The organism is Pseudomonas sp. CFBP 13711 (assembly GCF_014842265.1).
Lineage (GTDB): Bacteria > Pseudomonadota > Gammaproteobacteria > Pseudomonadales > Pseudomonadaceae > Aquipseudomonas.
Map to the genome: position 1 here is coordinate 115344 of NZ_JACYVI010000012.1, position 86335 is coordinate 201678.

The following is an 86335-nucleotide window of genomic DNA, read 5'->3' on the forward strand; positions in this document are numbered from 1 at the left end:
GGCTCCAGGAAAACGACCCTGAGTTAGAGGCTTTGCTGGCCTCGGCGGACCTGTATCTGGTGCCGCACATGAACCCGGACGGTTCGTTCCACGGGCATCTGCGCACCAACGCCCAAGGCAAGGACCTGAACCGCGCATGGCAGGACACGACCCCCGAGCTCAGCCCGGAAGTGTTCTTCGTCAAAGAGCAGATGGAAAAATACGGCGTGGACATGTTCCTCGACGTACACGGCGATGAGGAAATTCCCTACGTCTTCACCGCCGCCTGCGAAGGCAATCCGGGGTACACCGACCAGCAAGCGCAACTGGAAGCTGACTTCCGCGCGCGATTGAGCGGCTTGACCCGGGACTTCCAGAGCCAATACGGCTATCCGAAATCGGCGCCGGGCAAGGCCAACATGAACCTGGCGTGCAACAGCGTCGGCGAGCGCTACAAGTGCCTGTCGCTGACGCTGGAAATGCCGTTCAAGGACAACGACGACGCCCCCGATGTCGTTACCGGCTGGTCGGGCCAGCGTTCGAAACAGCTGGCCCGCGATGTGCTGACCACCCTGGGACAGATGGTGTCCGTCTTGCGCTGAACCGCCGCCTGATGTCGACAGGTTGACCGGCGTCCATAAACGACATCGCCAGCGGGGTTAAGCCCACTGGCGATGTCGTCTGCCTTATTCGCAGCGGTCGATCACGGCAACATCAACCCCGCGATTTACCCCGCAGCATGCTGTCCAGCACCTCATCCCGCCTCACCCAGCCGTGAAACAGCGCGGCAGCCAGATGCGCCAGAATTGTCAGGAAGAACAGGTACGCCAGATAGGCGTGGGCCTTGCGCAGCAGCGCGAAGGTCTCCGGGTTTGCCGCGACGATGGACGGCAGGCGCACCGAACTGCCGAGCATGACCGGATCCCCGGCGGCTGAAATCATCGCCCAGCCAATCAGCGGCATCGCCAGCATCAAGCCATACAGCACGTAATGGGACAGCTTGGCGGCCAGCGCCTGCACGGCCGGCAAGTCAGCTGGCAACGGCGGCGTTTGAGTAGTGACCCGGACGACAATCCTGACGATGACCAGCAACAGAATCGCGATGCCGAGGGGCTTGTGCAGGTTCAGCAGCCACTCGTGGCGCTCGGACACCGAAGCCACCATGCCGGCGCCGATGAACAGCATGGCGATGACCATCAGCGCCATCAGCCAGTGCAGCAGGCGCGCCAGTGGGGCGAAATGCTTGACGGGCGTACTCATGGCTGTTTCTCCTGGGCGGGCTCGGCTTTCAGCTGATCGACTTCACTGGTGCGGCGCATGTAGGACGCAGCGTAGGCCGCCGAGCGCGCGGCGAGCAGCGGGTCATCCGAGCCTTCGATGCCGCTGGGCAAAATCAGCGGATCGTAATTGATGTCGCGGCAGTCGCCATCCAGTTGCGGGCTGTCGGAATTGACCACCAGGGTCCCGGCATCCACGGTCTTGTGCTCGCCGGTCCAGGCTTTGGACGCGTCGTTGGTCGGGTCTTGGGGGTTGGCCAGCGTCAGCATCAGCTTCCAGCGTTGTGGGCCGCTGGCCAGTCTGTCGCTGAGGTCCTTGTCCAGATATTCCTTGGCGTCAGGCGCCGGCGCTGCATCGGTGGCTTCCGGCACCAGACTCCAGCGCACAGGCTGGCGCTTGCCGCTGGCGTCCACCAGCACGAAGGCGTTGACGCTGTTGTAGGTCTCGGTGACGAAACTGGCCGAAGGCTTGGCCGTCTTGACCCACGCCAGAAAAGGCTGGGCTTCCGGGTGTGCGGCGAAGAACGCAGGGGGCTTCGCCGGGTCGGGTTTGCCGGTCTTGGGGTCAGGCCCGGTGGCGATCTGCAGGTCAATGAACGCTTCAGGCGTCGCGACCGGAAACACCGGCATGCTGTTCATGCCCGTGCGCCATTGCTGGCCGTTGGGCTGGGTGAACTGCACGGCGAAACTGCGCAGGGGCGCGGCGCTGTCAGGGGAATACGGGTTGCCGGTGGGCACGGCCAGACGCCCGATCACCGGCGTGCGCCCGCTGGCGAAGACTTCGGCCTTGGACAGGCTGGCCGCGGCCCCGTTGCTCTCGAAGTAGCCGGCCACGCAGATGCCTTTCGGGTGGTTGCGACGGTAACCGGGATGCACACCGTTGTTGCGTTCGAACACGTCAACGACCCGCGCGGGGGTCAGTCGCTGGGGGGCGAGGCTGCCATTGACGTAGGCGAAGGCGCCCGCGACGACCAGAACGATCAGGCCAATGCCGGCCAGGCGTGCGAGTTTTTGGGAATTACTGAGCGGCGGTTTGCGGGGATACGGTGGCTCACGGTCAATCATCGATCACACTCCGGGCTTTTAGCCTCTGGGGACATCAAGGTGCTTGGCACGCTTTGTTTATAGCCGGATGCTTGAGGTTTGTCAGGTTGAGGACATCGAGCGCCTGGCGGCTGGAGCAAGGCCGGAATCTGAGGCTGATCCCACTGGCGCCTTCCCGGCTGAAGCGAGTCCCACAAAAAGCATCGTGCGCGGCCAATGGTTCTGGCAGTGTCTCGATATGAGGAACGACGCGCACTTAGTGGGACCGGCTTTGGCCGGGAATGCGTCGGACGGCGCGCCGGAAAACCAAGGCTATACCGCTATCAGCCATCCAGCTTCGACGGATCGCTCTGCAGCAGCACCTTGGCGTGAATCCCGGCCAGGGTGCCTTTCAGCGTCGACGCGCCACGGCCCTGCTTCGCCTCTTTGTCCTGTTGCAAGGCCTGCTGCAGCACGCTGAGGAAGTTCTGGGTTTTGGAGGTGGAGGTCGGCGTGTGGGTGTCTTTCTCCAGGCGGCCCATTACGTACTTGGCAATGCGCGTCGACTGGCTGGCGGACTGACTCAGCGTCGCATCGACCAACTCACCTTTTTTATAGCCGATGCTGGTCTTGCTGCTGGCCTGGTCGCTGACCTGGTAATACAGGTAATTCTGTGTTGTCGGATCGGTGCTCAACGCCAGCTTTTGCCCGCCTGGCAGGGGCTTGTGGTAACTGGCGGTCAGCTGCGATTGCTGGTTCTGAACGATGGTCCGGTTCATCTGATCGCGTCCCTTGGACTGGGTGGTCTGCGACAAGGTGTAAGCAAAGGAATCGAGCTCACCGGGGCGGCCCGGGTTGCCCTCGACGCTCTTCTCGCTGACCGACGCGCTGAAGTCGCCGAGGCCGGTCAACAGGCCGTGGTCAGTGTCGGTCAGCTCAATCGAGTTGACGGTCTGCGGCGCCGAGGAAACGCGGGTGTCCGGGTACTGGCTGTGCAGGGTTTTGAAGGCGTCCTCAAACATCGACAGCAACTGTGCATCGCCGTCGCCACGCTTGCGCGCCGCCTCGATCTGGCTGACATAGCCGTCCAGCGCCTTGGCCTGCTGAGCGCTGTCACCACGAATGGCCGCGTTTTTCAGGTCAACCGAAAGGTCGAGATTGCCCAGCGCGCCACTCATGCGCACCGAACGCTGGTCGGCGTCGGCATGCAGATCAAGGGTCTGGGCGCTACCGTCTTCCAGCTTGAGGCTGGTTTTCAACTCTACGGAGGCGAAGGCCTTGGCGTCGAAATGGGTCAGGGCGTCGAGTTTCAGGGTCGGCGGCTTGGCCGTCAGGCCGTCGATCGCCGACTGAAAGCCGTCCGCCATGGCGTTCAGTGCGTTCAGCTCGTCGTCGCTGAGGTCGCCGCCGCTCACCTGGGCCTGCACCGCGAGGCCATCGTCCTGACTGGCAAGGCTGAGCTCGATGGTTTTGCCGCTGGCGGTTTTCAGGGTCAGGCTGATGCTGTTGGCCGGATTACTGTGCAGGCGGTCCTGGGCGGCAGCGAGTTCCGCCGGCTCCAGCGCTTTGCCGGTCGTCGAGCGCAGCACCGATTGGGAAATATTCTGGCCGGTCTGGGCCAACTGACTGAGCAACGTTGCGCCCAAGCCCTGGAAACGCCCCGCCGTGGCGGAGGTGCTGAAGTTGCCCGCCATCGCCAGCGAGACTTTGTCCTGGCGGGTGTACTCCCAGGCCGGCGGGACGTTGCCATCCCCCATCAGCCCGCGGACGTTGTAGGTCAGCGGCTCGCTGACCTTGGCGTCCTGGCCCAGCATGACGACGGACGACGGCGAGGCGCTGGTGGTGCCAGCAACGGCGCCGTCATTCACCGCGACGGTGGCCGCCGGTTTGACCACCGGCATCAATGCCGCGGATGAGGTGACCGAAGAAATCGCTGACATGGCACTTCCCTGTTCAAGTGAGTAATAGACTTCCTGAACAGGGTGTCGGCGGACGCCTTTGTAACTTGAGCGATACAAACCCGGGGCATTCCCGCTACACATTGAACGCGGCACGCTCGGCCAATGAGGGGTACGCCGAGAAGATGATGCGTGGGGATTTTCCATTCAACTGACCCATGCAAACAATTCAGTCGAACACTTTTACGTTATCGATCATAAATAAACAGCGAGCACTTATTCGCCGTCCTGCAACTTACGCAATCACTCGTTTGATTGAATAGTTATGGCGTGCTTAAACTTCACGCCCTCCAAATGAATAACCGTCCGCATTATCCAACCTGCCCCGAGAGCCACCGACGCATTTATATTCATCCCGATGGATAGAATTAAGACGACGCCGGGCGTTGACCAAACCGCTCGCCGTGGAACTCGCCTCCAATTGAGTCTCCCCCACCTTTGATCGGCGGAACGGGCCCGGTGAAGCCTGAGGGCCTGCGCGGCAGAGCGCCGCACGCTTCATGCGTCTGTCCGTTCGGGCAAGAACGTGTACTATCCACTGACACCTACCAGAACTTAATCCCATGTTTGCCGATAGCGAAGCAGGCCAACGAATTGCCACATGCCTGACCCATCGGGTCAATGGCAGCGCGGAACTTTCCGAGGTCGCTGAAGCAATTACTTCGATGTTCGAGGACATTAATACCTCCCTGACCCCAATCATAGGGCCGAAAGGTGTTGCCGCCCTGCATCGCCGCAGCCTTCATCTCTACATATCAAAGCACCCGCTGGCTGGAGACAACTACAAGATGCTGGCCGTGGGCATGGATCTTCAACAATTGAAGGCGTTACTGGCCGAAGAGTCGATAGCCGACGCGCTCTTGTTCGGCCAGGAAGTTCTGAACACTTTTCACGCATTACTTGCCACGCTGATCGGACCATCACTCGCTGCACGGCTGCTCCTTGACGTGTGGGAACACTCTTTCAGCGGCCCGCCTGCCCAGGACATTTCACGATGAGTAGTAAAGTCACGATCAACCGTCTGGCAACGGGCGTACCGGGATTCGACGAGATTCTGGGTGGCGGCCTGCCGGAGTTTTCCTTCAACCTGATCGCCGGTCCGCCCGGCTGTGGCAAGACCACGCTGGCCCATCAGATGATGTTCGCCCTGGCCACGCCCGAACGCCCGGCGATCTTCTTCACGGTGCTCGGAGAGCCGCCGCTGAAAATGCTGCGCTACCAACAGCAGTTCAGCTTTTTCGACGAAGAAGCGGTGAACCGCTCGATCCGCTACGTCAATCTGGCGGATGACACCCTGGCTGGCGATCTGGACGAAGTGCTGCGGCGCATCGTCGCCGAAGTCGAGGCCCACAGCCCTGCCCTGGTGTTTGTGGACTCGTTCCGCTCCGTCGTGCTGGCCAGCGAAACCGACTGCAATCCCAAAAACAACCTGCCGCAGTTCGTGCAGCAGCTGGGCATGCTGATGACCACCTGGCAGGCGACGACCTTCCTGCTGGGGGAGTATTTCAACGAGCTCGACAGCAACCCGATCTTCACCGTTGCCGATGGGCTGATCTGGCTGCGCCAGAGCGTTCAGCGCAACTCCATGGTGCGCAAGATGGAGATCATGAAGATGCGCGGCCAGCCGACGCTGCCCGGGCTGCATACCTTCCGCATCGCCGATTCGGGCATTACGGTGTTTCCACCGGCCGCGGTCACGCTTCAGGACCGCGCCGCGCTCAACCATGGCAGCCCTCAGCAGCGGCTGAAGATGGGCGTGCCGCATCTGGACGATATGCTTGGCGGCGGCCTGCCCAGGGGCTATTCGTTGCTGGTTGCCGGCCCTTCCGGCTCTGGCAAAAGCCTGCTGGCGGCGGCCTTTCTCGAAGAGGGTGCGCGCAACGGCGAAACAGGCGTGATCGCCGTTTTCGAACAGCGACCCAACCACCTGCATAACGCCGAACTCACGCGTCTGGTGCACATGGACAAAGTAGGCGTCGTCGACCGACGGGTGCCGGACCTGTCCATCGACGAGATTGTGCAGCAGCTGCTCAGCGAAATCCGCCGGCTGGACGCAACGCGTGTGGTCATCGACTCGCTGTCCGGGTTCGAGCTGGCCGTGGCGCCCGCCTTCCGCGAAGACTTCCGCGAATCCCTGTCGCGCATGGTCAATGCGTTGACCAGCACCGGGGTCAGTGTATTGATGACCTCGGAACTGGAAGACCGCTACACGGATCTGCGCTTCAGTCCTTACGGCACGGCCTTTCTTACGGATGCCATCATCGTCCAGCGCTACATCGAGATCGACAGCCGCTTGCAGCGCATCATGGCGGTGGTCAAGGTCCGGGCCAGCGCTCACTCGGATGAACTCCGGCTGTACCGCATCGACGATAACGGCTTGCAGATCGGCACCCGGCTGCATAATCAGGAAGGGCTGCTGGGCGGACGCCCGACGCGGCTGTCGCCAGGGGTTGCTGAACCGGGAGACACCATTCGATGAGCGCATTGCCATGAGCGAATTCGACAGCAAGGACGCAACCGGAGGCACAGACGCCGACCGAGAATTCGAGCGACTCGCGCACAAAAAGGAACGGGCCTTGGCGCACCTGGCGTTCCTGCGCCGAGAGCTGCACGAGGCCGAAGCCTCTGCCGGCGCCGGGCTGCATATCGAATTGCTGGTGGAAGCCAATCAGAAACTGGTGCTGGCGGCGTTGGCGGCGCAGGCGCAGGCACAAGCGCCCGCTGCCAGTGCGCACGCTGATGTCTATCAGGATCTGCGCGAGGCCAACGAGCATCTGGTGATTTCTGCGCTCCACGCGCAGACGTTGCAAGCCCAGGCTGAACAGGCGCTGGCCCAGCAACGCACGGCCATGGCCTCGGTAGCCCATGAAATGCGCAACCCGCTGACGCCCATCAGCATGATTGCCGAGCGCATGGTGCGCACGTCCAGCGACAGACTGCCGGAAATGCGCAACCTGATCGAAGGTCAGGTGCAACATCTGTCGCGCATGGTGGAAGACTTGCTCGACGTCTCCCGGGCAAGCACCGGAAAGCTGCGCCTGAGCTACGCCCACCTCGACATCGTGCAGATCATTCAGGAAGCGGTGGACGCCTGCGCGCCGCTGATGCACAAGAAAAACCTGCACATGGACGTCAGCCTTCCCGACGCGCCGGTACGGGTCAACGGTGATCACATCAGGATTGTGCAGATCTTCACCAACGTGCTGACCAACTCGGCCAAATACACGCCGTGCGGCGGCAACATCGAACTGCGTGCCGAGACCGTTCCGGAAGGCTTGAAGATCGTGGTCTCCGACAACGGCATCGGCATTTCCGCCCAGGCATTGCCGGTGATCTTCGATCCTTATGTGCAGGACACCCAGGCCATCGGCTTCAATGGCTCGGGACTGGGCATCGGGCTGACGGTGGTCCGGCAGCTGGTGGAAGCCCATGGCGGCAGCGTTACCGCCCACAGCGAGGGCGAAGGCAAGGGCTGTCATTTCACTATTTTGTTTCCACTGGTGGGATCTGCGCTGTAACTCGGCCACAATACGCCCCCGATCCCAGGCTCCAGGGCTTCACGCCTTTCGGTTCGCCGCCAAACCCAACCCCCCAGGACTGAGCAATGCCTCAAGAGCGAATCGCTGCACTTCGGCTTCCCAAACCCATTCAGGGTGCGATCGACGATCTGGTGCGCGCGTTGAACGCCGCCACCACCAAGGAAGACCTCGAACGCGAGGCCGCCATGGAAATCAGTTTCATCCTCAGCCTGGAGACCAGCAGACGTCTTCGCCCGCCAGACGTAGAAACGCTGTACATGATCTTCGACGACGCCGTACAGGAACGGCTCAGCCAACTGGCGGATCAGTCCTGACCGGACGGCTCGCCGCCTCCCTCGCTGGCACGTCACACCGCTGCTTTGTCATACCGCCGCCGCGCCGCCGTAAACCCCTCCGCCTGTTCGACGAGCAACTGGATGTGCGCGACCTGTTGCGCGCTCAGTCCAGGACTGGATGGGTGATCATCTCCACGGGCTGGCTCGCGATTAATCTCTCTGGGCAGATACGGATTTTTCCGGCGCAGACGCATCCAATGCCGAGACGGCCCCAGGGCCTGCACCTCAAATGGTTTCAGCAAAGGACCCCACATGACTTTTTACATTTACCTCATTGCCTGCTGCGCGGCGGCCAGCACCGGCATCATTTTCAAACCCGGCAGCTGGTATGAATCGCTGCAAAAACCACGGTTCACCCCGCCCAACTGGGTGTTTCCGGTGGCCTGGACGACCATTTATCTGCTGCTGGCCTGGGCCGGTTATCGCCTGACCCTGACCCCCGGCAGTGAGACCGTGCTGGCGTTGTGGGCCGCGCAGATTGCCTTGAACACGCTGTGGACGCCGGTGTTCTTCGGCGCCCACCGGATCATGGCGGGCATGATCATTATCTTGCTGCTGTGGCTGGTGGTTGCCGCGATGGTTGTGCTGGGGATCCAGCTGGACCTCATCACCGGGCTGATCCTGTTCCCCTATCTGGTGTGGCTGACCGTGGCGTCGGCGCTGAATTTTTCGATTCTGCGTCATAACCGATAACGCGGATCAGGCAGCCCTGGCGCGGCCGGCTCGCTGAATCACCAGACCGGCCAGCGCCGACACCGCCAGCAAGACCACCACCCCGCCATAGACATTCGTGGTGGTCACCAGTCCTGCCGTCTTGATCGACACGCCGGCCAGCAACGCCGGTATGCAAAACGCCAGATAACTCAAGGCCAGAAAGGCCGCCATCAGCGCACCCCGCGCTCGTGGGCGTGGGCCAATGGCAGCAACAGCCGCAGGGCGCCGAGGAAGCTGGCCCCGAAGCCAACCCCCGCGACCACGGCGCCGGTGAAGAACAGCCACAGCCAGCCCAGATTCACCGCCGCCAGAATCACTGAAACCCCGATCGCCAGAAAACTGCAGCCCACCAGCAATGCCAACCGGGGCGCGCGCAGGCGCAGGTTATGGATCGAAATCGCGCCACTGATGGTCAGCGCTGCCACGGCAAAGCCGCCGTTGAGTACCGAGGTCGAACCGGTCGCGGCAGTCAGCAGCGACGGCGCGAGCGACAGGAAAAACCCGCCCAGCGCCCAGGCGGCGATGTCCGCGGGCAACACCAGCAACAGCGTCCCCCGCGCCTGGGCCGGTACGGCGAGCCGCGGCCGCAGGGTTTTCAGCACGCCCGGTTGCGGCGTCACTGTTTCAGCGATCCACAACAGATACACCGCCTGACCGACGAACGCCGCCAGAAGCAAACCATAGGCGAGGCCCATGGGCAGCGGCGCGTATTCCACCAGCGCACTGGTGCCAAGGGCGCCCAGTGCCATGCCGAACATCGGCGTGATGCTGTTGAGCAGCGGACCCTGCTGCGCGTCACTGTCGAGCATCGCGGCACCCAACGCGCTGGTGGCGATGCCCGTCGCCACGCCTTGCAGCACCCGCGCAACGATCAGCCAGCTGACGTCGGTGGCAGCGATGAACAGCAGCATCGAGACGATCTCCAGCAGCAGCCCGATGAAGATCACCGGACGGCGACCGAGGTAATCCGACAGCGAGCCGAACATCAGCAGCGTCGCCAACAGGCTCAAGGCGTAGACGGCGAAAATCACCGTCAACAGCGCCGAGGAAAAGCCCCACGCCTGTTGATAGAGGTGGTAAAGCGGCGTCGGCGCACTGGACGCGGCGAAGAAACACAGCAGCACGAAAGCCAGAAATACCAGGTGGCTCCGCCCCCGACCATCGACTTGCGGGTTCTGCAAAGAATCAGACACGAGTACACTCTCCCGAAAAAGCACGCCACAAAAGCTATTAATTAGCTTTAGCAGTGTGCGAGCAGCGTCTGCTTAAAGCAAATACTTTGTGTTAGGGTCCGCACCATGGCTATCAAAGAAGGCATTCGCACCGGCGGCCGCAGTGCCCGGGTGCAGACATCGATTCACGCGGCGGTCCGCGATCTGCTCCAGGAGCAGGAGCGTTCGGCCCTCAGCGTGCCCATGATTGCGGCCCGCGCCGGTGTCACGCCGTCGACCATTTACCGGCGCTGGGGCGACTTGACCTCGTTGCTGGCCGACGCCGCTGTCGAGCGTCTGCGCCCCGACGAACCGGTGGATTGCGGCAACCTGCGCGATGACCTGCGCACGTGGGTCGAGGTCTATCTCGAAGAAACCAACTCGGCGCCGGGCCGCGAAATGATGCGCGACGTGGTCGCCAGCAGCGCGACGCTGTGCTCGGGCAAGTGCCTGAACATGGTCCGCGATCAACTGCAGATCATCATCGACCGCGCCCGGGAGCGCGGTGAACAGAGTCCTTCGGCGGATGATCTGGTCGACGCCGTCGTCGCGCCCATGGTCTACCGCATCTTGTACGCCGAATCGGCGCCGTCCCTTGAGCGCATGCATCAATTGCTGGACCGCTGCCTGAATTGATCCCTCACCCGTCGCGCTCGTAGCAAACGAGCAACGACCGGGCTGACTGGTTATCATGGCCGCCCATTGATCACAGGCACCCTTCCCCCCATGCACACCCTTGCAGACCTGCGTGCCGGCAAACTGGCAGGCATCACGCGGCTCAATCTCAGTGCCGACCTCAGTGGATTTCCCGAGGAGATTTTTAGCCTCGCCGATTCGTTGGAGGTGCTGGACCTCAGCGGCAATCGGCTGACTGACCTGCCCGCCGACCTGCACCGGCTCAAGCGCCTGAAAATCCTGTTCTGTTCGAATAATCCCTTTACCCGCCTGCCGGAATGCCTGGGCCTGTGCGAGCAGCTGTTCTTCGTCGGCTTCAAGGCCTGCGAGATCGTCGATGTTCCCCCTAGAGCATTACCGCCCTCGTTACGCTCCCTGGTGCTGACCGACAACCGCATCGAAACCCTGCCTGAAGCCATCGGCGACTGTGCGCACCTGCAGAAGCTGATGCTCGCGGGCAACCGGCTGCGGCAATTGCCGGAATCACTGGCCCGCTGTCAGCGCCTGGAACTGGTGCGGATCGCGGTCAACGATTTCCATGAACTGTCGCGCTGGTTGCTGGAGATGCCCGCGCTGGCCTGGCTGGCGTTTGCCGGCAATCCGTTGAACGACATCCACACCGAAGCGCCAATCCGGCAGATCCCGTGGCCGCAACTGACGCTGCAACAGGTGCTGGGCGAAGGCGCGTCCGGGGTGATTCAACAGGCCCAGTGGCGCCCGGACCAGGACGCGACGGCGCTGGACGTCGCGGTGAAGCTGTACAAGGGCGATGTCACCAGCGACGGCTCGCCGTTGAACGAGATGCAGGCGTGCATTGCGGCGGGTCGTCATGCTCATCTGATTCCGGTGCTCGGGCAGATCCAGGACCACCCGCAGGGCGCTCGCGGTCTGATGATGGAGCTGATTTCGCCTTCTTTCGTGACCCTTGCGCGTCCGCCGACCCTTGAATCCTGCACACGGGACACGTACGTCGACACCCGGCTGACTCTGTCCATCGTGAAGCGTATGGCCGCCGGGATCGCAGCGGCGTGCGCACATTTGCACGGGCATGGGATCAACCACGGTGACCTGTACGGCCACAACATTCTCTGGAACGAAGGTGGGGACAGCCTGCTGGGGGATTTCGGCGCAGCGGCGTTTTACCCGGATGAAGAAACGGGACGCAGGCTGGAGCGCGTTGAAGTGCGCGCGTTCGGGCTATTGCTGGGGGAATTGCTGGACTGCTGCCGGGATAGCGATTCGCAGGTTGCCGGGTTGCGGGCACTGGCGCGGCGTTGCGTGCAGGCGGATGTAATGCAGCGGCCCGGCTTTGCGGAGATCGAGCAGCAGTTTAATCAGTAGGACCCAATCAAGAGCACGCCGCGCAACCTGTGGGACCGGCTTCAGCCGGGAAGAGGCCAGCGTGGACACCCTCGATTTCGCAGTGTACCCATCGACGCCTTCCCGGCTGAAGCCGGTCCTACAACGACCGATTCAGTCAGTTGGCCCGGTCAGCCTTACCCCGCCAAGCCGACGTACACGTTTTGCACGTCATCGTGGCTGTCGATCGCTTCGAGGAAGGCTTCCACTTCGGCCATCTGCTCGTCGCTCAGGCCTTCAACCGGGTTTTTCGGGCGGTAGCCGATCTTGGCGGATTCAACGGTGAAGCCGAACTCGGGCAGCGCCTTGCACACGGCGTCGAGGTCGGTGGTGTCGGTGTAGAACGTCGCAACGCCCTCTTCGCCTTGTTCAACATCCTGAGCGCCGGCTTCGATGGCGGCTTCCTCGGCGTCCGCTTCGGGTGATGCAGCAACCGCATCGATCATCCCCAGGTGATCGAAATCCCAAGTAATCGAACCCTCGGCACCCAGTTGGCCCTTGCGGAACAGCACGCGGATTTCCGAGACGGTGCGGTTGATGTTGTCAGTCAGGCATTCAACGATGACCGGCACTTTATGCGGCGCGAAGCCTTCGTAGGTGAGTTTCTCGAAGTGCACGTGCTCGCCGAGCAAACCGGCGCCTTTCTTGATGGCACGCTCCAGCGTTTCGCGCGGCATCGAGGCTTTCTTGGCCTGCTCGACCACCAGACGCAGGCGCGCGTTCATGTCGGGGTCAGCGCCGGAGCGTGCGGCAATCATGATCTCTTTGGACAGTTTGCCGAAAATACGCCCCTTGGCGTTGGCTGCCGCTTCTTTGTGTTTGACCTTCCACTGTGCGCCCATGATTGCTCTCTTGTTCCGGTGGCGATAAATCGCTCGGATCCGACGCGTCTTGCGCGTCGGGCCGATGGCGATAAACGCTGAAAATAGGGTGATCGAAGATGACAAGCCGGGGGTGAACCTCGGCGACCGGCGCATTTTATACACGCTGGCGCCAGAAGACACCCCTGAGACGCGCCACCGCCCTGACCTGAATCAGCGATGCTTGAACGCCGGCTCGCGCTTCTCGATGAACGCCGCCATGCCTTCCTTCTGGTCCTCGCTGGCAAACGCTGCATGAAACACTCGGCGTTCGAAACGAATCCCTTCGGCCAGGCTGACTTCAAAGGCCCGGTTCACGCTTTCCTTGACCATCATGGCCGCCGGCAACGACTTCGCCGCAATGCCGGCCGCGACGTTGAGCGCCTCCTCCAGCAACTGGTCCTGGGGCACGATGCGCGCGACCAGCCCGGCACGCTCTGCTTCGACGGCGTCGATCAGGCGCCCGGTCAGGCACATTTCCATGGCCTTGGCCTTGCCGACCGCGTGGGTCAGACGCTGGGTCCCGCCCATGCCCGGCAGCACGCCCAGCTTGATTTCCGGCTGGCCAAAGCGCGCGTTGTCGGCCGCCAGGATGAAGTCGCACATCAGCGCCAACTCGCAGCCCCCGCCCAAGGCAAAGCCCGAGACGGCAGCAATGATCGGCTTGCGGCGGTTGGCCACCCGATCGCTGTCACTGAACAGGTCGTCCAGATAGATCTGCGGGTATTTCAGCTCGGCCATTTCCTTGATGTCAGCCCCGGCAGCGAAGGCTTTTGCCGAGCCGGTCAGCACGATGCAGCCGATGCCGTGATCGCGTTCCAGCTCATCGAGGGCATGGTTGAGTTCGCTAATAAGCTGCGCATTCAGGGCGTTAAGCGCCTCTGGACGATTGAGGGTCAGGAGTGCAACGCGACCTCTGACCTCTTTGAGGATTGTCGTGTAATTCATTGTTTTATAGACCTTTTATCATGTAGAACGCCAGTCAGCCGCTATCACAGATCTAACCTGCGAAACATGGCGCAACCCATTGATATCAAACGATAAGCTCGACCGCCATTGCCGTCGCCTCGCCGCCGCCGATGCAAATGGCCGCGACACCTCGCTTCAGTCCACGCTGCTTCAACGCCGACAGCAAGGTCACCAGAATCCTCGCCCCCGATGCGCCAATGGGATGGCCCAACGCGCAGGCGCCGCCGTGCACGTTGACCTTGTGATGGGGCAGTTCCAGGCGGGCCATGGTGACCAGCGCGACGACGGCGAAGGCTTCGTTGATCTCGAACAGATCGACCTCGGCCAGGGACCAGCCGGTCTTGCTCATCAGCTTATCGATCGCGCCCACCGGTGCGGTCGGAAACAGCCCCGGCTCATTGGCGTAAGCGGCGTGGCCATGGATGACCGCCAACGGCTTGAGCACACGTCGTTGTGCTTCGGACTGGCGCATCAGGGTCAAGGCCGCGGCGCCGTCGGAGATCGAGCTTGAGTTGGCGGCTGTCACGGTGCCGCCCTCGCGGAACGCCGGTTTCAGCAACGGGATCTTGTCCAGCTTCGCTTTGGGCGGCTGTTCGTCCTGGCGAATGGTCTTGCGCTCCTTGCCGACGGTGACTTCCACCGGGACGATTTCAGCGTCGAACCAGCCGCGCGTCATGGCCTCCTGCGCCCGGGTCAGCGAGGCGACTGCAAAACCGTCCTGGGCTTCCCGACTGAAATTTCCAAGCCCGGCGCACTCCTCGGCAAACGTGCCCATCAAGCGGCCTCGGTCGTAGGCGTCTTCGAGGCCGTCGAGGAACATGTGATCGATGATCCGGCCGTGGCCCATGCGGTAACCGCTGCGGGCCTTCTCCAGCAGATACGGCGCGTTGGACATGCTTTCCATGCCACCGGCGATGACCACGTCGGCGCTGCCGGCGAGCAGCATGTCGTGGCCGAGGATCGCCGCCTGCATGCCCGACCCGCACATCTTGTTCAGGGTGGTGCAGGTCGTGTCATCGCTGAGCCCGGCGCCCAATGCCGCCTGACGCGCCGGCGCTTGTCCCAGCCCGGCTGGCAATACACAACCGAACAGCACTTCGTCGACCTGCACGCCATCGATGCCCGCGCGCTCGACGGCGGCGCGGATGGCAGCGGCGCCCAGTTGCGGCGCGGTCAGGCTCTGGAGATCGCCCTGAAAGGCGCCCATGGGCGTGCGCACGGCGCTCACGATCACCACGGGGTCGTCGTTCAACATCTGGCGTTTGTTCAAAGACATGATGGGGTTTCCTCGATTAGCGAGCGGCCATGCGCAAGGCGCCGTCCAGGCGGATCACTTCGCCGTTGAGCATGCTGTTTTCGATGATGTGGCGGGCCAGCGCCGCGTACTCCTCGGGCTTGCCCAGGCGTGGCGGGAATGGCACGCCGGCCGACAGGCTTTCGCGCACTTGCGGGGTCATGCCGGCCATCATGGGGGTTTCGAAAATGCCCGGAGCGATGGTCATGACGCGAATGCCGTAGCGCGCCAGTTCACGGGCGGCGGGCAGGGTCAGGCTGACGATGGCACCCTTCGAGGCCGCGTACGCCGCCTGGCCGATCTGGCCGTCGTAGGCGGCGACCGACGCCGTGTTGATGATGACGCCACGCTCACCGCCTGCATCGGCCGTGCTTTCGGCGATAGCCACAGCGGCGAGGCGCAGCAGGTTGAAGCTGCCGATGAGGTTGACGTTGATCACCCGGCTGAAACTGTCGAGGCCGTGGGGACCTTCTTTGCCGAGGATTTTCTCTGCGCCGACGATGCCGGCGCAGTTGATGACGCCGTTGATATGGCCGAACGCACTGAGCGCTGCATCCACCGCGGCCTGAACAGCGCTTTCCTGGGTGATGTCGCTGACGCTGGCGCGGGCTTTGTCGCCCAATTTTTCCACCTGGGCCGCGAGCGCCTCGGCGTTGACGTCCACCAGCATCACGCTGGCCCCTGCGTCGATGAGCATCTGCGCGGTGGCCGCACCCAATCCGGACGCGCCGCCACTGACCAGAAATACCTTGCCTTGGATCTGCATGATTGTGTCGTCCTTACACTTTTATTGTTGGAGTGGCGAAATACTCCGCTCTGCCGCGCCGATGGGCAATGGTCAAAGCGCGCAGAACGTCTGGTGGTTTTGGCCAGTGGCGCTTCGTGTTTGCCAGCAGGTCAGGCCTTGGGTTGCAGCAGCGCTGCACCGGCCTGGGCCGACACCCGGCGGTTATCCAGCAGCGCCAAGGCCGCGATCACCGCGACGCCAATAAACGTCAGCTGGAAATCAGCGGTCATCGCCTGCCCGTCGTTGCCATGGAGGGCCATCGCGCCGCGCAACAACAGCGCAGCAATCGCGACGCCCAAGCCCATGCTCAACTGGAAGCACATGCTGAACATCGTCGACGCATCGCTCATCTGCGTTTTGGGCACGTCGGCGAAACCCAGCGTGTTGAACGCGGTGAACTGCATCGAGCGGGACAGCCCGCCGATGAACAGGATCAGCAGGATCATCGGCCAGCCCATGGCCTGATCGAGCAGCGCGCAGGCGGCAATCGCCGCCACACCGATGCAGCCATTGACCAACAGCACCTGACGAAAGCCCCAGCGCTGCATGATTGCGCTGGTAAAGGGTTTCATCGCCAGGTTGCCCGCAAACACCCCCAGCACCAGCAGCCCGGCGTCGAACGCGGACAGGCCGAAACCCAGCTGAAACATCAGCGGCAGCAGGAACGGCAGCGTGCTGATGGCGATCCGGAACACCGAACCGCCCAGCAGACTGACGCTGAAGGTGCGGATGTGCACCACCGCGACGTTCATCAGCGGCTGCGGATGCCGACGCATGTGGCGCCAGGCCAGCGCGCCGCAGACCACGCCGAGCGCCGTTACCGCAAGGCCCGGCCACTGACTGCCATCGCCCTGCCCCAGCCGTTCCATCCCGAACAACAGCGCCGTGCAGGCCACGCCCAGCAGCAGGAAACCTTTCAGGTCGAACGGCCGAGTGCTGACTTCATTGCGCTTGGGGATGAGGATGAGGGTGGCAATCAGCGCCGTGACGCCGAGGGGCAGGTTAAGGTAGAAAATCCACGGCCACGACGCGTGGGTAACGATGAACCCGCCCAGGGGCGGCCCGAGTATCGGCGCCACCAGCCCGGGCCAGGTGATCAGCGAAATGGCCCGCACCAGGTCTTTCTTTTCAGTGGCGCGCATGACCGCGAGGCGCCCGACCGGGACCATCATTGCGCCGCTCATGCCTTGCAGGACCCGGGCGGCGACGAACGTCTCAAGACTGTCGCTGATGCCGCACAGCATCGAAGCCACCGTGAACAGCACGATGGCGCCGCCGAACACCCGGCGTGAACCGAGTCGGTCGGCCAACCAGCCGCTGAGGGGAATGAACGCGGCGATCGCCAGCATGTAGGCGCTCATGCCGATATTCAGATCCACCGCCGCGACGCCGAAGGTCCGGGCCATTTCCGGCATGGCCGTGGCGATCACCGTGGCGTCGAGGTTTTCCATGAAAAAAGTGACGGCCACCAACAAGGCGATCAGCGTGGATTGGCGTTGCGACATCGTCGGGTCCTCAGGCGAGCGTGGCGTTGAACGTGCCGGGTCACGGCATCAGGTAGCGCATCACCGCATCACAGATCATCGCTTTTTGCCGGGCCTTGACCGCTTCGTCTTCCAGGTCGATCTGGAAAATCTCGGAAAAGGTATGGCGGTTCGACACCCGATAGAAACAGAACGAGCTCATCAGCATGTGCAGATCAACGGCCTGTACGCCTGGCCGGAACACGCCGTCCTGCTCGCCGCGCCGCAAGGTGTCGTCCAGCGCCTGCAAGACGTTCCGGCTCAGCTCGCGGATGGTCGGAGACTGTTTGACGTTGGCGCCGTTGTGGATGTTTTCGATGCACACGATGCGCACGAAATCGACGTTGCGGTCGTGGTGATCGAAGGTGAATTCCACCAGCCGCCTGACAGCTTCTTCAGGCGCGAGCACGCCGAGGTCAAGGCTGCTTTCCGTGGTGCGAATGTCGCCGTAGAGCTTCTCCAGCACTTCGGTGTACAGCTGCTCCTTGCTGTTGAAGTAGTAATAGATCATGCGCTTGGAGGTTTGCGTGCGTTCGGCGATCGCATCGACGCGGGCGCCGGAGAGCCCCTGGGCGACGAACTCGGCGACGGCCGCCTGAAGGATGCCGTCGCGGGTTTTCTCCGGATTGTTCTTGCGGGACTTGCGCGGGGCGTCTACGGGCGCTTCGGCGAGGCTGTCGTCAACGGTTTTCATGCGGGGCTCACGACCACGGTGGAATCGCGGGATTATGGGCTGCGCCTGTGCGTTACGGAAGTGGTGCGTGCCGATGCGCTACACGTCATCAGAACCGTGCGGAGCCGCTGCGGGCCCTGGCCATTGCCGCCAGGCGCACTGCCGCATTCGCCTCGCCGTACCCGGCGTAACCCTTCCTGCGCTGGAGGATTTCAAAAAAGAAACGCCCCTCGAACGCCTCGGTGAAGGCGTGAAACAGCTCGCCACCGTCGGCATCGCGGTCATACAGCACGTTGTGGTGGGCCAGTTCGTCAAGGAATGCGGCGTCGAAACCGAACCGCGCGCCCAGGTCATCGTAATAGTTCTGCGCAATGGCCAGCCACGGCACGCCTGCCGCTTTGGCGCGGGCAACCTGGGCGAAGATGTCGTCACAGGCAAAGGCGATGTGATGAACGCCAGAGCCACCGTAGCTCGACAGTGCGTGGGAGATTGCCGTGTTGCCGCGATCCGGTGTGTTCAGCGGCAGGCGCACGGTGCCGCAACGGCTGCGTAACGACCGGCTCCTCACCAGACCGTGAGGGTCAGGCAGCAGCTGGTCGGCATCGGCCACAAAATCCAGCACGCTTTTGTAGAACAGCACCCGGCTGTCCAGGCTGTCGGCCGGCAACGCCATGGCCACATGATCGATGCACTGCAAACCGCTTTGCGTCGGAGACTGCGGGCTCAGGATGAGGTCGCTGTCCCAGCTCGATTGCCCAGCCGCGGCAGGCTTGACCAGGTAAATACGGCTGCCGTCCGGCGCACGCACCGCCGGGAGCTCCCGATCATCAGGCCCCACCGGACCCCTATAGATTTCGGCATTGAACTGACGCGCCCGCTCCAGCGCGTCAGCGCTGTTGTCCACCCGCAACCCCATGGCGCGCAGCGACGGGCCGGGGGCTTCAAGGGCTGAGTCAGCGAAGGAAGCGGCAGCGAAAGGCATCTGAGGTAAGGACAAGCGCTCGGCGTTCAACACGATATTGATATCGCCCTGCCCCAGCATGGTCACGGCTTTGCTGCGGTGCTGACCCAGGGTGCCGAAGCCCAGGCCATGCAGCCAGCTGACCAATCGCGCACTCTGGGCATCCTCCACGGCAAACTCGAGAAACTCGACGCCGTTGCAGGCGCTGGGTGCCGGCGGATGGAACAACACTAACGGCGCGACGGGTTGAGATGGCTGCTCCAGCAGCGCGCGGGTTTGCTCCTCCAGATACAGCAACGAACGCAGGCCGTCGGCGGCGTTGGCCCGAGTGGGCGCGGCGCGAAACACGTCGTTGAAAATCTCCAGCGACAGCGGGCCGGTGTAGCCGCTGCGCAGGATCGCCGCAAGAAAACCGGGGCAATCGAACTCGCCCTGCCCCGGAAAACACCGGAAATGCCGGCTCCACTCCAGCACGCCCATGTTCAGCAGCGGCGCGTCGGCCATCTGCACGAAGAAGATCTTGTCGCCGGGAATCTGCGCAATCCCGCTCGGATCGCCCTTGAGCGACAGCGTGTGGAAACTGTCGAGCAGCACGCCGAGGGCGGGATGGTCGACCTGCCGGACGAGATCCCAGACCTGCTGCCAAGTGTTGACGTGACGCCCCCATGCCAGCCCTTCATAACCCACGCGCAGCTGACGCGCCCCAGCCCGCTCGGCGATCGAGCCAAGGTCACTGAGCAGTATGTTTCGCTCGCCCAGGGAATCGCTGGCGGTATTGCTGCACACCAGCATCAGGTCGGTGCCAAGTTCGTGCATCAGGTCGAATTTGCGCTCGGCACGGTCGAGGTTGCGCTGCAGGTGCTCGCGGCGACAGCCCTCGAAGTCGCTGAAAGGCTGAAACAGGGTGATGGCGATGCCCAGATCCGCGCAGAGCTGGCGCACCTGGCGCGGACTGCCGTCGTAACAGAGCAGGTCGTTTTCGAAGATTTCAACACCGTCAAACCCTGCGGCGGCAATGGCTTCCAGCTTTTCCGGCAGGGTGCCGCTCAAGGAAACGGTGGCGATCGATCGCTGCATGCGGGGGTGGCTCCTGAATAATCACATGGCGCTCGGCACGATGATGGGGCTCGAACCGGGCGGGCGTTCATGGGATTATTCGCGCCGCTGCATGGGACATCAACTGAAATGAACCATACGGTTAGTTTTATGACGCTATGCGGGGCCAAGGCCTTGGCCGCGCGGACATCACCATAACAATTTCAAAACAGGCTTGATGCTTATGCGGTCCCCTTCTGCTTCGCCTGCCCCGGTCGCCTCCCACCCTGCGCCTCCCCACGCCAGTGTGAGCGAAAAAATTCGCGGCGCCCTGGCCGTCGGCAAAACCCGTTGGGGCATGCTGGCACTGGTGTTCTTCGCCACCACCCTGAACTACATCGACCGCGCCGCACTCGGCGTGATGCAACCGATCCTGGCGAAACAGATGAGCTGGACGGCGATGGATTACGCCAACATCAACTTCTGGTTCCAGGTCGGTTACGCCATCGGTTTTCTGCTGCAGGGGCGTTTCATCGATCGGGTCGGCGTCAAGCGCGCGTTCTTTCTGGCGGTGCTGCTGTGGAGTGTTGCGACAGGCGCCCATGGCCTGGCCACTTCGGCAGCGGGCTTCATGGTCTGCCGGTTCATTCTCGGCCTGACCGAAGCGGCGAATTACCCGGCCTGCGTCAAGGTCACCCGGGTGTGGTTCCCGGCCGGCGAACGCGCCGTGGCCACCGGCATATTCAACGCCGGCACCAACGTCGGTGCGATGGTCACGCCCGCCCTGTTGCCGCTGATCCTCACGGTGTGGGGCTGGCAGGCGGCGTTCATCTGCATGGGCGCGCTGGGGCTGGTCTGGGTCATCACCTGGCGGCTGACGTATTTCAATCCGCAGGAACATCCCACCGTGCGCGCCAGTGAGCGGGCCTACATCAACAGCGAGGCCGAGCCTGAGACTGAGACTGAAGCGGAAAAAGTACCGCTCTCGCGGATCCTGAAGATGCGCGGCACCTGGGCCTTCGCCCTCGCCTACGCCCTCACTGCGCCGGTGTTCTGGTTCTATCTGTACTGGCTGCCGCCGTTTCTGAATCAGCAATACAACCTGGGCATCAGCGTGACGCAGATGGGCATCCCGCTGATGCTGATCTGGCTGACCGCCGATTTCGGCAGCATCGGCGGCGGCATCCTGTCGTCGTGGCTGATCGGCCGGGGCATGCGCCCGATGACCGCGCGCTTGCTGTCGATGCTGATTTTTGCGATGACGATCATTGGCGTGGTGTTCGCCGCCAACGCCAGCGGTCTCTGGGTGGCCGTGCTGGCGATCGCCCTGGCGGTGGGTGCGCATCAGGCCTGGACGGCGAACATCTGGAGCCTGGTCATGGATTACACGCCCCGGCACATGATCAGCACCGTGTTCGGCTTCGGCGGCATGTGCGCGGCCATCGGCGGCATGTTCATGACGCAGATCGTCGGCGCCGTCCTGACCGCGACCCACAACAACTACAGCGTGCTGTTCACCCTGATCCCGGTGATGTACTTCATTGCGCTGATCTGGATGTATTTCATGGCGCCGCGCAAATCATGAAGCCGCTGTCGTCAGCCACCCTTCTTGCGCTGTTGCCACGCCGCCGCCAAGCCGCTGAGGCAGATGATCGCAATGCCGGCCTGGGCGACAAGCGACGGTGAGTGATTGAAGACGATGTAGCCCCACAGCCCGGCGAAGACGATCTGGCAGTAACCGAACGGCGCCAGCATGGCCGGCGCGGCGAAGCGGAAGGCCTGGGTCAGCATCAAGTGCGCGACCATGCCGCAGGTGCCCAGCGCCAGCATGAAGGGGATGTGTTTCCACTCCGGCGACTGCCAGAAGAACGGCACGATGGCGCTCATCAACAGGCTGTTGAACAGCCCGGCGAAGAAGTTGCTAGTGGTCGGGCTGTCGTGGGCCGCGACCAGACGGGTCAGCAGCTGATAGCAGGCGAAACAGAACGCCGAGCCCAGCGGCAGTAACACCGCCGGCCGAAACAGCTCGCCACCGGGATGGACGATGACCAGTACCCCGCTGAAGCCCACCAGCACGGCGATCCATTGCCCGCGGCTGACCGTCTCCTTGAGCAGTGGCACCGACAGCGCCGTGACCAGCAGCGGCGCGAGGAAGTTGACCGCGGTCGCCTCGGCGATCGGGATGAACATCAGGCCACTGGTGAACAACAGACTGGTGCCCAGCAGGCACACCGCGCGCAACGCCTGCAAACCCGGGCGCTTGGTGCGCAGCACACGCAGGCCCGACGACGGCATGAAAATGCACGCCATCAGCCCGGTGTGCACCACATAGCGCACCCAGACCACCATCATGATCGGGTAGATGCCGGAGAGGTATTTGGACAGCGTGTCATGGCTGGAAAACAGAAAGGTCGCAAACAGGATCAGTGCGATGCCTTTCAATGGCTGGTTGACGCCGGAGAGTGGCGTGCTGGTGGTGCTCATCTGCGTTCCTTTGGCCTTGCGTGAATGCGGGTCTGTCCCTTGCCGTGTCGAGCGCCGGCCTTTCGTCGAGGAATCCAGTGTCAGCAAGAATATAGAAGGCGTCGCCGGAGCACCAAGCAAACATGACCGCCCGGGCGTTTTTCCGACTGTCTGGATCAGACCTTTCCGCTCGCCCGGATTTGCCGCAGACTGCCGCTCTCGTTGGCTCGAAACGGACGCTCAGTGGACCGCATTCAGGAAATGACCCTTTTTGCCGCCGTCGCCGAAGGCCCCAGCTTCGCGGCGGTGTCGCGCAATCTGAATGTGTCCACGGCCACCGTGACCCGCGCCGTCGCGCAACTGGAAGCGCGGCTCGGCACCTTGCTGATCGTGCGCACCACCCGGCAGTTGCGCCTGACCGAAGCCGGCGTGCGCTTCGCCGACGACTGCCGCCGCCTGCTGGCCGATCTGCACGAAGCCGAAAGCGCCGCTGCTGGCATTCATGCCACGCCCCGCGGGTTGCTGACCATTACCGCGCCCCAAGTGTTCGGCGATTTGCACGTCACGCCGGTCATGACCGACTACCTGAGTCAGCACCCGGAGGTGCAGATCCGGGGCCTGTTGATGGACCGGATTGCCGGCCAGCTGGAAGAAGGCATCGACGTCTCGGTGCGCATCGGCGAGTTGCCCGACTCATCGATGACGGCCATTCAGGTCGGCACCGTCCGGCGGATGGTCTGCGCCTCCCCCGCTTATCTCGCTGCCCACGGCACGCCCCGGCACCCCCACGAACTCATCGAGCGCGAAACCGTGTCCGTGATGATCACCGGTCGGAGCCCCGCGTGGACCTTCCGCATCGAAGGCCAGCACCAGGAAGTAAAGGTGCAGTCGCGGCTGTCGATGACATCGTTCACTGCGTCCATTCATGCTGCCATTGATGGCTGGGGGCTGACCCAGGTGCCGTCCTATCAGATTCGCCGACACCTGCAGGCGGGCACCTTGTGCGCCGTGCTCGAAGACTTCGAGGTCACGCCGATGCCGGTTTACGTTGTCTACGTCGAGGGGCGACGGGGGTCATCCAAGGTGCGCTCGTTCGTTGATTTCTGCGTGCAGCGTTTGCGCGCGGACCTGCATTACAGCGCCGGGCCGGGTTGATGGCGGGGCACTCCCACAAGTCCTGCACCCACCGAAAATCCCGAGCCGAACACCACCCCGTGGGAGTCGAGCTTGCTCGCGAAGGCTTACTTTCAGTCCCCAGAAAAGTGGCTGAATGCATCGACTTCTTCGTGAGCAAGGTGGAGCGCCACCCCGGTCACTCGCACCGGACACCCCAGTCTCTCCCTACCTACTGAAATAGGGTTAGAGTGGTCGCGCTGGCTCCGTCATCCTTCGACACAGCAACAAAAGGAACGGGGCGCTTTCCATCAATTGCCTGAAGGAAGACCCGCGTGAATCCATCGTCTCACCCAGCGAACATTGCCGAATTGATCGTCGCCGCCATGGGCGCCGGTCAGAAAATCACCGAAATCCGTCCCGAATACGTGCCCGACGACGCGGCCAGTGCCTACGCGCTGCAGCGCGAGATTCTGCGTCTGCGCGACACCACCGTGGGCGGCTGGAAGGTCGGCGCCAAGTCGCCGACCGGGCCAATCAATGGCGCGCTGTTGCCGGACGACGGTATTTTTGCCAGCGGCAGTCAGGTTGAGTGCGTCGACTATCCGTCGCCGATTCTGGAGCTGGAGATCGCGTTTCGTCTTGGCCGCGAATTCACCCCTCGCGACGAGGCGTATTCGGATGAAGACGTGCTGAGCAGCATCGCGACGATGGGCGCGACCATTGAAGTGGTGTCTAGCCGGTTCGCGGCCTGGCCGAAGATCGAGCCATTGCTGGCCCTGGGCGACCTGCTCAACCATGGGGCGTTGGTCATCGGTGAGTTTGTCGACTACGACGCCAGCTTTCCGTTTGTCGAGCCTGCGCTGAGCTTCACTTATGGCGATGAAGACATTGTGCCGGGCGATGGTGCGAATCCGGCCGGTGACCCTCGGCGGTTGCTGCCGTGGCTGGTCAATCACCACACGCAGAATGGGTTGAGCGTGACGCCGGAGATGGTGATTACGACCGGTTCCTATACCGGGATGTACAAGACCACCGGACCGGGTCTGGCGGTTGGCGAGATTCGCGGGCTGCCGGTGGTCTCGGTGGAGTTGATTTAGGTTCCTCGGTCGCCATTGGTGGGACCGGCTTTAGCCGGGAAGACGTCGGCGTATCCAATATATCTTCAGCGCCAGTTACAGCCCCTTCCCGGCTAAAGCCGGTCCCACTAAAAGCAGCGCGCGCTTTCTGGGCTGTTCCCGACTGAAGCTGGTCCTGCCGACCGCGCACGACCTGTGGGACCGGCTTTAGCCGGGAAGCCTTTGATTTGGGTGCTTCGGGGATCGTTGCTCATCCCTGGCGCCAATACGCCGGCCGGTTGTAGACCTCTTTCAGAAACGCGATAAAAAACCGCACTTTCGCCGGCAGGTAATGCTGCTGCGGGTACACGCCCTGGATGTCGTAGCTGGGCAAGGCGAATTCGTCCAGCACGGTGACCAGCGCGCCGCTTTCAACCTCGTTCTGAATCTCCCACGTCGAACGCCAGCTCAGGCCCAGCCCGCGCTTGGCCCAGTCATACAACAGCTCGCCATCGTTGCAGTACAGGTTGCCCGCAACCTTGATCGCCACCGGCTTGCCCTCGCGCTGAAATGTCCAGCCGCGATGCTGCCCGCCCTGCAGGTTGAACGACAGGCAATTGTGCTGCGCCAGATCCTCAAGCACCTGGGGAAACCCATGCTCGGCGAAATAAGCCGGCGAACCGCAGACCACGCGTTTATTGGCGTACAGCTTGATGGCGACGTAGTTCGGGTCCAGCACCTCGCCGATGCGGATGCTCATGTCATAACCCTCACGCACCAGATCCACCACGTTGTCAGTCAGGTTGAATGACAGCTGCAAATCCGGAAACCGCGCCTGGAATTCCGGCGCATGGGGCGCCACGTGCTGACGGCCAAACCCGGCGGGCGCCGAGACCACCAGATGGCCCCGCACGCTGCTTTCGTTCTCGCTGATGCTGGCGTCCAGCTCCTCGAACGACTGCAACACCAGCTTGGCGTTCTCCAGGTACGACTCGCCGGCATCGGTCAGGGTCAGGCCCCGCGTCGAGCGATGAATCAGCTTTACGCCCAGGCGATCCTCCAGCGCGCTCAATCGCCGGCCCATGATCACCGGCGTCACCCCCTCCACCAGCGCCGCGGCGGCAAAACTGCCACGGGTGGCCACCAGGACGTAGCTGCGCAATTCCGTATAGCGATCCATTCGATACTCCAGATACCGATAGAACGGATAAAAACAGCCATTCACAAAACATCGGATTCAAATCAGGCTGTTTACGTACAAAAACTATCGAGTTCAGGAGACTAACAAATGACCGTCATGAGAGCCATCGAAGCCGCCGTTCTGGTGATGCGTCGCGAAGGCGTCGACACCGCCTTCGGTATTCCGGGCGCTGCGATCAACCCGCTGTACGCCGCCTTCAAGAAACTCGGCGGCATTGACCACGTGCTGGCGCGCCACGTCGAAGGCGCTTCGCACATGGCCGAGGGTTACACCCGCGCCATCGCCGGCAATATCGGCGTGTGCATCGGCACCTCGGGCCCGGCCGGCACCGACATGATCACCGGTCTGTACTCAGCCTCCGCCGACTCGATTCCGATTCTGTGCATCACCGGCCAGGCGCCGCGCGCACGGATGCACAAGGAAGACTTCCAGGCCGTGGACATCGCCAGCATCGCCGCGCCGGTGGCCAAGTGGGCGACCACGGTCATGGAGCCGGGCCAGGTGCCCTATGTGTTCCAGAAAGCCTTTCAGTTGATGCGCAGCGGCCGACCCGGTCCGGTGTTGATCGACCTGCCCTTCGACGTGCAGATGGCCGAGATCGAATTTGACATCGACGCCTACGAACCGCTGCCGGTGGTCAAGCCCCAGGCCAGCCGCAAGCAGATTGAAAAAGCCCTGGCGATGCTCAACGCCTCCGAGCGTCCGCTGATCGTGGCCGGCGGCGGCATCATCAACGCCGATGCGTCGGACGCGCTGGTGGAGTTCGCCGAGCTGACCGGCATTCCGATGATCCCGACGCTGATGGGCTGGGGCACGATCCCCGACGATCATCCGCAGATGGCCGGCATGGTCGGGCTGCAGACCTCTCACCGCTACGGCAACGCGACGATGCTGGCGTCCGATCTGGTCCTCGGCATCGGCAACCGCTGGGCCAACCGCCACACCGGCACCGTGTCGGTGTACAGCGAAGGGCGCACGTTCATCCACGTCGACATCGAACCGACGCAGATCGGCCGTGTGCTGACGCCGGATCTGGGCATCGTTTCCGACGCCGGCGCAGCGCTGGAGATGTTCATCGAAGTGGCGCGCGAGTGGCACACCGCCGGCAAGCTGAAGGACCGCAGCCAGTGGCTCGCCAGTTGCCAGGAACGCAAGCGCACGCTGCAGCGCAAGACCCATTACGAGAACATCCCGGTCAAGCCGCAGCGGGTGTACGAGGAGATGAATCAGTATTTCGGCAAGGACACCTGCTACATCAGCACCATCGGCCTGTCGCAGATTGCCGGCGCGCAATTCCTCCACGTCTACAAGCCGCGTCACTGGATCAACTGCGGACAGGCCGGGCCGCTGGGCTGGACCATTCCGGCGGCGCTGGGCGTGGTCAAGGCCGACCCGAGCCGCCAGGTGGTCGCGCTGTCAGGGGATTACGATTTCCAGTTCATGATCGAAGAGCTCGCCGTCGGTGCGCAGTTCAAGCTGCCGTACATCCACGTGGTGGTGAACAACTCGTACCTGGGCCTCATCCGTCAGGCCCAGCGCAATTTTGACATCGATTACTGCGTGCAGCTGGCGTTCGACAACATCAATGCGCCTGAGCTGGAGGGCTATGGCGTCGATCACGTCGCGGTTGCCGAGGGCCTCGGCTGCAAGGCGATCCGTGTCCTTGACCCGGCGCACCTGCAGGCCGCCTTCGCCGAAGCGTCGAGCCTGATGCAGCAGTACCGCGTGCCGGTGGTGGTGGAGATCATTCTCGAACGCGTCACCAACATTGCGATGGGCATCGAGATCAACGCCATCAATGAATTCGAGTCCCTGGCCGAGAGCCGCGCCGACGCCCCCACCGCCATCAGCCTGCTGGACTGATCGCGCCTGGTTGCTCCAAACAAGAGCTCCCAACGCGAACCCGGAACACGAACAAGGAGTACGTCATGCCCCGTTTATGCGCCAACCTGTCGATGCTGTTCACCGAGCTGGCATTTCTGCAACGTTTCGAAGCCGCCGCCGACGCCGGGTTCAGTGGCGTCGAGTACCTGTGTCCCTATGACTTCAGCTCCGCCCAGATCAAAGCCGAGCTGGACCGCAACCGGCTCACTCAAGTGCTGTTCAACTTGCCAGCCGGGGACTGGGCCAAGGGCGAGCGCGGCATCGCCTGTCACCCCGATCGGGTCGAGGAGTTCTATGCCGGCGTTGACCTGGCCATTGCGTACGCCAAGGTCCTGGGCAACACCCAGATCAATTGCCTGGCGGGGATCAAGCCCCAGGGATTCGACGACGGGCTGATCGAGAAGACCTTCGTCGACAACCTCAAATACGCCGCCGACCGCCTGCAAGCCCAGGGCATCGATCTCGTGATGGAAATGATCAACACCCTGGACATTCCGGGGTTCTACCTGAACACCACCGCCCAGGCGCTGGCGATTCGCGAGAAGGTCGGCAGCCGCAATCTGTCGCTGCAATACGACATCTACCACATGCAAATCATGGAAGGTGACCTGGCCCGCACCCTTGAAAACCATCTGCCGGCGATCCGTCACGTGCAACTGGCGGACAACCCGGGGCGCCACGAACCGGGCACCGGCGAGATCAACTACGGCTTTTTGTTCAAGCACCTGGACCGGCTGGGTTATCGCGGCTGGATCGGCTGTGAATACAAGCCGCTGACCACCACCGAAGCCGGGCTTGGGTGGCTGAAAACCCATAATTTGACCTGATACCGATTCTTGTAGGAGTGAGCTTGCTCGCGATTGCGGTGGGCTGTTGACGATGCGCTGGCTGATAAATCGCAATCGCGAGCAAGCTCACTCCTACAGGAAGAAATATTGAGGCATGTACGCAACCCGTCTGACTCCTCCAAACAAGGGAAAAAATCTCATGGCTAACATCGGATTCATCGGCACCGGCATCATGGGCCTGCCCATGGCAGAAAACCTGCAGAAAGCAGGTCATCAATTGATTCTCTCCCGGCACTTCATTGCCCCGCCCGCGTCCCTGGTGGAGGGCGGCGCGACGGTGCTGGCCAACCCGCGGGAAGTGGCGCAGGAAGCGGAATTCATCATCGTCATGCTGCCGGACACCCCGCAGGTCAACGACGTGCTGTTCGGCGAAAACGGTCTGAGCGAGGGCGTCGATAGCCGCAACGTGGTCATCGACATGAGCTCGATTTCCCCCTCGGCGACGAAAGCCTTCGCCGAGAAAATCAACGCCACCGGCGCGCAGTACCTCGACGCACCGGTGTCGGGCGGTGAAGTCGGCGCCAGGGCGGCCACGCTGAGCATCATGGTCGGCGGCAAGCAGGCGACATTCGAGCGCGCCCTGCCCCTGTTTCAGACCATGGGCAAGAACATCACCCTGGTCGGCGGCAACGGTGACGGCCAGACCGCCAAGGTCGCCAACCAGATCATCGTCGCGCTGAACATCCAGGCCGTGGCCGAAGCCTTGCTGTTTGCCTCGAAAAACGGCGCTGACCCGGCCAAGGTGCGGGAAGCGTTGATGGGCGGTTTTGCCTCGTCGAAGATTCTTGAAGTGCATGGCGAACGGATGATCAAAGGGACGTTCAACCCGGGCTTCAGGATCGCGCTGCATCAGAAGGATCTGAACCTCGCCCTTGAAGGTGCGCGGGAGTTGGGCCTGAACCTGCCCAATACGGCCAACGCCCAGCAAGTGTTCAGCACCTGCGCGGCATTGGGCGGGAGTGGCTGGGATCACTCGGGGCTGATCAAGGGGCTGGAACACATGGCGAATTTTTCGATTCGTGGGGATCGCAGGCCTGACTGACTGGCATTGAGAGGTGTGTCGTCCATACCGGCCCCTTCCCGGCTAAAGCCGGTCCCACTAAAAGCAGCGGCATGCACTGTGTGGGACCGGCTTCAGCCGGGAAGAGGCCCGCCCTGCTGATACATATCCCGGCCAGTGACAAAAGCAAAAAAGCCAGGCTTCCTTTCGGACAGCCTGGCTTTCTTATGCAGCGGGGATTCACATCACCCGCCTCCCGATCAGAAAATATTGATCGGATAATCGGCAATCAAACGGAATTCCTTCACGTCGCCGTCAGGCTGGTCGCCGTTGGCGGTGTGCCAGGCCTGCCGCATGCGCAGGGACAAATCCTTCGCCGGACCGGACTGCACGACATACTTCGCTTCGAGGTTGGTTTCGTGGTGGTCGCCGTCATCGCCATAACCGGTGTAAGTGCTGTTCGATGGAATATGGGACCCATCGATGTCGTCACCGTGGATATAACGAACCATGAAACTCAGACCCGGCGCGCCGTAACTCGCCATGTTCAGGTCATACCGCGCCTGCCAGGACTTTTCCCCCGGACCGTTGAAGTCGGAATACTGAACCGAGTTCGCGAGCAGTATCGAGTCGCCGGTGTCGCCCGCGCCGTTATTACCGAAGGCCACATAATCGAACGGCGTGTCGCCATGCACTTTCTGATAGGCCAGGGTCACGGTATGAGCGGTCAGGAATGAATAGGCCGCCGCCAGCGACCAAGTCGTGTTGCTGATATCGCCCGCCCTGGCGGCACCGCTGTCGTTGGTGCGATAGATATTGAAATCGAAGTTCAACGACTGCTGATCAGAGATCGGCAAGGTGTAGTTGGCATTGCCGTAGTACTGATGCCAGACATCCTTGAGGTCCGAGCCGTAAAGGCTGACCGACAGATTATCGGTGAGCGCGTATTTGCCGCCGGCGTAGTCAATGCTGCTGGCTTCGACGTTGGCATACGCCGCCCAGATACCGTGATCATTGTTGGTGGTGATCGGGCCGTTGCTGCCGGTGAAGTGGCCGCCGTCGAGTTCCAGGTTGGCGATGTCGCTGCTCAGCAGGTTAAAGCCAGTGGCGGTTTGCGGGAACAGGCGTGAGCCGCCCGCGGCAAACACTGGCGCCTGGGGCTGCAGATTGCCGTAGCGCAATTCAGTCTTCGAGATGCGCATCTTCAGCGCCCCGCCGGCTGTGCCGTATTCATCCTGGGGATTGCCATGGCTGTCCACTGGCAGGTTGCCAGTGCCGGTGGTCCCGCCACCGCCATCCAGTTTCAAGCCCCAGTAACCGTAGGCATCAACGCCAAAACCCACAGTGCCCTGGGTGAAGCCGGAGCTGAAATTACCCAGCACGCCCTGGGTCCAGTCCTTGCTGTCGTCCTTGCCGTTTTTGTTGTCCCGGTTGAAATAATAGTTTTTCAGGTGGACGGTCAGACTGCTGTCGTCGACGAAGCCCTTGGCCTCCGATTGATCACTGACAACTGCTGCCGTTGCCAGTTGACTGACGCCCAGCGATACCGCCAGCGTCATCAGATTCCATTTCACGAAAGTCATTGTTATCCCCTGTCTCGATTAAGGCCCAGCGCGTGCGCCCCGAATGCGGGGCACTGTTTCAAGTTGACACGACGATTCAGCGCTGAAGCGGGCGTTGCGGCAGATGGAAGCGAAACACACATGCCAGTGACTGGACGGCTGTTCCAGCCAATGGAGCACATTGATTATTGTTGATACACATTCTGGCCAGGTCATACCACGCACTTGAAGGCCGAAAATCTTGTAGCACTATCCGACCGGCGGAATTCCCAACGAGTCTTGATAGTCACTATCAATCTTCGTAATAGTCGAAAACTTTAAGCCAGTGTTACCGTCGTCGGCGATGAAGAACACGACTCAATTGCCGGATGACTCCGCAGCTTCAGGCAATCGAATCATGCTCCGCTTCATCATTCCTTTGGTAAGACTTTTAGCCACCTCACGTCAGTGCGGTGGCTTTTTTTATGCCCTCGTTCTACCGGACGTTCGCGACATGTCCACGAACACCCAATGGCGGAAAAATTCCTTGTAAAAGGACCAACGGACTCTATTGCTTTAATAGCGAAAATATTTCGGCACTGCTCTGAAAACTCCGATATAAAGCGCACCAAGTAATAGCGTTCTAATATCACGAACGCCATCATTTCAGGTGCCCCTATGTTCAAAGATCTTTCAATTGCCAAGCGCCTGGGACTGGGCTTCGGGCTTGTCCTTGCGCTGATGATTCTCGTCACCCTGGTGGGCGTTAACAGGGTTCATCTGATGGAATCCGCCCTGACCGACGTCAGTGAGGACGCCACCGTCAAACAGCGCTACGCGATCAACTTTCGCGGCAGCGTGCATGACCGCGCCATTGCCCTGCGCGATGCCGTGCTGGTGCGCAACGACGCAGGCCTTGCCACGCACTTGCGTGACATTGAGCGCCTGGACGGCCTTTATCAGGCCTCGGCCGCGCCCATGGACCGCATCTACCAGACCAAGGGTGCGTCGCCCCGTGAGCAGGAGCTGCTGGCCAACATCAAGACCGCCGAACGCACGGCACTGAGCGCCACCGAGAAACTGCTGAAGCTGCGTCAGCAAGGCGAGATCGACCAGGCCCAGACATTGCTGATGGAGCAAGTGTCCGGCGCCTACAAAGACTGGCTCGCCCGTATCAACGCACTGATTGACCTCGAAGAAGCGTCCATTGGCGGGCACATCACTTCGGTACGAGCCACGGCCTCGCAATTCGCTTCGCTGATGCTGCTGGCTACCGGCATCGCCGTGGTGTTGGGCATCATTGCCTCGCTGCTGATCATCCGCAGCCTCAAGTCGACCCTCGGCGCCGAACCCCACCAGGTCGCGGCTTCAATCCGTCGTCTGGCGGCCGGCGAGCTGACCGACAAGATTGAAACGTCCTACCCCGACAGCGTCATGGGTGCGCTCAAGGCGACCAACCTGCACCTGTCGGCCACCATCACCGAAGTACGCTCTGCCGCATCAGCGTTGACCCACTCCTCCGCCCAATTGCTGTCCAGTTCCGACAGCAACAGCGAGCAGATGCGCCTGCAAGCCAGTGAAACCCAGCAGATGGCGACGGCGATCAATCAGATGGCCACCACCGTAAAAGAAGTCGCGGGCTACGCCGACCAGGCCGCCAATGCCACCCAGACGGCTGACCATGAAGTCGAAAACGGCAAGCGCGTGGTCGAAGGCACTGCCCAGGCAATGGACCAACTGGCGCGCAAGCTGGAAAGCGCCGCTGACTCGGTGGGCCAGGTGTCCAGCGACAGCCGCGCCATCGAGAACGTGGTGGCGGTGATCAACTCCATCGCCGAGCGCACCAACCTGCTGGCGCTCAACGCCGCCATCGAGGCCGCCCGCGCCGGTGAAGCGGGCCGCGGTTTCGCCGTAGTGGCCGACGAGGTTCGTTCTCTGGCCAATCGCACTCAGGAATCAACCCAGGAAATCCGCGACATGGTCGGCCAGTTGCAAGCGGGTGCGGTGAAGACCGCCGACCTGATGCGCGAAAGCCGCGAAATGGCCCAGCGCACCGTCGAGCAGACCCACGAAGCGCAAACCGCGCTGGTGAAGATCCGCCACGAAGTCGGTGCGCTGAACGACATGAACGCGCAGATCGCCAGCGCCGCCGCGCAGCAACGGGCGGTGGCCGATGACGTCAGCGTCAACATCAACCGCATCCACGATTCCGCACTGGAAACTGCGGTCGGCTCCAATCAGGTCGCACGCTCCAGCCGCGAGCTGTCGACCCTGGCCGACGTGCTCACCGACCGCGTGAGCTTCTTCAAGGTCTGAGCCTGCAAGGCTGCGTCGTTCAGGCGACGCAGCCATTTACGCCATCAGCCCGCCGCCCAAGTTTCCTCGTTAAAGACGTCTTGATTCCGACGCTGCCCCCGGCTTAATCGCTGGAGTCCTTCTGCACTTTCTGGTCTAGTAGCGATCCGATCATCGCGAGTCGACTGCCGTCGATTCCATCATCCATTCGCTGCAACTGCCGCCCTAGCAAAGGTCCCGCCGATGTCTGCCCACCGTTTCAAGCACGCCCTCTCCTGCCTGTCCCTGCTGGCCTGTCTGACCTCCACTGCCGCCTTCGCCCACGCCCATCTTGAAAGCCAGCAGCCGGCTGCCGACAGTGAAGTGAGCGCACCCAAAGAGCTGCGCCTGATCTTCTCCGAAGGCGTCGAGGACACCTTCACCAAAGTCGTGATCAGCCTGGACGCGCCCGATACGCCGACTGAAATCATCCAGACGCGCAACGTCGAAACCGACCCCAACGACAAAAAAGTCCTGATCGTGACACCGGCCGTGCCGATGGTCCCGGGCAAATACAAGGTGGAATGGCACGCCGTGTCAGTGGACACCCACAAGAGCGAAGGCACCTATCGCTTTCAGGTGACGCCATAACCCATGCACGAAGGACTGATCCTGTGCCGGTTCATCCACTTCGGCGCAGTGCTGTTGCTGTTCGGGATCGGTGCGTTCCGCAGCCTGTTGTTTGTCCCGCACCTGCTGCCTTTTGAGTCCAGCCCGGCTGGACTTCGCCTGAGTCGACTGCTCGGCTGGCTTGCCGTTGTGGCCTTGGCGAGCGCAGTGGCCTGGCTGATGCTGACGGCTGCTTACCTGAGCAGTGACTGGAGCAGCGCAATCGATCCGTCTACAGTCGGGCGGGTACTCGGCAATACCTGGTTCGGGCACGTGTGGATCGTCCATCTGTTGTTGAACGCGCTGGTTGTCATCCTCAATCGCCGGGCGAAGCCGAGGGTCATGCTGGTCCTCAATGCCCTGTTGCTGATGACCCTGGCGCCGGTCGGTCACGGCGCGATGTTTGACGGGCTGAAAGGCCAGTTGTTGATCCTCAATCAGATGCTGCACCTGCTCGGCGTCGGCACCTGGCTCGGCGGGTTATGGATGCTGGCCTGGCTGCTGAGGGCTGATCATGGCGTCGATCTCGCGGCGGTATTGCGGCGTTTCAGTGGCATCGGTTACGGGCTGGTGGCGGTGATCATCGCCACGGGCCTGATCAACGTTCGTGCGCTCAGCGGCGGGTTCTGGCCTGCACCTGCGCTTGCCGGGTTTGGCCTGGTGCTGGCGGTCAAAGTCTTGATGGTGCTGGGTATGCTGGTGCTGGCGGCGCTGAACCGGCAACTGGCGCGGGCGGCTGATCTGCCGGTTCAGCGCCTGAAGTTGAGCCTGTTTCTGGAATGCCTGTGTGGCGCCGGTGCGCTGGCGGCGGTGTCGTTGCTTGGCACCTTGCCGCCGATGCTGGGCTGATGTGAATGCGAGGTCCTGCGTACAAGAGTTTGAACGCAAGACTCGGAGTGTCGTCCTCCATCGCAGCGCTTACCGTACAGGCCAGTGAACAGTCAGAGAGCCGCCGCCAATGAGCCGCCAGCCGCGTAATCCGTCACCCGAAAGCGTCGATCTCGACCCGCGCTGGAGCGCCGTGCTGTCCCGGGACGCCAGCGCCGACGGGCTGTTTGTCTACGGCGTTCGCACCACCGGCGTCTATTGCCGCCCGAGCAGCAGCGCACGATTGCCTCGCCCGGAAAACGTGGTGTTCTTCGACAGTGCCACCGAGGCCGAGGCCGCCGGCTTTCGCCCGAGCAAACGCGCCGCCGCCGACCGCACCGGTCTGGCCGAACAGCATGCTGCCGTGGTGGCTGGCGCCTGTCGACTGATCGCCGACGCGGAGTTGCTGCCGACCCTCGCCGAGCTGGCCGTCCACGCCGGCATGAGCCCCTGGCATTTCCACCGCGTGTTCAAAGCCGTCACCGGCCTGACACCCAAGGGCTACGCCAATGCCCACCGCGCCGACAAGGTGCGCAGCAAACTGACGGACAGCGGGCGCATCACCGACGCCCTCTACGACGCCGGTTTCAATTCCAACAGCCGCTTTTACGAAGCCAGTGCCGGACTGCTGGGCATGAGCCCCACCGACTACCGCAAGGGCGGCGCCGCGCTGGAGATTCGTTTTGCCGTGGGGGAGTGCTTTCTCGGTGCGATTCTGGTGGCCCAGAGTGCGCGAGGCGTGTGCGCCATTCTGCTGGGCGATGACCCCAATCGATTGGTGCAAGACCTGCAGGATCAGTTTCACAGCGCCACGCTGATCGGCGGCGATGCCGACTTCGAGCGGCTCATGGCTGAGGTGGTGGGGTTTATCGAGGCGCCGAAGCTGGGCCTGAACCTGCCACTGGATTTGCAGGGCACCGCGTTTCAGCAGCGGGTGTGGCAGGCCCTGGCGCAGATACCGCCGGGCACGACCGCCAGTTACGCACAAATCGCCCGGCAAATCGGTGCGCCGACCGCCAGTCGCGCGGTCGCCCTCGCCTGCGGGGCAAACCGGATTGCCGTGGCAATTCCCTGTCACCGGGTGGTGCGCAGCGACGGCGGATTGTCGGGTTATCGTTGGGGGGTGGAGCGCAAGCGCGCGTTGCTCACTCATGAAGGTCAAGGAACGGAACCACAGCATTCACGCTGAGCTATTTTGATTGGTTTCAGCCCAGCTCAAACTTCAGTTCCGCTGCTTCCACGATCCTATCGATCCTCGCGGGTGTGCCACAGACGCAGCAGATAGATTGTGGAATTGGCTATCTCGTAGCGCATCTCGTAATGGCCGATCTGGATTCTGCGCACATCCCTCGGTTCAAATTCTTCAAGGCGTTCGCCGATGCGTGGATTAACGAGCAGCGTAGTCGGTGCTGCCGTGAGTTGCTGCACGGTTCGTGCGGCGGCAGGCTGATTGGCCGCTGCCAGAAACTCATAGAGCCGGGCAATGTCGGAAAGCGCCTTGCTCGTCCACATCAGTTCCATCAGTGTGGAACCGGCAACGGCGTGTCGGTGCTAAGGCTATCAGCCCAGGCCTGAACGGTCTGGTGGTCAATTACGTGACCAGCATCAACATCAGCCAATGCCTCGCGAGTCAGGCGACTGCGCTCTTCTTCCTGATCTATCCAGGCGGACAGGGCCTGTTTGACGATCCAGTTTTTGGAGCGTTCCAGCCGCTCCGCCATCAAATCGACTTTCTGTGCCAACGCCTCAGGAACGTGAGCCGTCACCGATCGGGTCTTTGCGGAAGTTGCCATGATAGGACGGTCCTGATTAGAGAGTGATTTAAAGTTAATCATAGTGAGTCATTAAAAATCGTCAAGAAAAGGGTCAGCTGTCGGATTGCGCTGTACGCCATCCGTTAGGCGTTTCCGGCTAAAGCCGGCTCCACTAGGGAAGCAAAGCATGCAAACGCCGGTAACAGCTTCTCGCTTGAGAAACCCTGACAGCGGCGTAAGGTCCCTGCACCGGATCTCACAAGGAGCATGGACGTGCCTTCGACTCTTCAAGCAGCGATAACCGACACCGCCCCCTCATTCTGGTTGATCGCCGACCAGCTCAACGCACGCAACGAAACCGAACGGCTGGACTACATCCGCTCGGGTTTCCCGCCCGGCTGGGTCAAGGTGCTGCGCAATGCCTTCCGCCTCAGCAACAGCCAGCTCGAAGCCTTATTGGCAACTTCGGTCTCCACGCTGGAGCGCCGCCAGCGTCAGCAACGACCGCTGGACATCGTCGGCTCCGAACGCCTCGACCGGGTCGCCGCCCTCGCCACCCACGCCGCCGAACTCTTCGAAGACCAGAACACCGCCCGCCGCTGGATGATTGCGTCCAACCGCGCGCTCAATGGGCAAACGCCCATTGCCCTGTGCGAAACCGAAATCGGCGCACGCCAGGCACGTCGGGTGCTCAGCGCCTTGCAGCACGGCGGGGTCGTCTGATGCAGGCCTGGAGGATCAGCAAGGCAAATGCCGCGAACGATCTGTCCGGCACCGGCGCCGCGCAGTTCGGCGGGCGCTGGAATCATGCCGACCAGCCTGCCCTCTACCTGGCGCTGAGCGCGTCAGGCTGCGCGCTGGACACTCTCGTCCAGTGCGCGAGCCTGCCGCAGCCTGGTTTCCAGCTGGTTCACCTGCAGTTGCCGGATGACCCGGCACTGTATTGGCAGCCTGCCCTCGCCCAACTGCCGCCCGGCTGGGACGTCACGCCGGCGGACAGACCCAGCATGGATTTCGGCAGCGGCTGGCTGGAACGGCGTGAGCAACTGGGTTTGATCGTGCCCTCTGCAATCATCACCCACACGCGCAACCTGCTGCTCAACCCCCGTCACCCTGCCATGGCGCAGGTCAGGGTGCTGGACGTGCGCCCTTTCACCTGCGGCTGATCAGCGCTGGGTGTCGACCACGATTCTGCCGCGCACCTGCCCGTCCATGAGCAGCTGCGCGGTTTCAACCACTTCACTCAAACCGATCTCCCGGCTGATCAACGGCAGCAGCGAGACATCGAGATCCCGGGCCAGACGCGCCCAGGCGTCGATGCGGTCCTGGCGCGGGCGCATCACACTGTCGATACCGGCCAGCGTTACACCTCGCAGAATGAACGGCGCCACCGATGCCGGAAAGTCCATGCCCTGGGCCAGGCCGCAGGTCGCCACCGTGCCCCAGTACCGTGTGCTGGCGCAGATATTGGCGAGCGTGTGACTGCCCACCGAATCGATCGCCCCGGCCCAGCGCTCTTTGGCCAATGGGCGGCCGGGCTCGGCAAGGGTCGCGCGGTCGATGATTTCAGCGGCGCCGAGGGACGTCAGGTATTCGCTCTCGCTCACGCGGCCGGTGGAGGCCACGACGCGATAACCGAGCTTGGCCAGCAACGCAATGGCGAAACTGCCGACACCGCCGTTGGCCCCGGTCACCAGCACCTCGCCCTTGTCCGGCGTCACGCCGTTTCTCTCCAGTGCCATGATTGCCAGCATCGCGGTGTAGCCCGCCGTGCCGATGGCCATAGCCTGCGCCGGTGTAAAGGCGCTCGGCAGCGGGATCAGCCATTTGCCTTGCAGCCGCGCCTTCTGTGCCAGGCCACCCCAATGACCTTCCCCCACGCCCCAGCCGTTCAGTAACACCTGATCGCCAGGTTTGAAGTCCGGGTCGCGGCTGTCCTCGACGGTGCCGGCCAGATCCACGCCGGGCACCATTGGGAACTGCCGCACGGTCGGCCCTTTGCCGGTGATCGCCAGGCCGTCCTTGTAATTCAGCGTGCTGTGGCTGACGCGCACCGTGACGTCGCCCTCGGGCAACTGACCGTCATTGATGTCCGCCAGCTCGGCACGGTAGCCGTTGTCGTCTTTGTTGATCAGGATGCCTTTGAACATTGCCCCTCTCCTATTTAGACCGCTCGTCTATAACCAAACCTGAAAACATCAGCCCGGCAAGCCGCGCAGAAAGCCGATGATGAAGGTGTTGAGCGGCTGCTCGTTCTGCACCAGTCGAGCCCGCAGCACGGCGCCCTCCCAGCCGATCCAGAAATACGCCGCCAGCTCTGAACAATCCGTGCGCGCCGGCAGTTCTCCTGCGGCAATCGCCGCCTTGAAGCAGACCGTCAGGCGCGCCTGCCAATCGAGGAAAACCTTTTCCAGCGCCTCGCGGAAACCCGCTGGCAGGACGCTCACTTCCTGGCCCATGTTGCCGACCAGACAGCCGCGGCGGAACTCATAGCGGGCGATGTTGACCTTTGATTCCTGAACGAACCCGGCCAGCCGCTCCAGCGGCGACAGGGTTTCATCCAGCATCCAGCGATCAAGGCGCCGGGCAAAGTACCCGGCGTAGCTGTCGAGCACCGCGAGGCCGAACACCTCTTTACTGGCGAAGTAGTGATAGAAAGAGCCTTTGGGCACGCCGACGCGTTTGAGGATGCCGTCGATGCCTGTGGCCATGAAGCCCTGCTCGGTCAGCACCTCGACGCCGCAACGGATCAGCGCCTCGCGGGTGTCGAAGTCATCGGGGCGCGCCACTTTGGGTGGGCGGCCGGGGCGTCGTGGTTTTGCAATGATGTCGTTCATGGGGTTGCATATTAGACCGAGCGTCTATTAAATCAACCGCAACTTTTTAAGTGCTGCTTTTTAACAGCCTTTTCGCTATGGAGACTCTGCCGATGATCGCCTGGCCCGACACCCGCCTGCTCAAACTGCTGGACATCGAACTGCCCATTCTGCAAGCACCCATGGCCGGCGCGTCCGGCTCAGCGATGGCCGTCGCAGTCGGCAAAGCCGGTGGGCTTTCCTCGCTGCCCTGCGCCATGCTCACCCGCGCGCAGATTCGCGAAGAAGTGGCGAGAATACGCGCGAGCACTCACGCGCCGCTTAACCTGAATTTCTTCTGCCACTCGACTCCGCCCGCCGATCCGCAGGCGGATGCCGACTGGAAAAACCTGCTCAAGCCCTATTACGACGAACTGGGTGCAGACTTCGACGCGCCGACGCCCACGTCCAACCGCGCACCGTTTGACGAAGCGGCCTGCGCCTTGATCGAAGAACTGAAGCCTCAAGTGGTCAGCTTCCATTTCGGTCTCCCCGAGGCTGCGCTGCTGGCGCGGGTGAAGGCGACCGGCGCGAAGGTGTTGTCTTCTGCAACCACGGTTGAAGAAGCGATTTGGCTCGAAGCGCGGGGCTGCGATGCGATCATCGCCATGGGCTACGAGGCCGGTGGGCATCGCGGCATGTTCCTCAGCGATCAGCTTCACACCCAGGTCGGGACCATGGCGCTGGTGCCGCAGATTGTCGATGCCGTGAAGATTCCGGTCATCGCGGCCGGTGGCATTGCCGACAGTCGCGGGATTGCCGCTGCGTTCATGCTCGGCGCGTCCGCCGTGCAAGTGGGCACGGCCTACCTGTTCACCCCGGAAGCCAAGACTTCCGCGCTGCATCAGGCAGCACTGAGCCGGGCGCAGGATAGCCAGACCGCTATCACCAACATTTTTACCGGCCGCCCGGCCCGGGGCATCGTCAACCGCATCATGGCTGACATCGGACCCATGGCCGATGCCGCGCCGGCCTTCCCCACGGCGGGCGGCGCGTTGATGCCGCTGCGCAGCAAGGCCGAAGCCCGGGGCGACGACGGTTTCATGAACCTCTGGGCGGGTCAGGCAGTGGGCATCAAGCACTCGCTGTCGGCGGAAGAACTCACCCGGACGCTGGCCATCGCCGCCCTGGAACGGCTGGCCGGGCGCTGAGCCGGTGACTTAAGCCGCCGATTTAAAACGCAGCGCGGCAAGATCCGGCTTCCGCGCAGGGAAGAGTCGCTATATATTTCGCTGCATAGCGTTTGACCGGCGTCCGGTTGGCGTTCTTCCTCACCCCCGTTTGCCACAGCCCGTTCCCCACCCCGGAGCCGTTCCATGCGCGCAGTTTCACACCGCTTCACCCTCACCTCACTGGCCATCGCCTTTGTCGCGCTGTCCTCGGGCACCGCGTTTGCCGATGAAGTCCAGGTGGCCGTCGCGGCCAATTTCACCGCGCCGATCCAGGCCATCGCCACGGATTTTGAAAAGGATACGGGCCACACACTCGTGGCCTCGTTCGGCGCGACCGGCCAGTTCTACACCCAGATCAAAAATGGCGCGCCGTTCGAAGTCTTCCTCGCCGCCGATGACACCACCCCGGCGAAACTTGAAAGCGAAAACGAGACGGTGAAAGGCTCGCGCTTCACCTATGCCGTTGGCACCCTCGCGTTGTGGTCGGCCAAAGACGGCTACGTCGACGACAAAGGCCAAGTGCTCAAAGACCGCAAGTTTGAACACCTTTCGATTGCCAACCCGAAAGCCGCTCCGTACGGCCTCGCCGCCACTCAGACCCTGGACAAACTGGGCCTGACTGACTCGACCAAAAGCAAGATCGTCGAAGGCCAGAGCATCGCCCAGGCCTATCAGTTCGTGCAGACCGGCAACGCGGAACTGGGTTTCGTCGCCTTCTCCCAAGTGTTCAAGGACGGCAAGCTGACCGGCGGCTCGGCGTGGATCGTGCCCGCCAACCTGCATGAACCCATCAAGCAGGACGCCGTGATCCTCAACAAGGGCAAGGACAACGCCGCCGCCAAGGCGCTGATGGACTACCTCAAGGGCCCGAAAGCCGCCGCGATCATCAAGTCCTACGGGTACCAGCTGTAAATGCTGCTGGGCAGTGCCGACCTCGCGGCCATCTGGCTGACGCTGAAACTGGCGTCCCTGACCACCGTGATTCTGCTGATCGTCGGCACGCCCATCGGGCTGTGGCTGTCGCGCACCCGCTCATGGCTGAAAGGCCCGATCGGCGCGGTGGTGGCATTGCCGCTGGTGTTGCCGCCCACGGTGATCGGCTTTTATCTGTTGCTGTTGCTCGGGCCGAACGGCGCGGTCGGGCAACTGACTCAGAGCCTGGGGCTCGGCACGCTGACGTTCAGTTTCACCGGGTTGGTGATCGGCTCGGTGCTGTATTCCCTGCCGTTCGTGGTGCAGCCGTTGCAGAACGCTTTCGCCGCCATCGGCCCGCGCCCCCTTGAAGTGGCGGCCACGTTGCGCGCAGGCCCTTGGGACACGTTCTTCTCGGTGATCCTGCCGCTGGCGCGCCCTGGCTTTATCACAGGGGCGATTCTGGGTTTCGCTCACACCGTGGGTGAGTTCGGCGTGGTGCTGATGATCGGCGGCAATATCCCGGAGAAAACCCGGGTCGTGTCCACGCAAATCTACAACCACGTCGAATCCATGGAATACGCCCAGGCCCATTGGCTGGCCGGGGCGATGCTGGTGTTTTCCTTTGTGGTGCTGCTGGCGCTGTACTCCAGCGGCAAGGCGCGTTCGGCGTGGAGCGGCGCATGAGTGCGAACATTGAAGTGCGCCTCCAGGTGGATTACCCCGATTTCGCCCTGGACGTAGACCTGACCCTGCCCGGTCGTGGCGTTACGGCGCTCTACGGCCATTCCGGTTCTGGCAAAACCACTTGCCTGCGTTGCATCGCCGGGCTGGAAAAGGCGGCCGACGGTTATATCCGCGTCAACGGCGAGGTCTGGCAGGACAGCGCCAACCATGTCTTTCTCCCCCCACACAAACGCTCCCTAGGGTACGTGTTCCAGGAAGCCAGCCTGTTCCCGCACCTCGACGTCGAGGGCAATCTGCTTTTCGGGCTCAAGCGCATCCCCGAGCGCGACAGGCGCATTACGCTGCAACAGGCGACGTCATTGCTGGGCATCGATCATCTGCTCAGCCGCGCGCCCGACAAACTGTCCGGCGGCGAGCGCCAGCGGGTCGGCATCGCCCGGGCGTTACTGACCAGCCCGCGCCTGCTGCTGATGGACGAACCCCTGGCGGCGCTGGATGCGCAACGCAAGAGCGAAATCCTGCCGTACCTCGAACGTCTGCATGACGAGCTGGATATTCCGGTGATCTACGTGAGTCACGCCCAGGATGAAGTGGCTCGACTGGCTGATCATCTGGTGCTGCTCAGCGACGGCAAAGCACTGGCCAGCGGCCCCATCGGCGAGACCCTGGCGCGGCTGGATCTGCCGCTGGCGATGGGCGACGACGCGGGCGTGGTCATCGAAGGCAGCGTGCTGGCCTATGACGCTGCGTATCAGCTCATCACCGTCCAACTGCCGCGTAGCCAGTTGAGCATCCGCGTCGCCCACTCGGCATTGCTGCCCGGCAAGCCGCTGCGTCTCAAAGTGCAGGCGCGGGACGTGAGCCTGAGCCTGCAACCCGACGCTCAAAGCAGCATTCTCAATCGCCTGCCGGTTACGGTCATCGAAGAGATCGCTGCCGACAACACCGCCCATGTGCTGGTCCGCCTCGATGCCGACGGCTCGCCGCTGCTGGCGCGGATCACCCGCTATTCCAGGGATCAGCTGCAATTGGCACCGGGTCAACGGCTGTGGGCGCAGATCAAGTCGGTGGCGCTGCTGGCCTAGGCCCGATCCATCGCACTCATCAGAACGCAATTATTCGGCACGACTGCGCAGCGCCACGGTCAATGCAAAAAGACCCCGCGTTTAGGACTGCCTTTCATGCCGGACACAATTCACAGCGAAGACCTGCCCAAAGATCTGCACTACGTCGACGACAGCCAGCCCGGATTCAGCCGCAAGATCCTGTGCGGCAAGTTCGCCTATTTCGACATCGACGGCCAACGCATTCGCGACGAGGACGAGATCAAGCGCATCAACGCGCTAGTGATCCCCCCGGCGTACACCGACGTGTGGATCTGCGCCGACCGCCAGGGCCATCTGCAAGCCACTGGCCGCGACGCCCGCGGGCGCAAGCAGTACCGCTATCACCCGCGCTGGCGCGAGATCCGCGACGAGAACAAATACTCGCGGATGATCGCCTTCGGCCAGGCGCTGCCCAAGGTGCGCAAGCAGCTGGAAACGCAACTGGCGAAACCCGGCATGGGCCGCGAGAAGGTCATGGCGGCGGTGCTGTCATTGCTGGACCAGACGCTGATCCGTATCGGCAACAGCCAGTACGCCCGGGACAACCGCTCCTACGGGCTGACCACGCTGCGCAACAAACATGTCGACGTGAAGGGCAGCAAGATCTACTTCGAGTTTCGCGGCAAGAGCGGCGTCGAGCACCGACTCAGCGTCACCGACCGACGCCTGGCGAATATCATCAAACGCTGCATGGAGTTGCCCGGCCAGAACCTCTTTCAGTACCTGGACGACGACGGCCAGCGGCATACCGTTTCTTCCCACGACATCAACCAGTACCTGCACACACTGACCGGCGCTGACTTCACCGCCAAGGATTACCGCACCTGGGCCGGCAGCGCGATGGCCCTGGCGACCCTGCGCAAGCTGCACTGGGAACCGGAGGCGGACGCGAAGAAACACGTTGTGTCCATGGTCAAGGAGGTCGCCAGATTGTTGGGCAACACCCCGGCCGTCTGCCGCAAATGCTACATCCACCCAGCCGTGCTGGAAGCTTTCGCCATGGGCGAACTGGCCAAGCTGCCGCGCATCCGCCAGCGCAAGGGCCTGCGGCTGGAGGAAGTGGCGCTGGCCGGTTTCCTCCAGGGCCTGCAGGCCGCCGAGGTCATTCGTGAAGCATCCGAAGAACTGACAGGAGAAACAGCATGACCACCCACGACGCTCATATTCCCGGTGAAAAACTCAATGACCCAGACGCGCGCCCTGCCGACGTAGCCGATGACCGCGACCGCACCGACGACGTGCGTGAGGACGAGCCGCTGACCGGCGGCGATCACGACGACGCCGGGCACACCCCCAAAGTGCCCCTCGCCGAGTAAACCCGTTCTTGTATTTCAGGATTCAAAGGCCTCACCCATGACCACACCGCCGCACCTGCCAGACGACGCCCGCCCTTCTTCCTTCACCGTAGATGCCGACCGTCCCGGATTCGTTCGAGTTCGGGGTGCCCGCGAGCACAACCTCAAGGACGTGGACGTCGACATCCCCCGCGACGCGCTGGTGGTGTTCACCGGCGTGTCGGGGTCGGGTAAATCCTCGCTGGCGTTCTCCACCCTGTACGCCGAAGCCCAGCGGCGCTACTTCGAATCCGTCGCGCCCTACGCCCGACGCCTGATCGATCAGGTGGGCGTGCCCGACGTCGACTCCATCGAAGGCCTGCCGCCAGCCGTTGCGCTGCAGCAACAACGGGGCACGCCGAGCACGCGTTCTTCGGTCGGCAGCGTGACCACCCTGTCCAGCCTGATCCGCATGCTCTACTCCCGCGCCGGCACTTATCCGCCCGGCCAGCCCATGCTCTACGCCGAAGACTTCTCGCCCAACCTGCCCCAAGGCGCCTGCCGCGAGTGCCATGGGCTGGGCCGGGTCTATGAGATTCCTGAAGAGCTGATGGTGCCGGACGATTCGCTGACCATCCGCCAGCGCGCTATCGCCGCATGGCCCTTGGCCTGGGGCGGTCAGAACCAGCGCGACATCCTCGTGACCCTGGGTTACGACGTCGACACCCCGTGGCGCGACCTGCCAAAAAAGGACCGCGACTGGATTCTGTTTACCGACGAACAGCCCAACGTACCGGTCTACGCCGGCCTGACGCCTGAAGAGACGCGTCTGGCGATCAAGCGCAAGGTCGAGCCCAGCTACCAGGGCACCTTCACCGGCGCCCGTCGCTACGTGCAGCACACCTTCGCCACCACGCAGAGCGCGCTGATGAAAAAGCGCGTCTCGCGGTTCATGCGCGGCAGCCCGTGCCCGTTGTGCGATGGCAAACGCCTGAAGCGTGAAGCCCTGTCGGTGACCTTTGCCGGCCTCGACATCGGCGAGCTGGCGCAAATGCCGCTGTTGCGGCTGGCCGAGGTGCTGCGGCCGGTGGCAGCGGGCGTCTTCGCTGATGAAGATCGCGACATCGCTGTGCTGGATCGCGAGCAAATGGCCAAAGCGAAAAAGAAGCGGGTCAGTGCAGGCGGCGCGGCCCACGACGCCGCCCCCGACGTACGCGCGACGCCCAACCTGTCTGTCGAAAAGCGCCTCGCCGCTCAGCGCATTGCGCAGGATCTCTTGGCGCGGGTCAGCACCCTCACCGAGCTGGGGCTCGGTTACCTGGCGCTGGATCGCAGCACGCCGTCGCTGTCGTCCGGCGAACTGCAGCGCCTGCGCCTGGCGACACAATTGGGCTCGCAGCTGTTCGGCGTAATCTACGTGCTGGACGAGCCGTCGGCGGGTCTGCACCCGGCGGACAGCGAAGCCCTGTTTACAGCGCTCCAGCAGCTCAAGGCGTCCGGCAATTCGCTGTTCGTCGTCGAGCATGACCTGGAAACCATGCGCCGCGCCGACTGGCTGATCGACGTCGGCCCCGCCGCCGGCGAGCATGGCGGTCACGTGCTGTACAGCGGCCCTCCCGCAGGCCTGGCCGAAATCGAGGCGTCGCAAACCCGCCAGCATCTGTTCGCTGAACACACGGAGTTGCGCGCCGCAAGAAGGCAGCCCACTGACTGGCTGCGCCTGGAAGGCATCACCCGCAACAACCTCAACGAACTGAGCGCAGAGTTTCCGCTGGGCTGCTTCACATCCGTGACCGGCATCTCCGGCTCGGGCAAATCCAGCTTGGTCAGCCAGGCGCTGCTGGAACTGGTGGGCGCGGAGTTGGGACGCCCGGTCGCGGAAGTCGAAGCGGAAGAATCCAGCCTCGAAGACGACGCGCCGCAACCCACCGGCGGGCACATCGCTGGCGGATTGAGCGCGATCAAGCGTCTGGTGCAGGTCGACCAGAAACCCATCGGCCGCACCCCGCGCTCCAACCTGGCGACCTACACCGGGCTGTTCGACAACGTGCGCAAACTGTTCGCCGCGACGCCCGATGCGCACAAGGCCGGCTACGACGCCGGACAGTTCTCCTTCAACGTCGCCAAAGGCCGCTGCCCGGTGTGCGAAGGCGAAGGGTTTGTCAGCGTTGAATTGCTGTTCATGCCCAGCGTCTACGCGCCCTGCCCAACCTGCCACGGCGCCCGCTACAACCCGGACACCCTGGCCATCAAGTGGAATGGTTTGAGCATCGCCGACGTGTTGCAGCTGACGGTTGAACGAGCGGTGGACGTGTTCGCCGAACAACCCGGCGTGCTGCGTTCGCTGACGGTACTGCGTGATATTGGTCTGGGCTATCTGCGCCTTGGTCAGCCTGCGACTGAACTGTCCGGCGGTGAGGCTCAGCGCATCAAACTGGCGACGGAGCTACAGCGCAGTCAGCGTGGCGCCACGTTGTACGTGCTTGATGAGCCGACCACGGGGCTGCACCCCACTGACGTGGATCGACTGCTGACGCAGTTGAATGCGTTGGTGGATGCAGGGCATAGCGTCGTTGTGGTGGAGCATGAAATGCGCGTGGTTGCGCAAAGTGACTGGGTGATCGACATCGGCCCGGGGGCCGGGGACAAGGGTGGGAATGTTGTGGCGTGTGGTACGCCTGAACAGGTTGCGGACGTGCCAGAGAGCCGGACGGCGCCGTTTTTGCGGAAGGTTTTGAGGGGGTGAAACGAAAAAGGCGCTTGAGGTTGCTCTCAAGTGCCTTTTTTCAGAATGGTGCCCCGAGCCGGAGTCGAACCGGCACATCCTTTCGGACGACGGATTTTAAGTCCGGTGTGTCTACCAATTTCACCATCAGGGCGGTAGCACATATCAGCCTTGACCATCGCGCGTCGTATCGCGAGGCCTGCTGACAAGAGTGGGGAATATATACATCCCTAGCCCTGGAGGCAAGTTCAAAGCTTTCGGATTCAATTGGTTACGTTTGTTTACCGTCGCAAGCTCGATACCTTGTCTATGCTCTCTCCCAGCGAAGGGTGACACGCTGGCGCAGCTGTCTTCCCTTCTTTTGACAAACTGAATGAGGTGTCTATGAAATCCGCTTTGTGGCTTGGCCTGATTGGAGCATTTTCGGTGAGCGCTCAGGCGGCGTCGCTCAATGTCCCGATGAACCTAGTGAGCGCTGATGGCGCCCCACAGCCTGTTGGCGAGGTCAATATCAGCGAGACAGCTTATGGGCTGGTATTCACCCCCGAGCTGAAATCCCTACCCGCCGGCATTCACGGTTTTCATGTTCACGAAAAAGCGAGTTGCGATTCGGGCATGAAAGACGGCAAAAAAGTGGCGGCACTCGCAGCAGGCGGCCATTTTGACCCAGCCAGTACCGGCAAGCATCTGGGGCCATACGGCGATGGCCACATGGGTGATCTGCCGGCGGTCTACGTCAATGCCGATGGTGTGGCCAACTATCCTGTGCTTGCACCACGCCTGAAGAAAATTGCCGACATCAAAGGCCACGCGCTCATGATCCATGTCGGCGGCGACAATCACTCGGATATGCCTATGCCATTGGGCGGTGGCGGTGATCGTATGGCCTGCGGTGTTATCTGATCGAGCTCAAATCGCGCTTGGCTTCCGCCGAACCGGTAACGGAGAAGAGTGGCTTGGGATGTGGGCGATCGTTTCTTGGCGTGTTGCGGAAACGATGGTCAGAGTTGCGGAGACTCTGGCCATTATGCCACCCACAAAAAAGCCCGTAAGACGTTGATCTTACGGGCTTTAATAGTGGAGGCCGAGGTCGGAATCGAACCGGCGTAAGCGGATTTGCAATCCGCGGCATAACCATTTTGCTACTCGGCCTCAAACGCTCAACGATCCAACCACTACCGCTAAACGCATACAAACTGGAGCGGGAAACGAGACTCGAACTCGCGACCCCGACCTTGGCAAGGTCGTGCTCTACCAACTGAGCTATTCCCGCTTTGTGTGTGCGCCATTCTATACACTCAAATGACCCCGTCAACCCCTTGATTTAAAAATACTTATTTTTCATCAGTGGTCGTGCGCAGATGCGGCCATGCCGCACGCAGGTATTGCACCATCGACCAGAGCGTAAGTCCCGCCGCGACCATCAACAGCACATAACCCAACACCACCCAGAAGGTAAACGCAGGCGGGTTTGCCAGCAGGATGACCAGCGCAAGCATCTGTGCAGCGGTTTTCCATTTGCCCAGGTTTGACACGGCCACTTGTGCCCGCGCCCCCAGCTCGGCCATCCACTCGCGAAGCGCCGAGATGACAATCTCGCGGCCGATGATCACAGCGGCGGGCAGCGTGAGCCAAAGGTTGGCGTGGGCTTGTACCAGCAACACCAGCGCAACGGCCACCATCAGTTTGTCAGCCACCGGATCGAGAAACGCCCCGAACGGTGTGCTCTGCTCCAGGCGTCGTGCCAGGTATCCGTCCAGCCAGTCGGTCGCGGCTGCCAAGGCAAATACCGAACTGGCGGCCATGTAGCTCCAGTGGTACGGCAGATAGAACAACAGAATGAAGATCGGAATCAGCAGGACACGTAATACGGTGATCAGATTAGGGATATTCATCGGCACAACTGGCTACGAGGTGAGCGAGCATTCTACTCGCTGTGCAGGTTTGCATAAATCGACTCTGCGAGCTTTTTGCTGATTCCCGGCGCCTTGGCGATTTCTTCGATGCTGGCCCGGGACAATTCCTGAAGACCGCCGAAATGCTTGAGCAGATCGCGACGGCGGGTCGGGCCCACGCCTGCCACCCCTTCCAGGGTTGAAGTACGACGGGTTTTACCGCGTCGCGCACGGTGCCCGGTGATGGCAAACCGATGGGCTTCGTCGCGGATCTGCTGGATCAAATGCAGCGCAGGGGAATCGCCCTTGAGGGTGAACTCATGGGCCGAGTCATTCAAGTAGAGCGTTTCGAAACCGGCCTTGCGTGTAGCGCCCTTGGCGACGCCCAGCAAAATGAGATCGGGAATCGCCAACTCGTTCATCACGTCGCGGGCCATGCTCAACTGGCCCTTGCCGCCGTCCACCAGCAGGATGTCCGGCAATTTGCCCTCGCCGTCCTTGATTCTGCTGAAGCGACGGGTAAGGGCCTGGTGCATGGCGGCGTAGTCGTCCCCCGCCGTGATGCCTTCAATGTTGTAGCGGCGGTAGTCCGACTTGATCGGGCCCTCGGGACCGAACACGACGCACGACGCCACCGTCGCTTCGCCACTGGAATGGCTGATGTCATAGCATTCCAGACGCTGCGGCGGCTCCTCGAGTTTGAGCACTTGGGCCAACGCTTCAAAACGCGCAGTGACGTGCTGCCGGTTGGCGAGGCGCGCCATCAGTGCCTGCTCGGCATTGGTCACGGCGAGTTGCTGCCAGCGCGCACGGGTGCCACGCACCCGATGGCTGATGATGATTTCGCGGCCGCGTGACGCATCGATGGCGTCGATCAGCGCAGGGAAATCCTCGCTGACCACGTTGACGATGACTTCGCCGGGCAATTCGCGCTCGCCACCGCCCAGGAAATACTGGGCAAGGAAGGCGGACATCACCTCGCCCACCTCCTCCTCGATCCCGACCTGAGGGAAGAAATTCTTGCTGCCCAACACCCGCCCGCCACGCACACTGATCAGATGGACGCAGGCGCCGCCCGGATTGACGAACGCCGCCACGACATCGACGTCGCCGTTACCGCCGTCCATGCTCTGCTGATCCTGGACGCGGCGCAGCAGGCCGATCTGGTCGCGCAGCTCGGCCGCGTGCTCGAAATCGAGGTTCATTGCCGACTTTTCCATCAGCGCATTGAGTTCGTCGGTGAGGGCATTACTGCGGCCTTCCAGAAACATCACCGAGTGACGCACGTCCTCGTTGTAGATCTGCGGCTCCACCAGGTTCACGCACGGCGCCTTGCAGCGCTTGATCTGGTACTGCAGGCAAGGCCGCGTGCGGTTCTTGTAGAAGCTGTCTTCGCACTGACGAACGTGAAAGGTCTTCTGCAGAATGCTCAGGCTTTCGCGAATGGCGCCGGCGCTGGGGTAAGGCCCGAAGTAGCGGCCCTTGGCCTTTTTAGCGCCACGATGAATGCTGAGCCGGGGAAATTCGCCGTCGGACAGGTGCACGTAGGGGTAGGATTTGTCGTCGCGCAGCAGGATGTTGTACGGCGGCCGCGACTCCTTGATCAGGGTTTGTTCCAGCAGCAGCGCCTCGGTTTCGTTGGCGGTGATGGTGGTTTCAACCTGAGCGATCCGCGCGACCAATGCGCCTGTTTTCGGGGCGTGGCCGGTCTTGCGGAAATAGCTGGCGAGGCGTTTCTTTAAATTCTTGGCCTTGCCGACGTACAGCAGCTTGCCGTCGATATCGAACATCCGATATACGCCGGGGCGGCCACTGCAGGTGGACAGAAAAGCACTGGGATCAAACGGCTGGGTCATTTATGCGCTGGCGTCGACCATGCCATGACGAACGGCCAGCAGGGCCAGCTCAACGTCACTGCTGATCGACAGCTTCTCGAATATGCGGTACCGGTAGGTATTCACGGTTTTGGGGGACAGGCAAAGCTTGTCGGAAATCGTCTGCACTTTCTGGCAGCCGACAATCATAAGGGCAATCTGGATTTCCCGCTCGGACAAGAGATCGAACGGCGAATTGCTGGTCTGCGGCTGGAACGATTTAAGTGCCAGTTGCTGAGCGATCTGCGGGCTGATGTAGCGCTGCCCTGCGAACACCAGGCGAATGGCCTGAACCATCTCGGTCAGACCGGCGCCCTTGGTCATGTATCCCGCCGCGCCGGCCTGCAGCAGCCGTGTGGGAAACGGGTCTTCTTCGCACACCGTGACCGCCACCACCTTCATGTCGGGGTGGCTGCGGATGAGCTTGCGCGTGGCTTCCAGTCCACCGATGCCAGGCATCTTCACGTCCATCAGCACGACGTCGGGTTTCAGCTCACGGGCCTTCTGCAACGACTCTTCACCGGACTCGGCCTGCCCCACCACCTGCAAGCCTTCGATGTCGGCCAACATGCGCGTGATACCTGTCCGAACCAGATCGTGGTCATCGACAACCAGCACCCTAATCAAGCAGACACCTCACCGAATGATTCATGGCGGCTACCCGCCACGTTAACAAAAGAAAGTACGCGACCCGCTCTGGAGCACTGCTCGTGCATATGTGCCAGATGATCTACAACGATGCCGACAAACTATCATCATCGACCGCAAAACTTGATAAAAATCTTCAAACATACGACCGCTGAATCCCTCGCAAAGTATTAAGGCTTCCTATCCGGAGCATAGCTGCTCTGGTATTCAGCCAGGGTAGTCGTCAGCCGGCAGATGGCATCCTGCTCTTCCTTGCCGAGGGTGCGGTAACTGCCCACCATCCACTCCTCGTTTTCACTCAGGCTGACGATGGGCACGGGGGTGCGCGACCCCGTCAGCACGTACAACACGTCAACACCGCGAAGTGCGACCCGGGCCAGGTAATCGGCCTTGGGCGTGCGCTCGCCGTTTTCATACTTGCCCTGTGCATTGGCTTCCACGCCGCCGATTTCACCGAATGCGCGTTGTGAAAGCCCCAAGCGCTCACGCTCTTCCCTAATTCGGGCACTTATTCCACTCATTTGAATGTATAGCCTTGTTGACATCACTCTTTTGAGTGATAGAATCGAAATAATTTGAACGAACTTGAACGGTTTTGAACTATGCCCGGAATCCGTACTGCCGCACAAGCCAAGGCTTGGCTGGAACAGCAAGGCAAATCGGTTCAAGAGTTTGCCAGGGAGCACAACGTGGACCCGGCGACGACCTATCAAGTGCTGTCCGGGCGAAAGAAGGGACGCCGGGGCGAGTCGCACAAAGTCGCGGTGCTGCTGGGAATGAAGATCGGCGTGATACCGCTTGAAGGCGGCCCTGCGAAAGTGCCTGAGGACTGAATCGGCATTTTGCCGTTTTAACTGCTTCTTGGTACGCAGCCGGCGTCAATCACCCCGATTGCAATTTCCAATTGAAGAATCCGACGGGTCTGAAGTAAGCTCGGCGGCATTTCACGGAGACAGACCATGTTGCCTTCCCCTTCCACCCAGTTGTTCGCCGCCGACGGTTCACGTCTGGCCGAGCGTGCGGCTGCCTGGAATGCGACAGCATCTATCGCTCCTGCATCTTATTTTTATGGGTATTGGTTTAGCCACTGGCGCGCCTGATACCCACACGGCGCCCTGAACTTCGGGACGCCCACCAGAGATAACTCTCACCCCCGGTCGGCTTCCCGACCGGGGGTTTTGTTTTTCTGGGCCACCCATTTTTGACCGATTGATTTGAGGAGCTGCACATGAACCACACCCACTATTACCGCTACGACACCGACTTCGCCTGGCGATTTAGCAACCTCCGTTCGGGACAGGCTGCCGCCTCCGATCGGTCACTGACAGGTGGCAACGCCCTGCTCCCAGCCAATCCGGCCAATTGTCGAACACCCCAGTAGGTCCGCGCGGGAACGCCCGCCGACCAGGAAGCCAGCACATGAATTCGCCCGTCGTCCGCAACACCCTCATCGATCTGCCGTCCAGCGCCGTCACCCTGAATGACAGCTCCCCTGCCCCGAAACGCCTGCCCACGCCGTTCGCGCTGAAACATCAGCTGCCGCTGGACGCTGCCATGACCGCACAGGTCGCCGCCCACCGTCAGTCGATTCGCGCCATTCTCAATGGTGAAGATTCGCGCCTGCTGGTCGTGGTCGGCCCGTGCTCGATCCACGACCCCCACGCCGGCCTCGAATACGCCGAGCGCCTGGCGCGCCTGGCTGCCGAAGTCAGCGACCAGATGCTGCTGGTGATGCGCGCCTACGTCGAGAAGCCCCGCACCACGGTTGGCTGGAAAGGCCTGGCGTACGACCCTGCGCTTGATGGCAGTGACGACATGGCCGAGGGCCTGGCCCTGTCACGGCAGTTGATGCGTGACATGGTCCGGCTCGGCCTGCCTATCGCCACAGAGCTGCTGCAGCCGATGGCGGCGGGTTACTTCGATGACGTCCTGAGTTGGGTGGCGATTGGCGCAAGAACAACTGAATCGCAGATCCACAGGGAAATGGCCAGCGGCCTCGGCGTGCCCACGGGCTTCAAGAACGGCACCGACGGCGGCATTTCCGTGGCCTGCGACGCCATTCGATCGGCGGCCCACGCGCACCGGCATTTCGGCATGGATTCCCAGGGCCACCCGGCGATTATCGAGACGTCGGGCAATCCCGACACCCACATCGTGCTGCGCGGCGGTCACGGCGGTCCCAACTACGACGCGGCCAGTGTCGCCGCGGTGAATGCCAGCCTGGCGAAGCACCGCATGGCCGCGCGCATCATGGTCGATTGCAGTCACGCCAACAGCGGCAAGGATCCGCTGCGTCAGCCGGCCGTATTCAACGATGTGCTGCAGCAACGACTGGCCGGCGACCGAACACTGATCGGCATGATGCTGGAAAGTCACTTGTTCGAAGGCTGCCAGCCCTTGAGTGCTTCACTCAAATACGGCGTGTCAGTGACGGACGCGTGCCTGGGCTGGGAGTCCACCGAGCGCCTGCTGCGCGAGGGCGTGAACAGACTGCGCTACAGGTAACATTTGCAAACGGGAAGCCGGTGCCAGCCATGCGTCCGGCTTCCCTCCGCGGCGTCGTCGTTGTCAGCCACCGCCCGTCACAGCTAAGACGCCGATCGTGGGAAAGCGCCCCACCCACCCGGCGGATTTGGGCCGCAACGGCTGCGCCTTTTCCAGCCTCCCCGGCAACCAAGGCCTGTAGCGGTCAAAGGCCCTCCACAATTTGCCTCAACCGGCGCATTGCCATGCACCGCCGCGCCCTTCCCCTATCACTTCCGCTGGTTAAGCTCGATCCCTCTCCGCCATACAAGGAATGATCGACATGTACAGGGAAGTCGCCACCAAGTATCCCCTTTTGCTGGTCCACGGCCTGTTCGGTTTTGACCGGATCGGCAAGGTGGACATGTTCCATGCCATCCCCGAGGCGCTGGAGAAAGCCGGCTGCAGGGTTCATGTGCCGGCGCTGTCCGGCGTCCACGACAACGAAACCCGCGGCGAGCAGTTGATTGACCAGATCGAACGCTTCCTGCGCCGCACCGGCTACCTGAAAGTCAACCTGATCGGGCACAGCCAGGGCGCGCTGACCTCCCGCTATGCCGCGGCGTTGCGTCCGGATATCGTGGCGTCGGTCACCTCGGTGAGCGGGCCCAATCACGGCTCGGAAGTAGCCGATCGAGTACGTCGGGCGCTGACACCCGGGCAAATGCCTGAAGCGGTCGCATCACGGATGACCGCAGGTTTCGCGCATTTTCTTGCGCTGTTGAGCGGCAACGCGGACTTGCCCCAGGACCCGATTCAGGCGCTGGATGCGCTGACCACCGAGGGCGTAGCAGCGTTCAACAGCAAGTATTCCCAAGGGCTGCCATCGACGTGGGGCGGTGAAGGCGCCGAACGGGTCCACGGCGTTCACTATTACTCGTGGAGCGGCTGCATCGACGGCTCACTGTTGTCCGAAGGCCGCAATGCCATGGACCCGCTGCACCTGGCATTGCGCAGTTACGCGCTGCTGTTCGAGAAGGAAGCCGCGTCCAATGACGGCCTGGTTGGCCGCTTCAGCTCCCACCTGGGCAAGGTGATCCGCTCCGACTACCCGATGGACCACGTGGACTCCATCAATCAGAGCGCCGGTCTGGTGCGCAAGCAGGTCGATCCGGTAAAGCTGTACGTGGACCATGCCGGTCTGCTGTTCAACAAAGGTCTTTGAGCGACGATGTCGTCTGTCACGGCAAGACAAAGGCGCCTGAACTTTCTCGGGAAACGCGGCCCTTATTCCGGTACGCTCGTTTCTTTTTTTTCACAGGAGTCATCAAAATGGCCAAAGCCACTGCCCGCCACATCCTCGTATCCAGCGAAGAGAAGTGCAACGAACTCAAGGCGCAGATCGAAGGCGGCGCTGATTTTGCCGAAGTCGCAAAATCCAACTCCAGCTGCCCGTCCAGCCGTCAAGGCGGCGACCTCGGCTCCTTCGGCCCGGGTCAAATGGTCAAGGAATTCGACACCGTGGTGTTCAGCGCACCGGTGAACGTCGTCCAGGGCCCGGTGAAAACCCAGTTCGGTTATCACCTGCTGGAAGTGACCAGCCGCCAGGACTGATCCTCCGCGCTGCTGCACGAACGGCCCGCCCTTGAAAGCGGGCCGTTTGTTTATCGGATCCCTGCTCCAACGCTGTATTGTCCGGTTACAAAGGCTTCGGCTTTGCGGTACCTTGCCACCGGGGTAACCAATAAAAAAACCGGATCGGCCAGCCGCGCCGTCATGACCTTCAACCCTGATATTGGTCACCAATGTCAGTCAGGATTCGTGCAATGCGTTTTGTTTTGTCATCGCTGATGGTTGCAACACTCGTCCTCGTTTCAGGTTTTCAGGTTCTGTCCGCCGCCCCTCAACACGCGTTGACCGTTTACGGCGAGGCGCCACGCTATCCGGCGAATTTCGAACACTTCGATTACGTGAATGCCGCCGCCCCGAAAGGCGGGAGCATGCGCCGCTCGGCGCAGGAAATCGGCCAGTTCGATCACATCATGCCGTACCTCGACAAAGGCACCGGCGTCTCCCAGGTCAATGGCTTGCTTTACTCGCCGCTGGCGGTCAGGTCGCTGGACGAGCCCTACACCGTGTATGGCCTGATCGCAGAGAAAATGGAGCGCGCTCCCGACGGCATGTCATTGCGTTTCTACCTGAGCCCCAAGGCGAAATTCTCCGACGGCTCGCCCATCACCGCCGAAGACGTGCGCTACACCTACAACCTGCTGATGACCCAGGGCAGCCTGTCGTACCGCACCGAGTTTCAGGACGTCAAAGGCGTGGAAGTCGAGTCGCCGACGCAAATTAGGTTTGATTTCAAAAGCAGCGAAAGCCGCACCCTGCCGCTGGATCTGGCCTCGCTGCCAGTGTTTCCCGAACATTGGTGGAAGGACCGCGACTTCGCCAACGGCGGCGGCTTCGAGATCCCGGTGGGCAGCGGCCCGTATCGCATCGGCAAGGTCGACCCGGGTCGCAGCGTCACCTTCGAGCGCAACCCCGACTGGTGGGGCAAGGACCTGCCGGTCAATCGCGGCCAGTACAACTTCGATCATTTCAGCGTCGAGTATTTCGGCGACACCGACGTCGCCCGTCAGGTGCTGCGCGGTGGCGGCTATGACTACAACCGTGAATATTCCGCCACCGGTTATTCGATCGGCTATGACAGCCCGGCCTTGACCGAGGGCCGTCTGCAGCGGGCGCACCTGGCCAAGGGTGCGGTGCAGAGCTCCCAGGGTTTTATCTTCAATCTGGACCGTCCGAAGTTTCAGGACCGTCGCGTGCGCCAGGCGCTGGCGATGCTGTGGGATTTCGAGTGGACCAACAAACAGATGATGCGCAACGTCTATGTGCGCCAGAACAGTTACTTCTCCAACAGTGATCTGGCGGCGACAGCGCTGCCCACCGAGTCCGAGCTGAAGATTCTTGAGCCGCTGCGCGGTCAGGTGCCGCCGGAAGTCTTCACCACGGTGTTCCAGACCCCGAAAACCGATGGCAGCGGTTTCATCCGCGATAAACAGCTGCAGGCCCTGGCGTTGCTCGAAGAAGCAGGCTGGATGCCCCAAGGTGACAAGCTGGTCAACGCCCAGGGCGAACCGTTGAGTTTTACTTTTCTCAACGGCCAGAGCGGCTTCGAGAAAATCCTGCTGCCCTACAAGCGCAATCTGGCGCAGATCGGCATCGATTTCGAAATCCGCCGCATCGACTCGGCACAGTACCTGAACAGGGTCATGGCCCGGGATTACGACATGATCGTCACCGGCTACGGCGTCTCAACCTCCCCCGGCATGGAGCTGTACAACAACTTCGGCTCGAAAGTCGCCACCGATTCCGGCTCCAGCAACTACATGGTCCTGCGCGACCCGGCCGTCGACACACTGATCGAGGGCCTGGCCAAGGCCGACAGCAAGCCCGCGATGATCGATTACGCCCATGCCCTGGACCGGGTGCTGCAGTGGGGCTTCTACTGGATTCCCAACTATTACCCGCCCGGCTCGTCCACGGTGTGGTGGAACCGCTTCGGCATTCCCAAGGTGCAGGCCAGCAACAGTGAGGCCATCGACACCTGGTGGGAAGTCAGCCCCCAGGCACTGACCAACGAAGAGTTCGCCCGACAACGGGGCGCTTCGGCCATTCCCTCGGAGGTCAAGTAATGCTCGGCTACCTGATGAGGCGCCTGCTGCTGATCATTCCGACGCTGCTGTGCATTCTGTTGGTCAACTTCTTCATCGTGCAGGCCGCGCCCGGCGGCCCGGTCGAGCAAGCCATCGCCAAGCTGCAAGGGGTGGCCGGGGGCACGATTGGCGCCGGCCACACCGAAACCATGAACGCCGGCCAGTCCCGAGCCAGTCGCGGCCTCGATCCCAAGCTGATCAAGGAAATCGAACACCAATACGGCTTCGACAAACCCTTGCACGAGCGCTTGTGGCTGATGCTGAAGAACTACGCGCAGCTGGATTTCGGCAACAGCTTCTTTCGCGGCGCCAAGGTGACGGACCTGATCCTGGAGAAAATGCCCGTCTCTATCTCACTGGGGCTGTGGGCCACATTGATTACCTACCTGGTGTCGATCCCTCTGGGCATCCGCAAGGCGGTCAAGCACGGCAGCCACTTCGACATCTGGAGCAGCACGGCAATCATCATCGGTTACGCGATGCCGGCCTTTCTGTTCGCCATGCTGCTGGTGGTGCTGTTTGCCGGCGGCACGTCGCTGAGCTGGTTCCCGGTGCGCGGCCTGGTGTCCGAAAACTTTGATCAATTGAGCACCCTGGGCAAGATCGCCGACTACTTCTGGCACCTGGTATTGCCAGTGACGTCGCTGGTGATTGGCGGCTTCGCGACGCTGACCATTCTGACCAAGAACTCCTTCCTCAACGAAGTCACCCGCCAGTACGTCGTGACCGCCCGGGCCAAAGGCCTGAGCGAGCGGCGGGTGCTTTACGGCCATGTGTTCCGCAACGCCATGTTGCTGATCGTGGCCGGCATTCCCCAGGCGTTCATCAGTGTGTTCTTTGCCGGTTCGTTGATGATCGAAGTGATCTTTTCCCTCGACGGCCTCGGCCGCATGAGTTACGAAGCCGCGGTGTCGCGGGACTACCCGGTGGTGTTCGGTTCGCTGTTCATCTTCACGCTGTTCGGGTTGCTGATAAAGCTGGTCGGGGACATCTGCTACACCCTGGTCGACCCCCGAATCGACTTCAGCGCGAGGAATGCGTGATGCGCAGACTGTCTCCGGTGGCTCGCCGTCGCTTCGAGCGCTTTCGCAATAACCGCCGCGGCTGGTGGTCGCTGTGGCTGTTCTGCGGGCTGTTCGTGCTCAGCCTGTGCGGCGAACTCATCGCCAACGACAAACCCTTGGTGCTGAGTTATCAGCACGAACTGTATTTCCCCGCCTTCAAGCGCCACACCGAGCAGGAATTCGGCGGCCAGTTGCCGTTTCAGCCGGATTACCGCAGCGATTACGTGCGCCAGCTGATCAGCAAGGGCGACGGCTGGATGCTGTTTCCGCCGATTCCGTTCAGCGATGACACCCCCAACTATGACCTGAACAAGCCCGCGCCGAGCCCGCCCTCCTCGATCAACTGGCTGGGCACCGACGATCAGGCCCGGGACGTGCTGGCCCGGGTGATTTTCGGCGCGCGGGTGTCGATTCTGTTTGCCCTGGCGCTGACCTTCATCAGTGCGCTGATTGGCATCGCCGCCGGCGCATTGCAGGGCTATTACGGCGGCTGGGTGGATTTGCTCGGCCAGCGCCTGCTGGAAGTCTGGTCCGGCCTGCCGGTGCTGTACCTGCTGATCATTCTGTCGGGCTTCGTCGAGCCGAATTTCTGGTGGCTGCTGGGGATCATGGCGCTCTTTTCATGGCTGGCGCTGGTGGACGTGGTGCGCGCCGAGTTCCTGCGCGGGCGCAATCTGGAATACGTCAAAGCGGCGCGCGCGCTGGGATTGAGTGATCGCAAGGTGATCCTGCGGCACATCCTGCCCAACGCGATGAACGCGACCCTGAGCTATCTGCCGTTCATCCTCACCGGGGCGATTTCCACGCTGACCGCGCTGGATTTCCTCGGCTTCGGCATGCCCGCCGGCAGCGCGTCCCTGGGCGAGCTGATCGCCCAGGGCAAACAGAACCTGCAGGCGCCATGGCTGGGCTTCACGGCATTTTTCACACTGGCGCTGATACTGTCGCTGCTGGTGTTTATTGGCGAGGCCCTGCGGGATGCCTTCGACCCGAGGTCCTGAGATGTCCGAAAACCTGATCGAAATCCGCGACCTCTCGGTGTCGTTCAACGACCACAGGGTGGTCAAGCACCTCAGCCTGGACATCCCGGCCGGCGAGTGCTTGGCATTGGTCGGAGAGTCGGGCTCGGGCAAATCGGTGACCGCCCACTCGATCCTGCAACTGCTGCCCCAGGCCGGCACGCTGAGCACCGGCAGCATTCGTTATCGCGGCAAGGAACTGCTCGGCGCCGATGGCAACGTCATGCGCGAGCTGCGGGGCAATCAGATCGCGATGATCTTTCAGGAGCCGATGACCTCGCTGAACCCGCTGCACACGGTGTCCCGCCAAATCGGCGAGACCTTGTTGCTGCATAAGGGGATGGCGGGCAAGGCAGCCCAGGCGCGGATCATCGAGCTGCTGGAGCTGGTCGGCATTCAGCACCCGAAGAAGCGCCTGAAGGCCTACCCCCATGAGTTGTCCGGCGGTCAACGCCAGCGAGTGATGATCGCCATGGCCCTGGCCTGCGAGCCGGAACTGCTGATTGCCGATGAGCCCACTACTGCGCTGGACGTGACGGTGCAGCGCAAGATCCTGCTGCTGCTCAAACAGCTTCAGCAACGGCTGAACATGTCGCTGTTGCTGATCAGCCACGACCTGAATCTGGTGCACAGCATCGCCCAGCGGGTGTGCGTCATGCGCGCCGGGGAAATCGTCGAGCAGTCCAATTGCCAGCTGTTGTTCAAGAACCCGCAACACCCTTACAGCCGCTTGCTGCTGGACGCGGAACCGGCGGGCGAGCCGTTGCCCCGGGACACCCGCGAGAAGGTCCTTGAGGTCGACAACCTGCGCGTCTGGTTCTCCCTCGGCGGCGGGATTTTCAACCGGCACCACGAGTACCTGAAAGCCGTCGATGACATCAGCCTGAGCATCGAGCGCGGCAAAACCCTGGGCATCGTTGGCGAATCCGGCTCGGGCAAGTCGACACTTGGTCAGGCCATCCTGCGCTTGCTGGAATCCCGTGGCAGTATCCGCTTCAAGGGTCATGGGCTGGACAGCCTGAATCAGAAGCAGATGCGCCCATGGCGCAAGCAGATGCAGGTGGTGTTTCAGGACCCTTACGGCAGCCTCAGCCCGCGCATGTCGGTGGCACAGATCATCAGCGAGGGCCTGGAAGTTCACAGCGACCTGGACAAGGCCAGCTGTGAGGCCGAAGTGATTCGCGCACTGGAGGAAGTCGGCATCGACCCGTCGAGCCGGCACCGCTACCCCCACGAGTTTTCCGGTGGGCAGCGGCAACGTATCGCCATTGCCCGCGCCCTTGTGCTTAAACCTGCCTTGATATTGCTCGACGAACCGACCTCTGCGCTGGATCGCACCGTGCAGAAGCAGGTCGTCGCGTTGTTGCGTCAGTTGCAGGAACGGCATGGCCTGACTTACCTGTTCATCAGTCACGACCTGGCGGTGGTCAAGGCGCTGGCCCATGACCTGATCGTGGTCAAGGACGGCAAGGTGGTCGAGCGTGGCGCGAGCCACGACGTGTTCGATGCGCCACAGCATCCCTACACCCGGGAACTGCTGGCGGCAGCGCACCCCGGTTTCAATTGAAGCCATTTTGAATTCGTAGTCTGTGCGGCCAGATGCCGAGGAACAGGAAGGACGGAACCGCACATGAAAGACAGTGAGAGCCTGAAGGATTACCGACGCGTTCGGCGACTGGCGATCCGTTCGCTTTTCGAGATCATCGAGCAGTCCAGCGAAGGCACGGTCATTGTCGACCGCGACGCGCGCATCGTCTGGATCAACGAGCGTTACGCACGCCGCTTTGGCCTCGAAGACCCCAGCCGCGCGGTGGGTCAGCCCTGCGAACAGGTGATTCCCGGCAGCCTGCTGCGCCAGGTGGCGAGCAACGGTCAGCCGATTCTGCTGGACATGATGGACACGGCGAAGGATCCGCTGGTGGTCATGCGCCTGCCGATTCATGACGACGGCGGCGCGGTGATCGGCGCCATCGGTTTTGCGCTGTTCGATGAGCTGCACGCGCTGTCGCCGCTGCTCAAGCGCTATTCAAGCATGCAGCAGGAACTGGCCTCGACCCGCTCCCTCCTGCGCGCCCGTCAGGCCAAATACAGTTTTGCCCACTTCATCGGCACCAGTGCCGCCAGCCTGGAAGTCAAACGCCGCGCCCGGCGCAGCGCCAGCACCGATTCGCCGGTGTTGCTGCTCGGTGAAACCGGAACCGGCAAGGAGCTGCTGGCCCACGCCGTGCACAATAGCTCGCCACGGGCGCACAAACCCTTCATCAGCATCAACAGCGCGGCCATCCCCGAAGCGTTGCTTGAGGCGGAGTTCTTCGGCACCGCCCCCGGCGCATTCACCGGCGCAGACCGCAAGGGGCGGCAGGGCAAATTGCACCTGGCCGAGGGTGGCACGCTGTTTCTTGATGAGATCGGCGATATGCCCCTGCCGCTGCAGAGCAAGCTGCTGCGCGTACTGCAGGAAAAAGAGTACGAGCCGGTGGGTTCCAACGAAATGATCAAAAGCGATGTGCGCCTGATCGCGGCGACCTCTACGGATCTCGAAGCGGCGATCAAGCGTGGGGAGTTTCGTGCTGACCTGTATTACCGGTTGAGCGTGCTGCCCATCCGGGTGCCGCCGTTGCGCGAGCGTCTGGATGATATTCCGGCGTTGACCGAAGCGATTCTCGAGGACCTGCGCAGCCAGCACGAACTGGCACCTGCAGCCATGGCCGCCCTCGCACAGCATGCCTGGCCGGGCAACATTCGCGAGCTGCGCAACGTGCTCGAACGTGCGGCATTGCTCAGCGACGATCTGCAGCTCAATCCCGGCGACATTCGCGCGGCCATCGGCACGCTGGTTCCCGTGACCAGTCCGCCGGCAACGGCCTCGTTGGCGTCCAATGATCAGACGTACAGCGAGGCGCGGCAGCATTTCGACCGGGAGCTGATTCAGACGAAGCTGGCGCAGTGTGCGGGGAACGTGATCCTCGCGGCCCGGCAGCTGGGACTGGGGCGTTCGACGCTGTACAAGAAAATGGCAGCGCTGGGGATCGCCGAGTCTCAATAGAGAGACTGGCTATCCATGATGCTGGACTGATCGATAGAAGCCTTGATCCAGAGCTGTCGCCACCCAGGGCAACGGGTTGGTCAGATGCCGAATTCCACAATCGTGGTCTCATTTTCTGGACGAATCTGACCCGCCGCCCTGACGCCACCAAGCAAATCCCTTAGGAATCAGCCAGTTAGCGCACTGGCATGAAAGTAGCTATACCTCCTGTTGCGCGGCCTCGCCGCACCCAAAACAAAAACAACAGGAGACACTCGATGAGTGTGATCATCGCTTTAGCGGCCCTTACGCTGCTGATGCTGGCTGCCTACCGGGGTTACAGCGTCATCCTCTTTGCCCCCATCGCGGCCCTCGGTGCCGTGCTGCTCACCGACCCCTCTGCCGTGGCGCCCGCCTTCACCGGCGTGTTCATGGACAAGATGGTCGGCTTCGTCAAACTCTACTTCCCGGTGTTTTTGCTTGGTGCCGTGTTCGGCAAGCTGATCGAGCTGTCGGGTTTTTCGCGCTCTATCGTGGCGGCAGCCATACGCCTGCTCGGCACCCGCCAGGCGATGCTGGTGATCGTGCTGGTCTGCGCGCTGCTGACCTATGGCGGTGTGTCGCTGTTTGTGGTGGTGTTTGCGGTCTACCCGTTCGCCGCCGAGATGTTCCGCCAGAGCAACATTCCCAAACGGCTGATTCCGGCGACCATCGCCCTCGGTGCGTTTTCGTTCACCATGGACGCCCTGCCCGGCACCCCGCAGATCCAGAACATCATCCCCTCGACCTTCTTCAACACCACGGCGTGGGCGGCGCCGTGGCTGGGCCTGATCGGCACAGCGTTCGTGTTCAGCGTCGGCATGCTGTTTCTGCAGCGCCAGCGCAACAAGGCCCAGCGTGCCGGCGAAGGCTACGGCACTGAGTTGCGCAACGAGCCGGACACCCCGGACGACATCGCCCTGCCCAACCCGTGGATCGCACTGGCGCCGCTGTTGCTGGTGGGGATCATGAACCTGCTGTTCACCCAGTGGATTCCCCAGTGGTACGGCAAGACTCACACCCTCGCGCTCCCGGGTATGGCGACGCCGGTGCAGACCGACATCGCCAAGATCACCGCGATCTGGGCTGTGGAAGCGGCGTTGCTGGTGGGAATTGTCTTTGTGCTGCTATTCGCCTTCAAGACGGTGAAATCGAAGCTGGCCGAAGGCAGCAAGGGCGCAGTCAGCGGCGCGCTGCTGGCGGCGATGAATACGGCCTCGGAATACGGTTTTGGCGCTGTGATTGCGTCGTTGCCCGGATTCCTGGTGCTGGCTGACGGGCTCAAAAGCATTCCCAATCCGTTGGTCAATGAAGCGATTACCGTGACCTTGCTGGCGGGGATCACCGGTTCGGCGTCCGGGGGCATGAGTATTGCGCTGGCGGCGATGTCCGATAGCTTTATCGCGGCGGCCCACGCGGCGAACATTCCGCTGGAGGTGTTACACCGCGTCGCGGCCATGGCCAGCGGCGGCATGGACACGCTCCCGCACAACGGCGCGGTCATCACCCTGCTGGCGGTCACCGGCCTGACCCACCGTGAGGCCTATAAGGACATCTTCGGCATCACCCTCATCAAGACACTGGCGGTGTTCGTGGTGATCGGCGTTTTCTATGCAACCGGCATCGTATGAGGAATCGAACATGAGTCTGCAAGGCAAAACCGCACTGGTCACCGGCTCCACCAGTGGCATCGGCCTGGGCATCGCGCTGACGCTGGCCAAGGCTGGCGCAAATCTGGTGCTCAACGGTTTCGGCGATGCATCGGCGGTGATCGAGCAGGTCAAGCAGTACGGCGGGAAAGTCGGCCACCACCCGGCGGACGTCAGCGATGTCGCGCAGATCGCCGACATGATTGCCTACGCCGAGCGTGAGTTTGGCGGCGTCGACATTCTGGTCAATAACGCAGGGATTCAGCACGTCGACGCGGTGGAGGATTTCCCGGTGGAGAGCTGGGACAAGATCATTGCCATCAACCTGTCGTCGGTGTTTCACAGCACGCGGCTGTGCCTGCCGGGCATGCGTGCCAAGGGCTGGGGGCGAATCGTGAACATTGCGTCGGTGCATGGCCTGGTGGGTTCGTCGGGCAAGGCGGCGTACGTGGCAGCCAAGCACGGCGTCATCGGGTTGACCAAGGTGGTCGGGCTGGAAACCGCTGCAAGCAATGTCACCTGCAACGCCATCTGCCCCGGGTGGGTGCTGACGCCACTGGTGCAGAAGCAGATCGATGATCGCGCTGCGCAGACCGGTGACCTGGAACAGGCGAAGCATGACCTGCTGGCGGAGAAGCAGCCGTCGCTGGAATTCGTGACCCCTTCGCAGCTGGGGGAGTTGACGGTGTTTCTGTGCAGCGAAGCGGGCGCGCAGGTGCGTGGCGCGGCGTGGAATATCGATGGCGGGTGGCTGGCGCGCTGAGCCTGGTAGGACTGGCTTTAGCCCGGAAAGCGTCGGTCGCTGCACCTCTAAAGGTGTGTTGCTCAAACCGGCCCATTCCCGGCTGAAGCCGGACCTACAAGGGTACGCGGACATCAGTGGGACTGGCTTTAGCCGGGAAAGCGTCGGTCGCTACACCTCGAAATGTGTGGTGCTCAAACCGGCCTCTTCCCGGCTGAAGCCGGTCCCACAAGGGTACGCGTCGGTGATGACACCGCAGAATCATCGCAAGGGAAACCTCAACTCCCCGGCTCATCCCGCTCATCCACCAGCCCCCAATCCTTCACATTCACCTGCGCAGCGGGCTGGGGCGCACGGGGCGGGGTGGCGATGGTGGATGGCCCGTCTTCGCTGTGCAACTTCAACCGCAGGCGCACGTTGTTGGCGGAATCCGCATTCTTCACGGCCTCGTCTTCCGTGATCGCACCCTCCACCGCCAAGTCATACAGCGCGTTGTCGAAGGTTTGCATGCCGAGGTTGGTGGACTTCTCCATGATGCCCTTGAGCTCGGTCAGCTCGTTGCGGTGGATCAGGTCTCGAATGGTCGGCGTGCCCAGCATCACCTCCACTGCCGCACGGCGTTTACCGTCGGTGGTCTTGACCAGTCGCTGGGAGACGAACGCCTTGAGGTTGTTGCCCAGGTCATGGAGTAACTGCGGGCGGCGCTCTTCGGGGAAGAAATTGATAATGCGGTCCAGCGCCTGGTTGGCGTTGTTGGCGTGCAGCGTCGAGATCGCCAGGTGGCCGGTGTCGGCAAATGCCAGCGCGTGCTCCATGGTCTCGCGGTCGCGGATTTCGCCGATCAGGATCACGTCCGGCGCCTGACGCAGGGTGTTCTTCAGCGCCGCGTGGAAGCTGCGCGTGTCGACGCCCACTTCGCGCTGGTTGATGATCGAGCGCTTGTGTTTGTGAATGAACTCCACCGGGTCTTCGATGGTGATGATGTGGCCGCTGGCGTGGCGGTTGCGGTGATCGATCAGTGCCGCCAGGGAGGTCGATTTACCCGAACCGGTGGCGCCGACAAAGAGCACCAGGCCGTGCTTTTCCATGATCACATCGAGCAGGATCGGCGGCAGGTGCAGGTCTTCGAATTTGGGGATGTCGAGCTTGATGTTGCGCGCCACGATCGACACTTCATTGCGCTGCTTGAAGATGTTGATCCGGAAACGCCCGACGCCGGACAGGGAAAACGCCAGGTTCATTTCCAGATCCCGTTCGAAATCCACGCGCTGCTCGGCGTCCATGATCGCGTTGGCGATCAGGCCGACGTCGCCGGGTTTGAACGCTTCCGTGCCCAGCGGCTTGAGCACGCCGTTGAACTTGGCGCAAGGGGGCGCGCCCGTGGACAGGTAAAGGTCCGATCCATCCTGGGTGGCAAGCACCTTCAACAACGCCGGAAAATCCATAAGGCAACACCGCACAAGAGGTTTGAGGAGACTGCAGGCCTACAGTGTGTCGACCTTCGGCCGGTTTCAACGTTCGGGCTGTTTGACTGGCCGGGTCGGGCGTGTCTCAGGTCCGATTTACACGTTCGTCCGGTCAAGGTGTGGGAAATTACCCGAAATCGCGCAGCAAAGGCATAATGCGCGGCTTTTTTATCGAGACGTCCGGACCATCATGAAAGCCCAAGCCCGCCACATTCTGGTCAAGACCGCTGAAGAAGCCGAGCAACTGAAGCAGCGCATTGCCAAGGGCGAAGCGTTCGACGTGCTGGCGAAGAAGTATTCGACCTGCCCGAGCGGCAAGCGCGGCGGCGATCTGGGTGAGGTGCGGCCGGGCCAGATGGTCGGCGCGATTGACCAGGTGATTTTCAAAAAGCCGTTGCGGACCGTGCATGGTCCGGTCAAAAGCAAATTCGGGTATCACCTGGTGCAGGTTTTTTATCGGGATTGAGGGTACAGCCGAGACCCTTGCAGCGATCTCAGGGCCCTTTCCCGGCTGAAGCCGGTCCTACAAAGGTCCGCATTCCCTCAGCCAATCCCACTGAATGCACGCGATTCTTTAGTGGGACCGGCTTTAGCCGGGAAGAGGCCCGCATGCACACCCTCGATTTCGCGGCATAACGCCCGACGCCTTCCCGGCTGAAGCCGGTCCCACAAGGGTCCGCATTCCTTCAGCCAATCCCACTGAACGCGCGCGATTCTTTAGTGGGACCGGCTTTAGCCGGGAAGAGGCCGGTGGCCACACCATCTATTTCCCATTCAGACCGGCATCACGCTGCGCGGTATCAACGCGCCCGGGTGCTGAATCACCAGGCTCGCCAACTGATGCCCGGCATTGGCCGCATCTTTTGGACCCCCGCCGCGCAAACGCCGAGCCAGATAGGCAGCACTGAACGAATCCCCCGCCGCCGTGGTGTCGATGACCTTCTGCACGGTGTGCGCCGGCACTTCATAACGCCGGTCGTCGACACTGACGAGACAGCTCTCGGCCCCGCGTTTCACCACCACCTCGCTGACACCCATGGCCCGGTAGGTCTGCAGAATCTCCTCGACGTCGCTGTAGTCGAACAGCGCCTGCTCATCCTCCTCGGTCAGCAGCGCTAGATCGACTTCGTGCATGACCGCGCGATACGCCTGACGCGCCTGTTCGACGCTGCGCCACAAGCGCGGCCGGTAATTGTTGTCGAACACCACCCTCGCCCCTCGGTCCCGGGCATCGCCAAGGGTCGAGAGCAGCCGCGCCCTGCCCGTTTCACCCAGCACCGCCAGGGTGATGCCGCTGAAATACAGCACGTCGTAATCCGGCAGCGCGGCCAGCACCGGCTCGGCCGCTGGCGTGGTGAAGCATTCGCGCACCGCCGCCTCGTTGCGCCAGTAGAGAAAACGTCGCTCCCCGTTGGCGTCGGTCTGAATGCAATACAACCCCGGCAGCCTCCCCGGCAGACGCTGTACCCGACTCAGACCAATGCCCTCATCTGTCCAGACCTGGCACATGGCGTCGCTGAAACTGTCGTCGCCCAGCGCCGTGACGTAATCCACCTGCGCCGCCGAACCCAGCAGGCGCGACAGGTATACCGCGGTGTTCAGCGTGTCGCCGCCGAAGCTCTGCTTGAGCGTGCCGTTGGCGTGCTGTTGCAACTCGATCATGCATTCGCCGATCAGCGCGACGCGCGGATAGCTGTGACTGACCATTTCACTCATCGCAAACTCCTGTCAGAAGCAGGTATCGAAGGATTCGATGACGCACAGATCATCACCCACCAGGCAACCCGTGCGCCATTTGTCGAAGGTCAGGCACGGGTGCGAGGTGCCGAACGAAATGATATCGCCCACTTTCAATTCGCAACCGGGCGCGACGGTCATGAACGCGTGCTGGTCCATCACAGCAGTGACTTTGCACGCGCTGACGTCCTCGCCAATCGCCGGCACCGCCCCCGGCGCATAGCGCTTGATCGGGTTGGGCATGCCGGCGTCGAACGCCACGTCGCGTTTGCCCATGGCGATCACCGCAAAACCCGGCTCCGGCATCGATTGCACATGGGCCCAGACCTCCATCGCTGGCTGCAAGCCCTCACTCAGGTCGTGACGTCGATCGAGCACGCAGCACTGCGCGTCTTTGTAGATGCCGTGGTCGTGGACCACGTAACTGCCGGGGCGCAACACGCTCAGGAAACGCTCGCGCACCTGCTGTTTGTCGAATTCTTCGGCGATCAGGTCGTACCAGGCCGAACCCGAGGCCGTGACGATCGGGCGATCCAGCGCAAACGCGCCCTTGTCCTGCAGCGTCACGGCCAGCCGCACCAGCGACGTGGCGAACGCGCGAATGCCGCTCACGGCTTGGTCGCCATGGATCACGCCCTCGTAGCCTTCGATGCCGGTCAGCTTCAGCGCCGGTTGCGCGGCGATGGCGTCGGCCAGGGCCATGACCTCGGCTTCACTGCGGCAACCGCAACGTCCACCGACCACGCCGTACTCGATCATCACATTCAAGTTCAGGCCCTTGGCGGCGAAGAACTCGCCCAGCGCCTTGACGTTGTCCGGGTGATCGACCATGCAGTGAAAGTCGAACATCCCGTCGGTGAGCATCTCGGCGATGATCGCCATGTTCGGCGCGCCGACCAGTTGATTGGCCATCAGCACGCGACGCACGCCATGAGCGTAGGCCGCGCGGGTCTGCACCGCCGTGGCGAGGGTCATGCCCCACGCGCCGTGCTGCAACTGCCGCAGAAACAGCGCCGGGACCATGCTGGTCTTGCCGTGGGGCGCGAGCTCGGCGCCGCTGTCACTCACGAACTTCTGCATCCAGCGCAGGTTGTGCTCCAGCGCCGTGTCGTGGATCACCAGCGCGGGCAGGCTGACGTCGCGCACCAGGTGGTCGCCGGGTTGCGTGGCGCCTTTTTCAATCGCGGCAATGCTCATCTCTGTTCTCCTGAATTTTTTGTTCGAGTGTACGTAAGGCCGACGCTATTCGATGACGCGCCGGGCCAGACCGTTGGCGGTGTCAATCAGCACGCGCCGGTAATGATCGTAATGGGCGGTGGCGTCGGCGCGCGGGGCGACGATGCACAGGGTCGCGATGCAGATGCCCTGTTTGTCCCGCACCGGCGCGGCGAAGCAATGGGTGAAGGTGTCGGCGATGCTGTCGAAGGAAAAGAAGCCGTCGTCGTGGGCCTTGCGGATCTCGGCGAGAAACGTCTCGATCGGCAGGCGCTGGCCGTCCGGCAGGATGAAGTCCTCGTCGTCGATCAGGTCGATGATCGCCTGATCGGTGAGGTGCCCGAGCAGCAGCCGCCCCGAGGCGGTCCACGGGATCGGCGCGTCCTCGCCGATGTCCGACGAAATACGAAAATGCCGCGCGCCTTCTTTCATCAGCGCGACGGTGTATTTGCGGCCGTTGAGCAGGCACATCTGCGCGGTTTCCCGGGTCTGCTCGACGATTTCACCCAAGCTGACTTCGGCCTCGCGAGTGAAGTCGAAGTGACGCAGATGCGCCTGCCCAAGGAAGTACAACTGCCGGCCCAGGTACACATGGCCATCCTTGCCGACGGTCTCGAGGACGCGCCGCTCCAGCAGCGAACTGACCAGCTCATACACCGTCGATTTCGGGCTGCCGATGCCACTGGCGATCTCGTTGGGCCGCATCGGCGTGCCGGTTTCCTTGAGAAAATCGAGAATATCGAACGCTCGGTCTAAACCACGGGCCCGGCGTTTGATGTCTTCGGTCATAAGAGCAGCTCCAGGCTAAAGGGCGCGGATGCAAAAACGCCTTTAGCCTTTAAAAATGGGGTAGGCAATTGGGCTGCAAGCTTCAAGCGGCACGTGTTGCATCAGCGCTCTACCGACTTGCAGCTTGCAGCTTAAAGCTTGCCGCTGCTCCTTACTTTTTCTTGTAGGCAATGCAATCGATCTCGACCTTGCAGTCGACCATCATGTTGGCCTGCACGCAGGCGCGGGCCGGGGCATGTTCCGGGGAAAAATACTCGCCGAAAACCTTGTTAAAGCTCCAGAAATCACGGGGGTCTTCCAGCCACACGCCAACGCGCACCACGTCTTCCAGGCCGTAACCGGCCTCGGTCAGGATGGCCACCAGGTTCTGCATGGTTTTATGGGTCTGCTCGACGATCCCGCCGTTGATGATCTCACCGTTTTCGGCCGGCACCTGCCCCGACACATGCAGCCAGCCATCGGCTTCGACGGCGCGGGCGAATGGACGTGGCTGGCCGCCACCTGCGGTACTGCCGGCACCGTAACGAGTAATGCTCATGAAAATCTCCTTTGATTGAGCGTCTTAAAAACGAATGTTCTTGAGGAATTCAGCCAGACGCGCTGACTTGGGTTGTTCGAATAATGCCTTGGGCGGGCCCTGCTCTTCGATACGGCCCTGGTTCATGAACACGATCTGATCGGACACCTCGTAGGCGAAGCGCATCTCGTGGGTCACCAGCAACATGGTCATGCCCTCTTCCGCCAGGCCCTTGATCACGCTGAGCACCTCGCCCACCAGCTCCGGGTCCAGCGCCGACGTGACCTCGTCGAACAACATCAGGCTCGGGTTCATGGCAATGGCGCGGGCAATCGCCACGCGCTGCTGCTGACCGCCGGACAACTGACCGGGAAAGTGATTGCGCCGCTCCAGCAGGCCCACGCGCTCCAGCCACTTTTCGGCCAGCGCAACGGCCTGGTCCTTGGGCAGCTTTTTTACTTTGAGCAGGCCGAGGGTAACGTTCTGCAGCGCGGTCAAGTGCGGGAACAGGTTGAACTGCTGAAACGCCATGCCGGTCATCGCCCGGTGCTGCGCGATGAGTTTTTCCGGATGACGCACGCGCTTGCCACTGACGTCGCTGTAGCCGATGTCCTGACCTTCGAGACGAATGTGCCCGCCCTGAAATTCTTCCAGCAGATTGACGCAACGCAACAGCGTGGTTTTGCCCGAGCCGCTGGAGCCGATCAGCGTCACCACGTTGCCTTTGTTCATCTTCAGGTCGACGCCCTTGAGCACTTCAACCGGGCCATAGGATTTGTGCAGCCCTTCGATGCTCAATAGAGCCGGAGCGGCAGGTGCGGTTTGAGTCTGTGTCATGGCAAGGCCACCCGTTTTTCGATTTGCCGCCCAAGAAGCTCGATGGCGTAGTTGATGACGAAGAAGAGAAAGCCGGCGAACAGGTAAAACTCGAGGGTCATGAAGTTGCGCGCGATGACCTGCTGGGTGCTGAGAAGCAGCTCGGCCACGCCGATCACCGAGAGCAGGGTCGAGGCCTTGACGATCTCGGTAGACGAATTGACCCAGGTCGGCAATATCTGCCGCAGCGCTTGAGGCAACAGCACATAACTGAGGGACTGACCGAACGTCAGGCCGATGGCCTTGCCCGCTTCCAGTTGCCCGCGCGGGATGGCCTGCAAGGCACCGCGCGCGATCTCGGCGACATGGGAGCCGCAAAACAGCGTCAGGCCCAGCGCACCGGCCTGGAACGCGCCGATCTGCCAGCCCAGCGCCGGTGCCATGTAGAAGCAGGCCAGCACCAGGACAAACACGGGCGTGCCGCGAATCAGATCGACGTAGGCGCGAAACGGCAGGCGCGCCCACCATTTCCCGTAGGTCAGGATCAGCCCGGCGAACACGCCGATCACCGTGCCGAACACGATCGCCAGTCCCGCGCACTGCACGCTGGTGAGAAACCCTGCCCACAACGCCTCCCGGGCAATCCACAATTCATGCAACCAACTGGGTTGTTCGTACATGGTCCGGGCCTCCTAGCGGCGAATCGCCAGACGCTGCTCGAGGTAACGCAGCAGCATGGCAATGAGGTAACAGGCCGCGACGTACAGCGCCGTGGTCACCAGCCAGGTTTCAATCACCCGGTAGCTCTCGACGTTGATCTTGCGCGCGTAATAGGTCAGTTCCGGCACCGCGATGGCGGCGGCCAGGGACGTGTCCTTGAACAGCGAAATGAAGTTGTTCGACAGTGCCGGCAGCACATTGCGCAGCATCACCGGGACGACGATGTAAGCGCGCACCTGCCATTCGCCGAGGCCGATCGCCAGCCCCGCTTCACGCTGGCCCTTGTGAATGCTCAGCAGCCCTGCGCGGAACACTTCGGTCAGGTACGCCCCGGCATACAGCGACAGGGTGATGATGAACGACGGGATCTTGTCCAGACGAATACCGAGCCCGGGCAAGGCGAAGTAGATCAACAGGATCAGCACCAGAATCGGCGTGTTGCGCACCACGGTGACGTAAACCGACGCCACGATGCGCAGGGCCCGATAGCGCGACAGCATCGCAAACGCGGCCATCATGCCGATCACGCACCCGATGGCGATGGCGATCAGGGCCAGTTCCAGGCCGAGCCCCAGCCCCGCCAGCAGACTGGGGAAATCCCGCCAGACCGCTGCAAAATTCAGCTGATAATTCATGGTCAGCAGTACCTGGGGCGGGACGGCACCACGGCCGTCCTCGCCCGCTTCAGTGGGCGACGCAAGCGGCGCGGGTTATTTGTATTCCATCGGGAAACCGATCGCAGGGGTCGGCAGGTCCACGCCGAACCACTTCTTGAACGACTCGGCATACATCGGGAACTCGACCCCGGTCATGGCTTCATGCAGGGCGGTGTTGACGAAGTTCAGCCAGTCCTGATCACCACGCTTCACGGCGCAGGCGTAGGTCTGCGGGCTCCAGGCGAACGCGGGCGAGCGATAGCGACCGGGGTTCTGCACCATCAGGTATTTCACCGACGACTGATCGGTGGCCGCCGCATCGGCACGACCGGAGTTGATGGCCTGGTACATCAGATCGACGCTGTCGTACTGATCAACCTTCGCCTTGGGCAGCGCCTGATGCACGAGCTCTTCGGCGTAGACGTTTTGCAGCACGGCAACGGTGACGCCATCGCCGGCGCCTTTCAGGTCATCGATTTCCTTGTACTTGCTGTTGGTCGGCAGCAACAGCGCGACGCCTTCGCGGTAGTAAGGCAGGGTGAAGGCCACCTGCTGGGCGCGGCTGGCGGTGACGGTGATGAACTGGCAGCTCATGTCGACTTTGTCGGTCAGCAGGTTCGGGATGCGCGCGTCGGAAGACTGCACGACGAACTCGACTTTGCTCGGGTCATTGAACAGGCCCTTTGCGACGATCCGCGCGATGTCGATATCAAAACCCTGCAACTTGCCGTCTGCACCCTGGAAGTGCCAAGGGGCATTGGTGCTCCCCGTACCCACGATCAGATGGCCACGTTGCAGAACGCTGTCGAGCTTGCTGTCAGCGGCGTACGCCGTCGTCGCAAACGTCGCTGCTGTTATCAGGGCCAGTGCACAAGCTTTCAAAGAAAGGGATCCGCGCCACATGAGAGAAACTCCGCCGGTTGTAATTATTCCGCTATAGCGGAACACTGTTTGCCACAACGGAATAGACAGCAGAAAGTGTGCCACAGACTCGGGCAGTAAAAGAAGGCGCAAGAATCACCGGTGTTTTCAATCACATGGGTGCAGAGCCAAGTGCGTGCAGGTCGAAACCTGGCGCGGGCCGAGAGAATTCAGCGCTACGGATCACCCCACGCAGTGAGCATTGGGCCCCATCGGTGTGCGGGCCGCGCCAGAAACGCGCATCACGTCTCACCTCCGCCGACCGTTCATCGCGCCAAGGGCACGATCGCCTTGGTGTGACCCCTAAGCATCGCGCCACTTCAGTAGTGGCACTTTGGGCTGTGCTGGGTCCAGCCCAGGCCGCTACAACACGCCGCCGGGCGGGTTGACGAAAATCTCCCCCCATTCCAGCTATGGTTTTGCTGTGACCGGCCGATTTATGTGGAGGTCAAGGGAACATTGGCACCGTTACTGCTTCAAACGTCTTTATGAAGCTTTTATGACAACCGCGTGAACATGCACGGACGGCAGGCGCTTTTACGGGTTGTACGGTGGAGGAACGCCAATGAAAGAACGAGCCACAGTCATTTGCCGCAGGGACAATCAGATCCTCTACGTGCGCAAATCCAAAGCTCGCTGGAACCTGCCGGGCGGCAAGGTCGAAGCCGATGAATCGCCCGCGCAGGCGGCTGCGCGAGAACTACGTGAAGAGACCGGACTGATCCTGGAAGACCTGGCGTACATCACCCGGTTTGAAGGCGGCACTGTGTTGCACCACGTGTTCGAAGTGTCGGTGACGATGATCGCCACCCCTGCCCCCCATAATGAAATTGCCGACTGCAAGTGGTTTACCACTGAAGAGCTGGGCAGCCAGAAAGTCAGGCCTTCTGCGAAGTCCATCGTGAAGGCTTTTCTGACCAACGCTATTTATTAACTGTTGTTGAGAGGTGTTCACAGGTTTTTCACATTGAGGGCGGTAGTCTTCAATTGCTCCTCCAAGACTGACTTTAAGCCCGCACCCCCCATCGCGGGCTTTTTCTTGTCCGGAATTCCTTGTCAGCGCCCTCCTTTTATCCACGCATGATCTATACACATTCTGACGACCGGGCTTAATTTCGGCATACGAACGCCGACATCAAGCAGAGGATATCCAAGGAGCGGCAGATGTTTAATTCCAAAGTCAAAAAGCAGGTGGCCACACTAAGCTCGGAGCTGGTCACGCTCAAAAATTTTCATGACGCCCTCATGCAGGAGATGCTGTCGCTGACGGTGGATTCCGACCTGCGCATCACGGACGCCAACAGCAAGTTCTGCGCAGCAATCGGTTACTCCCACGATGAACTGGTCGGCAACCCCATGGCGGCATTTATCCCTTCCTACGTGGCGACCATGCCATGCTTTCGCAACTTCAAGGCCGCAGCCACCAGCGGCACGGCAGTGACCGACGACTACCGCTTCGTCAGCAAAGGCGGTTCGCTGATCTGGCTTCACGCCACCTGGTCGCCGTTGAAAGATGAGCAAGGTCGCCTCGTCGCCTTCAAATGTCTGGCCACCAACGTCACCGCCGAAGTCAACAAGGCCCGGGAAAACGAGTCGTTCATCAACGCCCTGCTGCGGTCGACAGCGGTCATCGAATTCGACCTCGGCGGCCACGTGCTGAAGGCTAACCAGTCCTTCCTCCAGGAAATGGGCTACAGCCAGGATCAGATTCTCGGCAAGCACCACAGCCTGTTCTGTGACCCGAAATTCGCCGCCACCGAAGACTACAAAGCGTTCTGGAAACGCCTGAACAACGGTGAGTTCGTGGCAGACCGGTTCAAACGCTTGAACAGCCGTGGCGATGAAGTCTGGCTGGAAGCGACGTACAACCCGGTCCACGACACGCAGGGCAAGCTTTACAAAGTGGTGAAGTTCGCCACTGTCATTACCGATCAGGTACATCGCGAAGCGGAAATCAGCGTCGCGGCGGGCACTGCCTTCGAAATCTCCCAGCGCACCGATGTCTCGGCCCAGCGTGGAGCAGCGGTGATCAACAACACTGTGGAAACCATGAACGGCATTGCCGACCAGATGCTTTCCGCCTCCCATGGCATGGAAGCGCTGGGCAAGCAATCGCTGCTGATCAGCACCATCGTGCAAACCATCGGTGGCATCGCCCAGCAGACCAACTTGCTGGCCCTCAATGCCGCCATCGAAGCGGCCCGCGCCGGTGAACAAGGGCGTGGCTTTGCCGTCGTGGCGGATGAAGTGCGTCAGTTGGCCGGGCGCACCAGCACGGCCACCGAGGAAATTGTCGCGGTGGTGCAACAGAACCAGAAACTGGTGGATGACGTGGTCAAGGACATGGGCAGCACGCGGGTTCAGGCCGAACAGGGCCTGTCGCTGGCCAACCAGGCGGGCAGCGTGATCGTGGAAATTCAGGAGGGCGCGCGGCAGGTCGTGGGTGCGGTGCAGCGATTTACCCACCAGCTCTGACGGCCTCGGCTGCATCTTTTCGACGATCGGCCCCATGGCAAATGGTCGCAGAGAGCCGAGGGGGAGGATACGGGTGCAGCACAAGATGCTAATCTGCGCGACGTACATGCCCCGGCCGGTACGCCACTACACATCGATATGGAGCCGACAATGGCTTTGGATTCCCTGCTCTGCCCGGATTTGCTGACCATTGCCGAGCGTTCGGCGATCGCCGAGGTTGAGGCCACGACGAACATCCTCAGACTCGTGACCCGGCTGACCGGCATGCGTTTTGCGGGCATCGCCAAGTTCACCGACGCCGAGTGGGTCGCCTGCGCGGTCTATGACGAGATTCACATCGGTATCCAGGAAGGCGAAGTCCTGGAGCTGGAAACGACGCTGTGTAACGAGCTGATCGAAAACCCGAAGGCGCTGATCATCCCCAGCATCAGCAAAAGTGAGCGCTATGCGGGTCGCCCGGTGGTCAAGCGTTACGCCATCGAAAGCTACATCGGCGTCCCGATCTCCCTGCCCGACGGCCAACTCTTCGGCGCGCTGTGCCTGCTCGACTCCAGGGCCAGCACCTTCGAGAACCCCGACCTCGTCGAAACCCTGGGCCTCTTCTCCCGACTGATCGGATGCATCGTGTTTTCCCATTACTCCACGGTGAACAAAGTCAGAACGCAGGTCGAGCACGCTTGATCAGGTGATGCAATTCGGGAGCGGCGTCAGGGCCGCTCACGCTTAGCCACCTTCATCAGGCCACGTCACCTCATCGGTGACGTGGCGTCGTAGTCCCTGAGCGCCAGCGATAGCTTTTACTCACTCGCCGGTAACAGTCTTCACAAGTGCAGAGTGGCCTTTCGGGTTGTCCGCGTTGGTAATCACTGTTACGACTGCGGACTGTGTACCAGAGGCAGCGGCCACGGTAGTCGCGAGCATCGGCTTACCACCCGCACTGAAAGAAGCATCGAGCTGACGCAAGCCCAACCCACTGGCTTTAACGATGCTTTTTTCCCCAAGTTTTTTATAGTTTTGGTAATCGGTACGTTGTTGCAGCGCCGTGCCGGTCAGTAGACCGCTCAAGGCGGTTTCGTCGTTGTCGGAATCGACGGCTGTCGCAAGGGGAACCTGCCCGGTGATCAGCACGCTTTTTTCTGCTTTGTTGAGGTAGTTGGCGCCGGTCATGCCCATGGCAGTAGCTCTAGGGTCGATTGGCGTAGGATCTTTGACAAACCCCGCCGGTACGTTGACTGAAAGCTTGCCCCCTAACATCGAGACCTGCTGGGCGGTGTAAATGCTCTGCGCCTCTGGCGGTGAGGCGGCCAGAGCGGCCGTGACGCCAACGGTCATTGACACGGCCAGGCTCAATGTGAGATTCAGCGCGGCTTTTTTTAGCGATCGGTTCGTCACGGCAGGCAAATTCCATTTATTCAACATAGTCGATTCCAGAAATGATCATAGGTAGATTCAAGCGACTCTAGCCAGTACAGAGCCGAGCGTAGAGCCACCTTTACGCATTCAGCTGACAGGTCCTTCAGACATTTGTTCCAGAGTCCGCCATACAACTGTCGTCATACTTATGCGACACTACGCGCAATGTCTGGAACGAATCCCTCCTTTATCGCCATCGCCCAACAGCTCGGACGCCCCGTCCAGATGCTGCTCTCGACATATGCGCGCTGGCTCAGCTCCAGCGGTGATTGGGGGGAAATGGAAAACTCAGAAATGCCCCAGGATTGACCCAAGGTCACATCCAGCAACCCGCAACCCATTGATAGGTAAGGTAATTGATTTCCACAGCTAACATCACCATGCAGTTTGGCGCCAAGCCGCTGTTCGAGAACGTTTCGGTCAAATTCGGCGGTGGCAATCGCTATGGCCTCATCGGCGCCAATGGCTGTGGCAAGTCCACCTTCATGAAGATCCTCGGCGGCGATCTGGAGCCGTCCGGCGGCCAGGTGATGCTTGAGCCGAATGTGCGTCTGGGTAAATTGCGCCAGGACCAGTTCGCCTACGAAGACTTCACCGTCATCGACACCGTGATCATGGGTCACGAGGAGCTGTGGAAGGTCAAGGCCGAGCGCGATCGCATCTACTCGCTGCCGGAAATGACCGAAGAAGACGGCATGGCCGTCGCCGAGCTGGAAACCGAATTCGCTGAAATGGACGGCTACACCGCCGAATCCCGTGCCGGTGAGCTGTTGCTCGGTCTGGGCATCGGCATCGAGCAGCACAACGGGCCGATGAGCGAAGTGTCGCCGGGCTGGAAGCTGCGCGTATTGCTGGCTCAGGCGCTGTTCTCCGATCCTGAAGTGCTGTTGCTCGACGAACCGACCAACCACCTGGACATCAACACCATTCGCTGGCTGGAAAACATCCTGACCCAGCGTTCCAGCCTGATGATCATCATTTCTCACGACCGTCACTTCCTCAACAGCGTGTGCACCCACATGGCTGACCTGGATTACGGCGAGCTGCGCCTGTTCCCGGGCAACTACGACGAGTACATGACCGTGGCGACCCAGTCCCGCGAGCAGTTGCTGTCGGACAACGCCAAGAAGAAAGCCCAGATCTCCGAATTGCAGTCGTTCGTCAGCCGCTTCTCGGCCAACGCCTCGAAAGCCAAGCAGGCCACGTCCCGCGCCAAGGCGATCGACAAGATCCAGCTGGCCGAGGTCAAGCCGTCGAGCCGCGTCAGCCCGTTCATCCGCTTCGATCAGAACAAGAAGCTGCACCGTCAGGCGGTCATCATTGACCAAATGGCCAAAGGCTTCGACGGCAAGCCGCTGTTCAAGAACTTCAGCTTCCAGGTTGAAGCCGGCGAGCGCGTTGCGATCATCGGCCCGAACGGTATCGGTAAAACCACCCTGCTGCGCACACTGGTCAATGAACTGACCCCGGATGCCGGCACGATCAAGTGGACCGATGCGGCAGAGCTGGGTTACTACGCCCAGGACCACGCCCACGACTTCGAAGACGATGTCACCCTGTTCGACTGGATGGGGCAATGGACTCAAGGTGAGCAAGTCATTCGTGGCACCCTGGGCCGGATGCTGTTCTCCAACGACGAGATCCTCAAGTCGGTCAAGGTCATTTCCGGTGGTGAGCAAGGCCGCATGCTGTTCGGCAAGCTGATCCTGCAGAAGCCGAACGTGCTGATCATGGACGAACCGACCAACCACCTGGACATGGAGTCGATCGAGGCGCTGAACCTGGCGCTGGAGAACTACCCGGGCACGCTGATCTTCGTCAGCCACGACCGCGAGTTCGTCTCGTCCCTGGCCACCCGCATCATCGAGTTGAGCCCAAGTGGCGTGACCGACTTCAGCGGCACCTACGACGATTACCTGCGCAGCCAAGGCGTCGCGTTCTGATCAGGGTCATGCACTGACAGAGCCATGCTGAAAACAAGAAGCCCCGTCCATCGTGACGGGGCTTTTTTGTGACAGTGGGACCGGCTTCAGCCGGGAAGACGCCAGGCCAGGCGCCCCCGATCCTGCGGTGTGACATCCGACGCTTTCCCGGCTAAAGCCGGTCCTACGAAGGCAAATGCAAACACTCGCAGGACCGGCTTTAACCGGGAAAGGGCGAGTCCGGGTGTCCTCTGATTCTGGAGAAAAACCGTTAGCCAGCTTTCATTTCCTGACACCACGGGCGATGATGCGGCACTCCCACCGCTCCAGCGAAGAGTCCCCATGTCTGCCGCCCTGCCGCCCGATGCGCCTGCCCATTCCCCCACCCATGACGCCAGTTCGATGGCGATCACGCTGCAAATCGTCTCCATCGTCGTCTACACCTTCATCGCCTTCCTGTGCATCGGCCTGCCCATCGCGGTGATGCCCGGCTACGTGCACAACCAGCTGGGCTTCAGCGCCGTCATCGCGGGGCTGGTGATCGGCGCGCAGTACCTGGCGACGCTGTTGAGTCGTCCGGTGGCGGGACGCATCTGCGACACCATCGGCACCAAGCGCGCCATCGTTTACGGGCTGTCGGGCATCGCGTTGAGCGGCGTGCTGACGTTGGCAGCAATCCTTCTGGAGCGTTTCGCCGGAGTCAGTCTGACCATCCTGATCATCGCTCGCCTGTTCCTCGGTGCGTCCCAGGGCTTGATCGGCGTCGGCACCATCAGCTGGTGCATCGGCCAGGTCGGTTCGGAGCACACCGCCCGCTCGATCTCGTGGAACGGCATCGCGTCCTACGGCGCCATTGCGATCGGCGCGCCGCTGGGGGTGGTGATGGTCGGCGCGCTGGGCTTTGCCAGCCTGGGCGTGGTGCTGTTCGTGCTGGCCGCCGGGGCACTGTTGTTGATCCGCAACAAGCCGGCGATCCCGGTGGTGCGCGGCGAGCGCCTGCCGTTCTTCTCGGTGTTCGGCCGGGTGGCGCCGTTCGGCCTAAGCCTGACCTTGTCCTCCATCGGCTACGGCACGCTGACCACGTTCATCACCCTGTTTTACCTGGCCCGTGGCTGGGAAGGCGCGGCCTGGTGCCTGACGGTGTTCGGCGTTTGTTTCATCCTGGCGCGGTTGCTGTTCATCAACGCGATCAACCGCTTCGGCGGCTTCCGCTCGGCGATCGTCTGCATCTCGGTGGAAACCCTGGGGCTGTTGCTGTTGTGGCTGGCACCCGATACCACTTTCGCCCTGATCGGCGCGGGGCTGACCGGTTTTGGTTTGTCGCTGGTGTACCCGGCACTGGGCGTGGAAGCCATCAAGCAGGTGCCCAACAGCAGTCGTGGCGCGGGGCTCAGCGCCTACGCGGTGTTCTTTGACCTGGCCCTGGCCATTGCCGGACCGCTGATGGGCGCGGTGGCGCTGGGCATGGGCTACGGCTGGATTTTCTTCTTCGCGGCGTTGTTGTCGGTGGCGGCGTTGACGCTGGCAGTGGTGCTGTCGCGCAGGGCGCCGGTCGACACGCGGGTGTAGCGAGCGCAGCGCCTCAAAGCTTCCCGGCTGAAGCCGGTCCTACAGAGGGAAGAGGCCGGCGACTCTGCAACAGCGCTCACTGGCTGTTGAAATCCCCCGGCCACAGCCCGTCCCACCTAAAAGCTGAACTGCCGCCTCGCGTCCCGGTCCGAATAGCACATCCCCCGAACAGGAGTGAGGGCGTGACCCCCGATCCCGCTGGCTCGAACGCTACCCCTCCGGACCCGGCCACGTTGCGCGAAGTCCACAAACTGCGCGTGCTGACCGTGAACACCCACAAGGGCTTCACCGCACTGAACCGGCGTTTCATCCTGCCGGAGTTGCGTGAAGCCGTGCGCAGCACCGGTGCCGACCTGGTGTTTCTCCAGGAAGTCCTCGGCGGCCATGACCGCCACGCCGCCAAGTACGAAGACTGGCCCGACACGCCGCACTACGAATTTCTCGCCGACAGTATGTGGACGGACTTCGCCTACGGCCGCAACGCGGTCTACCCCGATGGCCACCACGGCAACGCGCTGCTGTCCAAATACCCGATCCTGCACTACCGCAATCTGGACATCTCGATCACCGGGCCGGAGCGCCGCGGCTTGCTGCACTGCGTGCTGCAAGTGCCAGGGCATGCCGAGGTCCATGCGATTTGCGTGCACCTCAGCCTGCTGGAAAGCCATCGCCAGTTGCAGCTGAACCTGCTCTGCGATCTGCTCGACTCCCTGCCCGAGGACGCACCGGTGGTGATCGCCGGCGACTTCAACGACTGGCAGCTCCAGGGCAACAAGCGCCTGCAGCGCTGCGGCTACCTGCATGAAGCCTTCGAGCGCAGTCAGGGCCGGCTGGCGAAAACGTACCCGGCGCGCTTCCCGATGCTGCGCCTGGACCGGATCTACCTGCGCAACGCCACCAGCCACCAACCAAAAATCCTCGGCACGCGGCCATGGACGCATCTGTCCGATCACCTGCCGCTGACCGTCGAAGTGCACATGTAACAGCGGGCATCACTCGTCACCGCCGTTGGTCTGCCAGCGAGTCGACGGGTTAAACGATTGCGTGAACGCCCCCTCACAGTTAAGGCGAGGCACCTGTCTCGCCTTCTCAATAACAAGAGGTCTGCGATCATGGCTAACACCGGAAAGTCGAACCCTGGCAATTTTGCGAACGATAAAGAGAAAGCGTCCGAAGCCGGCAAGAAAGGCGGACAGGCTTCAGGCAACGGCAATGCCGGAAGCGATATGAAGAAAGAATCGGGTGCAGGCGCGAGCGGCACCGGCAAGAAAGGCGGCTCAGGCGGCAAGTCGTAACGACGTGCGGCTGAGTGAAGCGAGCGAGGGCCAAGGCTCTCGCTCTTTTGTTTGAGCATCAGTCAAAAAAGCAATGTGGGCCTCGTAGCAAGCACAGGTTGTCAGCGGCACCCTCCCCCCTCATTTATCCGGATCGATCAGCGGCACCGTGGCGTCCCGATCAAACTGGGAACCCGGGTCTTCGTTGCCCGGATCCATGTCGGCGTCAAATCCTGTCTCTTCGTCACCCGGCTGGGGAGCGGGGCGCGGCGGAACGGGTGCAGCGTCAGGTGTATGGGATTGCATGGCAGTCACCTCTCGTTTCAATGTGGCCGATAATAGAGTCAGAGGGCTCGACAACGACCGGGTTCAATGGATCGAGCTTAGCTGGCGCTGACGGTCCAGTGCACGGCGTCTTCGGCAAACTGCAATTGCTCGACACGATGGGCAATGCCGCACGCCAGGGAGTCTTCGGCGCGGATCACCTTCTCCTCCGCTGACAGGCAGCGCCCTATGTCTAGCGGGTGCAGCGCGCTCACGGTCTCGCTCTGGTAGATATTCACGTAGCGCTGCAGGTCGTTGTCCAGGCTGCGCAGGTATTCGCGCATGCGTGAGTGGTCCACCGAGCTCTGGTTGAAGTACCAGCTCATGGGGTGGATCAGAAAACGCGAATGGGGGCAGACAATCCGCTCTTGAGCCGCCAGGTAGATGACGATGCCCATGGATTCGATGTTGCCGCTGTTCAACGCGCGGATCGGCACTTTCAGGGATTTGAGGAAGTTGTACAGGGTGAATCCCAGTGCGGTGCTGCCGCCGGCGGTCGACAGATTCAGCAGCAATCCGGTCGCGCCCTTGCCGAGGGCTTCCAGGCAGCGATCGCGAAAATGCTCGGTGCTGGCCTGATCGACCCCGCAGTGGAAATGAATGATGTGCTCGCTCATCGGCGGCCTCGCTGGTCATGGATGGCGTACTCACGGGCCTCTTCCCGGCTGAAGCCGGTCCCGCAGAGGAATCGCAGGAGCTGGTCCCAGTGAGGTACCGCAAATAGCGAGATTTGCATGGACTGAGGATAGCCGCTCACCGAGCATGTGAAAGTCCACCGCCGCGGATTACGAAGAACCCCTGCGGCAATCAACAGTCAGTAAAGAAGCTTCGCCGGTTTCATCGTGCTCGATCCGGGCCATGAACCGCGCGACATCCAACACGCCCCACCGCACAGGACATCTTCCATGAGTCTGCACGACAAGATCATCGGCCGCCTCGGCTTCGGCTCCGCACCGCTGGGCAACATGTTCCGCACCATCGACGAGGAGGAAGCAGCGGCCACCGTTCAATCCGCCTGGGACCAGGGCATTCGCTATTTCGACACGGCGCCCATCTACGGCGCCGGCTTATCCGAGCAGCGCCTGGGCAAGGCCCTCGCCGGCGTCCCACGCGACCAATACACCCTGAGCACCAAAGTCGGCCGGCTGATTTCCGACGAGATCGATACCGAGACCCGCAGCGGCCCGTTCGCCGAAGGCCTGAAAAACAAGATCGTCACCGATTATTCCGCCGACGCCACGCTGCGTTCCATTGAAGCGAGCCTGGAGCGGTTGAACACTGATCGTCTGGATATCGTGTTTGTCCACGACGTCGCGCAGGACGCCCACGGCGATGCCTGGATCGAGCATTTCAATATCGCCCGCACTGGCGCTTTCCGCGCCCTCACCCGCCTGCGCGAAGAAGGCGTGATCAAGGCCTGGGGCCTGGGCGTCAACCGCGTCGAGCCGTGCGAACTGACGCTGGATCTGGAAGAAGCCCAGCCCGATGGTTTCCTGCTCGCCGGCCGTTATTCGCTGCTCGATCACGACCAACCGCTGCAACGGCTGTTCGACAAGGCCCGTCAGCACAACGCCGAATTCGTCGTCGGCGGGCCTTACAGCTCCGGCGTGTTGGTGGGCGGCAAGCATTTCGAGTACCAGGAAGCGTCGCCAGCGATGCTCGACAAGGTGGCGCACATTCAGGAGATCGCCCGTCAGTACCAGGTCGACATCAAATCGGCAGCGCTGCAATTCGTCCTTGCCAACCCCCTGGTGGCGGCGGTGATTCCGGGTGCCAGCCGCCCTTCGCGGATCATCGAGGACGTCACCGCGCTTAACGCACAGGTGCCTGACGGTTTCTGGCAGGCCATGCGCGATCAGGGCTTCATCGCCCTGCAGGCGCCCGTGCCGATGAAAGACTGATATCGTGGGCAACGACGCCGGGCCAGACGCCCGGCCTTGTTTTCTGCGCGAGATCTGTCCATGCGAATTCTGATCGTCAACGTCAACACCACCGAATCCATGACCGAGACCATTGCCGAGCAGGCCCGCAGCGTGGCCTCGCCTGGCACCGAGATCATCGGCCTGACCCCGCGCTTCGGCGCCGAGTCGGTGGAAGGCAATTTCGAAAGCTACCTGGCGGCCATCGCGGTGATGGACCGGGTGATGTCCTACGAAGGGCCTTATGACGCGGTGATTCAAGCCGGCTACGGCGAGCATGGCCGCGAGGGTTTGCAGGAATTGCTCGATGTGCCGGTGGTGGACATCACCGAAGCGGCGGCCAGCCTGGCGATGTTGTTGGGGCACAAATACGCCGTTGTGACGACACTGGACCGCACCGTGCCGCTGATCGAAGACCGCCTGAAGCTGGCCGGGGTGTACGAGCGCTGCGCATCGGTGCGGGCCAGCGGCATGAGCGTGCTGGAGCTGGAGGCATCGCCGGAGCGTGCGGTCGAGGCCATTGTCGAGCAGGCCATCGAAGCGGTGAATCGGGACAAGGCCGAGGTGATTTGCCTAGGCTGCGGCGGCATGGCCGGCCTGGATCAACTCATCCGTGACCGCGCCGGCGTGCCCGTGGTGGATGGCGTGACCGCTGCGGTGGCACTGGCGGAATCACTGGTGCGTCTGGGGTTGAAGACCTCGAAAGTGCGGACCTATGCGACGCCACGGCCGAAGAAGATCGTGGGTTGGCCGTTTAAGCTCTAAGCCGGTGGTGTTGAGCTCACGCCGATGGCGCTGCAAACACATACCTTGTGGGAGATTCTATGGTTGTCATCAAGCCAAAATCCCCCCTTTCGGTTGATATTCGCTTTGGTTTTTCATCAGGGAGAACG

Annotated in this window: 81 protein-coding genes, 3 tRNA genes and 5 pseudogenes (1 of these 89 running past the window's edge); 52 read left to right on the forward strand and 37 right to left on the reverse strand. The window is 61.9% G+C overall.

Annotated features, from left to right (window positions below):
- A protein-coding gene (locus tag IFT47_RS20980) for a M14 family metallopeptidase (RefSeq protein WP_192173917.1) crosses the window boundary here: on the forward strand, positions 1–581 show its 3' portion. The gene continues 622 nt to the left of window position 1, outside the view; the window shows 581 of its 1203 coding nt (coding positions 623–1203); its start codon lies beyond the left edge, outside the window; its stop codon occupies positions 579–581.
- A gap of 112 nt (positions 582–693) precedes the next feature.
- Here IFT47_RS20980 and IFT47_RS20985 read toward each other — a convergent pair whose 3' ends face one another.
- The 3 genes from IFT47_RS20985 to IFT47_RS20995 all read right to left on the reverse strand — a co-directional run bounded on the left by IFT47_RS20985 (position 694) and on the right by IFT47_RS20995 (position 4219).
- Entirely contained in the window at positions 694–1239 is a 546-nt protein-coding gene (locus IFT47_RS20985) for a cytochrome b (protein WP_192173918.1), read from the reverse strand.
- Positions 1236–2321, reverse strand: coding sequence for a catalase family peroxidase (locus tag IFT47_RS20990; RefSeq protein ID WP_192173919.1), 1086 nt, complete (start codon positions 2319–2321; stop codon positions 1236–1238). The genes IFT47_RS20985 and IFT47_RS20990 overlap by 4 nt, the downstream gene beginning before the upstream one ends.
- A gap of 302 nt (positions 2322–2623) precedes the next feature.
- Positions 2624–4219: a lactate dehydrogenase gene (locus IFT47_RS20995; RefSeq protein ID WP_192173920.1), complete on the reverse strand. Its 1596-nt coding sequence runs from the start codon at positions 4217–4219 to the stop codon at positions 2624–2626.
- Between the two features lie 581 nt (positions 4220–4800).
- On the opposite strand from IFT47_RS20995, the gene IFT47_RS21000 reads away from it, so the two are divergent.
- The 6 genes and pseudogenes from IFT47_RS21000 (at position 4801) to tspO (ending at position 8804) form a co-directional block, all read left to right on the forward strand.
- Positions 4801–5235, forward strand: coding sequence for a hypothetical protein (locus IFT47_RS21000; RefSeq protein WP_244656005.1), 435 nt, complete (start codon positions 4801–4803; stop codon positions 5233–5235).
- Entirely contained in the window at positions 5232–6716 is a 1485-nt protein-coding gene (locus IFT47_RS21005) for an ATPase domain-containing protein (RefSeq protein ID WP_192173921.1), read from the forward strand. The genes IFT47_RS21000 and IFT47_RS21005 overlap by 4 nt, the downstream gene beginning before the upstream one ends.
- A 10-nt stretch (positions 6717–6726) precedes the next feature.
- On the forward strand, positions 6727–7755 hold the full coding sequence (locus IFT47_RS21010) for a sensor histidine kinase (RefSeq protein WP_192173922.1): 1029 nt from the start codon (positions 6727–6729) through the stop codon (positions 7753–7755).
- Positions 7756–7841: 86 nt separating this feature from the next.
- Positions 7842–8090, forward strand: a complete 249-nt coding sequence (locus IFT47_RS21015; RefSeq protein ID WP_192173923.1) for a hypothetical protein — start codon at positions 7842–7844, stop codon at positions 8088–8090.
- Positions 8091–8155: 65 nt separating this feature from the next.
- Positions 8156–8251, forward strand: a pseudogene (locus IFT47_RS28255) (aromatic alcohol reductase); the annotation flags it as partial.
- Between the two features lie 112 nt (positions 8252–8363).
- Entirely contained in the window at positions 8364–8804 is a 441-nt protein-coding gene (gene tspO / locus IFT47_RS21020; RefSeq protein ID WP_192173924.1) for a tryptophan-rich sensory protein TspO, read from the forward strand.
- Between the two features lie 6 nt (positions 8805–8810).
- Here the strand turns inward: tspO and IFT47_RS21025 are convergent.
- Positions 8811–10018 (reverse strand): annotated as a pseudogene (locus tag IFT47_RS21025) (MFS transporter).
- A 105-nt stretch (positions 10019–10123) separates the two neighbouring features.
- On the opposite strand from IFT47_RS21025, the gene IFT47_RS21030 reads away from it, so the two are divergent.
- Entirely contained in the window at positions 10124–10672 is a 549-nt protein-coding gene (locus IFT47_RS21030) for a TetR/AcrR family transcriptional regulator (RefSeq protein ID WP_192173925.1), read from the forward strand.
- A 90-nt stretch (positions 10673–10762) separates the two neighbouring features.
- Entirely contained in the window at positions 10763–12052 is a 1290-nt protein-coding gene (locus IFT47_RS21035; protein WP_192173926.1) for a leucine-rich repeat-containing protein kinase family protein, read from the forward strand.
- Between the two features lie 155 nt (positions 12053–12207).
- Here IFT47_RS21035 and IFT47_RS21040 read toward each other — a convergent pair whose 3' ends face one another.
- The 7 genes from IFT47_RS21040 to IFT47_RS21070 form a co-directional block, all read right to left on the reverse strand.
- Positions 12208–12912, reverse strand: a complete 705-nt coding sequence (locus IFT47_RS21040; RefSeq protein ID WP_192173927.1) for a YebC/PmpR family DNA-binding transcriptional regulator — start codon at positions 12910–12912, stop codon at positions 12208–12210.
- A gap of 192 nt (positions 12913–13104) precedes the next feature.
- Complete coding sequence (locus IFT47_RS21045) at positions 13105–13878, reverse strand: enoyl-CoA hydratase (protein WP_192173928.1); 774 nt, start codon at positions 13876–13878, stop codon at positions 13105–13107.
- Positions 13879–13963: 85 nt separating this feature from the next.
- Positions 13964–15154 carry an acetyl-CoA C-acyltransferase gene (locus tag IFT47_RS21050; RefSeq protein ID WP_192173994.1) on the reverse strand — a complete coding sequence of 397 codons (1191 nt, stop codon included), beginning with the start codon at positions 15152–15154 and terminating at the stop codon, positions 13964–13966.
- A 37-nt stretch (positions 15155–15191) separates the two neighbouring features.
- Complete coding sequence (locus tag IFT47_RS21055) at positions 15192–15959, reverse strand: 3-hydroxyacyl-CoA dehydrogenase (protein ID WP_192173929.1); 768 nt, start codon at positions 15957–15959, stop codon at positions 15192–15194.
- Positions 15960–16090: 131 nt separating this feature from the next.
- The gene (locus tag IFT47_RS21060) at positions 16091–17485 is read right to left on the reverse strand and encodes a DHA2 family efflux MFS transporter permease subunit (protein ID WP_192173930.1); all 1395 of its coding nucleotides are present in this window, start codon (positions 17483–17485) and stop codon (positions 16091–16093) included.
- Positions 17486–17525: 40 nt separating this feature from the next.
- Positions 17526–18197 (reverse strand): TetR/AcrR family transcriptional regulator, encoded by a 672-nt coding sequence (locus IFT47_RS21065; RefSeq protein ID WP_192173931.1) that lies wholly within the window; start codon positions 18195–18197, stop codon positions 17526–17528.
- A gap of 88 nt (positions 18198–18285) precedes the next feature.
- Positions 18286–20214: a bifunctional sugar phosphate isomerase/epimerase/4-hydroxyphenylpyruvate dioxygenase family protein gene (locus tag IFT47_RS21070; RefSeq protein ID WP_192173932.1), complete on the reverse strand. Its 1929-nt coding sequence runs from the start codon at positions 20212–20214 to the stop codon at positions 18286–18288.
- Positions 20215–20416: 202 nt separating this feature from the next.
- Here IFT47_RS21070 and IFT47_RS21075 point away from each other — a divergent pair, with 202 nt between their 5' ends.
- The gene (locus IFT47_RS21075; RefSeq protein WP_192173933.1) at positions 20417–21757 is read left to right on the forward strand and encodes an MFS transporter; all 1341 of its coding nucleotides are present in this window, start codon (positions 20417–20419) and stop codon (positions 21755–21757) included.
- An 11-nt stretch (positions 21758–21768) separates the two neighbouring features.
- Here IFT47_RS21075 and IFT47_RS21080 read toward each other — a convergent pair whose 3' ends face one another.
- Entirely contained in the window at positions 21769–22656 is an 888-nt protein-coding gene (locus tag IFT47_RS21080) for a DMT family transporter (protein WP_192173934.1), read from the reverse strand.
- A gap of 222 nt (positions 22657–22878) precedes the next feature.
- On the opposite strand from IFT47_RS21080, the gene IFT47_RS21085 reads away from it, so the two are divergent.
- Positions 22879–23790: a LysR family transcriptional regulator gene (locus IFT47_RS21085; protein ID WP_192173935.1), complete on the forward strand. Its 912-nt coding sequence runs from the start codon at positions 22879–22881 to the stop codon at positions 23788–23790.
- 293 nt (positions 23791–24083) lie between these two features.
- Positions 24084–24848, forward strand: coding sequence for a 2-keto-4-pentenoate hydratase (locus tag IFT47_RS21090; RefSeq protein ID WP_342345385.1), 765 nt, complete (start codon positions 24084–24086; stop codon positions 24846–24848).
- Between the two features lie 229 nt (positions 24849–25077).
- On the opposite strand, the gene IFT47_RS21095 is transcribed toward IFT47_RS21090, so the two are convergent.
- Positions 25078–25986, reverse strand: coding sequence for a LysR family transcriptional regulator (locus IFT47_RS21095; protein ID WP_192173936.1), 909 nt, complete (start codon positions 25984–25986; stop codon positions 25078–25080).
- Between the two features lie 108 nt (positions 25987–26094).
- Between IFT47_RS21095 and gcl the strand changes: the two genes are divergently transcribed.
- From gcl to IFT47_RS21110, 3 genes are all read left to right on the forward strand, one after another.
- Complete coding sequence (gene gcl, locus IFT47_RS21100) at positions 26095–27870, forward strand: glyoxylate carboligase (protein WP_192173937.1); 1776 nt, start codon at positions 26095–26097, stop codon at positions 27868–27870.
- A gap of 65 nt (positions 27871–27935) precedes the next feature.
- The gene (hyi, locus tag IFT47_RS21105; protein WP_192173938.1) at positions 27936–28718 is read left to right on the forward strand and encodes a hydroxypyruvate isomerase; all 783 of its coding nucleotides are present in this window, start codon (positions 27936–27938) and stop codon (positions 28716–28718) included.
- 160 nt (positions 28719–28878) lie between these two features.
- Entirely contained in the window at positions 28879–29781 is a 903-nt protein-coding gene (locus IFT47_RS21110) for a 2-hydroxy-3-oxopropionate reductase (protein ID WP_192173939.1), read from the forward strand.
- A 218-nt stretch (positions 29782–29999) separates the two neighbouring features.
- Here IFT47_RS21110 and IFT47_RS21115 read toward each other — a convergent pair whose 3' ends face one another.
- A complete protein-coding gene (locus IFT47_RS21115; protein WP_192173940.1) occupies positions 30000–31322 on the reverse strand; it encodes an OprD family porin in 1323 nt (440 codons plus the stop codon).
- A gap of 636 nt (positions 31323–31958) precedes the next feature.
- On the opposite strand from IFT47_RS21115, the pseudogene IFT47_RS28260 reads away from it, so the two are divergent.
- The 5 genes and pseudogenes from IFT47_RS28260 to ada all read left to right on the forward strand — a co-directional run.
- A pseudogene (locus IFT47_RS28260) lies at positions 31959–32468 on the forward strand (MCP four helix bundle domain-containing protein); the annotation flags it as partial.
- 423 nt (positions 32469–32891) lie between these two features.
- The gene (locus IFT47_RS28265; protein ID WP_407073250.1) at positions 32892–33596 is read left to right on the forward strand and encodes a methyl-accepting chemotaxis protein; all 705 of its coding nucleotides are present in this window, start codon (positions 32892–32894) and stop codon (positions 33594–33596) included.
- A gap of 222 nt (positions 33597–33818) precedes the next feature.
- A complete protein-coding gene (gene copC, locus IFT47_RS21125; protein WP_192173942.1) occupies positions 33819–34205 on the forward strand; it encodes a copper homeostasis periplasmic binding protein CopC in 387 nt (128 codons plus the stop codon).
- A 3-nt stretch (positions 34206–34208) separates the two neighbouring features.
- Positions 34209–35072 (forward strand): copper homeostasis membrane protein CopD, encoded by an 864-nt coding sequence (copD, locus tag IFT47_RS21130; protein WP_192173943.1) that lies wholly within the window; start codon positions 34209–34211, stop codon positions 35070–35072.
- Positions 35073–35181: 109 nt separating this feature from the next.
- Positions 35182–36279, forward strand: a complete 1098-nt coding sequence (gene ada / locus IFT47_RS21135; protein ID WP_192173944.1) for a bifunctional DNA-binding transcriptional regulator/O6-methylguanine-DNA methyltransferase Ada — start codon at positions 35182–35184, stop codon at positions 36277–36279.
- 56 nt (positions 36280–36335) lie between these two features.
- On the opposite strand, the gene IFT47_RS21140 is transcribed toward ada, so the two are convergent.
- The gene (locus tag IFT47_RS21140) at positions 36336–36611 is read right to left on the reverse strand and encodes a type II toxin-antitoxin system RelE/ParE family toxin (RefSeq protein ID WP_192173945.1); all 276 of its coding nucleotides are present in this window, start codon (positions 36609–36611) and stop codon (positions 36336–36338) included.
- Entirely contained in the window at positions 36611–36883 is a 273-nt protein-coding gene (locus tag IFT47_RS21145; RefSeq protein ID WP_192173946.1) for a CopG family ribbon-helix-helix protein, read from the reverse strand. Before IFT47_RS21145 ends, IFT47_RS21140 begins: the two co-directional genes overlap by 1 nt.
- A gap of 234 nt (positions 36884–37117) precedes the next feature.
- On the opposite strand from IFT47_RS21145, the gene parS reads away from it, so the two are divergent.
- Complete coding sequence (parS, locus tag IFT47_RS21150; protein ID WP_282372338.1) at positions 37118–37567, forward strand: type II RES/Xre toxin-antitoxin system antitoxin; 450 nt, start codon at positions 37118–37120, stop codon at positions 37565–37567.
- Positions 37567–38010, forward strand: a complete 444-nt coding sequence (locus IFT47_RS21155) for an RES family NAD+ phosphorylase (protein WP_192173948.1) — start codon at positions 37567–37569, stop codon at positions 38008–38010. Before parS ends, IFT47_RS21155 begins: the two co-directional genes overlap by 1 nt.
- Here the strand turns inward: IFT47_RS21155 and acuI are convergent, their stop codons facing one another.
- Both acuI and acuR read right to left on the reverse strand, forming a co-directional pair.
- Entirely contained in the window at positions 38011–38994 is a 984-nt protein-coding gene (gene acuI / locus IFT47_RS21160; RefSeq protein WP_192173949.1) for an acrylyl-CoA reductase (NADPH), read from the reverse strand.
- A gap of 48 nt (positions 38995–39042) precedes the next feature.
- On the reverse strand, positions 39043–39681 hold the full coding sequence (gene acuR, locus IFT47_RS21165; protein WP_192173950.1) for an acrylate utilization transcriptional regulator AcuR: 639 nt from the start codon (positions 39679–39681) through the stop codon (positions 39043–39045).
- Positions 39682–39773: 92 nt separating this feature from the next.
- Between acuR and IFT47_RS21170 the strand changes: the two genes are divergently transcribed.
- The 7 genes from IFT47_RS21170 (at position 39774) to IFT47_RS21200 (ending at position 47596) form a co-directional block, all read left to right on the forward strand.
- Positions 39774–40850, forward strand: coding sequence for an NAD(P)H-dependent flavin oxidoreductase (locus tag IFT47_RS21170; RefSeq protein WP_192173951.1), 1077 nt, complete (start codon positions 39774–39776; stop codon positions 40848–40850).
- 165 nt (positions 40851–41015) lie between these two features.
- Positions 41016–41783 (forward strand): molybdate ABC transporter substrate-binding protein, encoded by a 768-nt coding sequence (gene modA, locus IFT47_RS21175; protein ID WP_192173952.1) that lies wholly within the window; start codon positions 41016–41018, stop codon positions 41781–41783.
- On the forward strand, positions 41784–42470 hold the full coding sequence (modB, locus tag IFT47_RS21180) for a molybdate ABC transporter permease subunit (RefSeq protein ID WP_192173953.1): 687 nt from the start codon (positions 41784–41786) through the stop codon (positions 42468–42470).
- Entirely contained in the window at positions 42467–43555 is a 1089-nt protein-coding gene (gene modC / locus IFT47_RS21185) for a molybdenum ABC transporter ATP-binding protein (RefSeq protein ID WP_192173954.1), read from the forward strand. Before modB ends, modC begins: the two co-directional genes overlap by 4 nt.
- A gap of 96 nt (positions 43556–43651) precedes the next feature.
- Entirely contained in the window at positions 43652–44722 is a 1071-nt protein-coding gene (locus IFT47_RS21190; RefSeq protein WP_192173955.1) for a DNA topoisomerase IB, read from the forward strand.
- The gene (locus tag IFT47_RS21195; RefSeq protein ID WP_192173956.1) at positions 44719–44892 is read left to right on the forward strand and encodes a hypothetical protein; all 174 of its coding nucleotides are present in this window, start codon (positions 44719–44721) and stop codon (positions 44890–44892) included. The genes IFT47_RS21190 and IFT47_RS21195 overlap by 4 nt, the downstream gene beginning before the upstream one ends.
- Before the next feature lie 37 nt (positions 44893–44929).
- Entirely contained in the window at positions 44930–47596 is a 2667-nt protein-coding gene (locus IFT47_RS21200) for an excinuclease ABC subunit UvrA (protein WP_192173957.1), read from the forward strand.
- Positions 47597–47642: 46 nt separating this feature from the next.
- On the opposite strand, the gene IFT47_RS21205 is transcribed toward IFT47_RS21200, so the two are convergent.
- A tRNA-Leu gene (locus tag IFT47_RS21205) sits at positions 47643–47729 on the reverse strand.
- A 230-nt stretch (positions 47730–47959) separates the two neighbouring features.
- Here IFT47_RS21205 and sodC point away from each other — a divergent pair.
- Positions 47960–48478, forward strand: coding sequence for a superoxide dismutase family protein (gene sodC, locus IFT47_RS21210; protein WP_192173958.1), 519 nt, complete (start codon positions 47960–47962; stop codon positions 48476–48478).
- A 175-nt stretch (positions 48479–48653) separates the two neighbouring features.
- On the opposite strand, the gene IFT47_RS21215 is transcribed toward sodC, so the two are convergent.
- The 6 genes from IFT47_RS21215 to IFT47_RS21240 form a co-directional block, all read right to left on the reverse strand.
- Positions 48654–48727 (reverse strand) — tRNA-Cys (locus IFT47_RS21215).
- A gap of 45 nt (positions 48728–48772) precedes the next feature.
- Positions 48773–48848 (reverse strand) — tRNA-Gly (locus tag IFT47_RS21220).
- A 61-nt stretch (positions 48849–48909) separates the two neighbouring features.
- On the reverse strand, positions 48910–49470 hold the full coding sequence (gene pgsA / locus IFT47_RS21225) for a CDP-diacylglycerol--glycerol-3-phosphate 3-phosphatidyltransferase (RefSeq protein ID WP_037009848.1): 561 nt from the start codon (positions 49468–49470) through the stop codon (positions 48910–48912).
- Positions 49471–49502: 32 nt separating this feature from the next.
- Positions 49503–51326, reverse strand: a complete 1824-nt coding sequence (gene uvrC / locus IFT47_RS21230) for an excinuclease ABC subunit UvrC (protein ID WP_192173959.1) — start codon at positions 51324–51326, stop codon at positions 49503–49505.
- The gene (gacA, locus tag IFT47_RS21235) at positions 51327–51971 is read right to left on the reverse strand and encodes a response regulator transcription factor GacA (protein WP_065990451.1); all 645 of its coding nucleotides are present in this window, start codon (positions 51969–51971) and stop codon (positions 51327–51329) included.
- Between the two features lie 191 nt (positions 51972–52162).
- Positions 52163–52513, reverse strand: coding sequence for a helix-turn-helix domain-containing protein (locus tag IFT47_RS21240; protein WP_192173960.1), 351 nt, complete (start codon positions 52511–52513; stop codon positions 52163–52165).
- A gap of 81 nt (positions 52514–52594) precedes the next feature.
- Between IFT47_RS21240 and IFT47_RS21245 the strand changes: the two genes are divergently transcribed.
- From IFT47_RS21245 to IFT47_RS21295, 11 genes are all read left to right on the forward strand, one after another.
- Positions 52595–52825, forward strand: coding sequence for a DNA-binding protein (locus tag IFT47_RS21245; protein ID WP_192173961.1), 231 nt, complete (start codon positions 52595–52597; stop codon positions 52823–52825).
- A gap of 586 nt (positions 52826–53411) precedes the next feature.
- Entirely contained in the window at positions 53412–54497 is a 1086-nt protein-coding gene (locus tag IFT47_RS21250; RefSeq protein WP_192173962.1) for a 3-deoxy-7-phosphoheptulonate synthase, read from the forward strand.
- 301 nt (positions 54498–54798) lie between these two features.
- A complete protein-coding gene (locus IFT47_RS21255; protein WP_192173963.1) occupies positions 54799–55680 on the forward strand; it encodes an esterase/lipase family protein in 882 nt (293 codons plus the stop codon).
- Between the two features lie 107 nt (positions 55681–55787).
- Entirely contained in the window at positions 55788–56069 is a 282-nt protein-coding gene (locus tag IFT47_RS21260) for a peptidylprolyl isomerase (protein ID WP_027898593.1), read from the forward strand.
- Positions 56070–56281: 212 nt separating this feature from the next.
- Complete coding sequence (locus IFT47_RS21265; protein WP_192173964.1) at positions 56282–58150, forward strand: extracellular solute-binding protein; 1869 nt, start codon at positions 56282–56284, stop codon at positions 58148–58150.
- Positions 58150–59214, forward strand: coding sequence for a microcin C ABC transporter permease YejB (locus tag IFT47_RS21270; protein ID WP_192173965.1), 1065 nt, complete (start codon positions 58150–58152; stop codon positions 59212–59214). The genes IFT47_RS21265 and IFT47_RS21270 overlap by 1 nt, the downstream gene beginning before the upstream one ends.
- On the forward strand, positions 59214–60236 hold the full coding sequence (locus tag IFT47_RS21275) for an ABC transporter permease (RefSeq protein WP_192173966.1): 1023 nt from the start codon (positions 59214–59216) through the stop codon (positions 60234–60236). Before IFT47_RS21270 ends, IFT47_RS21275 begins: the two co-directional genes overlap by 1 nt.
- A gap of 1 nt (position 60237) precedes the next feature.
- Positions 60238–61821 (forward strand): ABC transporter ATP-binding protein, encoded by a 1584-nt coding sequence (locus IFT47_RS21280; protein ID WP_192173967.1) that lies wholly within the window; start codon positions 60238–60240, stop codon positions 61819–61821.
- 63 nt (positions 61822–61884) lie between these two features.
- The gene (locus IFT47_RS21285; RefSeq protein ID WP_192173968.1) at positions 61885–63300 is read left to right on the forward strand and encodes a sigma-54 interaction domain-containing protein; all 1416 of its coding nucleotides are present in this window, start codon (positions 61885–61887) and stop codon (positions 63298–63300) included.
- 257 nt (positions 63301–63557) lie between these two features.
- Positions 63558–64949 (forward strand): GntP family permease, encoded by a 1392-nt coding sequence (locus tag IFT47_RS21290; protein WP_192173969.1) that lies wholly within the window; start codon positions 63558–63560, stop codon positions 64947–64949.
- Positions 64950–64959: 10 nt separating this feature from the next.
- Positions 64960–65730 carry a 3-hydroxybutyrate dehydrogenase gene (locus tag IFT47_RS21295; protein WP_192173970.1) on the forward strand — a complete coding sequence of 257 codons (771 nt, stop codon included), beginning with the start codon at positions 64960–64962 and terminating at the stop codon, positions 65728–65730.
- A gap of 257 nt (positions 65731–65987) precedes the next feature.
- Here the strand turns inward: IFT47_RS21295 and IFT47_RS21300 are convergent, their stop codons facing one another.
- Positions 65988–67154, reverse strand: coding sequence for a PilT/PilU family type 4a pilus ATPase (locus IFT47_RS21300; protein ID WP_192173971.1), 1167 nt, complete (start codon positions 67152–67154; stop codon positions 65988–65990).
- A gap of 211 nt (positions 67155–67365) precedes the next feature.
- Between IFT47_RS21300 and IFT47_RS21305 the strand changes: the two genes are divergently transcribed.
- Positions 67366–67641 (forward strand): peptidylprolyl isomerase, encoded by a 276-nt coding sequence (locus tag IFT47_RS21305; protein ID WP_037009819.1) that lies wholly within the window; start codon positions 67366–67368, stop codon positions 67639–67641.
- Between the two features lie 308 nt (positions 67642–67949).
- Here the strand turns inward: IFT47_RS21305 and IFT47_RS21310 are convergent, their stop codons facing one another.
- From IFT47_RS21310 to IFT47_RS21345, 8 genes are all read right to left on the reverse strand, one after another.
- Positions 67950–68891 (reverse strand): sugar kinase, encoded by a 942-nt coding sequence (locus tag IFT47_RS21310; RefSeq protein WP_192173972.1) that lies wholly within the window; start codon positions 68889–68891, stop codon positions 67950–67952.
- 12 nt (positions 68892–68903) lie between these two features.
- Positions 68904–70109, reverse strand: coding sequence for an amino acid deaminase (locus IFT47_RS21315; protein ID WP_192173973.1), 1206 nt, complete (start codon positions 70107–70109; stop codon positions 68904–68906).
- Positions 70110–70154: 45 nt separating this feature from the next.
- Entirely contained in the window at positions 70155–70916 is a 762-nt protein-coding gene (locus IFT47_RS21320) for an IclR family transcriptional regulator (protein WP_192173974.1), read from the reverse strand.
- 151 nt (positions 70917–71067) lie between these two features.
- Positions 71068–71454 carry a RidA family protein gene (locus IFT47_RS21325; protein WP_074883073.1) on the reverse strand — a complete coding sequence of 129 codons (387 nt, stop codon included), beginning with the start codon at positions 71452–71454 and terminating at the stop codon, positions 71068–71070.
- A 24-nt stretch (positions 71455–71478) separates the two neighbouring features.
- A complete protein-coding gene (locus IFT47_RS21330) occupies positions 71479–72270 on the reverse strand; it encodes an amino acid ABC transporter ATP-binding protein (RefSeq protein WP_192173975.1) in 792 nt (263 codons plus the stop codon).
- Entirely contained in the window at positions 72267–72929 is a 663-nt protein-coding gene (locus IFT47_RS21335; RefSeq protein ID WP_192173976.1) for an amino acid ABC transporter permease, read from the reverse strand. Before IFT47_RS21335 ends, IFT47_RS21330 begins: the two co-directional genes overlap by 4 nt.
- Before the next feature lie 12 nt (positions 72930–72941).
- Complete coding sequence (locus IFT47_RS21340) at positions 72942–73604, reverse strand: amino acid ABC transporter permease (protein WP_192173977.1); 663 nt, start codon at positions 73602–73604, stop codon at positions 72942–72944.
- 75 nt (positions 73605–73679) lie between these two features.
- Entirely contained in the window at positions 73680–74528 is an 849-nt protein-coding gene (locus IFT47_RS21345; protein ID WP_192173978.1) for a transporter substrate-binding domain-containing protein, read from the reverse strand.
- 583 nt (positions 74529–75111) lie between these two features.
- Here IFT47_RS21345 and IFT47_RS21350 point away from each other — a divergent pair.
- The 4 genes and pseudogenes from IFT47_RS21350 to IFT47_RS21360 all read left to right on the forward strand — a co-directional run bounded on the left by IFT47_RS21350 (position 75112) and on the right by IFT47_RS21360 (position 77702).
- On the forward strand, positions 75112–75480 hold the full coding sequence (locus IFT47_RS21350) for an NUDIX hydrolase (RefSeq protein ID WP_192173979.1): 369 nt from the start codon (positions 75112–75114) through the stop codon (positions 75478–75480).
- 320 nt (positions 75481–75800) lie between these two features.
- Positions 75801–76487: pseudogene (locus IFT47_RS28270) on the forward strand (PAS domain-containing protein); the annotation flags it as partial.
- A 102-nt stretch (positions 76488–76589) separates the two neighbouring features.
- Positions 76590–77021: pseudogene (locus tag IFT47_RS28275) on the forward strand (methyl-accepting chemotaxis protein); the annotation flags it as partial.
- Positions 77022–77171: 150 nt separating this feature from the next.
- On the forward strand, positions 77172–77702 hold the full coding sequence (locus IFT47_RS21360) for a GAF domain-containing protein (protein WP_244656006.1): 531 nt from the start codon (positions 77172–77174) through the stop codon (positions 77700–77702).
- A gap of 120 nt (positions 77703–77822) precedes the next feature.
- On the opposite strand, the gene IFT47_RS21365 is transcribed toward IFT47_RS21360, so the two are convergent.
- Complete coding sequence (locus IFT47_RS21365) at positions 77823–78440, reverse strand: polyribonucleotide nucleotidyltransferase (protein WP_192173982.1); 618 nt, start codon at positions 78438–78440, stop codon at positions 77823–77825.
- A 350-nt stretch (positions 78441–78790) separates the two neighbouring features.
- Between IFT47_RS21365 and IFT47_RS21370 the strand changes: the two genes are divergently transcribed.
- The 4 genes from IFT47_RS21370 to IFT47_RS21385 all read left to right on the forward strand — a co-directional run bounded on the left by IFT47_RS21370 (position 78791) and on the right by IFT47_RS21385 (position 83220).
- On the forward strand, positions 78791–80377 hold the full coding sequence (locus IFT47_RS21370; protein WP_133774936.1) for an ABC-F family ATPase: 1587 nt from the start codon (positions 78791–78793) through the stop codon (positions 80375–80377).
- 321 nt (positions 80378–80698) lie between these two features.
- A complete protein-coding gene (locus IFT47_RS21375; protein WP_192173983.1) occupies positions 80699–81925 on the forward strand; it encodes an MFS transporter in 1227 nt (408 codons plus the stop codon).
- 233 nt (positions 81926–82158) lie between these two features.
- Positions 82159–82908, forward strand: a complete 750-nt coding sequence (locus IFT47_RS21380; protein ID WP_197984053.1) for an endonuclease/exonuclease/phosphatase family protein — start codon at positions 82159–82161, stop codon at positions 82906–82908.
- A 129-nt stretch (positions 82909–83037) separates the two neighbouring features.
- Positions 83038–83220, forward strand: coding sequence for a general stress protein (locus IFT47_RS21385; protein ID WP_192173985.1), 183 nt, complete (start codon positions 83038–83040; stop codon positions 83218–83220).
- 120 nt (positions 83221–83340) lie between these two features.
- Here IFT47_RS21385 and IFT47_RS21390 read toward each other — a convergent pair whose 3' ends face one another.
- Positions 83341–83505 carry a hypothetical protein gene (locus tag IFT47_RS21390; protein ID WP_192173996.1) on the reverse strand — a complete coding sequence of 55 codons (165 nt, stop codon included), beginning with the start codon at positions 83503–83505 and terminating at the stop codon, positions 83341–83343.
- Positions 83506–83582: 77 nt separating this feature from the next.
- Entirely contained in the window at positions 83583–84140 is a 558-nt protein-coding gene (locus IFT47_RS21395; RefSeq protein ID WP_192173986.1) for an ATP-dependent Clp protease proteolytic subunit, read from the reverse strand.
- A gap of 288 nt (positions 84141–84428) precedes the next feature.
- On the opposite strand from IFT47_RS21395, the gene IFT47_RS21400 reads away from it, so the two are divergent.
- Together IFT47_RS21400 and IFT47_RS21405 are read left to right on the forward strand one after the other, a co-directional pair.
- Positions 84429–85424, forward strand: a complete 996-nt coding sequence (locus tag IFT47_RS21400; protein ID WP_192173987.1) for an aldo/keto reductase — start codon at positions 84429–84431, stop codon at positions 85422–85424.
- Between the two features lie 60 nt (positions 85425–85484).
- Complete coding sequence (locus tag IFT47_RS21405; protein ID WP_192173988.1) at positions 85485–86207, forward strand: aspartate/glutamate racemase family protein; 723 nt, start codon at positions 85485–85487, stop codon at positions 86205–86207.
- The last annotated feature ends 128 nt before the right edge of the window (positions 86208–86335 follow it).

Excerpts from the sequence above, each read along its gene's own strand:
- pgsA (WP_037009848.1), bottom strand. The coding sequence starts at position 49,470 with ATGAATATCCCTAATCTGATCACCGTATTACGTGTCCTGCTGATTCCG.
- IFT47_RS21260 (WP_027898593.1), top strand. The coding sequence starts at position 55,788 with ATGGCCAAAGCCACTGCCCGCCACATCCTCGTATCCAGCGAAGAGAAG.
- IFT47_RS21145 (WP_192173946.1), bottom strand. The coding sequence starts at position 36,883 with ATGGCAACTTCCGCAAAGACCCGATCGGTGACGGCTCACGTTCCTGAG.
- sodC (WP_192173958.1), top strand. The coding sequence starts at position 47,960 with ATGAAATCCGCTTTGTGGCTTGGCCTGATTGGAGCATTTTCGGTGAGC.
- IFT47_RS21295 (WP_192173970.1), top strand. The coding sequence starts at position 64,960 with ATGAGTCTGCAAGGCAAAACCGCACTGGTCACCGGCTCCACCAGTGGC.
- IFT47_RS21305 (WP_037009819.1), top strand. The coding sequence starts at position 67,366 with ATGAAAGCCCAAGCCCGCCACATTCTGGTCAAGACCGCTGAAGAAGCC.
- gcl (WP_192173937.1), top strand. The coding sequence starts at position 26,095 with ATGACCGTCATGAGAGCCATCGAAGCCGCCGTTCTGGTGATGCGTCGC.
- IFT47_RS20985 (WP_192173918.1), bottom strand. The coding sequence starts at position 1,239 with ATGAGTACGCCCGTCAAGCATTTCGCCCCACTGGCGCGCCTGCTGCAC.
- tspO (WP_192173924.1), top strand. The coding sequence starts at position 8,364 with ATGACTTTTTACATTTACCTCATTGCCTGCTGCGCGGCGGCCAGCACC.
- modB (WP_192173953.1), top strand. The coding sequence starts at position 41,784 with ATGCTGCTGGGCAGTGCCGACCTCGCGGCCATCTGGCTGACGCTGAAA.
- IFT47_RS21265 (WP_192173964.1), top strand. The coding sequence starts at position 56,282 with ATGCGTTTTGTTTTGTCATCGCTGATGGTTGCAACACTCGTCCTCGTT.
- IFT47_RS21285 (WP_192173968.1), top strand. The coding sequence starts at position 61,885 with ATGAAAGACAGTGAGAGCCTGAAGGATTACCGACGCGTTCGGCGACTG.
- IFT47_RS21390 (WP_192173996.1), bottom strand. The coding sequence starts at position 83,505 with ATGCAATCCCATACACCTGACGCTGCACCCGTTCCGCCGCGCCCCGCT.
- IFT47_RS21195 (WP_192173956.1), top strand. The coding sequence starts at position 44,719 with ATGACCACCCACGACGCTCATATTCCCGGTGAAAAACTCAATGACCCA.
- IFT47_RS21055 (WP_192173929.1), bottom strand. The coding sequence starts at position 15,959 with ATGCAGATCCAAGGCAAGGTATTTCTGGTCAGTGGCGGCGCGTCCGGA.
- IFT47_RS21045 (WP_192173928.1), bottom strand. The coding sequence starts at position 13,878 with ATGAATTACACGACAATCCTCAAAGAGGTCAGAGGTCGCGTTGCACTC.
- IFT47_RS21270 (WP_192173965.1), top strand. The coding sequence starts at position 58,150 with ATGCTCGGCTACCTGATGAGGCGCCTGCTGCTGATCATTCCGACGCTG.
- IFT47_RS21300 (WP_192173971.1), bottom strand. The coding sequence starts at position 67,154 with ATGGATTTTCCGGCGTTGTTGAAGGTGCTTGCCACCCAGGATGGATCG.
- copC (WP_192173942.1), top strand. The coding sequence starts at position 33,819 with ATGTCTGCCCACCGTTTCAAGCACGCCCTCTCCTGCCTGTCCCTGCTG.
- IFT47_RS21250 (WP_192173962.1), top strand. The coding sequence starts at position 53,412 with ATGAATTCGCCCGTCGTCCGCAACACCCTCATCGATCTGCCGTCCAGC.
- IFT47_RS28265 (WP_407073250.1), top strand. The coding sequence starts at position 32,892 with ATGGCCACCACCGTAAAAGAAGTCGCGGGCTACGCCGACCAGGCCGCC.
- IFT47_RS21240 (WP_192173960.1), bottom strand. The coding sequence starts at position 52,513 with ATGAGTGGAATAAGTGCCCGAATTAGGGAAGAGCGTGAGCGCTTGGGG.
- IFT47_RS21060 (WP_192173930.1), bottom strand. The coding sequence starts at position 17,485 with ATGTCGCAACGCCAATCCACGCTGATCGCCTTGTTGGTGGCCGTCACT.
- IFT47_RS21325 (WP_074883073.1), bottom strand. The coding sequence starts at position 71,454 with ATGAGCATTACTCGTTACGGTGCCGGCAGTACCGCAGGTGGCGGCCAG.
- IFT47_RS21335 (WP_192173976.1), bottom strand. The coding sequence starts at position 72,929 with ATGTACGAACAACCCAGTTGGTTGCATGAATTGTGGATTGCCCGGGAG.
- IFT47_RS20995 (WP_192173920.1), bottom strand. The coding sequence starts at position 4,219 with ATGTCAGCGATTTCTTCGGTCACCTCATCCGCGGCATTGATGCCGGTG.
- IFT47_RS21140 (WP_192173945.1), bottom strand. The coding sequence starts at position 36,611 with ATGGAACTGATGTGGACGAGCAAGGCGCTTTCCGACATTGCCCGGCTC.
- copD (WP_192173943.1), top strand. The coding sequence starts at position 34,209 with ATGCACGAAGGACTGATCCTGTGCCGGTTCATCCACTTCGGCGCAGTG.
- IFT47_RS21200 (WP_192173957.1), top strand. The coding sequence starts at position 44,930 with ATGACCACACCGCCGCACCTGCCAGACGACGCCCGCCCTTCTTCCTTC.
- IFT47_RS21315 (WP_192173973.1), bottom strand. The coding sequence starts at position 70,109 with ATGAGCATTGCCGCGATTGAAAAAGGCGCCACGCAACCCGGCGACCAC.
- IFT47_RS21345 (WP_192173978.1), bottom strand. The coding sequence starts at position 74,528 with ATGTGGCGCGGATCCCTTTCTTTGAAAGCTTGTGCACTGGCCCTGATA.
- IFT47_RS21040 (WP_192173927.1), bottom strand. The coding sequence starts at position 12,912 with ATGGGCGCACAGTGGAAGGTCAAACACAAAGAAGCGGCAGCCAACGCC.
- modA (WP_192173952.1), top strand. The coding sequence starts at position 41,016 with ATGCGCGCAGTTTCACACCGCTTCACCCTCACCTCACTGGCCATCGCC.
- IFT47_RS21385 (WP_192173985.1), top strand. The coding sequence starts at position 83,038 with ATGGCTAACACCGGAAAGTCGAACCCTGGCAATTTTGCGAACGATAAA.
- acuR (WP_192173950.1), bottom strand. The coding sequence starts at position 39,681 with ATGAACGACATCATTGCAAAACCACGACGCCCCGGCCGCCCACCCAAA.
- IFT47_RS21330 (WP_192173975.1), bottom strand. The coding sequence starts at position 72,270 with ATGACACAGACTCAAACCGCACCTGCCGCTCCGGCTCTATTGAGCATC.
- IFT47_RS21050 (WP_192173994.1), bottom strand. The coding sequence starts at position 15,154 with ATGTTGAACGACGACCCCGTGGTGATCGTGAGCGCCGTGCGCACGCCC.
- IFT47_RS21245 (WP_192173961.1), top strand. The coding sequence starts at position 52,595 with ATGCCCGGAATCCGTACTGCCGCACAAGCCAAGGCTTGGCTGGAACAG.
- IFT47_RS21395 (WP_192173986.1), bottom strand. The coding sequence starts at position 84,140 with ATGAGCGAGCACATCATTCATTTCCACTGCGGGGTCGATCAGGCCAGC.
- IFT47_RS21110 (WP_192173939.1), top strand. The coding sequence starts at position 28,879 with ATGGCTAACATCGGATTCATCGGCACCGGCATCATGGGCCTGCCCATG.
- IFT47_RS20990 (WP_192173919.1), bottom strand. The coding sequence starts at position 2,321 with ATGATTGACCGTGAGCCACCGTATCCCCGCAAACCGCCGCTCAGTAAT.
- IFT47_RS21070 (WP_192173932.1), bottom strand. The coding sequence starts at position 20,214 with ATGCAGCGATCGATCGCCACCGTTTCCTTGAGCGGCACCCTGCCGGAA.
- IFT47_RS21320 (WP_192173974.1), bottom strand. The coding sequence starts at position 70,916 with ATGACCGAAGACATCAAACGCCGGGCCCGTGGTTTAGACCGAGCGTTC.
- IFT47_RS21015 (WP_192173923.1), top strand. The coding sequence starts at position 7,842 with ATGCCTCAAGAGCGAATCGCTGCACTTCGGCTTCCCAAACCCATTCAG.
- IFT47_RS21365 (WP_192173982.1), bottom strand. The coding sequence starts at position 78,440 with ATGTTGAATAAATGGAATTTGCCTGCCGTGACGAACCGATCGCTAAAA.
- IFT47_RS21190 (WP_192173955.1), top strand. The coding sequence starts at position 43,652 with ATGCCGGACACAATTCACAGCGAAGACCTGCCCAAAGATCTGCACTAC.
- IFT47_RS21155 (WP_192173948.1), top strand. The coding sequence starts at position 37,567 with ATGCAGGCCTGGAGGATCAGCAAGGCAAATGCCGCGAACGATCTGTCC.
- IFT47_RS21030 (WP_192173925.1), top strand. The coding sequence starts at position 10,124 with ATGGCTATCAAAGAAGGCATTCGCACCGGCGGCCGCAGTGCCCGGGTG.
- IFT47_RS21310 (WP_192173972.1), bottom strand. The coding sequence starts at position 68,891 with ATGAGTGAAATGGTCAGTCACAGCTATCCGCGCGTCGCGCTGATCGGC.
- IFT47_RS21360 (WP_244656006.1), top strand. The coding sequence starts at position 77,172 with ATGGCTTTGGATTCCCTGCTCTGCCCGGATTTGCTGACCATTGCCGAG.
- hyi (WP_192173938.1), top strand. The coding sequence starts at position 27,936 with ATGCCCCGTTTATGCGCCAACCTGTCGATGCTGTTCACCGAGCTGGCA.
- modC (WP_192173954.1), top strand. The coding sequence starts at position 42,467 with ATGAGTGCGAACATTGAAGTGCGCCTCCAGGTGGATTACCCCGATTTC.
- IFT47_RS21035 (WP_192173926.1), top strand. The coding sequence starts at position 10,763 with ATGCACACCCTTGCAGACCTGCGTGCCGGCAAACTGGCAGGCATCACG.
- IFT47_RS21275 (WP_192173966.1), top strand. The coding sequence starts at position 59,214 with ATGCGCAGACTGTCTCCGGTGGCTCGCCGTCGCTTCGAGCGCTTTCGC.
- IFT47_RS21095 (WP_192173936.1), bottom strand. The coding sequence starts at position 25,986 with ATGGATCGCTATACGGAATTGCGCAGCTACGTCCTGGTGGCCACCCGT.
- IFT47_RS21115 (WP_192173940.1), bottom strand. The coding sequence starts at position 31,322 with ATGACTTTCGTGAAATGGAATCTGATGACGCTGGCGGTATCGCTGGGC.
- IFT47_RS21255 (WP_192173963.1), top strand. The coding sequence starts at position 54,799 with ATGTACAGGGAAGTCGCCACCAAGTATCCCCTTTTGCTGGTCCACGGC.
- IFT47_RS21000 (WP_244656005.1), top strand. The coding sequence starts at position 4,801 with ATGTTTGCCGATAGCGAAGCAGGCCAACGAATTGCCACATGCCTGACC.
- IFT47_RS21010 (WP_192173922.1), top strand. The coding sequence starts at position 6,727 with ATGAGCGAATTCGACAGCAAGGACGCAACCGGAGGCACAGACGCCGAC.
- IFT47_RS21280 (WP_192173967.1), top strand. The coding sequence starts at position 60,238 with ATGTCCGAAAACCTGATCGAAATCCGCGACCTCTCGGTGTCGTTCAAC.
- IFT47_RS21005 (WP_192173921.1), top strand. The coding sequence starts at position 5,232 with ATGAGTAGTAAAGTCACGATCAACCGTCTGGCAACGGGCGTACCGGGA.
- acuI (WP_192173949.1), bottom strand. The coding sequence starts at position 38,994 with ATGTTCAAAGGCATCCTGATCAACAAAGACGACAACGGCTACCGTGCC.
- IFT47_RS21340 (WP_192173977.1), bottom strand. The coding sequence starts at position 73,604 with ATGAATTATCAGCTGAATTTTGCAGCGGTCTGGCGGGATTTCCCCAGT.
- IFT47_RS21350 (WP_192173979.1), top strand. The coding sequence starts at position 75,112 with ATGAAAGAACGAGCCACAGTCATTTGCCGCAGGGACAATCAGATCCTC.
- IFT47_RS21400 (WP_192173987.1), top strand. The coding sequence starts at position 84,429 with ATGAGTCTGCACGACAAGATCATCGGCCGCCTCGGCTTCGGCTCCGCA.
- IFT47_RS21375 (WP_192173983.1), top strand. The coding sequence starts at position 80,699 with ATGTCTGCCGCCCTGCCGCCCGATGCGCCTGCCCATTCCCCCACCCAT.
- IFT47_RS21065 (WP_192173931.1), bottom strand. The coding sequence starts at position 18,197 with ATGAAAACCGTTGACGACAGCCTCGCCGAAGCGCCCGTAGACGCCCCG.
- IFT47_RS21290 (WP_192173969.1), top strand. The coding sequence starts at position 63,558 with ATGAGTGTGATCATCGCTTTAGCGGCCCTTACGCTGCTGATGCTGGCT.
- IFT47_RS21405 (WP_192173988.1), top strand. The coding sequence starts at position 85,485 with ATGCGAATTCTGATCGTCAACGTCAACACCACCGAATCCATGACCGAG.
- IFT47_RS21170 (WP_192173951.1), top strand. The coding sequence starts at position 39,774 with ATGATCGCCTGGCCCGACACCCGCCTGCTCAAACTGCTGGACATCGAA.
- ada (WP_192173944.1), top strand. The coding sequence starts at position 35,182 with ATGAGCCGCCAGCCGCGTAATCCGTCACCCGAAAGCGTCGATCTCGAC.
- IFT47_RS21075 (WP_192173933.1), top strand. The coding sequence starts at position 20,417 with ATGCGGTCCCCTTCTGCTTCGCCTGCCCCGGTCGCCTCCCACCCTGCG.
- IFT47_RS21080 (WP_192173934.1), bottom strand. The coding sequence starts at position 22,656 with ATGAGCACCACCAGCACGCCACTCTCCGGCGTCAACCAGCCATTGAAA.
- uvrC (WP_192173959.1), bottom strand. The coding sequence starts at position 51,326 with ATGACCCAGCCGTTTGATCCCAGTGCTTTTCTGTCCACCTGCAGTGGC.